We start from the raw sequence: 114,115 nt of genomic DNA on the forward strand, positions 1-114,115 counted from the left end.
CCTCGCTGTGCCCTGCAGATCGCCGGAATCCTCCGAAGGCAGCCCATAACAACCCTCCGTTCGAGGGCGTCGCACGGATCATGCCGAGAGGGGCCGGGGCCGGGCGTGGCGCCGCCGAGGCGAACCGCTCGCCGGTCCCGGCGTCCGGCTAGGCCTCCGGGGTGGCGGTGGCCGGGCGGAGGGTGGAGATGAAGGTCTGGAAGTCCTCGAGGACGTCCTGGAGCTGGCTCGTCTTCGCCGTCAGCGCGATCTCGATCTCGGCGCGTTCACTGCGCCGCTGCTCGTTCTCCAGCACCAGGATGAACTGGCTCTGCGCGAGTTCCATCGGCTGCCCGTTGACGGTGGCCTGGATGCGCAGGTTCTGCACGATCCCGGGCGCGTCGATGAGGCCCGGCGCGGGCGAGGTGCCCACCTCGGTGCGCTTGACGATCTCGACGGCGCCGACGTTCTCGCGCAGCCGCCGCACCGACTCCTCGGCGAGGCCGTGCAGGCTCGACGAGCCTTCGAGGGTATGGCCGGTGACCGTGATGTTCGGCATGAAGCCCTGGCCCTTGGAGGCCATGTGCAGTGCGACGAAGGCGGCGTGCGGGGCGCCGACCTCGTCCGGGGGTGCCGACTGCCAGCCTTGCGGGAGCTCGATTTCGAGCGGCACCGGAAGTGTGCCCGGCATGGTGGATCAACTCCTTGCGGTACGGGTTCCGACGGTACGGGAAGCGACGGGGAGAGGGGACAGGAGGGGGACGGGAAGGGGCGGCGGCGGGGAGGCCCGGGCGGGCCCGGGCTGGGCCACCCCGTGGCGGTCAGTCGAACCAGTCCCCGATCGCGTCGACCGCGTCGCCGGCCGCGTCGGTGACCTTGCCCGGGTCGATCTCGATCTGGCCACCGAGCTTGCCACCGACACCGAGGGCCACGCCGACGTCGCCGCCGATGACGAACTTGCCGTCCTTCATGCCGGCGTCGAAGTGGGCCTCGGCACCGGCGCCGGCCCACGCTTCCGCCGTGCCACCGACGCCGACACCGGCGACGGAGGCATGCCCCTCCGCGGTGGCCTTGGCGCCGGCGAAGGCCTCGCCGCCGACGTGGACGCCGTCTGTGCCGATGGAGCCCTTGACGCCGGCCTCGGCGCCCACGTATGCCTCGCCCTTGCCGGAGGCCTCGAAAACACCGACCCCGTACTTGCCCTCGGCGGTGGCCTGGGCGAGGTAGGCCTTGCCGGATGCCTGTGCGGTGGCGTTCCCGTCCACGAGACCCACACCGGCGGAGGCGTCGACACCGAGGAGGTTGACGCCCGCCTTGCCGGAGACCTCGCCGCCCGCGAACTCACCGCGGCCCTTGGCCTCGGCGCCCCACACCTTGGCGTCGGCGGTGACGGACGGGCCGGCCACGGTGACGCCCGGACCCTTGCCCTCGCGCAGGGCCTCCCTCTCCTGCTGCGTCATGTTCTTGTGGTCGCCCCAGGTCCTGATGGTCCGTGGGTCGCGTGCCCGTTCCAGCTCGAAGAGTTGCTTGGACGTCGCGCCTGTGTCGTCCTGTGCCGCTTCGGAGGCCCAGAAGAGCCAGTCGGGCGCGTTGTCGCCCTCGCCGCCCTGCGCCTTGAACTTCTTGGCCGCCGCGTCGCCCTCCGCCTCGACATGGGCGCGCGCCGACTCCAGCAGCTGCTCGCCGCCGTTCTCGTCGCCCCCGTCGTACAGCCGGATGGCCTCTTCCGCCTGCCCCTGGGCCCACTGGAGGGCCCTGGCGTAGTCCCGCAGCGCCCCGGCGGCCGCGCCCAGAGCGTCCGAGCCGCGGTACCACTTCTGCTTCTGGCCCGAGAAGTCCTCCCAGAAGGCATCGCTGGCCTGTCCGTGCCAGCTGGGAATACGGACGGAGCCGAGCTCGTCCCCGATGCCGTCGAGGGTCTTCGCATGACCGTCGAGCTTGTCCGCGTCGCCTGTGAGCTTCGACGGGTTTCCCGGGATGAGTGCGCGTGGGTCCCGAGTGGAGCCAAGTTGTGCCATTGCTTCCCCGTCAGTAGCTCGGGCCGGCGACCGCGGGCCCGGTGAAGTGGTTCTGGGACTCCTGCTCGGCGCGCTCGTAGGACGTGGCGTTCTCGTCCAGCTTGGCCGCCGAGTTCTCCCCGTCCTCCTTCATCGGGCTCTTGATGGCCTCCATCCAGGTGGCCATCAGCTGGCCGAACTCCTTGGCCGCGTCGCCGTGGCCGAAGTCGCCGCTGGAGTCCCCGAGTTCGTCGAGCTTCACCTTGTCGCTCCGGCCCACGGAGTCCTTGATCTTCTTGGAAGCCGACCGCAGCTCGGACGGCTCGACATCGAACTGGCCCATTCGCTCCCCCCTCTACGTCCAAGAGGGTGCGAACGCGCGTCCGCACCCTGATTGTTGAGAACGTAAAGAGGGTCTACCAAAGGCAAAGACGCGGCGACACCGGCCTCGGACCTCACATGATTCCTACCGGGAAGCTTCATAGAGCGACCGCATCCGGTGCCTCGGGGCGGCCTTACGGCGCCTGCGGAGGCTGGGCGGGTGACAGGGCGCCCAAGTGGCCGACGGCGTCGGCGAGATACTCAAGCGGCTCGTCGAGCGTCTCAGTGCTCAGCGGTGTCCGCTCGCGCCAGGTCATCAGCTGGCCGTCGTGGAGGCGGAGCGGCAGCTCCAAGGCACGACGGTCGGACGTGAGGAACTCCGCCAGGCCGCCGAGCACCACTGCGCGGGCCTGCTCCTCGTCGCGGGAGACGATGTGGAAGTCCTTGTCGAGCTGCGGAATGCCCACCTGCATGGCCCGTCCCCGGGAGAGGGTGTCGAACCAGCCGTCGCGGTAGACGCGCAGGTCCGGAACCTCCACGCCCACGTTCAGGGCCCAGACGGAGTGGACGGTCACGGTCGTCGTCTCCGAGTCGATGTCGCTGTCGTAGTAGCGGTACTCGAAGGCGCGGAAGGCGAATCCGCGGTACGTGCCGCTGACGACGTTGTCCCCCGCGGCGTTGCCGGCCTTGATCGGGAGCGGCTCGGCCCCCTCGTACGCGTCGACGAGGCCCCGTACCGTCTCCTCGTAGGTCCACCCGCGGCTCTCGGCGAACGACTGGAGCCGGGCGTACCCCTCCTGTTCCGCACGCTTCTTGCGGGCCTTGCGCCGGACCGCCCACACCACGAGCGCCGCGACGCCGCTCCACCACACCAGGACCAGGACTGCTTCCGCTCCACTCATGGTGACAGCATCCCCCGAGGCCCCTCTGCGGGCCCACCCCCCTGGTGCTCCATCACAATCCGCACCTCGCGGTCACACATTTCCCCCGCGCCCGCCGGAACGGTCCGGCGAGCGCGGTGCCGGTCCGGCTCAGGAGGCCGTCTGGTCGACCTGGATGCCGTACTTGATCGTGCCGCCGTCGACCGAGGTGACCTTGACCGTCACACCGAAGCTCGTGCCGTCGGTCGCGGTGAGCCTGCAGCGCAACGAGGTGCCGACCTTGCCCACGAGGTCCTCGGGGCAGGTGACGTCCGGCTTCGGCTGTCCCGTCTGCGCGGCGAGCTTCTCGGCCACCGAGTTCGCCACCTCGTCCTTGGACAGCTTGGCCTCCGAGGAGCAGCCCACCAGCAGCGCGGCGGCGGCTGCAGTGACGAGGCTCCAAGCGGCCAAGGAGGAGGGGGACTTGGGCATAACGGGCTCCGTTCAGGGCGGGGAGGACCACGAGGGTCGGAAGATGACGCTCGTCAGTGCGACTGTTTATCAGCCCGGGCTGCCCTCCTGAAGGATCTTCACATCCTCCCGCTCCTGCCCGCGAGTGATCTTCACCTGCCGTGAATGGACAGCGCCCGCCGACGGAACGTTCCGTCGGCGGGCGCCTGAGGGTCGCGAACCAGTGGGTCGAGCGAGAGGTCCGGTTCACGACGGACGGGGACGCGGGCGGGGATCGGCGGCCGATCCCCTGCACGTCAGTGAATGATCAAGAGGTCAATGGATGTCAGCCGATCTCAGTGGATGATGCCGGTGCGCAGGGCCACGGCGACCATGCCGGCGCGGTCGCCGGTGCCCAGCTTGCGGGCGATTCGGGCGAGGTGGCTCTTGACGGTCAGGGCGGACAGGCCCATCGAGACGCCGATCGCCTTGTTCGACTGGCCCTCCGCCACCAGCCGCAGCACCTCGACCTCGCGACCGGACAGCTCGCGGTAGCCGCCCGGGTGGCTCGGGGCACCCGGGTGGCGACGGTGCATACGGGCGGCGGCGGCGCCGATGGGGGCGGCACCAGGCCGGGTGGGGAGCCCGACGTTGGTGCGGGTGCCGGTGACGACGTAGCCCTTCACACCGCCGGCGAGGGCGTTGCGTACGGCGCCGATGTCGTCGGCGGCGGACAGGGCGAGGCCGTTGGGCCAGCCCGCGGCGCGGGTCTCCGACAGGAGGGTGAGGCCGGAGCCGTCGGGCAGGTGGACGTCGGCGACGCAGATGTCGCGGGGGTTGCCGATGCGGGGACGAGCCTCCGCGATGGACGAGGCCTCGATGACGTCGCGCACACCGAGCGCCCAGAGATGTCGGGTGACGGTGGAGCGGACGCGGGGATCGGCGACGACCACCATGGCGGTGGGCTTGTTCGGGCGGTAGGCGACCAGGCTTGCGGGCTGCTCGAGGAGAACGGACACCAGGCCTCCTGGGTGCGGGGACGGCTTTCAAGGTCACAGTCGTCTTCGGCACCAAACCCGTGGCCCTTTAGGGAAAGATCACGATTTAGTGAGTAACAATCGGGGCAATTCAGACACGTGGTCGATCGTTCGGTGAGCGAATTGGCTCGATCGAGAGCTATTCCTGACCGAAAGTGGCCGTATCGACAAAGTGATGGTCAAGCGTGTGGCGGTTCGAGCAGGTGACCGTCAAGCGAGCGGCGAGCGAGCGGACGGCGGTCAGCGGGACTGCGGATCGCGGCGCTGCGGCAGCGTCACCACCGACGCGTCACCCGGCCCCGCCGGAGGCAGGCCCGCGACCTGGGCCAGCAGGTCGCACCACGACGCCAGATGGGCCGCGGTGTCCGGAACGCCGCCCAGGCCCTCACGGGGCGTCCAGGAGGCCCGGATCTCGATCTGCGAGGCCGCCGGGCGTTCGGCCAGGCCGCCGAAGTAGTGCGAACTCGCGCGCGTGACGGTGCCGCTCGCCTCGCCGTACGACAGTCCGCGGGCCTGGAGCGCGCCGGTCAGCCAGGACCAGCACACGTCGGGCAGCAGCGGGTCGGCGGCCATCTCCGGCTCCAGCTCCGCGCGCACCAGGGTCACCAGCCGGAAGGAACCCCGCCAGGCGTCGTGCCCCGCCGGGTCGTGCAGCAGCACCAGACGGCCGTCGGCCAGGTCCTGGTCACCGTCGACGACGGCGGCCTCCAGCGCGTACGCGTACGGAGCCAGGCGCTGGGGCGCCTTTGTCTGCTCGACCTCGATCTGCGGCCGCAGTCGCGCGGCCCTGAGCGCGTCGACAGCGGCCCGGAAGGGCGCCGGAGCCGTACTGCTCCCGTCCAAGTCGCCCTCCTTGGCGTCCTTTGCGTCCATTCCGCCAGCGCCGTCCGACAGTCGTTCCTGAGCCGCAGCCATGCCGGGAAGATTAAGGGGAACGGGGGCTTCGTGCAGGGAGAGACACCCGGACAACACGGCAACCCCAACGCCGGGCCCTGTGCGGCCGTGCGAGACTTGCCCCCGTGAGTGCCAACCAGACGCCGCCGCCAGCCACGCCCGACGCAGTCAAGGATTCAGCCTTCCTCAAGGCGTGCAGGCGCGAACCCGTGCCGCACACGCCCGTGTGGTTCATGCGACAGGCCGGGCGCTCCCTGCCGGAGTACCGCAAGGTGCGCGAGGGCATCCCGATGCTCGAGTCGTGCATGCGGCCCGAGCTGGTCACCGAGATCACCCTGCAGCCCGTGCGCCGGCACAACGTGGACGCGGCGATCTACTTCAGCGACATCGTCGTCCCGCTCAAGGCCATCGGCATCGACCTCGACATCAAGCCCGGCGTCGGCCCGGTCGTCGAGAACCCGATCCGCACCCGCGCCGACCTCGCCCAGCTGCGCGACCTCACCCCCGAGGACGTCTCGTACGTCACCGAGGCCATCGGCCTGCTCACCCGCGAACTCGGCGCCACCCCGCTCATCGGTTTCGCCGGCGCGCCTTTCACCCTTGCGAGCTACCTCGTCGAGGGCGGCCCGTCCCGCACGTACGAGAACGCCAAGGCGATGATGTACGGCGACCCCGAGCTCTGGTCCGACCTGCTCGACCGCCTCGCCGACATCACGGCCGCCTTCCTCAAGGTCCAGATCGAGGCCGGCGCCTCCGCGGTCCAGCTCTTCGACTCCTGGGTCGGCTCCCTCGCCCCCGCCGACTACCGGCGCTCGGTGATGCCCCACTCGGCCAAGGTCTTCCAGGCGGTCGCCGAGTACGGCGTCCCGCGCATCCACTTCGGCGTCGGCACCGGTGAGTTGCTGAAGCTCATGGGCGAGGCCGGCGCGGACGTCGTCGGCGTCGACTGGCGCGTGCCGCTGGACGAGGCCGCCCGCCGCGTCGGCCCCGGCAAGGCGCTCCAGGGCAACCTCGACCCGACGATCCTCTTCACCACCCCCGAGGCCGTCGAGGCCAAGGCCCGCGAGGTGCTCGACGCCGCCGCCGGTCTCGAGGGCCATGTCTTCAACCTCGGCCACGGCGTCATGCCGTCCACCGACCCGGACGCGCTGACCCGGCTCGTCGAGTACGTCCACACGCAGACGGCCCGGTGAACCGGTAAGGAAGCGGACGGCTCGGCAAGAGGCGCTCACCACGTCTGCCGGGGCCGCGCCCGCCTGCCGAACAGCAGGCCGCGCGGTTCCGGTGGCGACGGTGTCCCCGGTTTGAGCGGCCAGGCGAGCGCCATGCCCGCGAGGAAGCCCACGATGTGCGCCGCGTACGCCACGGTGCCCGCCTCGGAGACGCCCTCGCCGGACGAGTACACCGCCTGCAGCCCGAACCAGAAGCCGAGCACCAGCCAGGCCGGCAGCCGCAGCGGCAGGAAGATCAGGAACGGGACCAGGACCCACACCCTGGCCTTCGGATACAGCACGAGATAGGCGCCCAGCACGCCCGCGATGGCCCCGGACGCGCCGATCAGCGGGTCGGCGGAGTCGTCGTTGAGGATCGCGAAGCCGTACGACGCCGCGTAGCCGCAGACGACGTAGAAGAGCAGGTACCGCACATGGCCCATGCGGTCCTCGATGTTGTTGCCGAAGATCAGCAGGAAGAGCAGGTTGCCCAGCAGGTGCAGCCAGCTGCCGTGCAGGAACATCGCGGTGAAGACGGACAGCGCCGGGGACTTGTCGTACTCCGGCGCGCCGATCACACAGCCGGGGCCCTGGGCGCCCACGGCGACCTCGCCCGTGGGGACCACCCTCGGCAGCTGGTCGTGGATCAACTCCCTCGGCACCGCCGCGTAGTGGTCCAGGAACGCGTGCAGATGGCACAGCTGGGCCAGGCTGCTCTCACCGGCCACGGAGCCGGCTATGCCGGGCGTGGACAGGAACACGAGGACGTTCGCGGCGATCAGCGCGTAGGTCACCCACGGGGTGCGGCGGACCGGGTTCACGTCATGGACGGGTATGACCACGAGGGATTTCTGCCCGGGATACGTCCGGCGAACCGGTGAACGCCGTCGCCTGTGCGCGCGTATGTCTTCTCAACCGCCCGCGGCACGGGGAAGGCGGGTCGCGGGGACTACGTGAGGAACAGGCGATGAACGACCGAGTTACTCCTCCGATGCACGCGTTGCCGGACGGGGAGGCCGAGCTCTCCATGGTGGTGCGGCTGCCGTGGGAAGACGTGGCCCGGCTGGGGCAGGAGGCGGGGCGGCTTGCTGCGCAGATGCAGCGGCCGGTGACGCTTGATGAGGCCGTCAGTCATCGGTTGCGGTCCTCCAGGCCTGCGGCTGCGCATGCCAAGCCGGCGGGGGAGCAGCCGGCTGCTGCCGCCGCCATGCCGCCGAGTGTGAGTGCGTCGGTGTCGTCGTTGCCCTCGCGGCCGCCGGCTGAGCAGGCTCGGCAGGCCATTGAGAGGATCAACGGATCTGCCTAGTCGCCGTAGGGGTGTGGGTGGTTCGGCGGCTGCCGGCTGTCTTTGGCTGGTCGCGCAGTTCCCCGCGCCCCTTTAGGGCGTTGCTCGCGCCGCCTGTTATGAGGGTCCGGCGCTTACCGCCTTTGCCGCCTTCCTGGCTGCCACCAGCACCGGATCCCAGACCGGCGAGAACGGAGGCGCGTAACCCAGGTCCAGGGACACCATCTGTTCCACCGTCATCCCCGCCGTCAGGGCTACCGCCGCGACGTCGACCCTCTTGCCCGCGCCCTCCCTCCCCACGATCTGTACGCCCAGGAGTCGGCCGGTGCGGCGTTCCGCGAGCATTTTGACCGTCATCGTCGACGCGCTGGGGTAGTACCCCGCGCGGCTGGTGGACTCGATCGTCGCCGTCACGTACTGCAGGCCCGCTCTGCGCGCGTCCTTCTCGCGCAGGCCCGTGCGGGCGATCTCCAGGTCGCAGACCTTGCTGACGGCGGTGCCCACCACGCCGGGGAACGTGGCGTAGTCGCCGGCGGCGTTCGTGCCGATGACCTGGCCGTGTTTGTTGGCGTGGGTGCCGAGGGCGATGTGGCGTTCCTGGCCGGAGACCAGGTCGAGGACCTCGACGCAGTCGCCGCCCGCCCAGATGTTCTCGTGGCCGCGCACGCGCATGGCCAGGTCGGTGAGCAGGCCGTCGTGGTTGCCGAGGGGGAGGCCGGCGGCTCGCGCGAGCGTGGTCTCCGGGCGTACGCCGATACCCAGGACGACCACGTCCGCGGGGTACTCGGCGTCCTCCGTGGCCACGGCGCGGACGCGGCCGTCCTCGCCGGTGAGGATCTTGGTGACCTCGGCGTCGTTGACCATGGTGATGCCCAGGCCCTCCATGGCCTGGTGCACCAGGCGGCCCATGTCCGGGTCGAGCGTGGACATGGGCTCGCTGCCGCGGTTGACGACCGCCACCTCGTAGCCGCGGTTGATGAGTGCCTCGGCCATCTCCACGCCGATGTATCCGGCGCCGACCACGACTGCGCGGCGGCCACGCGTGTGTGCCAGCGTGTCGATGAGGGCCTGGCCGTCGTCGAGGGTCTGCACGCCGTGCACGCCGGGGGCGTCGGCGCCCGGCATGTCGGGGCGGATCGGGCGGGCGCCGGTGGCGATCACGAGTTTGTCGTACGACGTCCAGGACTCGGCGCCGGAATCGACGTCACGCGCGCGTACCCGGCCGCCGGCCACGTCGATCTCCGTGATCTCCGTCCGCATGCGCAGGTCGATGTCCCGCGCGCGGTGCTCCTCGGCCGTACGGGCGATCAACTGGTCCCGGTCGGGGACGTCGCCGCCCACCCAGTACGGGATGCCGCAGGCCGAGTAGGAGGTGAAGTGGCCGCGTTCGAACGCCACGATCTCCAGTTCCTCGGCGCTCTTGAGCCGCCGTGCCTGCGACGCCGCGGACATCCCCGCGGCGTCGCCCCCGATCACGACCAGTCGCTCCCGCGTACCCCGTACACCCCTCGCAGCGCTCATGTTCATGCGAACACGCTACGAGGGCCGGGCATTTCAGTCCTGCTCGCCGCCCTGTCCGGCGCCACGCTCGTCCCCCGCGCGCGTGGGCGTCGGTGCCGGGCGGGCTGTCGGCAGCGGGCCCAGGGCGGTCGTCGCGGGCGCGGTGGCCGGCCGGCGCGGCAGCCGGGGGCGCAGGACCTTCAGCCACACCAGCACGATCAGCGCCGCCACCGCGGCGAAGGGCAGCACGGCGCCCAACGCCACCGCGAGCCAGCGCAGCATCGTCACGAACGCGTCCCAGCCGCCCGCGAGCGCGTCCAGGAAGCCGGGGTCGTCGTCCTTCGCGGCCTTCTTCACCGGCGTCTCCGACAGGGAGAGGGTGATGGTCGCAAGGCTCGTGCGGTCCTTCAGGGACGCCTGCTGGGCGAGCAGCGACTCCAGGTCGGCCTGGCGGGAGCTCAGCTCGCCCTCCAGCGTGACCACGTCGCTGAGCTTGGTCGCCTGGTCCATCAGCTCGCGGATCCGGGCCACGCTGGCGCGCTGCGACTTGATGCGGCTCTCCACGTCGACGACCTGGTCGGTGACGTCCTGCGCCTTGGCGCTGCGCTCGATCAGCTTGCCCGCGCCTTCCAGTTCGGTGAGGACTTCGGCGTACCTGTCGACGGGTACGCGCAGGACGACGCGGGTGTGCTCATGGCCCTCCTCGTCCCGTGTCGTCGTCTCGTTGCCGACGTAGCCGCCCGCGTTCTCGGTGCTGGTGCGGGCCTCGTCCAGGGCCTTCGGTACGTCCTTGACCTGCACGGTCAGCGAGGCCGTACGGATGATGTGGCTCGCGGTGACCTTGGGTGCCGCGCTCGCCTTGTCGGCGGCGGAGCCGGTGCCCGGGGCGCCCTCCTGCACACCTGCCTTGGAGTCGGCCTGGGCGGCCTCACCCCCGGCGTTGCTGCCGGAGGCCGAGTCGTCCGCCGCGCCGCTGCAGCCGGTGAGCGCGAGGGCCGCGGCCAGCAGGATGCCGGCCAGGGCCTGGACTGGTCGAACGGATCGTGCGGAGCGTCGTGCGCGCATGTGGGCGTCCCCCCGAGGGTCGTCGTGACGACTGATGCTTCTTCGACGCCCGGGTCCGGCGGAACGTTGGCGGGAAACGGTCCCGATGCGGTCACGGTCGGGACTCGTGAAGGACACCGGGGGGCGGACGGATTGTCAGTGGGGTCTGAGAGGCTGTGGACATGCGCGAAGTGGAGACTCGTACGGGCACGGGCCGGGTCGTCGTCATCGGGGGCGGGATCGCGGGGCTCGCCGCGGCCCACCGGCTGCTGGACGCCGGCCGGCAGGTGACGGTCCTGGAGGCGTCGGACCGGGTCGGCGGCAAGCTGCTGCCCGGCGAGATCGCCGGTGCGCGGGTGGACTTCGGCGCCGAGTCGATGCTGGCCCGCCGCCCCGAGGCCGTCGCCCTCGCCCGCGAGGTGGGCCTCGCCGACCGTCTCCAGTCGCCCGCCACCGCGACGGCCTCGATCTGGACCCGCGGTGCCCTGCGCCCCATGCCCAAGGGGCATGTGATGGGCGTCCCCGGCACCGCGTCCGCCCTCTCCGGCGTTCTGTCCGACGAGGGCCTGGCCCGCATCGAGCGCGACGCCGACCTGCCCCGCACCGAGGTCGGCGACGACGTGGCGGTCGGCGAGTACGTGGCGGCACGCCTCGGCCGCGAGGTCGTCGACCGCCTGGTCGAGCCCCTGCTGGGCGGCGTCTACGCGGGCGACGCGTACCGCATCTCGATGCGCTCGGCGGTCCCGCAGCTCTACCAGGCCGCGCAGACGCACGACTCCCTGACGGAGGCGGTCCGCGAGGTCCAGGCCAAGGCCGCGGCCAACCAGCAGACGGGGCCGGTGTTCATGGGCATCGAGGGCGGAGTCGGCCAACTCCCGCTCGCGGTCGCGGAGTCGGTGCGCGCGCGGGGCGGCGAGATCGTGACCGGGGCGCCGGTGACGGAGCTGCGCCGGGAGGAGCCCACCGGGTGGCGCGTCGTCACCGATGACCGTGTGCTGCACGCCGACGCGGTCGTCGTCGCCGTACCCGCCCCGGCCGCCGCGACCCTCCTGCGCGCCGAGGCCCCCGAAGCCGCCACCGAGCTGACCGGCATCGAGTACGCCTCCATGGCCCTGGTCACCCTCGCCTACCGCCGCGCCGACACCGACCTCCCCGCCGGCAGCGGCTTCCTCGTGCCGCCGGTCGACGGGCGCACCATCAAGGCGTCGACGTTCGCCTCCCAGAAGTGGGGCTGGATCGCCGACGAGAACCCGGATGTGGTCGTCCTGCGCACGTCCGTGGGGCGGTACGGCGAGACGGAGATCCTTCAGCGCGGCGACGACCACCTCGTGGAGGTCTCCCGCCGCGACCTCAGGGAAGCCACCGGCCTCGACGCCGCCCCCCTCGAAACCCGCGTCACCCGCTGGACCGACGGCCTGCCCCAGTACCCCGTCGGCCACCACGCGCGCGTGGCCCGCATCCGCGAGCACGTCGCCAAGGTGCCGGGCCTCGCCGTGTGCGGCGCGCAGTACGACGGCGTGGGCATCCCGGCGTGCATCGCGAGCGCGTACGCCGCGGTGGACCAGATCCACGGTGACCTGAGCCGTGTGGAGGAGCTCACCGCCAACCCGGTGCAGAGTCTGCACGGAGGAGCGGGAGAATAAGGGACATGAGTGACGACGCCCCCACCACCGAGTCCGGCAGGATCCCGAACAAGGGCAAGCTGGCCAAGGACCTCAACGAGGTCATCCGCTACACCCTCTGGTCCGTCTTCAAGCTGAAGGACGTGCTCCCCGAGGACCGCGCGGGCTACGCCGACGAGGTCCAGGAGCTGTTCGACCAGCTCGCCGCCAAGGACGTGACGATCCGCGGCACCTACGACGTCTCCGGCCTGCGCGCCGACGCCGATGTCATGATCTGGTGGCACGCCGAGACCAGCGATCAGCTGCAGGAGGCGTACAACCTCTTCCGCCGCACCAAGCTGGGCCGTGCCCTGGAGCCGGTCTGGTCGAACATGGCGCTGCACCGCCCCGCCGAGTTCAACCGCTCGCACATCCCGGCGTTCCTCGCCGACGAGACGCCGCGCAACTACGTCAGCGTCTACCCCTTCGTGCGTTCCTACGACTGGTACCTGCTGCCCGACGAGGACCGCCGCCGCATGCTCGCCGACCACGGCAAGATGGCCCGCGGCTACCCCGACGTGCGCGCCAACACGGTCGCCTCGTTCTCGCTGGGCGACTACGAGTGGCTCCTGGCCTTCGAGGCCGACGAGCTCTACCGCATCGTCGACCTCATGCGCCACCTGCGGGCTTCCGAGGCCCGGATGCACGTCCGCGAAGAGGTGCCGTTCTTCACGGGGCGCCGGAAGTCGGTGGCGGAGCTGGTGGCCGGGCTGGCCTGACCGGACGCGGTGCTGCGAGGGCGGGCCGGGGTCGCCTGATCAGTGCGGTAGCCGGGCGGTTGCGGCAGTCTGGGGTCGGCCGCCCGGGTTGGTCTCGGTCTGCTGGCGCAGCTTCTTCGCCTGGGGGTCGCCCGGGCGCTCCGGCTTCGGCTCGGGGTGCCCTTCGCACGAGGCGCGTCGCGCCGGGAGGCGGCCCTCCAGCAGGTAGGCGTCGAGGTGGCCGTTGACGCAGGCGTTCGGGCCGTACGCGATGCCGTGCGTACCGGCGTCCCGTTCGGTCACCAGGACCGAGCCCGCCAGACGCCGGTGCATCTCCAGTGCCCCTTCGTACGGCGTGGCCGCGTCCCGCTCGGCGGCCAGGATCAGAATCGGTGGCACCTCACCCGGCCCCGTCCGCACGTCGATGGGCGCCTGCCGGGGTGCCTGCCAGTAGGCACACGGCAGGTTCATCCACACGTTGTCCCAGGTCTCGAACGGCGCCACGCGCGCGAGCCGCGTGTTGTCCCGGTCCCAGACCGCCCAGTCCGTCGGCCAGGGCGCGTCGTTGCACTCGACGGCCGTGTACACCGCGCTCGAGTTCTCGGCCTCGGCCGCCGCCTCCGTCACGGGTGCGGCCAGCTCGACCAGCGGCTTGGGGTCGCCCTTCAGATACGCCGACAGCGCCTGCGCCCGCGCGGGCCAGTAGTCGTCGTAGTACCCGGCCTGCAGGAACGCCTCCTGCAACTGCCCGGTCCCGATCTTCCCGCCCGCCGGCTCCGCGGCCAGCCGCGCCCGCGCCTTGTCGTAACTGCGCAGCACCTCCTCGGGGGTGTCACCGAGCCCGTAGACGTCGTGGTGCTTGGCGACCCATTCCCGGAAGTCCTCCCACCGCCCTTCGAACGCAGCCGACTGGGCGAGGTTGTTGCGGTACCAGACCTGCGCGGGGTCGGGGTTCACCGCAGAGTCGAACACCATCCGCCGTACGTGGGAGGGGAAGAGAGTCGCGTACACCGCGCCGAAGTAGGTGCCGTACGACGCGCCCATGAACGTCAGCTTCTCCTCGCCCAGCGCGGCGCGCAGGACGTCCAGGTCACGGGCGTTGTTGAGGGAGTTGTAGTGCCGCAGGGCGCTGCCCGAGCGCTGGGCGCAGCCGCGGGCGTAGGCCTTCGCGCGGGCGATGCGCTCCTTCTTGTACGACTCCGAGGGGTGCGTCGGCGCGTGGGTGGGCCCCTTGAGGGAGTGCTTGGGGTCCTGGCAGGACAGCGGCGCGGAAGGTCCCACTCCGCGCGGGGCGTAGCCGACGAGGTCGTACGCGCCCGCCAGCCGCTTCCACGCGGGCAGGACACCGATCAGCGGGAAGTGCAGGCTGGAGGCGCCCGGGCCGCCCGGGTTGTAGACCAGGGCGCCCTGGCGCGGCACGCGGTGCTTGCTGTTGTGCGGGTCCTTGTGGGTGGCCCGCATCCGGCTGACGGTGAGCTTGATCTGCTTGCCGTCGGGATGTGCGTAGTCGAGCGGGACGGACACCGTGCCGCACTGCACGTTGTCCGGCAGCTCCCGCTCCTTCGGGCAGCTGCCGAAGGTGAGGCCGCTCACCTCGGCGCGTGCCACGGCCACCGTCGTGCCGTGCCACTCGTCCGCGCCCGGGGCGCCCCCGGTGCTGCCGGCCGGGGCGGCGGCGAGGGGCGTCAGGAGCAGGGCCCCGGCGGCCGAGTAGAGGGCGGGAGCTCTCATGGCGTATCCCTTCGCAGCACGGCAGCAACAAAAGGGATATTTCGTTTGTCTGTTGGTGAAGGCAAGCACCACCTGCCGGTGTCGGCGTCAATGCCCCCTATGCGCCACCGAACCCCGCACCGGTCAGTCGTTCCAGTGCCCTGCCTCGTGGTGCGGCTCGCGGTGCGCGAAGGCCGCGCGCAGGTCCGGCTCGCCGATCGCGCGTACGCCCCGTACGGCGACGGAGGTGAGGAACGTACGGTCGCCCCCGCCCCGGGAACGCCGGACCAGGCCACTCAGCAACCGCTGCCCCGCCGGGGAGGCCCATTGCGCGTACGGGTGGATCTCGACCCGGGCGATGGCGAGGCAGCTCAGGGTGAGCACGAAGGGGAGCGCGAACCACAGGGCGACCAGATGCGCCGGCATGTCCGACTGGGCCGGCGCCAGCAGGGCGACCGCCCCCAGCGCCAGGACGACCACCGCGGCGAGCTGCACCTGCCGGATCGCGGCCGCGATGCCGCTGCGCGTCCCGTCGGGTACGGCGAGGCCCGCGCTGACCAGCCGGTCGGCGAGGCTGCCGACCGCGTCGGCGGCGGCCGCGGCGTCCCGCACCGGCTCGATCCGGGACTGGCCCTGAGGCCCGATGGCCCCTATCACCGAGCGCTCCATCTCGTCCCGGCCCCGGGGATCGACGACCGTCGCCCAGCCGGTGCGCGCGAGCAGCAGCCGCCGCTGCCGCGCCATGGAGACGAGGGTCAGATCGGCCACCCGCCGGGGGCCGCCGGACAGGAACGCGGCCTCGTACAGCGTCAGATCGCGGCCCTGGCCCGCGGTCGCCTCATTCGTTTCCATGGCCGCGGCGTGCACGGCGGCCAGGCACAGCCGGGTGCACGCGGTGCCGGCGACGGCCCAGGCCAGCAGCAGGAGAAGGACCCAGAACATGGCACCCATTTTGCGGCCAAACCGCCGCCGCTCTCGCGGAGTTGGTTGCTCGCCGTGGGGGTTTCTCCATTGATGGTTGCGGTTTTGGGGTGGTTTATCAGTGCTTACCGGCATTCTCGAGTGGGCGACTGGTGGCGGCCGGCGGCAGGGTGTACGTCGGTGTCGGCGGCGGGGTCACCGGGACGGCCGGAGCGGGGTCGAGAGTCGGGCCGGGCGGAGCGGGGGCAGGGGTGAGCGGAGGGGTGCTGTCGGCGACCATGTCGCGGGCCAGGGCGTCGAAGTCGACGTAACCGGTGGCCTCCAGGACCGTGATGTGGTCCAGCACCGTGGTGTTGGCGTCGTCGGCCAGCTTGCGCACGAGGGAGTTGCGCGTGCCGGCCCGCACCTGGGCGACGACGGAGAACACCTTGCCGTGCGCCAGCCGCAGGATGTTGGCGAACTGCCGGTCGTACTCGACGCCTTGGGCCGAGTCCAGGGTGGCCAGCCACTCCTGCTGCTGCTCGGTCGGCTCGTTGGGCAACTGAAGGCTGAGCTTGGCGGCGACGTCACGCACCCGCTCGTCCAGGAACGCGTGCCCTTCGATCAGGTGCTGCCCCGCGGTCCGTACGGCCGGCGTCATGCCCTTCTGCTGAGCTTGCCGGCCGGCGGGCAGCTCCCACAGCCCGGCCAGCCGGACCTTCGTGATGAAGTCGCGGTCGAGGGCGGACAGCGGCCCGTACCCGGTCGAGACGGTCTCGGCGTTGAGAACGTCCAGACCGGTCCCGGACCGGTCGGCGTACGACCAGATCGGGAAGATCATCGCCAGCAGCGTCGCCGTCAGGCCCGTGATGATGAGCCCGGTGCCGCTGAAGATGCCTCGGCCGTTGATGGGGGGTCGCGGTCGCGGTCGCATGGTGCCTCCTGTTGCGGCACCGCACGTTAGTGCGCTTCGGGGGTTGGGTTGGCATATTACTTCGGGGTACCTCGGGGGCTACGCCAACTGCCGTACCGGAGCGAATGGTTGCAACGGGGGTGGTTACGGGCGAATAGGGGAGGAGACGTGGGCGGCGTACGGTGACAAAGGCGGACGAAGCGGGCGGGCTGACCGTGTTGTGAGCGGGGGTGTTAACCCCGGCACACTCGCCGGGGCGGGGGCGTCCAGTGGGGGAGCGGGAGTTGGCGTAGGCGGGGTCCGCCGGGCTATGGGCGCAGAGCTGATGGGCCGCGTAGCCCGCTCACCGCCGCAGCAGCACTCGCCGTGTGGCCCGGGCCAGCCGCACCCCCGGCCGCCGTGACCGCGGCCTTGGCCCCGACCGCTCCAGCCACCACTCCCGCAACTCCGCGCGTACCCGAGCGTCCTCAAGCCGGCCCTCGGCCAGCAGATACCCGGCGAAGTCCAGCGCGTCGCGCCGATAGCCGTCGGTCATCGGGTGCCCGTGGCCGTACGCGAGGAACGCCCGCCGATACCCGCCCCCGAGAATCACCGGCAACTCGGGCGCGACCTTGGCCACGACGTCCGCCCGCTTCCCGGCGAGCGCCCGCGCCTGCACGCCGAGCCGCACCCGGTCGAACCCCTCCGGCACGGGCGTACCGGCGACGAGCGCGGACAACAGCGCGGCCTGCGCGAGAGCGAGGCGCTGCCGAGCGGGGTCGGCGAACGCCCCGCCCGACGCCGCCCCCTCCGGCTCACGCACTGCCTCCGGCCTGCGCACCGCCTGCTGCGAGGTCCCCTCCACGGGCGCCGAGCTTCCGGAGGCGTCCGTCGTCGACGACGCCCCCTTGCGTGCCGACTCCGCCTCCCGCGCCTCCTGAGAGATCCTCTCCCCAGGCGCGGAACCCCTTGAAGCCCCCGTCGACGAGCTCTCCGTTGACGACCCCCCGTCCCCGAATGCTCCTTCCGCAGAGGCCTCTTCCGAGCGACACACCTCCGCGGATGCCCTCCTCGGGGACGCTCCGCCCGCAGTCGGCCCCTCCGCGGACGGCCTTCCCGCAACCGGCCCCTCCGCGTACGGCCCTACGACAGCCGCCCCCCTCTCAGCGCCTCCCTTCTCCAAAGCCCCCCGAATCGCCCCCAACTCCCGCTCCAGCTCTGCCGGTTCGGGGAAGTTCTCGTCTCGCTCCAGCAGGACCCCCGGCGGAGACACGCGGGAGGCGAGGTCGGTCAGGATGTCGAGGACCGGCTCCGGGACAGGGTGGGCGTGGCTGTCGTGCCAGACGCCGTCGCGTTCGAAGCCGCCCGCGACATGGACGTACGCGATGGCCTCCAGCGGAAGTTCGGCGAGCGCCTTGGCGGGGTCCTCGCCCCGGTTGACGTGGTTGGTGTGCAGGTTGGCGACGTCGATGAGGAGGCCTACGCCCGTGCGGTCGGCGAGTTCGTACAGGAACTGCCCCTCGGTCATCTCCTCGCCCGGCCAGGAGATGAGCGCGGCGATGTTCTCCACGGCCAGCGGCACCGGCAGCGCGTCCTGGGCGATACGGACGTTCTCGCACAGCACGTCGAGGGCGTCCCGGGTGCGGGGGACCGGCAGGAGGTGTCCCGCCTCCAGGCGCGGGGACGCCGTCAGTGGACCGCCCGCCCGTACGAACGCGATGTGCTCGGTGACCAGCGGTGACCCCAGTGCCTCCACCCGCTCGGCGAGGGCGGCCAGCCGCCCGGCGTCGGGCCGGTCCGCGCCGCCCAGCCCGAGCGAGACGCCGTGCGGGATCACAGTCACCCCGCGCTCCCCCAGCCGTACCAGGGACTCCGGCAGATGTCCGGGGCAGACGTTCTCGGCGACCGTCTCGACCCAGTCGATGCCCGGCATTCGCTCCACGGCGTCCGCGATCTCCGGACGCCATCCGATCCCCGTGCCCAGTCGCTTCATCGTCCCCTCCTCGGCCTCTTCCGTACCCGCTGCCCCGTCTCCTCGGACGTGCCGGACGTGACGGGGGTATGGCCCCGAAGGTCCCGACCGAACCTCGCGGACGGCACCTTCAGAGCAACATTTGAGGTTGGGGCCCACGTCTCGCACCCCGCGTACGGCCACCACGAGGTCGTACGCGCGGGACGCCGGGGATGTTCAAAAGCCGGAGGCCTACCGCAGAGCCGGGTGGTAGGCGACGACCGTGCACGACCCGGGCGCGATCTCCGTGAACCCCGCGTCCCGCACCAACGGCAGCACACTGGTCGTCAGCTCGGCCCAGCGCCCCGGCTGTGCGGTCCGTACGGCGAGCGGGAAGCCCGCGTCGCGCCAGGCGTCCCGCTCCTCGTCCGACAGCTCCCACCAGGCGAGCTGCGCCGCGTGCCCCGCCTGCGCCATCGCCTTGCCGGCCGACATGTCGAGGTCGGGGTTCAGCCAGAGCACGGGCGCCGACGGGTCGGCGTCCACGGGCGGCTCCGGATCGTCGAGGTCGGTCCCGGACACCTGGAGCTTCGCCAGCTCCTTGGGCCACCCGTCCAGGGGCACGGGCGGGAACACCCGCACCTCGGCCGACTTGCCGGTGACAGTGATGCCCGGCAGCCCTTCGGCCCGCCGCCATTCGGCTCCGCGAGCCCGCCGCACCACCTTGCGGATACGGGCGTCCTGCCAGTCCCGCACGGCCTCGGCCCACTCGCCTTCGCCGAGGGACCGCTCGTCGCTCAGCATGACCAGCACGGCGCGGGCGGCGGTTTCCAGGGCGTCCGTACGGGGCGGGGGAGCGGCCCGCTCGATGCGGACGACGAGGGGCAGGACGTACTGAGGTGCCTCGTCGCGCGTCGAAGGTTCGGTACGAAAGGGGCTCTCGCCGGGAACGGAGGGATCACTGGTCACGTCCTCCAGTCTGCCAGGCGGAAGATCCGTTCTTCGGCGCGAGAGGATGAGCCCCATGCAACGCGATCTTCGTCTGGACAACGTAGGCCGCCGCTACGGCATACGCGGCCCATGGGTCTTACGCGGCGTCCACCTCACCGTGCCCCCCGGCACGCTCATCCGCATCGACGGACCCAACGGCACCGGCAAGTCCACCCTCCTGCGCCTCCTGGCCCGCATAGACGCCCCCTCCGAAGGCCGCATCACCGGTCGCCCCCGCACCGCGTACGTCCCCGAACGCTTCCCCACAGCCCTCCCCTTCACCGCCCTCGGCTACCTGACCCACCTCGGCACGGTCCACGGCCTGTCCCGGCCGGCGGCCGGCCGTGCCGCCCTGGAGTGGCTCGACCGCTTCGGCGCCGCCCCGTACGCCCGTATGCCGATGGCCCAGCTGTCGAAGGGCAGCAGCCAGAAGGTCGCCGTCGTACAGGCCCTCCTCGCCGAACCGGAGCTGCTCGTCCTGGACGAGGCGTGGACCGGCCTCGACGCCGCCGCCCGGGAGGAGCTGGAGCGTGCCGTCGCCGAACGCACGGCGGGCGGCACCGCCGTGGTCTTCGTGGACCACGACCCGCGCCGCCTGGCGGGGGCGCCCGACGCGACGTACACCGTGCGCGACGCGGGCCTCGACCGCCGTACGGACCAGGCGCCCTCGGATCCCGACGGCCCGCACGTGATCGTCGTCGTCCAGGGCCCGCGTGGCGGACAACTCCCCACCGACGTGCCCCGCACCGTCACATCGGTCGAGGAACCCACGCCCGGCACCCACCGCCTCACCGTCCCCGCGTCCCACTCGGACATCCTCCTGCGCACCCTGCTGACCGCCCGTCCGCCATGGCACGTGGTGAGCGTGACCCAGGAGAGACCTGCCCGACCCGAAACCGAGAGCCGCCGATGACGCCGATGACACCGATGAACGCCCTCCTGCGCTACCAGGCCGCCCTGCTGGCCCGCTCGCAGCGCTGGCTACCGCCGTTCATCCTGTACGCCGCCTTCCTCGGCGTCGGTGTGCAGAGCGGGCAGCCCGTGCTCGACTCGCTCGGCTACGCCGCCGCGGCCCTGCTGCCCGTCGCCGCCTGGCTGGTGCGGATCTGCGTCACCAACGAGCCGCCCGCCGCCCGCAGTTGCGTCTCCGCGGCCGTCGGCCCGGGGCGGGCGCACCTCGCCGCGCTGCTGGTGGCGCTGGCCGCGGCGGCGGCCCTCGGCACGGTGGCGACCGTCTTCGTGACCCTGATCAGCAACCCGGTCAGCGCCGACCTCCAGACCCGTGTGCCACGGTGGCCCGCGGGCGCCGCCGGGCTGCTCGCCGCGCTGGCCTGCGCCCTGCTCGGCACCGCCGTCGGTGCCCTCACCACTTGGCCGCTGCTGCGCTCGACCGGCCGCGCGGTCCCCACGATGCTGCTCGCGGCGCTGCTGTCCGTCGTGGTGACCGGCTCCCCGGCCCAAGCGGCGGTCAGCGGCCTGGTCACCGGCTCCCGCTCGGGCACGGTTCCCCTGCCCCTGCTGCCCTTGGCCGCGGCGGCCCTGCTCACGGCGGCGGCGACGGCCGTGGCCTGTGCGCTCACGTCCCGCAGATCGCCCTGAACGGCAGGTCACCCCGGACGGCAGGTCACCCCGAACACGCCGTGCGCTGCGCCTCCTGCCACTCGCACACCGGGCACAGCGTGATCCCCTTGTACGACTCCGGGTATTCCGTCGGCTCCCGGCACAGCACGCACTCCGCGTAGGGCGGCCCGTCCGCCTTGGGCGGCCTGGTCGCGTTGATCAGGCAGTAGTCGGTCGTGGGCTGTTCCTCGCTCATGTCCCCAGCGTACGAGGCCCATGTCTCCACCGTACGAGGCTCATCTCTCCACCGTACGAGCGTCACCGCCGCCCGCCGGCAGCCCCGATCAGCTCGGACACCTTGACGAACCGGAAGCCCTTCCCGCGCAGCTCGGGCACGACGCTCCGCACCACTCGCTCGGTCGTCGGAGCGGCACTGAGCGTGCAGTGCAGGACGACCACCGACCCCGCCCGCACCCCGTCCAGCACCTCTCGGGCGACCGAGCGGGCGTCCGTGGCGAACGCGTCCCCGCTCACCACGTCCCACTGCACGGCGGTGACGCCGACCGGGGTCAGCGCCTTCAGAGCACGCCGGTCGTAACAGCCGCCGGGAAACCGGAAGTACGGCATCGCATCCCGCACCCCCACCTTCCGGAACGAGGCGTACGCCCGCTCCACATCCGTCCGCATCCGCTGCTCGTCGACGGTCGGCAGGCCGTAGCAGTCGTCGGTGAAGGCGTGGTGGCTGTACGAGTGGTTGGCGACCTCGAAGAGCGGATCCCGCCCGATGGCCCGGGCCTGCACCGGATACTCCTCGGCCCACCGGCCCGTCATGAACACGGTCGCCGGCACCTTCAGCTCCCGCAGCGCCGCGATCAGCCCCGGATTGTCGAACCGTTCGCCGCTCGCCGCCCGCGGCCCCTGATCGGAGGTCATGTCCGCATCGAAGGTGAGCGCGACGGCCTTGTCCCGAGTGCGGGGGCCGTGCTCGAAGACCGGGGTCAGGCCGGCGGGCCCGGGCGCGAGCGTCGGGGGCTCGGCCACGGGGGAGGAGGCGGCGGTGGCGCTGGGCGCCGGGAGGGGAGCGCGGGTCGTCTCTGGCGCACACGAGGCGAGTGCGCTCAGCGCCGCGCCCAGGGCGCAGACGGCGGTGACGCGGCGTACAAGAGTGATCACCGCATGAAGATATGAGGATCAACTGCTCATATCGGTGCGTCGACAGGTGTGCCGGGTCCGCGTCACTCGCCCGGCGGGGCCGGTCTTCTCAGTCGGTGCGGGTGCAGGAGCCCGTCGGTGCGGTGGCCGGGGGGCGGCACTGGAGGGTGTTGTCGGTGGCGTCCGTGCTCAGGTAGCGGCCGAGGCAGGCGTTCGCCGTGGTTCGGCCGCGCTCGGCGCAGAAGGTCAGGGCGGCGCGGCCGTCGGTGAAGGGGCCGGGGGCGTAGATCACCCAGTAGCCGGGGCGCAGGGAGGCGTAGTCGTCGCTGCGCAGGACGGTCGCCTCCGGCATGGACCGGCGGATGGTGGCGAGCCGTCGGTCCCGGGCGGCGGTGCCCGAGGCGATGGGTTCGGAGTGGAGCTGGGCGATCCAGCGGCCTTCCGACCCGCCGACGGGAGTGCGAGTGGGGGTCGTCGGGCTGGGAGTCGTCGGAGTGGGAGTCGGCGAGGGGGACGGTTGCTGTGGGGCCGGGCCGGGGGTGGATCTAGTGACCGCCGGGGTCGTCGTGCCGTCGGCCTTGTCGTCGCCGTCGGTTTTGTCGGGGCGCAGCGCGAAGACCAGGGCCGCCGCCGTGGCGATCACCAGCACCGCGCTCGCGGCCACCACGAGTGGTGTACGGCGTCGAGGGCCCCGCGGCTGCTGCGGAACCGTCGGACGCGGGGTGTCCAGCTGGGTGGGGATCGGTGGCGGCGCCGGGGGCGCCGTCGGGGTCGGGTGGTGCGGGGCGCCGGCGGTCAGTGTCGGCCGAGCCCAGTGCGGTGTCGCCCCTGCCTCCACCTGCGCCAGCATCCCGTCCAGTCGGGCGGCGTCCGGGCGGGCCTCCGGGTCGCGTACCAGCAGGGCGTCGAGCACCGGCGTCAGCGGGCCCGAGCGGGTGGGGACCGGGAGCGGGGCGTCGAGTACGGCGGCCAGGGTGGCGAGGGTGGTGGGGCGGCGCAGGGGGCTGACGCCCTCCACGCACACGTACAGGACCACGCCCAGCGACCACAGGTCGGCGGCTGGGTCGTCGTCGTGGCCCCGGATCCGCTCCGGGGCCATGTACTCGGGCGAGCCGACGAGTTCGCCGGTGGCCGTGAGGGCGGTCGTGCCCTGCAGGGCGGCGATGCCGAAGTCGGTGAGGACGGCCGCCCCGTCGGGGCGCAGAAGGATGTTGGCGGGTTTGACGTCCCGGTGCTGGATGCCCGCCGCGTGCGCGGCCCGCAGCGCGGCGAGCACCTGGCGGCCGAGGCGGGCCGCCTCCACCGGGGTCAACGGGCCGTCGTCCAGGCGCCGTTGGAGCGAGACTCCCGGCACGAGTTCCATCACGATCCACGGGTGCGGGTCGGTGTCCACGATCTGATGGACCGTCACCACATGCGGATGGCTGAGCCGGGCCAGCGCCCGCGCCTCCCGCAGCACCCGTTCGCGCACCACGCCGACGGTGTCCGCGTCGGACCGGACCGCCTTGAGCGCGACCTCGCGGTGCAGCACCGTGTCGCGAGCCCGCCACACGGTGCCCATTCCGCCACTGCCGAGCCGCTCCACCAGCTCGAACCGGCCGTCGACGACATCCCCCGAAGCGTTCATGCGGCACAGGTTAGAGGACGTGCCGGAGAGGACGCCTCCGCTCGCGCGGGCGTGCCGGAGCGGCTACCTGCGCCAGGGTCCCGTCACTGCGAACGTCGTACCCGGCGTGTAGCAGTTGACGTACATCGTCTCGCCGTCGGGCGAGAAGGTGACGCCGGCGAACTCGCCCCACTCCGGCTCCGCAGGGGTCCCGCCCGCCGCGGTAGCGGCTGATGTGATCGCCTGCGCGTTGCGCGCCATCGCGTACACCTCGCCGCCTCGCGTCACGCCGAAGACATGCTGGGCGCCGTTGCCGTCCTCGCACACCATCAGGCCGCCGCTGGGGGCGAGGCAGATGTTGTCCGGGGACTCGCCGGGGAGCTGGAGGTCGGTGTCGGGGCCGAAGACGATCACCAGGGTGAGGCGGCGCGCGGCGGGGTCGTAGCGCCAGATCTGCCCGTAGTGGTCCGCCGCCGAGCCGTCCGCGCTGCGGGCGAAGGAGGAGACGAAGTAGACGCTGCGGCCACCCCAGTAGCAGCCCTCCAGCTTCTGCGCGTGCGTGATGCCCTTCGGGCCGAAGTCCTGGAGGCGGATGGGGGTTTGGGTGGCGAGGGGGTCCGGTACGTCGACCCACTCGATCTTCTCGAAGCTCGCGCCCGTCTCCTGGATCGAGGAGAGGTCGGGTACGCCCGGCACCCGCATGGCCTGGAGGCGGCCGCCCGCGCGCAGGGAACCGAGGCCGCCGTGCGGCGCGTGGGGCAGGAAGCGGTAGAAGAGGCCGAAGGGCTTGAGGAAGGCGTCCTCGGTCTCGTAGACGATGCCGCGCCCCGGGTCCACCGCGATCGCCTCGTGCTGGAAGCGGCCCATCGCGGTCAGCGGGACCGCGCCGGAGCGGTGCGGGTTCGCCGGATCGACCTCGAAGATGAAGCCGTGGTCCTTGGTGTAGCCGTTGGTGCCCGCCCGGTCCTCGGTCTCCTCGCAGGTCAGCCAGGTGCCCCAAGGCGTGGGCCCGCCCGCGCAGTTGACGGCCGTACCGGCGATGGCGACCCGCTCGGACAGGACCCGGTTGCGCGAGTCCAGCGTCAGCGCCGTACAGCCGCCCATGCCCGCCGGGTCGTAGGTGAGGCCCGCGACGGTCGGGACGGGGATCTTCGCGGTGTTGCGGTTCTCGTGGTTGCGCACGAGGTGGACGCGGCCCTTTCCCGCGGCAAAGGCGGCCATGCCGTCGTGGTTGGAGGGGACCAGGCCCTCCCCGGAGCGGAGCCGGTCGCCCTCGCGGGAGAGGACCTGGTAGCGGAAACCTTTCGGCAGGTCGAGCAGGCCCTTCGGGTCGGGGATGAGGGGGCCGTATCCGGTGTGGCCCAGGCTCTGTGCGGCGGCGGTGCCCGCGAAGAGTTCGGTGAGGTTTCCGGCGAAGGCGATCGAGACACCCAACGCGCCGGTACGGGCCAGGACCTGACGGCGCGTCGTACGGTCATCGGTCATGTTCTCGGACATGGGGCAACCTTCCTGCTGGCGGACAGGAACTGTGACCCCGCTGTGTCTATCACCTGGTGCGAGTCCCGTGAACCACGCGCGTAGCGTGTGTCACTTCTCTTCTGTGCCGGGGTCGAGGCTGTTGGAAGGTTCGGTGCTTTCGATGGGCGGCGCGGTGCGCTCGGTGGACGGCTTGACGGCCTGGTAGTCGGGATGCTGTGCCCCCCTCTCCAGGAACCGCAGCAGCTCCACCGGGATCGGCAGCACCAGCGTGGAGTTCTTCTCCGCCGCCACCGCCATCACCGTCTGCAGCAGCCGCAGCTGGAGGGCGGAGGGCGCGTCGGCCATCTGGTGCGCGGCCTCGGCCAGCTTCTTGGAGGCCTGGAGTTCGGCGTCGGCGTTGATGACCCGGGCCCGCCGCTCACGGTCGGCCTCGGCCTGCCGGGCCATGGAGCGCTTCATCGACTCCGGCAGGGACACGTCCTTGATTTCGACCCGATCGATCTGCACGCCCCAGCCCATGGCCGGACTGTCGATCATCAGCTCAAGGCCCTCGTTGAGCTTCTCGCGGTTGGACAGCAGATCGTCCAGATCGCTCTTGCCGATGATCGAGCGCAGCGACGTCTGCGCCATCTGGGAGACGGCGAAGCGGTAGTCCTCGACGTTGATGATCGCGGCCGCAGCGTCCACGACCTTGAAGTACACGACCGCGTCGACCCGCACGGTCACGTTGTCGCGGGTGATGCCCTCCTGGGCCGGCACGGGCATCGTCACGATCTGCATGTTGACCTTGTGCAGCCGGTCCACTGCGGGAACGATCAGCGTGAATCCCGGGTGGCGCACCGTGCCTCGCAGACGCCCTAGCCGGAGGATCACCCCGCGCTCGTACTGCTTGACGACGCGTGCGGCGGCCGCGAGGTACACCAGTCCCGCCGCGCCGACACCTACGGCGACGCCCAGTAGCTCCTCGACCATGACGACCTCCTTGCCGAGAGGCCCGTTCCGTATGCTCCTGTAACGATATGCCCGGTGTCTGGTCCGGGGCCATGCACGGCCCCGGACCAGGGTCATACCTCAGCGGGAGTCATACGCCGGTCAGGGCGCCGTGACCCGCACCGGTTCCGTGCCTGCCGAGCTGTGCCGCTCGGCCCAGCTCTCCAGGGCCGTACGGCAGGCGTGGTCGAGGTGGTGCAGGCCGGACAGGTCCAGCTCCACCGGGCGGTCCTGGGGCAGGGCCTCCAGGCTGTCGAGGATCTTCGGCAGCCGGAGGAAGGTCGCGTTGCCCGACAGGTGCGCCTGGATGGGTCCTGCGCCCTTGTCGACGACCTCCAGCTTCACGTGCGAGGCCTCCCAGGCGGTCTTGGCGACCGAAAGGGCCAGGCCGATCAGGACGCCCTCGAACATGTTCACCGCGACGATCGAGACGGCGGTGACGACGAGGATCAGCGCCTCGCCCCGGTGGCCCCGCCACAGGGAGACGATCCCGCGGAACGGGATCAGCTTCCAGCCGGCGTGGACCAGGATGCCGGCCAGCGCGGGGATCGGGATGAGCGCCAGGGCGGCGGGCAGCAGCGCCGCGAACAGCAGCAGCCACACGCCGTGCATGACCCGGGACGCCTTGGTCTTCGCGCCCGCCTGGACGTTGGCGGAGCTGCGCACGATGACCGCGGTCATCGGCAGCGCGCCGAGGGCACCGCAGACCGCGTTGCCCGCGCCCTGCGCCATCAGTTCCTTGTCGTACTCGGTGCGCGGCCCGTCGTGCAGCCGGTCCACCGCCGCGGCGCTGAACAACGACTCGGCCGAGGCGATGAGCGTGAAGGCGACGATCGTGGCGAGCACGCCCACGTTCGCGAGCTCGCCGAAGGCGCTCAGGGACGGCGGCTGGATGGAGCCCAGCAGCCCCTTGACCTCGACGGTGGCGACGGGCAGGGAGAACACCACGGACACCAGCGTCGCCAGACCGACCGCGGCGAGCGGACCGGGAATCGTGCGCACCTTGCCCGGCATCCGCTTCCACAGCACCAGGACGGCGATGGTGCCGGCGCCCAGCCCGATCGAGGCCAGCGCCCCGGTGTTCCCGACGGCATCGGCGAGCGCGCCGGGCAGCCCGGCTATTTTCTCCAGGCCGGAGGCGGGCGCCTTGGCGTCCGCGACCGCGTAGAGCTGTCCGGCGATGAGCACAAGGCCGATACCGGCCAGCATGCCCTCGACGACGGAGATCGAGATGGCCCGGAACCAGCGCCCCAGCTTCAGGGCGCCCATGAGGAGCTGGAGCGCGCCGGTGGCGAGCACCAGCACACCGAGGACCGGCAGCCCGAACTCCTGGACGGCCTCGAAGACCAGCACGGTCAGACCGGCGGCGGGTCCGGAGACCTGAAGGCTGCTGCCGCGCATCATGCCGGTGACGATGCCGCCGACGATGCCGGTGACGAGTCCGAGTTCGGCGGGCACTCCGGAGGCGACGGCGACGCCGACACACAGCGGCAGTGCGACCAGGAAGACGACCAACGAGGCGGCGAAGTCCTGCCGCAGGTGGGGGAACTTGGTCATCATGGCGATCACAGCGCCTCGAACGCGTCGGTCTCGGCGCTGTGGGCGCGCACGGCGCCCTTGTGTACCTCGTAGTACCAGGCGTGCAGGGTCAGTTGACGCTCCTTCAGCTTCTTCTCGATGCACGGGTACGAGCGCAGCCGCAGCAGCTGCGTCAGCACATGGGCCTGGACGCCTTCGGCGACCTCCGGGTCCTCGACGGCGCCCGACGGGCGCGGGGTGGCGTGCGAGAGCCAGTCGCGCACGGCCGGTACGGCGTCCAGGTCGTCGCCGCGCACCAGCGCGCCGACGGCACCGCAGTGGGAGTGGCCGCAGACCACGATGTCGCTGACGCCGAGGACCTCCACGGCGTACTCGATGGTGGCCGCCTCGCTGGTGGGGTGCTCGGAGGCGTACGGCGGGACGATGTTGCCCGCGGTGCGCAGCTCGAAGAGCTCGCCGGGGCGGGCGCCCGTGATGAGGGCGGGTACGACGCGGGAGTCGGAGCAGGTGATGAACAGGACCTGCGGGGACTGCCCTTCGGCCAGCTTGGCGAACTCCTCAGGGCGCTGTCCGAACGTACGGGCGTTGTCGATGAGGGGCTGCATATGTGGTGACTCCTCCTGGCGCGCCGCAGCGGCGCGTCGGGGTTTACATGACAGAGGTGGGGGGACTGCTCTGCTGCTCAGCAGCGGAAGATCTGAAGTCCCGCCGGAGTGTGGGACGTCGAGGATCTCGACGTGCGTTGGTGCGCGGCGCCGGCTCTGGCCGGCTGGTGCGCGGACGCGGGGTCCCGGGCGACCAACGGCCGGTCGGGCGCCTGGGGCCCGGTGTCGGCGTAGCGCAGATGGTCCCGGGTGCGCAGCGGACCGGTCGGGTCCCCTTGGCCCGACGGCACGCAGTGGCGGGACGTGAGGGTTTCGTCGCGCAGCGCCTTCCCGGAGAGCTTGATTCCGGGCTGGGCTTTGGCCTTTGCCTGACTGACTGTGTGCGCGTGTGCGAAGGAAGCGGTGGGTGCGAAGAACTGGAGGGCGAGCAGGACGGCGGCGAGGATCGAAACCGCGGTCCGAACCGTCGTACCTCGAAACATGCACCCCCCTCTCGTCAGTCCACGCCTCTTGAACGCACCAACACTTGGTCAACCGTTGGTCAAGAAACACATTAGCCCGGCAAAGTTGTTTGCAGGGTTAACTTAACGTTTCAAGCTGAAGAGAGCCTGAAATGCGAGGGTGGCATGGCTTGAACTCCCCCTTGACCAGGGGGAGTTGGCCGGTTAAGGGGGCGTCAGGCGGTGACGAGGCCCTGCGCGTCGCGCGCCAGGGCGGTGAGGCGCGAGATGGCGCGGAAGTACTTCTTGCGGTAGCCGCCCTTCAGCATCTCCTCGCTGAAGAGCTTGTCGAAGGGCAGTCCGGAGGCCAGGACCGGGACCTCACGGTCGTAGAGCCGGTCCGCGAGCACGACGAGCCGCAGTGCGGTGGACTGGTCCGGAACCGGCTGGACGTCGGTGAGGCACACGGCCTTCAGGTCATCGGTCAACGCGCCGTAACGACTGGGGTGGACGCGGGCCAGGTGCTCCAGCAGATGCGGGAAGTCGTCGAGCGAGGCGCCCTCGGTGGCGTACGCGGCCTTCGTCACCTGCTCTTCGGAGTACGGCGCCGGCGCCTCGGGCAGGCCGCGGTGGCGGTAGTCCTCACCGTCGATGCGCAATGCGCGGAAGTGGGCCGACAGGCCCTGGATCTCCCGTAGGAAGTCGGCCGCCGCGAAGCGGCCCTCGCCGAGCTTGCCGGGGAGCGTGTTGGAGGTGGCGGCGAGGGCGACACCCGCGTCGACGAGCTTGCCCAGCAGGGTCGAGACGAGGACGGTGTCACCGGGGTCGTCGAGCTCGAACTCGTCGATGCACAGCAGGCGGTGACCGGAGAGGGTCTGCACCGTCTGCTGGAAGCCGAGGGCGCCGACGAGGTTCGTCAGCTCCACGAAGGTGCCGAAGGCCTTCAGGGACGGCTCGGCCGGGGTGGCGTGCCACAGGGAGGCGAGCAGGTGGGTCTTGCCGACGCCGTAGCCGCCGTCGAGGTAGACGCCGCGGGGGCCCGCGGGGACCTTCGGGGCCTTGGGCCTGCCGAACCCGAGGAAGCCGCGCTTGACCTTGCCGGCGCCGCTCGCGTGCGCACCGCCGAGCCCGGCGGCGAAGCTCTCCAGGATGCCGACCGCCTCGGTCTGGCTGGGCTGGTTCGGGTCCGGTATGTACGTGCTGAACCGGACCGAGTCGAAGCGCGGCGGCGGCACCATCTCGGCGACCAGCCGGTCCGCGGGGACGTGCGGCTCACGGCCGCACAGGGACAGCGGGCTCGCTTCGGCTATCGGGTGCGGACCGGAGGCGGCGGAGGAGGACGACACGGTTCACCATGCTAATCGCCGTGCCACACTCCTTGACATGCGACGCCTGTTCCCTGTGACCGATGAAACAGCAGCGAGGGCCTCCGGCGGTTCGGCCGGGGAAGGGGGTGCCGGAGCTGTCGATGAGGTTCTCGAGCGCGAGTGGAGCCTCGCCGAGATCGCCGCCGCCTATGCCTATCCCGAGCCGGCGCCCGGCGGAGCGCAGGCCTGGCTGCGGGCCAACATGGTGTCCACGCTGGACGGGGCCGCCCAGCACGACGGGCGTTCACAGCCCATCTCCACCGCGACCGACATGCGGATCTTCGGCACGCTGCGGGCGCTGGCGGACGTGGTGATCGTCGGCGCTGAAACGGTACGTCTGGAGGGGTACCGTCCGGCACGCGCGCGTGCGGAGTTCGCCGAGGCGCGTGAGGCGGCCGGGCAGGGGCCCGCGCCCGCCATCGCGGTGGTCACCGCCAGCCTGGACCTCGACTTCAGCCTTCCGCTGTTCACCTCGCCTCTGGTGCCGACCCTCGTCCTCACCGGTGCCGCCGCGGCCCCGGACCGCATCGCGACCGCGGAGAAGGCCGGCGCCCAGGTGGTGATCGCCGGTGACGGCGTCGGCGTCGACCCCGTACGTGCCGTCCAGGCCCTCGCCGAGCTCGGCCACACCCGGCTGCTGACCGAGGGCGGCCCGCGGCTGCTCGGGCAGCTGGTGGCCGCCGGAGTGCTCGACGAGCTGTGCTTGACGATCTCCCCGATGCTCACCGCGGGTGGCGCGCAGCGGATCGCCGGAGGGCCCTCGGTGTCGGTCCCGAAACGGTTCGAGCTGGTGTCGCTGCTGGAGGAGGAGGGGTTCCTGTTCGGCCGGTACCGGCGGACGTGACGACGGTTTGAACGGTTCGGAAAAGGGTTCTATCGGTGTCGTGGTCCTGAAAACGGCGGAATCTACCGTTCCGTTTAGCTTCCGCCGGGCACACTGAAAGTCGCAGTCCCCGTGCGAGCGCGGGGCAGGATGGTTTCCGCAGAAGGGGCGCCCGGTGTTCACAAGCGTTTTGATGATCGAGAAGGCCCTGACATCGGCCGACGTGGAGTTCGTCACCACCTTGCACGGGGACGAGCAGGTCGCCTTCCACGTGTTGCTCCAGCCGCGCGGTGAGCAGGCCGACAGACTGCTGCGCGCCATCGACGACATCGCGCTCGGCGAGCTGGACGAGGCGGTCCGGGAGGGGAAGGCCCCGGAGGGCGAGGAGGCGCTGAGCACGGGGGAGCGGGCGCTGGAGGTGTCGCTCACGGCCCTTCGGGGGACCGGGGCGGACGCCGTGGGGCGGCTGTTGGAGGACCATCCGCTGGACGCGCTCAGGGCTGTGGTGGACGAGGTCCGTGCGGATGAGGTCATCGTGCTGACCGACCCCCATTACGTGGAGGAGTTCTTCCATCGGGACTGGGCGTCGAGGGCTCGGCACAAGGTGGGGGTGCCGGTGTTGAAGCTGTTCTCGCACAGCAAGGCGTAGGGGTTCTCGGGGGAGTGCCGTGGGGGCTGGTGACATCTCCCGGCTGCGGGTCGTTCGTGGCTTGTCGCGCCCACGCGGCGGAGCCGCACACAGATACAGCGCCGCGCCCCTGGGTGGGCACAGTTCCCGGCGTCCCAGGCGCAAGGTCCGCCCCCTCACGCAATAGGCTGAGGGCTCACCGTCGTATCGCACGTACCGCAATCTTGGGAGAACACGCATGGCACCCGGCCTTCCCACCGCCATGGACCGACCGCACTTCATCGGCATCGGCGGCGCCGGGATGTCGGGGATCGCGAAGATTCTCGCGCAGCGTGGGGCCAAGGTGGCCGGCAGTGATGCCAAGGAGTCCGGGACCGCCGAGGCGCTGCGGGCCCTGGGGGCGACCGTGCACATCGGGCATGCGGCGGAGCACCTCGCCGACGATGCCAGCTGTGTCGTCGTGTCGTCGGCGATCCGGCAGGACAACCCGGAACTGGCCCGCGCCGCCGAGCTGGGCATTCCGGTGGTGCACCGCTCCGACGCGCTCGCGTCGCTGATGGACGGGCTGCGCCCGATCGCCGTCGCCGGTACGCACGGCAAGACGACCACGACGTCGATGCTGGCGGTCTCCCTGAGCGAGCTCGGCCTCGAGCCGTCGTACGCCATCGGCGGCGACCTCGACGCCCCCGGCTCGAACGCCCTGCACGGCGACGGCGACATCTTCGTGGCGGAGGCGGATGAATCGGACCGCAGCTTCCACAAGTACGCGCCCGACGTCGCGATCGTCCTGAACGTCGAGCTCGACCACCACGCCAACTACGCGTCGATGGACGAGATCTACGAGTCCTTCGAGACGTTCGCGGACCGCATCACCGACGGCGGCACACTGGTGATCTCGGCGGACCAGGACGGGGCGCGAGAGCTGACCCGGCGGGTCACCGCGCGCGGCGTGCGGGTGGTGACGTACGGCGAGGCGCAGGACGCCGACGTGCGCGTCCTGTCCGTGGTCGCGCAGGGGCTGAAGAGCCAGGTCCACGTCCTCCTGGACGGCCAGGAGCTCACCTTCACGGTCTCGGTCCCCGGCCGCCACTACGCCCTGAACGCCGTGGCCGCCCTGGCCGCCGGCGCGGCGCTCGGCGTTCCGGCCGCCGAGCTGGCCCCGGCGCTCGCGGCCTACACGGGCGTCAAGCGGCGGCTTCAGCTGAAGGGCGAGGCCGCGGGCGTCCAGGTCATCGACTCCTACGCCCACCACCCGACCGAGATGACGGCCGACCTGGAGGCCATGCGCGCGGCCGCCGGAGATGCCCGGATCCTGGTCGTCTACCAGCCCCACCTCTTCTCCCGGACGCAGGAACTGGGCAAGGAGATGGGCGACGCCCTCGCCCTCGCGGACTCCTCGCTGGTCCTGGACATCTATCCGGCGCGCGAGGACCCGATCCCCGGTGTCACCAGCGACCTGATCATCGAGGCGGCCCGGGCGGCGGGCGCCGAGGTGACGGCGGTGCACGACAAGAACGAGGTGCCCGCGCTGATCGCGGGAATGGCGAAGCCCGGTGATCTCGTTCTCACCATGGGCGCGGGCGATGTCACCGACCTCGGCCCGCTCATCCTGGACCGCCTGTCGAAGTGAGGGGCAAGTACTCATGTCGTACGACGTCGAAAAGCCGGACGAGCAGTGGCGCGCGGAGCTGAGCCCGGCCGAGTACGCCGTCCTCCGCCAGGCCGGCACGGAGCCCGCCTTCACCGGTGAGTACACCAACACCAAGACGACGGGCGTCTACTCCTGCCGCGCCTGCGGAGCCGAACTCTTCACCTCCACCACGAAGTTCGAGTCGCACTGCGGCTGGCCGTCCTTCTACGACCCCAAGGACACCGAGGCGGTGGAGCTCATCGAGGACCGCTCGCACGGGATGGTGCGGACCGAGGTGCGCTGCGCCCGCTGCGGGTCGCATCTCGGGCATGTCTTCGAGGGCGAGGGGTATCCGACCCCGACCGACCAGCGGTACTGCATCAACAGCATCTCGCTGCGGCTGACGCCCCACGAGGGCTGACGCCGGACGAGGCTGCCGGGAGGGGTTCGGCTGTCGGGAGGGGTGCGGCTGTCGGCCGCGCTGGCACGCCGGATGCCGGTGTTCCTAGACTCGTAAGGGACGTCGACGTCCGGCGCCGGTGGTCGGTTCGGTGCGGGAAGGCGGTGGCGCTGCATGCCGTACGTCGCTGTGAGTGCGATCAGTCATCCAGGACTGCTGCGCGAGCGGAACGAGGACAGCCTCGTGGTCGGCCCGTGGACGCTGTGCGCCACCGTCACCGAGAATCCGCAGACCCTGGTCTTCCCGCTCGGAACGCCCCTGGTCGTGGCCGTCGCCGACGGGCTCGGCGGGCATCCCGGCGGCGAGGTGGCCAGCTCTCTGGTCGTGCGCCGGATCGCTTCGCTCGGTCCCGCCCTGAGCAGCGAGGTCGCCGTCCGTGACGCCCTGAACGCCTGCAACCGCGCCGTGTACCAGGCGGCCGGCGGCGACGCGGGAGGCAAGCTGTCCGCCATGGGGACGACGGTGGCCGGAGTCGTCGTACAGCCCGGCTCGCTGCTGGCGTTCAACGTGGGCGACAGCCGGGTCTTCGCGGTATCCGGCGATGGGCTGCGCCAGGTGAGCGTCGACGACAGCCCACCGCACCCGGCCGGGCAGACCACCTCCCTCGTCACCCAGTGCCTGGGCGGCTCACCCACCTACCGTGCCGTCCAGCCCCATGTCACGGCCGAGTCCCTCACCCCCGGCGAGCGCTACCTCGTCTGCTCGGACGGTCTGACGGACCCGGTGAAGGAGGACGTACTGGACGAGGTCCTGCGCGAGCACGACGACGGCCGGGCGGCCTTCGAGCTGTGGAAGGCCGCCATCGAGGCGGGCGGGCCCGACAACATCACGGTGGCCGTCGTGCGAGTCGGGAACGAGTAGCTCGGTCGAGCACGAACAGCTCAGAGGATCTTGCGCTGGACCATGATCGAGAGCACCAGTGCGCCCGGCAGCAGGGGGACCCAGACCGTCAGGACGCGGTAGCCGACGACCGTGGCCGCGGCGAGGCTCAACGGTGCGCCGAAGGTGACCATCGTGAACACCAGCGCCGCGTCCACGGGGCCGATGCCGCCCGGTGCGGGTACGGCGCCCACCGCGGTGCTGGCGAGGAGGAGCGCGAGGGTCACCTGTGTCCAGGACAGCGGCAGGCCGAGCGCGAAGCCGACCGAGGCGATCACGCTCGCCTGGAGCAGCGGGGTGGCGGCGGCCCCACCCCACAGGGCGAGGACCCGGCTGGGCCGGGTGTGCAGGGTCCGCGCGTCGGTCAGGGCGGTGCGTACGCAGCGGACGAGGGGGCGGCGCAGTGGCCGTACGGCTGCCGCGAGGATGCCCGCCGTGGCGAGGGCGACCGTCGCGCCCGCGGCCACCAGGAGCAACGTCCGCTCGTCCGGGACAAGTTCACCCAGGTGCAGCAGGTCGGGGAAGGCCACGAGGAAGCCGAGCAGTACCGCCGTCTTCGCGATCGGCTTGACCAGCGAGTACAGGGCGAGTGAGGCGGTGGCCCGGGCCAGGGAGATGCCGCGGTTCTGCAGGAAGCGCAGGGTGACGGCATGGGCGCCGATGCTCGCCGGCAGCACGTGGTTGGCGGCGCCGGCCGCGAACTGCGACGCGAGCAGCAGGCCCGGCGGGAGCCGTTCCGGTATGGCCCCTTGGCGGATGCACGCGGCTACCACCCAGCCCATGCAGGTGAAGAAGACACCGGCGAGCAGCCACCAGGGGTCGGCGGAGGCGAGCCGGGTGGTGCCGTCGACGAAGGTGCGCCAGTCGGCCGCCGCCCACGCCCCGATCAGCAGGAGCGGGAGCAGGGTCAGCGCGTGGCGGGTGAGACGGGTGGGGGAGAAGGGGGAGCCGGCGGGGGCGGGAGCGGGGACAGGGCGGGTGGGTAGCGGTCCGGGGAGATCGCTGAGCGGGAGCGAGGACACGGCGCGGTCGTCCTTCCGCGGCACCTCCGCGCGGACGCGGGGTGACTGCTAGAGGGCGAGGCAGGAGGGGACGCCGAAAACGTGCCCGTCCGGTGTGACGCCGTGGTGTCCGGCAGCCGAAGCGGCGTCGGCGGGTGGGCGACGCGACCGGTGACCGCGCGCCCGGCCCCCCTTTGCTCCGGCCCTCACCGCATCCAGCGCCCCCCGGTGCTCCACCCCAGGAAGCGGCGGGCGCGGCCGCCGGACGCCGTGCCGTCCGTGTCGAAGGTGCCGCCCTCCGCGACCAGGAGCAGGCCCGCCAGGGCGGGGGCCAGTCGGGTCGTGACGTGGGCGGGGTGGCGGGCCGTCTCCTCGTCCAGGCCGGCGATGAACCGCCGCTGTTCCTCGGGCCGGCACAGGGACAGGTGGAACAGCATCTGGCGCCAGGCGTACGCCGCGTCCTTGATGGTCGGCAACGGACGCCGGTTGCCGTGCACGCGGGCGGTCAGTCGGCACACGGTGACGAAGCCGCGGTGCGCCAGGTCGGCCCAGCCGGGCCGCGGTGCGATGCCCACCCGGTGGACCAGCGTGGCCAGGTTGTGCGTGGTGAGGATCTGCGCCTGCTCGATCACCGTGCCGTTCGCCGCCACCGACCAGGAACCGGACCCTGCCTCGGACCCGGACGCCGTCCCGGCCCGCTCGGCGCACAGTCGCGCGAAACCGGGAGACGTACGGGGGCGGTACGAACGGCTCAGCGCCGCGCCCGTCTCGGCGATCGCCAGGTTGCGGATCGCGCCGTAGTCGATGCCGTAGTAGCGCTCGTACAGCGTGCCGCGGAGCAGCTCTCCCGCGATCCGGGCCGCCGTGAGGAACTTCGGGCTGAACGTGTCCATGAAGATGTCGGCGGCCAGCTCCTCCACGAACGGGGCGCCCAGGTCGCACTGGCGGGCGAGCACGCCGAGCTCGCGGACGAGCGGGTTGGGCAGGATCGTGCCCGGGAAGGCCTGCACGGCCAGCTCGCCCAGCTGCCGCAGCACGTCGAGCGCGCCTGCTCCGTCCGGCTTGCCGATCACCGCGGCGCGCTGTCCGGACACCGCCCGCACCCAGGGCAGTTCCTCGATGCGCACCTGGCGTTCCAGGTTGAGCAGGAGCAGGGAGCGACGGTTGCTGAACGCCCGGTGGTTCGCGGCCATCAGCGCCCGCAGTGTCTCGTCGCCGTACGCCTGCGCGGTGGTGGCCGCCACCAACTGCGGTACCAGCTCGGCCAGTACCTCGGCGGACGGGACGACGCCCTGCTCCACGAGCGTGCCGATCGGCGCGCTCAGCGCGGACTCGGCCACCTGCCGAATCGTCGGCGGTACGGCCGCCCCGACGGGCAGGCCGGTCTCCCGGCTTTCCTCCTGAGTCACCGCGCCAACGAGCGGGGCGACATCGGGGACGCCCGTCTCCTGGGGGAGTACGGCGAGCCGGCGCAGCACCAGTTGGGCCAGGGCGTGGTGGGAGGGGAGCGCCGCCTGCTCGGCCTGGCGCCGGCGCAGGGCCGTGTGCGGGGCGGAGCCGGGCAGGCCGCGCCGCCGCACCATGGACCGCACCGCGTGCCGCAGCAGCCCGAGCCGGCGCGCGTCGAGCGGCCGTCCGGCGACGGTCTCCTCCAGCGCGCCGCGCAGAATGCCCAGGTTCTCCTTGGGGTCGCGGTGCTTGGTGCAGCGGGTGTGTGCTGCGGCCAGCAGTCGGTAGCGGTCCAGCAGGGCGGCGCCGCGCGCCAGCCAGTCGGCGTCCGGGGCGAGTTCGAGCACCCGGCCGTCGCCTGCCCTCTCCAGCCAGTGCGTGAGCAGCTCGTCGCTGAACGGCTGCCATACGGCGAGTGCCTCGCGCTGGGTCTCGACGGCCGTGTTGGGGCGCCGCCGCACCAGGGTGTCGACGGCGTCGGAGACGGTGTAGCGGTGGACGGCCGCGGTGGAGTCCGCCGGGCCGGCTTCGTGCGCGGGGCCGTCCGCCGGGCGCGGCAGGAACCGCAACCGGTCGGCGAACGGCTCCAGTTCCGCCGCGAGATCCAGCGCCGCGTCCGTCTCACCGTGCCGCACCAGCCAGGCCATGGTGAGCAGCGCGGCCTCCTCGGGCACGCCGATCCCGTAGTGGCCGCTGTCCAACCGGGCCCACAGCCAGGCGAGTCCCGCCTCGGTGAGGCAGTGGGCGAAGAGCGCGCGCCGCTCGGCCGGCACCCCGAAACTCTCCGCCGCCTCGGTCTCGTACGGCTGGAGCGGGCCGCCCGCGCTCGGGGTTCCCGTGGCGAAGCCGCCGCGCACCACCTCGGGCGTCACCCAGGCCGGCAGCCCGGCCACCGGGGTGCGCGAACCGACCGTCAGCCGGCCCGCGGCCATCCCCGCGAGAACCGCCCGCCAGCGCTGCCCGCGCACCTCGGCGCGGCGCCGGGTGTCGGCGTCCTCGTGAGTCAGCGCGGTCGTGAAGGCCTTGGCCAGCTGGGCTGCCGCATAGGACGGGGCCGCGGTGAGGGGCTGCTGCTCAGCGTTGTCGTTCATAAGCCGGCGTGGCAGGTTCCGCCCCTGCGCCCTCCGGGTCTCAAGCCCGGTGCTCTGCTACTGAGCTACACGCCGATGGAGGCCGAGGTTAGACGCCGGTGTGATCACCGTTCAACCGCATTTCCGCGGGCCCCGAGAAGGCGGCCGAGGGCGAGGGTGAATCGGTCAGCCATCAGACGGTTGACTTTCGGCTGGTCGAGCCAGAGCATTGCCGGGGTGAGCCACTTCGAGTACATATCGTCCAGGTCGAGCGCACTCCCCGCCGACCTGGACGAAGCCGCCCACCGCTGCCTCGTCGCCGGGTTCGACGGGGCCACGAGCGTGCCGGACACGCTCAAGGAGCTCATCGACCGCGGCCTCGGCGGGGTCATCCTCTTCACCCGCAACATCCGCGACGCTCAGCAGGTGCGCCGCCTCACGGACGAGCTGCGGGCCATCCGCCCGGACCTCCTCGTCGCCATCGACAACGAGGGCGGCGGCATCGGCCACCTCGTGAGCGCCGGCGCCCCGGACGTCCCCGGCTCCTACGCCCTGGGCGTCGCCGACGACCCGAACCTCACCGCCCGCTGCGCCGACGCGCTGGCCGGGCATCTGGCCGGCCTCGGCATCACCGCCTCCTACGCCCCCGTGGCCGACCTCCAGCACCGGCCGGACAACCCGATCGTGCGCACCCGCTCCTTCGGCGCCGACCCCGAGCTCGCCGCCCGCCATCTGCACGCCTGGATCACCGCCACCGAGGCGCGCCGCATAGCGTCCTGCGCCAAGCACTTCCCCGGCCACGGCGGCACCGTCACCGACAGCCACCACGGGATGGCGGTCGACCCGAGGCCGTACGACGAACTGAGCGCCGACCTCGAACCGTTCCGCGCGGCCGTCGCCGCGGGCGTGCCGATGCTGATGAGCGCCCATGTCGTCTTCCCGGCGCTGGACCCCAACCGCCCCGCCACGCTCAGCCGTCGCATCCTGGGCGACCTGCTCCGCCACGACCTCGGCTTCGACGGCGTCCTCGTCAGCGACGCGCTGGAGATGAAGGCGATCTCCGACGCGTACGGCGAGGCGGCCGGCGCGCGCATCGCGCTGGCGGCGGGCGCGGACCAGGTCATCGTCGCCGTGGGCGACCTGGGTGTCACCCTGGACTGCCGGGACGCGGTGCTGGAGGCGCTGCGCAGCGGCGTGCTGGCCCAGGAGCGCATCGAGGAGGCCGCGGGGCGGGTACGGCGGCTCGCCGCGCGCTATGCGACCCCGCCCCTGGAGGTGGCCGGCTGGGACGCGGAGGCCGGTCTCGTGGCCGCGCGCCGAGCCGTACGTCGCCGGGGCGTACCGCCTGCCGTACGCGGGGCCCATGTCGTCGACCTCTTCCCGTCGCCGCACCCCGCGCTCAACTGGGGCGGCGAGGACCTGCTGACCGAGGTCCGCGCCGTCGACCCCACGGCCACCGGCACCTCGGTCACCGGCGAACCGGCGGACCCGGCCGAGCTCGCCGACGGGACGCTGCGCTGCTGCGGGGAGACGCCCCTGGTCGTCGCCACGTGCGACGCCGGACTGCATCCTTGGCAACTGCGCTTGCGCGACGCCCTGTTGGCCCGACGGCCGGACGCGGTACGGGTGGACACGGGGCTGCCGGAGGGCGGCGACCTGTGCTCGTACGGCCGAGGGCGCGCGAACCTGCGGGCGGTCGCCGAGGTGCTGGCGGGCGTCACCGACGACTGAGGCGCGCCCGCCCGTCACAGGTCGCTCAGGACGGCCGTACGACCTCCTTGATCCCCCGCGCCGCCAGGTACTCCGTGTCCTGGGCCCGCGCGGCCAGGACCACCGCCGGGGAGACGCCTTCCGTCCGCATCCGCATCCACGCCTCGAAGTACGCACCGCCCGGACCGGACACCGACCGAGTGCCCGGCGTGCAGTCCAGGACCAGGGCGGTGTCGCGTGGCTGCGCGGGGTGGCGGTCCCGGCGCAGTTCGGCGATGGTCTCGGCGAACGCCTCGGCGATCGGCTTCGGGCGGCCCGTCGAGTCGAACAGGCCGAGGGTGTACTCCAGTTCCGGGAAGTCGGCCAGGGACCGGTCCACGTCGTGGGAGCACCACCAGGTCACCCCCCACAGTCCCGCGCACTCCGCCGCGTTCCGTACGGTCGCGCGCGCGAACTCGGGGGCGTCGGCGGCCGGGATGTGCGGCTCGGGCGCGCCCGTCTCCTGGACCCAGACGGGACGTGCGGGGTCGATGGCGTACGCCTTGGCCAGCTCGGTGCCGTACTCGGCGAGGTGCCGCACCTGCGGCGAGCGGGGGCCGTAGCGGCGGGCGCAGTCGCCGGAGAACACCCAGGGGTGGACGGTGGTCAGGTCGCCCTTGCGGGCGGAGGCCTCGGGGGTGAAGGGGTGGTCGTCGCCGTACCAGGCGGCGTCGTACGCGGAGTGCGTGACCAGGCCGCCGCTCGCGCCGAGTCCGTCCCGGGCGGCGGCCAGCAGGGTGTCGAGGTAGTGGTCGACCTCGTCCGCCGTCACCGGGTTGTGCTCGACCAGGTTGTTGAGCTCGTTGCCGAGCTGGAGGCCGATGAGGTTCGGGCGGCCGGTGAGTGCGCGGCCGAGGGTGCGCAGGAGGGTGGCCTGGGCCTCGATGGCCTCCGGGTCCGTGAACACGTTGCGGTGGTGCCAGCTGCGGGTCCATTCCGGGTAGAAGTCGAAGCTCGACAGATGGCCCTGGATGCCGTCCACCATGACGTCCAGACCGGCCTCGCCGGCCAGGTCCACGAGGTGCGCCAGCTGGTCCACGGCGGCGGTGCGGACGAGGGTGCGGTTCGGCTGGAGCAGCGGCCACAGGTGGAAGACACGGACGTGGTCGAGGCCCAGGCCCGCTATCCGGTCGAGGTCGGCACGCGCGCGTGCCGGGTCGAAGTCGTGCCAGGAGTGGAACCAGCCGTGGCGGGGCGTGTAGTTGACGCCGAAGCGGAGCGTGTGGATGGGATCCTCCTCGGGTCCGGTCTCGTCCGAGCCTGGCTCTTGCGCTTGCGCTTGCCAGGGCTCGGCTCTTGCTCGTCGCGAATGTATCAACCACCATGGTCGCCAATGAATAGTGATTTGAACCCAACTTCGGCATCCGCGCCAACCTCGCCGACCTCGGCGTACGTCGTCGGCCTGGACGCCGGAGGCACCCGCACCCGCGCCGTCCTGGCACCCCTGCGCGCCGGCGATGCCGAGGGCGAGGGCGGGGGAGAGGGAGTCGGTGGGCCGGGCAACGCCCTGACCGTCCCCGGCGCCCAGCTCACCGAGCACCTCGTCGAGGCCCTCGCACACGCCGTGCCCGAAGGGCTGCACAGCCGTGTCGTGGCCGTGGCAGGCGGGTTCGCGGGCGCCTCGCGGACCGCCCCGGACGAGCCGGGCCGGGTCAAGGCGCACGCCGCGCTCACCGTCGCGCTGAGCCGGCTGGGCATAGACGCCGCCTCGGTCGAGATCCACAGCGACATCGAGGCGGCGTTCGCCTCCGCGCCCGGCAACCCGGCCGACGGCCTCGCCCTGGTGGCCGGCACCGGCGCGGTCGCGGCGCGCATCACCGCACGCGCGTGCACCACGACCGCCGGCGGCGACGGCTGGCTGCTCGGCGACGACGGCAGCGGCTTCTGGATCGGGCGCGAGGCGGCACGGGTGGTCCTGCGCATGGCCGACGGGCGGGGCGGGCCCACAGCGCTGGCCGCGTCGGTCGGCCGGACGCTGGGGGTGCCGGAGGACGTCCTGCCTGGGGAGGTTTCGGGACCGTACGACGAAGGTTCCTGGACGCGGGCCCGGCGCGAGGCCTACCGCATGCACCTGCTCCCGGCCGTCATGGCCGAGCCGCCCGTCCACCTCGCCCGCCTCGCGCCCCTGGTGACCGAGGCTGCCCGGGGCGCGGACGCCGTCGCCACCGGAATCCTCGAGGCGGCAGCCGACCACCTCACCGCCACCCTCCGTGCCCTCGAGCCGCGCCCCGGCGAGCGGGTCGTCGCGACCGGCGGTCTGCTCGGCCCGGACGGACCACTGACCACACCGCTCACCGCCCGGCTGGACCCCCTCGGACTGGCCCTCGACTGGGTGGCCGACGGCTCCCAGGGCGCCGTAGCTCTCGCCCGCCTGGGGTACGAGGGATGAGCGGCCTCGCCGCGCAGCGGCACCGCGCCGGCCCCCCGGCCACCCCGCTCTACCGCGACCCCACCGCCCCCGTGTCCGCCCGAGTCCGCGACCTGCTCTCCCGTATGACCCTGCGCGAGAAGGTCGGCCAGCTCAACCAGCGGATGTACGGCTGGAACGCCTACCGCCGCACCCCGGACGGCGGCTTCGAACTCACCGAGGCCCTGTACGCCGAGACCGACCGCTTCGAGGGACTCGGCGCCCTTTACGGCCTCCAGCGCGCGGACGCCTGGTCCGGCGTCGACCACACCAACGGGCCCGGTGCCGAGGACGGCGCGGCCCTCGCCGACCTGGTGCAGCGGCATGTCGTCGAGCGCAGCCGGCTCGGCATACCGGCACTGTTCGTCGAGGAGGTACCGCACGGGCTCATGGCCCTCGACGGCACGGTCCTCCCGGTGAATCTGGCCGTCGGCGCCACCTGGGACCCCGAGCTGTACGCGCGGGCGGCCGCCCATGCCGCCGCCGAACTGCGGGCTCGCGGCGGGCATGTCGCCCTGGTCTCGGCACTCGACATCGCCCGCGACCCGCGCTGGGGACGTACGGAGGAGTGCTTCGGCGAGGACCCGTACCTCGCCGCCCGCTTCACGGAGGCCGTCGTACGCGGCATGCAGGGCGCGCCCGCCGAGTTCTTCGCCGCCGACAAGGCCCCCGTCGTCCTCAAGCACTTCGCCGGACAGGGCGCCACCGTCGGCGGCCGCAACTCCGCCGAGTCCGACCTGGGCCTGCGGGAACTGCACGAGATCCACCTCCCCGCCGCCCGCGCCGGCATCCGCGCGGGGGCCGCCGCCGTCATGGCCGCCTACAACGAGGTCGACGGGACGCCCTGCTCCGGCAACCGGGCCCTGCTCACCGAACTGCTCCGGGATCGCTGGGGCTTCGAGGGGCTCGTCATGGCCGACGGTCTCGCCGTGGACCGGCTGGCCCGCATCACCGGCGACAAGGTCTCCGCGGGTGCCCTCGCGCTCAATGCCGGTGTCGATCTGAGCCTCTGGGACGAGGGCTTCACCCACCTGGAGGAGGCTGTCGAGCGAGGGCTGGTCGCCGAGGAGGTCCTCGACGCCGCCGTAGCCCGCGTCCTGCGGCTGAAGTTCCGGCTGGGACTGTTCGACCGGCAGGGCGCGGAGAGCAAGCCCTTCCCGGCCCAGGGCAGGGAGCTCAGCACCGCCCTGGCCCGGGCCACGGTCACTCTCCTGCACAACGACGGCACCCTGCCCCTACCGGCGACCGCCTCCCGTATCGCCGTCCTCGGACCCCAGTCGGCCACCGTCGCCCACCAACTGGGCGACTACACCGCCCCGCAACGCCCGGGCACGGGCACGGGCACCAGCGTCCTTGACGCTCTGCGCACACTCGCCCCACCCGGCGTCGACATCCGCCACGCCCCCGGTTGCGCCCTCACCGGCGACGACCTGTCCGGCATTCCCGAGGCAGTGGCCGCGGCCGCCGCGTCCGACCTGGCCGTGCTGGTGCTGGGCGGCAGCAGCGCGCGTACGCCCGACACGGAGTTCGACGCCAACGGGGCCGCACGGACCGCCGTCTCGCACATGACCTGCGGTGAGGGCGCCGACCTGGCCGGACTGCGGCTGGGCGCCGCACAGTACGCGCTCCTGGACGCCGTGGTCGCGACGGGTACGCCGACGGCGGTCGTACTCGTCCAGGGCCGCCCGCATGTCCTGCCGAACACGGCCGGTGCCCTGCTCACCGCCTGGTACCCGGGGCCGTGGGGCGGCACGGCGATCGCCGAGGTGCTGCTCGGGCTCACCGAGCCCGTCGGCCGGCTGTCGGTTTCCGTGCCGCGCTCAGCGGCCCAACTCCCCGTCTACTACAACCACAAGGACACCGAGTACGGCGGCTACGTGGAGGAGAGCGCCGAGCCGCTGCACTCCTTCGGGCACGGGCTGTCGTACACGAGCTTCTCCTACGGCCCGCCGAGCCTGTCCGGTCGCAGCGTCACGGTCGAGGTCACCAACACCGGGGAGCGGCACGGGCGTACGGTCGTGCAGGTCTATCTGCGGCGTCTGATCACGTCCGTCTGGCCGCGCACCCTCGAACTGTGCGCGTTCGAGGGTGTCGACCTCGCGCCGGGGGAGCGCCGTGCGGTGACCCTCCGCCTCGATGCCGAGCAGCTCGGCAGGGACGGCACCGTGGAGGTCCGGGTCGCGGAGTCCTCCCGGGCCGCGCTCGACGCCGTACCCCTCGTGCTGGACCTCAGAGCTTGACGGCTCCCGACGAGACCCCCTTGTAGAACCACCGCTGCGTGATCACGAAGAGCACCAGCACCGGAACAACCGAGATCACCGACCCCGCCATCACCAGCCGCTGGTCGTACCCGAACGACGACGTCTGCAGCCGGGCCAGACCCAGCGTCAGCGTGAAGTGCTCCTCGGAGCGCAGCACGATCAGCGGCCACAGGAAGTCGTCCCAGGCGCTGATGAAGGTGTTGATGGTGACGACCAGGATCGCGCCGTACGCGGAGGGCAGGTACAGGTAGCGGAACCGCTTCCACTCGCCCGCCCCGTCCAGCATCGCCGCGTCCTCGATCTCGCGCGGGACGGACAGGAACGCCGCCCGCATGATGAGGACGTTGATGGCGGCGACGAAGCCGGGCAGCCAGACGCCGACGAGGTTGTCGACCAGGCCCATGTCCCGGACGCTGAGGAACAGCGACACCATGATCGACTCGAAGGGGAACATCATGGACGCCATCAGCAGTACCCAGACCAGCCCCCGGCCCTTCCAGGCGGGCTTGGAGAGCATGTAGCCGGCCATGGTGGAGAAGGCGAGCTGGCTGGCGATCGAGATGACCGCGACGAACAGGCTGTTCCTGATGTACGTCCACACCGGGACCTGGTCGAAGACCTGCTCGTAGGCGCGCAGCGTCGGGTGGTGCGGGATCAGGGAGGCGCCCGCGCCGAAGACGTCCTCGCCCGCGCCCTTGAGTGACGACAGCACCTGCCAGATCAGCGGGCCGACGGTGATGAACAGGACGAAGACCAACAGCACGTAGCGCAGGACGAGTTCGCGGGGGCGGCCGTAGTCGCGCCAGCGGGGCGTCAGGCGGCGGCGCTTCACCGGGACAGGCGCGGTCGTCATGCCTCGTCCTCCTTCGTCAGGCGCTGTGCGAGCAGCGTGAGGCCCAGGGTCAGTGCGAACAGGGCGACGCTGACCGCCGCGCCGTAACCGGCGTTGCCGGTGAGCGGGTCGAGGCCGACGTCCCGGATGTAGAAGGGGAGCGTGCGGTCGGCGCCGCCGGGGCCGCCGGTGGCGCCGCCGAGCATGTAGATCTCGGTGAAGACGCGCAGCGAGCCGATGCCGGTGAGGGTGCCGACCAGCATCATCGAGGTGCGGACGCCGGGCACGGTGACGTGCCAGAAGCGGCGTACCGCGCCGGCGCCGTCGACGGCGGCCGCCTCGTGCAGTTCCTTGGGGACGTTCCCGAGCGCGGCCAGGTAGAAGATCATGTACCAGCCGAGGCCCTTCCACAGCGTCAGGCCCATCGCCGACAGCAGGATCAGCCAGGAGTCGGACAGGAAGGGGATGGCGTCCCGGATGATGTGCGCCTTCTGCAGCCAGGTGTTGACCAGGCCCTGGTCGCTGAGCAGCCACTGCCAGCTCAGGCCCACGACCACACTGGAGGCGAGGACGGGCGTGTAGAAGGCGGAGCGGAAGAAGCCGATGCCCGGGAGGTTCTTCTCGACCAGGATGGCGAGCAGCAGCGGCAGCAGCACCATCAGCGGGACCACGATCAGCGCGTACAGCAGGCTGTTGCGGGTGGCCAGCCAGAAGTCGGAGTCGGAGAGCATCCGCCGGTAGTTGTCCAGGCCGACCAGGTTGTACGCGCCGCCCAGCGGCTTGGCGTCGGTGAAGGACACCAGGATCGTGTTGAGGAACGGGAACACCCCGAACACCGTCGTGCCGACGATCGCCGGGAGCATCCACAGCCAGGGCAGCCACCAGCGGCGGTAGAGCGCCGCGCCCCCCGCGTCCGCCGTCGGGCCCGGGGTCACGGAGCGCAGGACGCGGCGCAGCAGCCCTGGCGGGGCGGGCGCGGGGGAGGCGCCGGGGCGCGGGGCGCCCGCCCCCGGGGGAGCGGGGACGGGCGCCTTGTCCAGTGCGGTGCGCTGATCCATCGTCAGCTGCCCTGCTCGATCAGCTCGTTGGCCTTGGACTGGGCTTCCTTGAGGGCGTCCGCGGCGCTCTTCTTGCCCTGCATGGCCAGCTGGATCTGGGCCGAGATGGCGTTCAACTCGCCCGGCGTCAGGGCGATCTCGTCGGCCGTCGCGGTCTGCCGGTCACCGGCGACGATCTTGCGGGCCTCGGCGAACGGGTCGGTGCCCTCGACCTTCTGGAAGAACGGGTCCTTCAGCGACTCGGTGGTCGACGGGAAGATGACGACGTTCGGGTCCTTCGCCCACTCCAACTGGTTCTTCGCGTTGGTCAGGAACTGCGCGAAGGCGAGCGCGGTCACCGCGTTCTTGCTGGTGGACGCGGTGCCTATGTACTGCGGGGCACCGACCGTGTGGCCGAGGTCGTCCAGCATGTAGCGGGCGACGCCCGTCTTCTTGTAGATGGACGGGTTGTTCTGCTGGATGAAGCGCAGGAAGTTGGGGTTGGTCGAGCCGTAGACCAGCTTGCCCTGCCCGTACACGTTGGACGGGTCCTGGTTGGAGGAGAGCGAGTCCCTCGGCATCGCGCCGGCCTTGTAGAGCTCGGTCATCCCCTCCACCCACTGCGCGGTCCTCGGGTCGTCGGCGAAGGTGAACTTCTTGCCGTCGTCCGACAGGACCTTGATGCCCATCTGCTGCCAGTCGGCCGGGATGCGCAGGGAGGGGTTGGCGAGGAAGGCGTAGTACTTGCCGTCCGACGCCTCGGCGATCTTCTTGGCGTCGTCGAACAGACCGAGGACGGTCGTCGGAGGTTTGGCCGGGTCCAGGCCCGCCTTCTTCAGCAGGTCGGTGTTGAAGGTCTGCACGATGCCGCCGGAGTACCAGGGCAGCACGCTGTGCACCTTGCTGCCGTCGGCCTGGGCGTAGGTGCTCGACTTCCACATCGACTCGGTGAACGGCTTGCCCGCGTCCGGGGCCTTGTCGTCGAGGTTCAGCAGATAGCCGTTCTTCGTCAGCGCCACCGCCGTGTTGACGTTGATGTTGACCACGTCCGGCAGCGTGCAGCCCTGTGCGTCGGCGACCAGGCGCTGGGTGAACGTGGAGTCGCCGGGGTCGTCGATCCACTTGACCTTCGTGCCCGGGTGCTCCTTCTCGAAGGCGGCGATGACGCCGTTGAAGTAGTCGCCGAAGTCTTTCTTGAGGTTGGTCGTCTGGAAGGTGATGTCGCCCTTGACGTCCCCGGAGAGCGCGCCGGACCCGACGTTCGCCTTGTCGACCTTGCAGCCGCCGGCCGTGGCCTCGCCGTCGTCGGAGCCGCCGGAGAGACCGCAGCCGGCGGCCGCGAGTGCCAGGGCGAGGAAACATGCCAGGGATCCGGGAAGTCTGCTTGCGCGCATGGGTGCCCTCCTGCGGCCGACCGGGGAGACGGCTCGATTTCGCTGGTTCAAATCACCAACTCGGACTCTGATTGATGAAAAGATGGACCAGGATTCATCGGAGGTCAATGGGTTGCCGTGTTGCTTTTACGTTCCGGTCAGTGCCGGTGCTCGTGGTCCGGGTGGGACGGGTCGCCCGGGTGCTCGTGGCCCGGGGCGTACTCCACGCCGGTGCGCGCTTGGTCCAGCCAGGCGAAGAACGCGTACCGGGCTGCCGCCTGGCGCAGGTCGTGCTCAATGCCCTCGCGGGCCCGTTCGTACGGTAGGAAGTCCGCCGGGGTGGCCGATGTGCCGTAGGGGTCGACGCCGTGCCTGAGTGCCTCAGGGGTGAGGTAGCGGTCCCGGTTGCGCTCGTAGTAGTCCCGTACGGCCTCCTCGGGGATGTGCTGCTCGCTCTCCAGGGTGGTGAGGAGGAGGCGCGCGGCCGGGGAGTGGGACAGTGCCGCAGCGACGATGCTGCCCAGGTCGGCGACGTCGGCTTCGGCGACGGTGAGCATGGCCTCCGGCGATACGGTTGCCTGGATTGCCCAGCCGCGCTCCGCGCAGGTTCGTCGCGCCAACTCGTCGATGACCACGACTTGGGTGGCCCATCGTCGACGTTGCCGTTCCGCCCTGGCCAAGCGGTCCTTGGCGAGTGCCGGGACGGGCCGTCGTGTGTCTGCGGGTTCGTGGGCCAAGAAGGCGTCCACCCGTTCCCTCCGGACCGGTTCGCCGTCAATGCGTGCCGCGTACTCCGGGACGTCGTGCTGTCCTGTCACGGAGTCACCTCCAGCTCCACCGCCGCCGTGTACGCCACGCAGCCGTGCCAGCCCACCTTCGCCATCAGCCAGTACGAACCTGGGGGCACCGCTCCGCCGTCCACCTCGATCGCGCACTCCAGCTGCTCCCCGCCCGGCACGGTGAAGCCCTGGCAGCCGGGGGTCACGGCCGCCCAGGTTCCCCAGGACGAGACGGCCCAGAGCGTGCCGCTGACCGGGCCTCGGGTCGGGTTGTGCAGGGTCACGGGGACCCGGGCCCGTTCGCCGCGGCGTACGCTGATCCGTTCAACTCCCAGCCGAGTCATGAGCGTTGGGCCCATATGCCCGTCCGCGACATCCAGCGCCACCACGTCCTCGTACGTCTGCCCGCCGTACGCCAGCCGGGCGGCGAGCCAGTGCCGTCCCGGCTCGGGGTCGGGCGGCGCGGTCACCGTGACCTCCGCGACCGTGAAGCCGCCGGGCCCCAGCGCGTAGGGCAGTTCGGCCGGTTCGACGGACCAGCCGGGCGGGACGTGCAGGCTCACCGTGCCCGACACCGGCGCGTCGGTCAGCTCCGAGCTCACCCGGACCGTCGCCGTGAGCGGGCCGTCGGCGACGGTCAGCGTGGTCGGTGAGAGGTACACCGCGACCGGCATGTTGCCGCGTGGGGCGGGGCCGGAGTTGTGGAGCCAGTAACGGGTGGGGATGGGCTGGGCGGGCTCGTGCGCGGCCACGCCGGGGTCCGGTCGGGTCTCCGCGTCCGCCGTGGCGAGGACGGTGGCCACCTCGAAGCCGGTCAGGTCGAGGTCGAGTGCCCCCTGATCATCGGGTGTCAGTGGGTCCCCGGGCCTTTCCAGTACGTCAGCCCGCGCACCCTCCGTCCACTGCCGAGGCCCGCGCACCCGCGCCCGCACCGGCCGCCCGTTCACCTCATGCACCCGTACGACGACCCCGCGCCCCGGATCAGCCGCCGCCACACTGCCCCGCGCGAGCGGCGACCCGGCCGCCTTGAGCGCGTCGAGCAGCACTTCCCCGGCCGGCTCGAGCCCCAACAGCACGGCCTTCCTGGGCAGTACGGCATCCTCGGCCGCCGTTCGCCGCAACCGTGCCGTCAGCGGATGGTTGAAGGCGTGCCCGGCCTGCGGCAGCCGCAGCTCCCGCCAGTCGCCCGCGCCCGCGACCACGGCGTACTCGAAGGTGTGGGACCAGCGCTGGAGCTGGAACGCGGACCCGTCGGGCGCGGTGCGCCGGGGCGGGTCGACCCAGATGCCGGAGGGCCAGCCCGTGCAGGAGCGCATCAGGGACATGTAGAGGTCGCCGGAGGAGGTCACTACGCATCCGGGCGTTCCCCGGTTCAGGACGGCGAAGCTGCGCTGGTCCCACGCGTCCCCCGGCGGCAGGGCCTCCCCGCCACCCGCCGCCGTGACGTGTACGACCGCGTCGTCCAGGTCGGCGATCAGCGCGTCGACGGCCTTGGCGTCGTCCTCGGGCCGGGTGCCCGCCACCACGAGCAGCGGCAGCCGCTCCAGGTCGCGCAGGTCGGCGCCGGGCACCCACTCCTCCCGCAGCGAGGCGCGCGGCGCGACCCAGACGGCGGCCACCCCTCGTTCGGCGAGCTGTCGGCGCAGTTCGCGTCCTGCCGCCGGGTCCCAGCCGAGGGCCTCGGCGACCACGGAGTTGCGCTCGGGGGCGCCCACCGCGATGCGGATGTCGGGCAGGTTGGAGTCGACCTCCAGGTCGCCGTAGCGCGGGCCCCCGGCGATCGTCGAGGTCGCCGTCACGCCCACGCGCACCAGGGCCGCCGCGAGCGCACTGCCCAGCTCACCGGCGTCCTCCCAGGACGCGTACACCAACTCGGCGACACCGATGGACCGTTCGCCCAGGCGCCTGCCGGAGCCGTCCGCGACCGCGACCCGCGCCGTGGACCCCAGACCGAACCACGTGTTGGCCGGGTTGTCCAGCGTCCACGGGAACCGCTCGCTGTCCACCTCCACGAACCCGAACCCGCGCCCGATCACCGCGTCGGCCACCTCGTGCACCGGCAGCCCGCCCCGCACATCGGACGGCCAGCGGACCCGGATGAGCCGGTCGGCGCCGTCGTAGCCGTCGAGGGTGGTCGTGAGGTCGAGGCGGTCGACTCCCTTCCACAGGGTCAGTCGCTGCGTGTAGCGGAACAGGCCGAGGTCGGCGCGGACGGTGATGCGGGAACCGGCGGGGGAGTGCTCGACATCGATGTCGGCCCGCACGTCCCGGCTGCGGGCGGCCGTCGTGCCGGTCGGCGTGAGGTGCCATGGGCCCTCGCCGAAGCGCGGGTGCCGCGAGTACTCCTCCTGGACCACGAGTTCGTTGCCGATGTCGCCGGGGCGCAGGAGTTCCCGGCCGCCCTCCGCCAGTGCCCGCAGACTGCTGACGGTGCCGCCGCGCGCGGGGTCGACCGTCACCTCGTAGAACTCGTTGCGGATGGTGACGCCCTCGCCGGGCGCCCACTCGGGGACGGTCCCCTCGGCGAGCGGGAGCGCCTTGAGGCCCATGCCCGGCACCTCCGGAACGACGACGCGGAGTTCGCCGTCCTCCCGTACCGCGGGCAGCGGCAGCCCTGTGTCGTTCAGCGGGACGAGCCCCGCGTCCTCGACCGCCAGCACGTCCCGCCGCTGCCAGGTCGCCGCGTTGAACACCACCAGGTCAGGTGCGCCGCCCGGCAGTTGGGCGACCCTGCTCGCCAACGCGTCGGTCGCGTCGGCGTGCACGGTCTCGGCGAGGTCGTACAACTCCCGCCAGCCGGTGAGCAGGTCGATGTAGACCTGGTCGGACTCCGAGCCGGTGATGGCGTCGTGATGGGCGCCGTAGATCAGCTGACGCCAGGCCTTGTCGAGCGCCGCGTCCGGATACGGGTGCCCTGTCACCTGGGAGGCGAGCGTCGCCCAGGCCTCCGCGTCGGCGAGCAGTGTCTCGCCGTACCGCTGGGCCTGCTTGGTGTCGATGTAGGAGACGTCCTTGCCGGTGTAGATCGGGTTCATGTCCCGCGTCTGCGGGGAGGCCTTGCGGCCCTCCGCCTCCAGCTCCGCGCGCACGGCCGTGAAGAAGTCCCTCGGGATCCCGCTGATGAAGCGCGGCCAGACGTACCGGGCGTTCCAGTCCCGGTGGATGTCCATCACCCAGCGGCACGGCGGCGCGTAGTCACCGCCGACGGGAAGGAGGACGTTGCGGGTGAGCGCCACCTTCTTCAGGCCCCTGAACAGCTTCAAGGCGGCCTGCTCGGCCTCCGGCAGGGTCGGCGCGTTGTCGATCGCCCAGCCGGCGCCGTAGTGGTTGACCATGTACGCGGTGAGGATGCCGCGCCCCGAGGGGGCGATCCAGTCGAACTCCGCCGGGAACTGCATCCGCTGCGGATCCCGCGGCTCCTCGCCGAAGACGGAGAGGGTGGGCCCCCACTGGTGGAAGGGCCCACGCGCCCACGAACTGGAGCTCACCCCCGCGTCCGCCATCAGCCCCGGGAACTGCGGATCGTGCCCGAACGCGTCCAGCTGCCAGGCCGTCTGAGGGGACGCCCCGATGATCCCGCGCTGGAAGCCGTCGCCGTACAGGGCGTTGCGTACGGTCGCCTCGGCGCCGGTGAGGTTGGTGTTCGGCTCGTTGTAGGTGCCGCCCATGATCTCGACGCGGCCGGTGCGGATCAGCTGGCGCAGGAAGGCGCGCTCCTCCGGGAAGGCGTCCCAGTAGGGCTTGAGGTAGTCGACCTCGGCGAGTACGAAGGTGTACGCCTGGTCGCGCCGCGCCAGATCGCTGTGGGCCCGCACCAGGCTCATGCCGGACTGGCCGCGTGAGTCGAAGGTGCGGGCGGGCAGGCCGGTGCCGGCGGGGTCGTCGGCGACGTCCCAGGTCTCGGTGTAGGCGCCCTGGGTGTTCCACCAGACCGGGTCGTAGTGAAAGTGGCTGACCATGAACATGGTCCAGCCGGGTTCGGCGGCCGTGAACTCGGCCGTCCGCTCCGCCGTCTGGTCCGGGTCGTCGGCGTCCTCGGCCGTGACCCTGACGTGCGTACGGTCGCCGGGGGTGAGGTCGGTCGTCACCGGTATCTCGGCGCGCACGGTGCCGTCGTCCCCCGCGGTCGCCTCGGCGGTGCCGTGGACACCCGGCCCCTCGACGGTGAGCCGGACCGCCCGGCCGGGGACATGTCCGATCTCGGCGGCCACCACCTGGTGCGGCTGGTCCTCGGTACCGACGAAAAGTTCGGTCGACTCGACAGAGATGACGCGCATGGGGCTCCTACGAGTGCTCGTGGGGAGCCCCATCCTGGCATTGAGGGGATGATTCAAACAACCATCTTCATGTTTCCAAGGTGGTTGAGTCATACATGGTCGGCGGTCGGGCTCAGCGAGTCCGGCGGTTCTTCACCGCGTGCTGCGGGGTGATGTGGTCCGTCAGGGCGAGCGAGGCGCTGGCGCGCTGGTAGGAGACCTGGCCGACGCGGACGTAGAGGCAGTCGACGATCATCAGGACGGAGTGCCGGCCGCCGATGCTGCCGGTGCGGAAGCTGGTCTCCGAGGTGGCCGAGATGAGCCGGATGTCGGCGGCCTTGGCCAGCGGTGAACGCGGGTCGGTGGTGATGGCGATGGTGGTGGCGCCCCGCTCCTTGGCCATCTCGAACGGTTCGAGGGTCTCGCGCGTGGCGCCGGAGTGGGAGATGCCTATGGCCACGTCGGCGGGGGTGAGCAGGGCCGCCGAGGTGGCAGCGCCGTGCACCTCGGTCCAGCCGCGGACCTGGCAGCCGATACGGAACAGCCGGGTCTCCGTCTCCTGCGCCACCGCGCCGCTGCCGCCGACGCCGTAGACGTCGATACGGCGGGCGCGGGCCAGGGCCTGGGCCGCGCGTTCCAGTGCGTCGAGGTCGATCCGCTCGATGGTCTGCTGGATGGCGCGCAGGTCCGCGCTGCCGACGACCTGCACGACCCGTTCGAGGCTGTCGTCGGGGGAGATGTCGGGTCCGATCTCGGCGGTGCCCCAGTCGGAGACCTCGCCGCGGCCGCGCTCCTGGGCCAGCTCGATCAGCAGATGCTGGTAGGAGTCGAGGCCGATGGCCCGGCAGAAGCGGGTCACCGTCGCCTGGGAGGTGCCGGTGCGGCGACCCAGCTCGGCGGCCGAGCAGTGGGTGACGGCGGCCGGATCCTCCAGGATCAGCTCGCCGACCTTCCGCAGGGAGCCGGCCAGCCGGGGCAGCTCGGTACGGATCAGTGTGGTGACGTCCGTCGGGGGCATGGGAAGAAGGTACCAGCCACCGTTTGCTCCGCAGTATGAATACCAGGACCGAGGAGGCGGGCTCGCCACCCATGCGCTCATCGCTCCTCGACCGAGCTCCGACCGAACGCTCATTGCCCCTGCCATCCCCGTGTGATTTATTGATTCATCGATGCAGTCGTACGGGGTGGTTCAATCCACCAGTGGGGAGTGACGCGTGTCCGACGAGTCTGTGAGCGCCCAGCGCTTCGCGCACGAGAGCATGGCCGTCCTCGACCGCATTGCCGATTCCGCCCGCGACGACGTGGCGCGCGCCGCCGAGCTGATCGCCGACTGTGTGCGCGCGGACGGCGTGATCCAGGCCTTCGGCACCGGCCACTCCCAGGCCATCGTCCTCGAACTCGCCGGCCGGGCGGGCGGGTTGGTGCCGACGAACCGGTTGAGCATCGCCGACCTGGTCCTGTACGGCGGCGACCCGCCGAGCGTCCTCGACGACCCGCTCCTGGAGCGCCGGGCCGGGGTGGCGGCCCGGCTCTACGGTCTCGCCGCACCGCGCCCCCAGGACCTCTTCGTCGTGATCTCCAACTCCGGCGTCAACAACGTCATCGTGGAGATGGCCCTGGAGGCCAAGGAGCACGGCCACCGCGTCCTCGCCATCACCTCCCTCACCCACACCCGCGCCGTCCCCGCCGGCCACCCCAGCGGCAAGAAGCTCGCCGACCTCGCCGACGTCGTCCTCGACAACGCGGCCCCGCGCGGCGACGCGCTGCTGGAGCTTCCGGGCGGCGGCGCGGTGTGCGCGCTGTCCACGCTGACCGGCGTGCTGCTCGTCCAGATGGCCGTGGCCGAGGCCTCCGCGCAGCTCCTCGCCGCCGGGGAGCGACCGCCGGTGTACGTCTCGGCCAATGTCCCGGGCGGCTTCGAGGGCAACCTGGAGCTGGAGAAGCGGTACGCCGGACGGATCCGGCGCACCGCGAGCTGATCACTCCACGGGGACCGGCGTCAGCGCGACCGCCAGCGGATAGGCGCCCGTCTTCAGGGGCGCCCCGGTGGTGCCCGACGCGGTGTCGACCGGTACCAGGGCGTTGCCGTCCGCGGTGGTGACGTACGCCGTGCGGCCGTTCCAGTCCAGGCCGACGTCGAACGCGGACCTCCCGACCGTCACCTTGGTGCCGGGGGCGCCGGTCACCGTGTCGACCGGCGTGACGTAGTCCCCGGTGCTGGGGCTGACCCACAGCGTCCGCCCGTCCGGTGACAGGCCCAGCCCGTAGGCCTGGCCCGTGACGAGCAGCGTCGGCTCGGTGTCGTTCGACGCCGTGTCGATCGGAGTCACCGTAGAGCCGCCGGAGTTGGACACGTACACCGTCTTCCCGTCCGGCGCCGCGACGACGTTGAAGGGGCGGGGGCCGACCGGAATGGCCCGGCCCGCCCGGCCGGTGGTGAGGTCGACGGGGCTGACCGTGTTGTCGTGGATGTTGGCCACGTACAGGGTCTTGCCGTCGGGGGTGATCGCCATGTTCTCAGGTCCGTCGCCGACCGGGACGGGCGTGCCGGTTCTCAGCGTGTCGGTGTCGATGGACTGCACTGTGCCGTCCGTGTAGTTGGCGACCCAGAGCGTGTCGCCGTCCGGGGTGAGCGCGAGCCCGGCCGGGACCTTGCCGACGGCGACCGTGGCGGTGACCGCGCCGCCGGCCACGTCGATCACGCTGACCGTGTTCGAGCCCTGGTTGGCGGCGTACGCGGTGCGCCCGTCCGCGCTCACGACGACCTCGCCGGGGTTGTTGCCGACCCCGATGTTCTTGGTCGTGCCGGTGGCGAGGTCGATGGAACTCACCGACGCGCCGCTGAAGTCGGCGGTCAGGGCTCGGGGAGTGCCGGTGCCGTCGGTGACCTGCACGGGAAGTGCGCGATCGAGGAGGCCGGTGCCCGAGACGACGACGGAGTGGACGCCCTGCGTCTTCCCGGTGAGGGTGATGGTGACCGACGCAGGGGTGGTCGCCGTGCCCTCGGCGGGCGTGGCGGTGACGCCCTCGGGCACGTCGAGCTTCCAGGCGACGGACTTGGCCTGCGCGTCGGACAGATCGAGGGTGACCGTTGCGGAGGCGCCGGGCTTCAAGGACAGCGAGGGGGGAGAGAAGGAGGCATCGACACCTGGGTCGGGTGCGGCCCCCAGCATCGTCGTATAGAGGAACTGGTCCATGACGCCGGGGGAGACCTGCTGCGGGACGGCGTCCAACTCCTTGCGTTCCTTCTGGAGTTGCGTCCAGTACGTCGAGACCGCGTCCGCGTCACCGCGCTTGTCGGCCAGGAGCAGGTCCACGGCCGTCACGCCCGCGCTGCCGTAGCGGCCGAGCTTGTCCAGCCAGGCGGAGGTCTCGTCGAGGAACCCGGGGTTGTCGAGACGGGCGCGCAACTGTGCGGGGGTGGCGGCCATGTCGGCGAAGTACGACTTCAACTCGGCTGCCGCTCGGTCGAGTCCGCTGTCCTGCTCGTAGGCCTTGCGGAAGGCTGCGATCAGCTGGGTGAGGGTGGGGGACTCGGTCGGGTCCAGCTGGGAGGAGTAGCTGTTCTCGGCGAAGATCCGCAGCCACTTGGCCGCGTCGGCGCCGGTGCCGGATCCGGCGAGATCCCGTACGGACGCGAGGAACGCGGCCCGTGGATCGTAGGCGTCCGGGTTCCACAGATAGGCGGCGGAGGTGAACAGCGCGATCCGGCTGGCCTCGCCCTGGACCATCGGGTTGGCGGTCACACCGGTCGAGGCGCTTGCCACGCCAGGCTCGCGGCCGGTGTAGGGGCCGAGCAGGAGACGGCTGGTGACGTAGTCGTTGACCGGGTAGTTGTCCCAGATCAGGATCGGATGGCCGTACACCTCGCGCGCCTGTGCCACCTGCTCGGCGGTGATGGTCGGCGCGATCACACCGACACCGGTCCACTCGACGACCACGGACGGGTCGAGCTTCTCCCGCAGGGCCTTCTTGTAGGGGGAGTCGGCGAGGTCGGAGTACTCGGTGGGGACCATTTCCAGGGGCTGGAGGTCGGTGTGCGCGGCGGAGAACTCCCGCCACACGGTGTTGAGCAGGTGCGCCTGCGCCGCCCCCGCCGCGCCCCCGCCCGTCCCGAACTCCGCCTCGTCGGCGGCGCAGTTCCACTTGGTGTAGCTGATGTCGTCGAGCGGGATCGCGAAGGAGCGGACGCCGATGTCGTACAGCGAGTCGAACTTGGCGGTGAGCGCCTTGATGTCGGCGTCGGAGGAGTAGCAGACGGAGAGCCCGGGGGAGAGGGCGTAGGTGAAACGGACGTGGTTGGCGCGGGCCCGGTCGACCAGCTCCGTCAGCTTCGCCAACTCGGCGGGCGGGTACTCGTCGCGCCAGCGGGCGCGGAGGTAGTCGTCGTCCTTGGGCGAGTAGACGTAGACGTTCTGTTTCGTACGGCCGTAGAAGTCCAGTTGGGCGAGGCGTTCGGCGTGCGACCACGGGGTGCCGTAGAAACCCTCGATGACTCCGCGCAGGCCGGCCGTGGGCCAGTCCCGGACGGTCACCTCGGGCACGCGGTGCCTGGTGACGAGTTGGCGCAGGGTCTGAGCCGCGTAGAAGGTGCCCGTGGGGTCGACGCCGGAGAGGGCGACGAGGGCGTGGCCGTGGGAGCGTCCTGCGGCGAGGACATGACCACCGGAGGGCAGCCCGGCGGGCGACTTGGCGTGGAGCTTCCTCAACGCCGCCCCGGTGGCGGTGTTTTCGCCGGGGCCGCCGACATAGACGGTGAGGCCGGAGGCGGGCGGCTTCTCGCCCGCGTTCACGGTGACGATGCGCTCGGCGCCGGCATCGCGCAGCACGGATTCGACGAGGCGCCGGGCAGCGGGGTCGGTGCCCGGACCGACGACTTCAACGACCCTGTCCGGAACGGTGAGTCGGGCCGAGCCCGTCTGCATGCTCTTGGGGGTCGGCCATACCTGCGGGGTTCGGGTGGGGGGCTCGGGGGCGGCGGCTGCGGTCGGTACGGCCGGGGCGCAGAGGCCGATGGTCAGCAGCAGGGCTGCGGTGGCCGATATGACCGGGCGCCGTGGACGTCTGACACGAGGGGGTGGAAGCACAGGTCCTCCCGGGGTGAATGTATCCACCGGGAGATGCTAGGGATGCTGAATGATTCATTCAATGGTGCCGGAACATACGCCGCGGCTCGGATGGGCGCACACTGGAAGGGTGCTGTCGGTGCTCAAGGGGGTGTCGGCATGGCTGCGTCGGAGTGCAAGAGGGTACGGCTGTGGCGGTGGCGGCGCAGTCCGCTGCGGCGGCGCAGTGACGTCATCGAGGCCTGGGTCGTGCTGTGCGGCTGGGTGTTCGCGCTGGTCGGCGCCCTGTTCGCGGGCTTGGCGGCGGCGGACGCCGTGGTGCACTCGGCGCAGCAGCAGCGGGCCGAGAGCCGCAAGGTCACGGCGGTACTCGTGAAGGACGCCGAGGATCCGGGGCCCTCGCGGGTCACCACCGACCATCTGGTGTGGGCCACCGTCCGCTGGACCGAACCGGACGGCTCGACCCGCACGGACGAGGCGCGGGTGCCGCCGAAGGCGCAGGCGGGCAGCAAGGTCGAGGTGTGGACCGACCGCAACGGCACCGTCGCCAACGAGCCGCTGTCCGAGGGCGAGCTGGTGCTGCACTCGATCGCCGGAGGCGTCCTGGCCGGTGCGGCCGGCGCAGGCCTCGTGCTGGGCTCCACCTGGGTGGTACGGCTGGGGCTGGAGCGGCGGCGGCTGGAGGAGTGGGCCGCGGAGTGGGAGCGGATGGACACGCCGTGGGGGTGGAAGACGGGCTGATACGGCGGCCCACTGTCTGCCGGGTCAACCCGTCCTCCGTCTGCCGGGCCCACCGCCCGTTGCGGTCAGCTACCTGCTGCGTTCCGTCAGCCCGCTGCCGGGCTCGGGGCCGGGGACGCGGTGTTGAGGTCCTCCAGGCCCTTGGGGATCGGGAGGGTGAGGACCGGGGTGCCCGGCTGCGGCGGGGGCGGGGTGGTCTGGTCCTTGGGGAGCTTCGGCGGGGTGGTCTGCTGGAAGTTGTTCGCGTCGAAGTTCACCAGGCCGGTCTTCTCCAGGACCGTCATGTGGTCGAGCACGGTGTCGTTCGCCTGGTCGGCCAGCTGACGGACCAGCGTGTTCTGGGTGTTGGCCCGGATCTTGGCGACCACCGGGAAGATCTGCCCGTGGGTCACGCGCATGATGGCGGTGGCCGTGGCGTCGAACTCCTTGCCGGTCTTGGAGTCCGCGGTCGCCACGAACTGCTGCTGCTGCGGGCTCGCCTGGTTGGGCAGGGTGATGCCCAGTTCGGGCGCGATCTTGCGGCAGGTCTCGTCGAGTCGGCCATGTCCGACGACCAGGTGCTCGCCGGCCTCCTTCATGGCCGCCGTCGTGCCCTTCTGCATCGAGATCAACCCGAGCGGGTGCTCCCACAGCCCCGCGGCGCGGACCTTGACGACGAAGTCCCGGTCGGCTTCGGTCAGCGGCCCGTAGCGGGTGTTGGCGATGATGCGGTCCTGCGAGGCGGACGTGGTCTCCACGCCGAGCATGGCGGGGTAGGCGAGGGCGGAGAGGGTGAGGACGAGGGCGCCTCCCACGAAGACGGTTCCTACCATGCGGCGCGAGATGGGCATCGTGCCTTGCCTCCTGACGTGAGCTGCTCGGTCCCCAGGAGGTACGTAGGGGAAGCGCGAAACAATCACCGCTGCAGGCAAAAAGATTGGGGCCCGCTGTGCGTTGTGCGTCACATTCGGGGTCTCAGCGCAGGTGGCGCTCGAAGAAATCCATCGTGGCGTCCATGGAATCCGGCCAACGCGGCCCGAAGGTGTGCCCCTCGCCCGCGTACGTCCGCAGTTCCACGTCCTTGCCGGCGGCCTCGAACGCGGCGGCCGTCCGCCTCGACCAGGCCAGGGGGCAGGTGTCGTCGGCGGTGCCGTGGTGGATCAGCAGCGGCTCGGTGACCCGGTCGACGTAGGTGACCGGCGACACCTGCCGCCAGAACTCGGGGTTGTCCTCGGGCGTGCCGTGCGCGGCCTCGATCTCGGCGACGACCGGATCGCCCTCGGGCCGCTGGAAGCGGTCGATGTTCTCCTCCGGGCGCGAGCTGACCGGCGCGAAGACGACGGCGGCGTCGACCAGGCCGGGCGCCACGACCAGCGTGTTGTACACGACGCCGCCGCCCATCGACCGCCCCAGCAGGCCGATCCGGTCGTCGTCGACGTTCGGCCGGGCGGCGGAGCGCAGGGCGAGGACGGCGGCGATGACGTCCTCGGTGTAGCCGAGGCGCAGGTTGACGTCGCTGTCGGGGTCGTCGTCGGAGCCCGCGTGATTGCGGTAGTCGGTGTGCAGGACGACATAGCCGTTCCGGGCGAGGAGGTCCTGCTCGCGGGGCATGCCGCGGCCGGTGGTGTAGACGGCCGGGTCGATATAGCCGTGCGCCAGGACCAGCGCCGGGAACGGGCCCTCGCCCCGGGGGACGTTCATGATCCCGGAGATGGTCAGCCCGTTGGACCGGTACGTGACGGCGTACTGCGTGTACGCGCTGGTGCGGACCCGTACGGCGCCGAGGCGCAGGTCGGAGCCCTGGTGCTCGCGCTGGATCAGGGCGGGCAGGGAGACCGGATCGGCGGGTGTGGGGGGAGGCGGGGGCGTCGAGCCGGGGGTCTCGCCCCGCGCGCTCTCGGTCCGGTTCGACGTCGGTGGGGTGCCGGTACGGGACGAGCCCTCCACGTCACTCCCGGTGCAGCCGACGGCGGCCACCAGCACCAGCGCCAGCCCGGCGGCGAGACGGGACGTGCCCCGCAGGAGCGGCATGCGGTCAAGTATCCCGCCGTCCGAGGTGCTTGGCCCCGCGCCCCGATGCCGCCGCGCACGGCCACGGTGGGTGCCTGTGCTTGCGGGTACGGTGCCTGTGCCTGTGCCTGTGGGCGCGGTTTCTGTGCTGCGCCGTGGACCTTGTGCCTGCGGTGCGGTCCCCGCTGCGTTGGTCTGCCGTCGCGCCGGTGTCCCGGCTCCGGCCCTGGCGGGGCTTGGTCTGTCCGCGCGTCCTGCGTCGGGCCGCTGGGCTGTGGTGTGGTGCCCGCTGCCCTGGTCGGCTCCCACCCCGCCGGGGCTTGGCCTGCCCGTACCGCCGTCGTCGGCCCCGGAGCTGCGGTGCGGTCCCCGCCGCGCTCGCCGGCATCGGGCGCCCCGCGTCCTCGTCCCGGTCCTGGCGGGCGGTCCCTCCGGTCTGCTCGCCCATCGCCGATGGTGCCCGCTGCCCTGGGTCGGCTGGTTGCGCTGGTGTCCCCGACTCCGACCCCGCCGGGGCTTGGCCTGCCCGTACCGCCGTCGGCGGCCCCGGAGCTGCGGTGCGGTCCCCGCCGCGCTCGTCGGCCATCGGGCGCCCCGCGTCCTCGTCCCGGCCCTGGCGGGCGGTCCGGCCTGCTCGCCCATCGCCTGAGGGATCCGTTGTGATGCGCGTCACAGAAGGGCTAGGGTGATAGCGCCTGGAGAATCCCATCGGTCCGCGGGTCGAGTGGCGGCGCGCGTGATCGGTCCGGCTTCAGGTGAGGGAAGTGATCCCGTTGTCCGTCGCCTGGGACGACATCGGCGGGCTCGTCGATGCTCACGAACGTTTCCTCGCCGGCTCACTGGTCGAGTCGGACGTCCGGGACTCGGTGCTCGATTCGTGGAAGCGATGCCGCTCCGTCGGGCTCGAGCCACATCGGCTGCTGGTCCGCTACACCGCGGACGTGGCCCTGGACGACCGGTTGCTGCGCGCTGTCGACCCGGTTCTGAAGGACCTGGCCGCCTCGCTCGCCGACGTGGGGATGACCATCGCCCTGTGCGACGGACAGGGCCGCATGGTCCAGCGGCTCGGCGGTGGCCGGCAGCTGTGCGAGCGCCTCGACGAGGTGCAGTTCGCGCCCGGCTTCGACGCCTCGGAGGCGGCCGTGGGCACCAACGGCGTCGGCACCGCTCTCGCCGAGCGCGGCCCGGTCTACGTCGCCGGCCGGGAGCACTTCGCCGACTGCCTGCAGCCCTTCGCCTGTGCGGGCGCGCCCGTCCGGGACCCGCTCAGCGGGCGCATCGAGGCCGTCCTCGACCTCACCTGCCTGCGCGATCAGGGCGACCCGGTCATGGTGCGGATGGTCCGCGACGCCGCCCGGGACATCGAGGGCCGGCTGCTGGAGCAGGCCACCCAGCGGGAACGTGCCCTTCTCGCCGCGTACCGGCGGGCCGACGGCCACGCGCGGGGGTGGCCCAAGCAGCCCGCGGCGCTGCCGTTCGGCCACGACGTCGATTCTCTCGGCTCTCTCGGCCGGATCGATCTGGCGGTGCTGCGCGAGCGGGCCGAGGAACTCATCGCCTCACCGCAGCGCACCGTCGCCGAGGTCACCCTGCCCAGCGGCCGGACCGCCACCCTGCTGCGCCGGCAGGTCAGGGGAGCGGCGGGGGAGATCGGCGTCGCCGTCGAGGCCCGTGTCCTCGGGGGCCCACGGCTGCGTCACGTCCGCTCGGCACCGACGGTTGCGCAGGCTCTGGCCGCATCATCGGCCGTGCCGAGCACGCTCGGGTCCGCCGCGCAGGCCGTCCGGCCCGTCCAGGCCGTGCCGCCCACGTCCGACGAGCTCGCACCGCCCGTACCGGAATCAGCCACGGCACCGCCCGTCACGACGCGCACCGTCGTCCCCACCCCATCCACCCTCGAACCCGCACCCGCACCCCAGCCCTCCACCACCCGCCCCGAACCCGACGGCGACGGCGACGGCGGCGGTGCCGAAGGGTGGCTGCTTCTCGTCGGTGAGCCCGGCGTCGGTCGGCTGGCCGTACTGGCGCGGCGGCGGCTGGAGCTGCTGCACGACGCGAGCGTGCGGATCGGCACCACCCTGGACGTCACCCGCACCGCGGAGGAACTCGCCGAGGTGACCGTCCCCCGGTTCGCCGACTTCGTAGCCGTCGACCTGCCCGACTCCGTGCTGCGCGGCGAGGAACCAGAAGCGCTGGGCGGGCGGACCGCGCTGCGCCGCGTGGCCATCCGCGCCGTACGCAAGGAGCCGCACAATCTGTACGACGTCGGCGACCTGGTCGAGTACGTCCCGTCGACGCCGCAGGCCCGCTGTCTGGAGACCCGGCGGTCCGTGCTCGAACCCGTCCTGGCCGACGCGGGCGGCTGGATCGCGCAGGACCCGGCACGGCTGGAACGGGTGCTGGCGGCGGGCATCCACTCCCTGATCACCGTGCCGTTGCGGGCGCGCGGCACGACCCTCGGCGTGGTCAGCTTCTACCGATCCCTGCAGCCCGCCGCCTTCGAGGACGACGACCTGTCCCTGGCCCAGGAGCTCTCCGGCCGCGCGGCGATCTGCATCGACAACGCCCGCCGCTACACCCGCGAGCACAACACCGCCCTCACCCTGCAGCGCAGCCTGCTGCCGCGGGGCCGTTCCGAGCAGAGCGCCGTCGAGGTCGCCTACCGCTACCTGCCCGCGCAGGCCGGCGTCGGCGGCGACTGGTTCGACGTCATCCCGCTGTCCGGCGCCCGCGTCGCCCTGGTCGTCGGCGATGTCGTCGGACACGGTCTGCACGCCGCCGCCACGATGGGCCGCCTGCGCACGGCGGTCCACAACTTCTGCGCGCTCGACATGCCGCCCGACGACCTCCTCACCCACCTCGACGACCTGGTCGGCCGGCTCGACCGGGGCGAGGGCTGGGCGGCGGAGAACACGCCCGACTCCGGCATCGTCGGCGCCACCTGCCTGTACGCCGTCTACGACCCGGTGTCCCGGCGCTGCACCCTCACCCGCGCCGGGCACCCCCTGCCCGCGGTCGTCGCGCCCGACGGCACGGTCGAGTTCGTCGACCTGCCCTCCTGCCCGCCCCTGGGTCTCGGCGGCCTGCCCTTCGAGACGATCGAGCTGGAGCTGGCCGAGGGCAGCCAACTCGTGCTCTACACCGACGGCCTGGTCGAGGACCGGCATCGCGACATCGACACCGGCCTGGACCAGCTGCGCACCGTCCTGGCCGGCGTCGGCCGTCCGCCGGAGGAGACCTGCGAGGCCGTTCTCGACGCCCTGCTCCCGACCCGGCCCGGCGACGACGTCGCCCTGCTGGTTGCCCGCACCCACACGCTGGGCGCCGACCGCGTGGCCCAGTGGGACCTGCCCATCGACCCGGCGGTCGTCTCCCGCGCGCGTGAGGCGGTCACCGGCCGGCTCGCCGCCTGGGGCCTGGACGACCTGGCCTTCACCACCGAACTGATCGCCAGCGAACTGGTCACCAACGCCATCCGCCACGCCATCGGCCCCGTCCAGCTCCGCCTGCTCCGCGACCGCGCCCTGATCTGCGAGGTCTCCGACGGCAGCAGCACCTCGCCGCGCCTGCGCCGGGCCCAGAGCACGGACGAGGGCGGCCGCGGTCTGTTCCTCGTCGCCCAGCTCACCGAGCGCTGGGGAACGCGGTACACGCCCAACGGGAAGATCATTTGGACGGAGCAGCCGTTGCCGTGACCGGCAGCCCCGGACCGGAGCAGCGCACGTCGGCCGTGGGCACCGTTCCGTCGACGAGGTAGGCGGCCACCGTCCCGTCCACGCAGGCGTTGCCGCGGCTGGCGAACACGCCGTGCGAGTAGTCGTCGTCGAGGGTGACCAGGCGGGAGCCGGGCAGTACCTCCCGCAGCCGCCGGGCGCCCTCGATCGGGGTCACCGGGTCGTGCGCGGAGGCGACCAGCAGGACGGGCGGAGCGGCCGGGCTGCCCAGGGGAGTGCGGTGGTTCGGGCGGTGGTGCCAGTACGCGCAGGTCGACGCCTCCAGGCCGGTCAGGATCGGCTGCGGGTCGACCCGGCGGATGCGCCGTATGTCCGCCACCACCTCCCGGGGCGTCGGCCCCGGACCGTCCGCGCACTTCACGATCCGGTTGGCCGCCTCGTAGTTGCGGGATTCCGGGCCGTCGAAGTCGGACGCGGGGCGCAGGCCGTCCGGACTGCCGTCGGTCAGATACGTGCGCAGCCCGTCGGCCAGGCCCGCCCAGCGCTCGGTGCGGCCGAGGGCCCGGTACACGGCCCGGTCGAACTCCGCCGGGCCGAAGCCGCTCACCGGCCGGTCGGCGAGTCCTCGGCGGACCCGCAGATACGACCGCCGTACGGCATCCGCGTCGGCGCCCAGCCCGAAGCGCTCCGGGTGAGCGGCGGTCCAGGCGAAGAAGGTGTCGCGGGCGCGCAGCATCGCCCGGCTCTGGATGACGTCGAAGTCGTGCCAGTCCCACGGGCCGACCACGCTGTCCAGCACCATGCGGCCGACCCGGTGCGGAAAGCGCGCCGCGTAGGCCGCGCCCAGGTAACTGCCGTACGAGATGCCGAGGAAGCCCGTCCGGGGCTCGCCCAGCGCGGCGCGGATCGCGTCCATGTCGTACGCCGTCTGCTCGGTGGACAGGTACGGCAGCACTTGCGTGCCCGCGCCCGCCGCGCAGTCGTCGGCCAGGTGACGCAGTGAGGTGAGGTACGAGCGCTCGGCCTTCCGGGTCGTCGGTACCGGGTCCGGTCCCGGAGCGGCGTACAGGCCGCCCATCCCACCGCAGCCCACCGGCGCGCTGTGGCCGACACCGCGCGGGTCGAAGCCGATGACGTCGTACGAACGCCGCACGCTCTCCGGGAGCTTGGCCCGTTTGGTCACCGCGTAGGGGAGCCCGGAGCCGCCCGGCCCGCCGGGGTTCACCAGCAGGATGCCGCGCCGCTCGGCCGGGGTGCCGGAGGCGGGGACGCGGGAGACGGCGATCTCGATGCGCGGCCCGGAGGACGGGTGCCGCCAGTCGAGCGGGACGGTGAGGCGCCCGCACTCCACGCGGTCCGGGGCCGGCGGCCTCGGTACGGAGTCGGGGCAGGCGCCGAAGGCCAGGGAGGCCGACGCCCGGGCGGGGGTGGTGGCCGTGGGGAGCAGGGCGGCCGCGGCCACGAGGGCGCACAGCAGGGCAGTGGGGCGGGGCAGGACGGACAAGGTCTCTCCGACTCTCCGAAGGCTGGGTAAGAACGGGGTGGTAAATGAAAATGATTATCGCTAACGTGTGCGCGTCAAGTCCGGCACCCCTCCGGCCGAGGGGCGCCCCGGGCTGCCTTGACGTCTGAACTCACGGCACGAAAAGGGGAGTTGTGGCTCATCTGCTGGTGGTAGAGAGCTGGGTCGGGTCGATGAGCAGGCTGCTGCCACGGGCGATCCGGGAGGGCGGACACGAGTTCACCTTCCTCACCCGGGACCTGCATCACTACCTGCGCTCGGCGCCCGAGGGGACGGCACACCCGCTGCTCGGCTTCCGCAACGCGATCACCGCCGAGACCAACGACATCGACGCCCTGCTGCCCGAGGTGGAGCGGCTGCACTCGGTGCTCGGCTTCGACGGGGTGGTCACCTCCTGCGACTACTACCTGCCGACGGTCGCCCGGATCGCCGGGCACCTCGGTCTGCCCGGCCCCGGCCCCGAGGCGGTGGAGAACGCCTGCCGCAAGGACGCCACCCGCCGCGTCCTCGCCGACGCGGGCCTGCCCGGACCGCGTTTCGCCGTCCACGAGGAGTGGGCCGACCTCGCGCGGGCCGCCAAGGAGATCGGCTACCCGCTGGTCGTCAAGCCGGTCGACCTGTGCGCGGGCATGTATGTGCGGCGCGTCGACGACGAGGCCCAACTCGCCGAGGCGGTCCGGGCGTTGGCCGCCTTCCCGGTCAACGCCCGTGGGCAGCGGCGTACCTCCGCCGTGCTCCTGGAGGAGCTTCTCGACGGCCCCGAAGTGAGCGTCGAGACCGTGTCGCACGGGGGTGCCGTGCACCTGATCGGCGTCACCGACAAGAGCATCGGCGGAGCGCCCGCCTTCATCGAGACCGGGCACATGTTCCCGGCCGCCCTGCCGCTCGCCGACATCGACGCCGCCGAACAGACCACGCTCGGCGCGCTCAAGGCGCTCGGGCTGACGGACGGGGTCGTGGCACACACCGAGATCAAGCTGACCTCCGCGGGGCCGCGCGTGGTCGAGGTCAACCCCCGGCCCGCCGGCAACCGCATCACCGAGCTCGTCCGCCATGTCACCGGCATAGACCTCGCCGCCGCCTTCGTGGACGTCGCCCTCGGCCGCCAACCCGACCTCAGGCGCACGGACACCGGGCTGCGCAGCGCCGCCATCGGCTTCCTCGTCCCGGACCGCGCGGGCACGCTGGAAGCGCTCGACGGCAACCAACTGGCGGACGACCCCTCCGTGTTGGAGGTGCAGCTCGCCGAGCCGGGCAAGGCCGTGAAGGCGGCGGGCAGCAACAACGAGTACCTGGGCCACGTCATGGCCGGCGACCCCGACGGGCCCGGCGCCCGCGACCGCGTCGAAGACCTGCTGGCCGGACTGCGCGCGGGGCTGGTGATCCGATGACCGCCGTCAGCGCGACGCCGACGGCGCCCTGTCGGACGTACGACGATCTGGTCGCCCGCGTCCGCGCCGGCGCCCTCGGCCCCGACCCCCGCACCCAGCGAATCGCCGTCGCCTTCACCACCCGGCAGGCCGTACGGCACGACGGGCGTGGCACCGGCTACCGCAACGAGGTCCTCAGCCTGCGCCTCGCCGAGGCCGTCGGCTCGTGTGCCGTCGAACCCGGGGAACTGCCCGACAGCGCGCTCGACGACTGCGTCGGCGCCGACGTGGCAGGGCTGCTGGAGCATCCGCTGGCGGCGGTGCGGGTGGCCGCTCTGGACGCCTATCTGATGCACGTCACCCCGCACACGCCGGACCACGGGGCGCACCCCGTCGCCCTGCCCGCCGGGTCGTCGCTGGAGAAATCCACGGCCAGGGCGAGGGCCGTGGTCGAGCTGCTGGACCTGTCGGCCGGGGGTACGGTGCTGGTGGTCGGCGTCGTCAACTCCCTGCTGGAGGCGCTGCGTTCGCGGGGGATCGGATACGTCCCGTGCGACCTCAAGGGCGGGGTGACGGAGTGGGGCGAGCCGGTCGTCGCCGACGCGCTCGCCGCGGCCGGTGACTGTGACGCGCTGCTGGTCTCCGGGATGACCCTGGGCAACGGCACCTTCGAGGCGCTGCGCGAGCACGCGCTGCGGCACGACAAGCAGCTGGTGATGTTCGCGCAGACCGGCAGCGCGATCCTGCCCCGCTTCCTGGGGCACGGCGTGAGCGCGGTGTGCGCGGAGCCGTACCCCTTCTTCTGGTTGGACGGCGGACCCGGGGTCGTCCACCGGTACCGGTCGTCCGGGGCCGTGGATCGGCACGGTTCTTCCGGGGTCGTTCGTCAGTACGGATCCTCCGGGGGTGTGCGATGACCGCCACCGTCCTACGCCCCACCGCACGCCCGGAGTTGCTCGCCCTGCTCGGCCGTACCCCGGTCGTCCGGGTCACCACCGACCTGCCGCACGCCCATCCCGGTTTCTGGGCCAAGCTCGAAGGGCTCGCGGCGGGCGGTATGAAGGCGCGGGCCGCCGTGTCGATGCTGCTCGGTGCGCGCGAGCGAGGTGAGCTGCGGCCCGGCGCCCCGGTGGTGGAGTCCACCTCCGGCACGCTCGGCATCGGGCTCGCCTTCGCCGGGCAGGCGCTCGGCCACCCCGTCGTGCTCGTCGGCGACAGCGAACTGGAGCCGTCCATGCGGCAGTTGCTGCGCGCACACGGCGTACGGCTGGAGCTCGTCGACCGTCCGGCACCCCAGGGCGGCTGGCAGGCGGCCCGCCTCGGCCGGCTGCGCGAACTGCTCGCCGAACTGCCTGGCGCCTACTGGCCCGACCAGTACAACAACCCCGACAACACGGCCGGTTACGCCTCCCTCGCTGCCGAACTCGGCGCCCAGCTGGACCACTTGGACATTCTGGTGTGCAGCGTCGGCACCGGCGGCCACAGCGCCGGCATCATCGGCCCACTGCGTCGACACTGGCCCGCGCTCCGGCTCATCGGCGTCGACGCCACCGGCTCCACGATCTTCGGTCAGCCCGCCCGCCCCCGCCTGATGCGCGGCCTCGGCAGCAGCATCCACCCGCGCAACGTCGCCTACGACGCCTTCGACGAGGTCCACTGGATCGGCCCCGCCGAGGCCATGGACAGCTGCCGACGGCTCGCCCGGGGCAGCTTCGTCAGCGGCGGCTGGAGCACGGGCGCCGTCGCGCGGGTCGCCGCCTGGGCGGCCTGTGTGCACCCGGGGGCGGTCGTGGCCACCGTGTTCCCCGACGGGCCGCACCGCTACCTCGGCACCGTCTACGACGACGACTTCCTCACCGCCCACGGCCTCGACCTCGCCGGCGCCGCCACCCGGCCCGTGGAGATACCGCATCCGTATGCCGCCGAGGCGAGCGGGTGGGTGCGGTGCGCACGGGTCGCCGATCCGCTCTCTCCCGGAAGGACACAGTGAAGGCCTACCTGCGCACCGTACGCCTCGAACTCGCCGAGCCGCTGCGCATCTCCCGCTCCACCATGGCCGCCCGCGACGCCGTGTGGCTGGGCGTCGAGCACGACGGGGTGACCGGATACGGCGAGGCCGTCAGCAGCGTGTACTACGGGCTGGACGCCGACACGCTCGTACGGCTGATCTCGGCGGTCGGTCTGGAACGGTTCGCCGATCCCGAGAGCGCCCTTCGGGCTCTGCAGGACGGGGAGTTGGCGTCGGCCGCCACCGTGCCCCCCGCCGTCACCGCCGCCGTCGAGTCCGCGCTCCTCGACCTCGTCGGCAAGCGTGCGGGCGCCCCCGTGCACCGCCTCCTCGGCGCCTCGGTCCCTCCGGTGGCGGCCACCGCGCGCACCATCGGCATCACCTCGCTCGCCCACGCGGCCGCCGAGGCCCGCCGCCTGGCCGCGAGCGGCTTCGAGGTCGTCAAGGTCAAGGTGGGTGCCCCCGACTCCGAGGAGGACATCGAACGCGTACGGGTCATCCGTGACGCGGCTCCCCAGGCCCGGTTGCTCCTCGACCCCAACGGCGCCTGGAGCGTGGCACAGGCCACCGCCCTGCTGCCCCGTTTCGCCGACCTCGGCGTCGAGGCCGTCGAGCAGCCCCTCGCGCCCGGCGACCCGGACGCGCTGGGAGCCCTCGCCGAGAAGTCGCCGCTGCCCGTCATCGCCGACGAGGACGCCGTGTCACCGGCCGACGCGCGGCGCCTGGCGGGTCGGGTCCACGGCGTCAACGTCAAGCTCGCCAAGTGCGGCGGCGTCCACGCGGCCCTGCGTATCGCCGAGTCGATCGAGGGCAGCGGGACCGAGCTGATGCTCGGCTGCCTCACCGCCAGCACCCTCGGACTCGCGCCCGCCGTCCACCTGGCCGACCGCGCCCGCTGGACCGACCTCGACGGACATCTGCTGCTCGCCCACGACCCGTGGGGCGGCATCGGCGGCACCGACGGCTTCGTACGGGCAAGTTCACGCCCCGGACTGGGAGTCGAGGAGGTGGCGGCATATGAAGACGTGGCGTGAGATGCGCGGCTTCCCGGTCGCCGTCCAGCTCCTGCTGGTCAACCAGCTCGGCGTCAACACCGGCTTCTACCTCCTCATCCCGTATCTCGCCACCCACCTCGGCGAGAACCTGGGTATGTCGGCGGCGGTCGTCGGGATCGTCCTCGGTGTGCGCAACCTCAGCCAGCAGGGCCTGTTCATCATCGGCGGCTCGGCATCGGACCGGCTGGGGGCGCGGGGCGTCATCATCGCCGGGTGCGCCCTGCGGACCGTCGGGTTCGCGCTGTTCGCGCTCGGCGACGGGCTGGCGGTGCTGCTCGCCGCGTCCGTGCTCAGCGGGCTCGCGGGGGCGTTGTTCAACCCGGCCGTGCGGGCGTATCTCGCGCAGGAGGCGGGGGAGCGGAAGGCGGAGGCGTTCGCGCTGTTCAACGTCTTCGCGACAACGGGCGCTCTGATCGGGCCGCTGCTGGGCAGCGCCCTGCTCCTCGTCGACTTCCGTACCTCCGCGCTGACGGCCGCCGGGATCTTCGCGGTGCTCACCGTGGCGCAGGCCCTCGTCCTGCCCGCGCGGAAGGTCGAGCCGAGCGGCACCGGTGTGCTCGGGGACTGGCGTGAGGTGCTCGGCAACCGGGCCTTCCTGGCGTTCGCGCTCGCCATGGTCGGCATGTTCACCCTGGAGAACCAGCTGTACCTGCTGCTGCCCGACGGGGCCCGCGCGGCCACCGGCTGGGACGGTGCGGCGGGCATCGTCTTCCTCGTCGGTACGGTGGCCAATCTGGCGCTTCAGCTGAGAATCACCAGGCGCCTGAAGTCCCGTGGCGACAGGGCGCGTTGGATCGCCCTCGGCCTCGCGGTGATGGGGCTGGCCTTCCTGCCGCCGGCCCTGGTGGCGGGCGCGCAGTCTCCCGGCTGGCTGGACGCCGGGCCCGTGCTGCTCGGCGCGCTGCTGCTCTACCTCGGCGTCATGGTCGCCTCGCCGTTCGTGATGGAGCTGATCCCGCGCTTCGGGCGACCCGAGCTGACCGGCACCTACTTCGGGATCTTCTACGTCGTCTCCGGAATCGCCGCGGCCGTGGGCAACACGGTCGTCGGGTGGGCCATGGACGCGGGGGAGAGCGGGGGCCATGCGTGGCTTCCGTGGGTGTGCTGTGCCGTGTTCGGGCTGGCGTCGGCGGGCGGTGTGGCCTTGCTGCACCGGCGCGGGGCGCTGCCCGCGGATCCGGCACCGGCCGCTCCCGCGAAGGCCGAACAGAGGAGCTCGGCGTGAGGGCGGTGCGCGCAGGAGACGAGGCGGAGCGGCGCACGGTCGGCGAGTGGCCGGGCGGCGGCCGCAACCTCCTCACCGACAACCCCGCCCTCTACGAGGCTCGCTTCCCCGACCCGGACCGGCTCGCCGGACGCTGGGCCGAGGACTGCCTGCGCCGCCACCACGCCGGGCCGCGCGTCCTCGACATGGGCTGCGGCACCGGTCGCGACGCCGCGCACCTGCACTCCGCCGGCCGTACGGTGACCGGCGCCGACCTCTCCGAGGAGATGCTGGCGCACGCCCGTGCCGAGCACCCGGGCCCGGCGTACGTCCGGGCCGACCTGCACGGCTTCGACCTGGGGCGGGCCGCCTTCGACGCGGTCGTCTGCCTGGACAGCTCCCTGCTGTACTGCCACACCAACGACCAGCTCGACGGCTTCCTCGCGTCCTGCCGCCGTGCCCTCGCACCCGGTGGGCTGCTGGTCGCGGAGATGCGCAACGGGGCGTACTTCCTGGGCCGTACGGACCTCCTCGACACCCCGTCCGTCAACCCCTTCACCTGGCAGGGCACCGCCTACCGGTCCACCACCACCCTGACCGTCGACCGCACCGCCCAACTCCTGCGCCGTACCCGCGTATGGACGGCCGCCGACGGCGTAGGCGGCATCGACGGTTCACCGCCCGTCGAACAGCGCTCCGCCTGGCGGCTGCTGTTCCCGCACGAGCTGCGGCACTTCCTCGCCGCGCACGGCTTCGAGGTGCTCGAACTGCACGACGGCCCCGGACCACGTACCGAACCTCCTTGGCGGCAGGGCGAGTTGCCCGGCGCCACCACCGACGCGGACCGACTGCACGTCGTCGCGCGCCGGCACACCATCTGACCCGAAGTACGAGTAAGGACCAGTCATGTACGACGTACGTTTCCCCGGCCTGCGCCGCCGCGGCTTCCTCGCCGCCACCACGGGCGCCGCCGCCCTCGCCCTCGTCGGCTGCGGAGGCGGCACCGACGACAAGACGGCCGGCGCCTCCGGCACCCCGAAGCGCGGCGGACGGCTGCGCGCGGCGTTCGCCGGCGGCGGTGCGAGCGAGACCCTCGATCCGCACCTGGCCAACCTCTTCGCCGACGTGGCCCGCGCCAAGGCTCTCTTCGACAAGCTCGCCGACTACGGCGCCGACCTCGGAGCCCAGCCCCGCCTCGCCGAGAAGTGGGAGTCCAACAAGGCCTTGGACCGCTGGCAGGTGACGCTGCGTCAGGCCACCTTCCATGACGGAAAGCCGGTCACCGCCAAGGACGTCCTCTACAGCTACCGCCGTATCGCCGACCCCAAGCAGGCGTTCCGCGCCAAGGCGTCCCTGGAGCCCATCGACCTCGACGCCAGCCGCGCCACCGGCGAGCGGAGCATCGAGTTCGTGCTGAAGCGGCCGACCGCCGAATTCCCCAACATTCTGGCCGCGTTCGGCGCGTACATCGTCCCGGAGAACGCCACCGAGTTCGACGCCGAGCCGATCGGCTCCGGCCCCTTCCGGTTCGTGTCCTTCGCGCCGGGCCGCTCCGCCGTCTTCCGCCGCTACGACGACCACTGGGACGGCGCCCCGCTCCTCGACGAGATCGAGTTCGTCGTCGCCAACGAGGAGTCCGCCCGCGTCAACGCCCTCCTCGGCGGCCAGGTCGAGTACGCGCACGAGCTCAACCCGACCACCGCCCGCGCGCACGAGGGCAAGGGCCAGATCGAGATCGTGCGGCTGCGCAACAGCGCCATGCAGGCGTTCTGCATGAAGACCGACCGGGCGCCCTTCGACGACAAGCGGGTCCGCGAGGCCTTCTTCCTCATCGCCGACCGCCAGGAACTCGTCGACGGCGCGCTGTCCGGCGCGGGCGAGGTCGGCAACGACCTGTTCGGCAAGGGCTACGAGTACTACGCCGCCGACCTGCCGCAGCGCGAGCAGGACCTCGACAAGGCCCGCGCCCTGCTCAAGCAGGCCGGCGCCGAGAAGCTCAAGGTCACCCTGGACACCTCGGCCGTCGCTGCCGGGTTCACCGAGGCCGCCGGCATCTTCCGCGACCAGGCCACCAAGGCCGGCGTCACGATCGACGTCAAGATGGGCAGCAAGGACTCCTACTGGAGCGACATCCTCGACAACGGCACCCTGTCCTGCTACCGCTCCGGCGCCATGCCCATCGAGGCCCACATCTCGCAGCGGCTGCTCACCGACTCCACCACCAACGCCACCAAGTGGCGGCACAAGGACTTCGACGCCCTGTACGAGCAGGCCCAGTCCACCCGCGACAAGACAGAACGGGCCGCCGTCTACGAGCGCATGCAGCGCCGCCTGTACACCGAGGGCGGCTTCCTCATCTGGGGCTTCGCGGACTGGATCATCGGTACCGCCCGCACGGTGAAGGGAGTGGAGACGAAGGCCCCCGCCAACACCCTGGACTGGGCCCGCTTCGACAAGGTGTGGCTGGCGTGAAGCGCGCCCCAACGGGGCGCGGGGCTGCATCGATATGCGGCTCCGCCGCGGGGCGCGACCAGCCACCATGGCGCCGCACTCGACAACCGGCATTCCGCGGCACATCCTTCGTCGCCAGGCGCCTGCTACTCGGCGCAGCCCAAACCGTGGCCGTCGTGCTGCTGGTCTTCGCGCTCACCGAGGCGCTGCCGGGCGACGCGGCGGTGGCCCTCGCGGGCGACCAGCCGGACCCGGCGCGCATCGCCGCGATCCGCGAGGCGATGCACCTGGACCGCCCGGCGTACGAGCGGCTGGCCGACTGGGCGACCGGCCTGCTGCACGGCGACTTCGGCACCTCCCTGACCTCCGGCCGCCCGGTCACCCAGTACATCGCCGACGGCTTCGGCCCGACCCTGCTGCTCGCCTCACTCACCCTCGCCCTTCTGATCCCGATCGGCTTCGGCCTCGGCGTGCTCGCCGCCCGCCACGAGGGGCGGCTCGTCGACCGGCTGGTCAGCTCGGTGACGCTGGCCGTGTACGCGGTCCCCGAGTTCGCCCTCGGGGTGCTGCTGGTGACGGTCCTCGCCATCAAGCTGGCGTGGCTGCCGCCGACCGCCCTCGGCTACGGCACCGACCTGCTCGCCCATCCGGCGGCACTGGTCCTGCCGGTGCTGGTCCTGCTGTCCCGCCCGGTGTGCTCCCTGTCCCGCCTGGTGCGGGCCGGCATGGTCGACGCCCTCGCCTCTCCCTACGCGGCCCACGCCCGCCGCTACGGCGTCCCCGGCGCCCGGGTCCGCTACGCCCACGCCCTGCCGAACGCCCTCGCCCCGGCCGTGCAGCAACTCGCCCGCACTGTCGACTGGTTGCTGTGCGGTGTGATCGTCGTGGAGGCCCTCTTCGTGATCCCGGGCCTCGGCACGGTCCTCCTCAACGCCGTGGCCGAACGTGACGTACCGGTGGTGCAGGGGCTGGCCGTGGTGTTCGGGGTGCTGACGGTCGTACTCAACCTCGGTGCCGACCTGGTGGCCCACAGGCTCACTCCCCGCGCGGAGGTGGCCGCATGACCACGCATCGCCGTTTCGCGCTCGGCCTCGGCGTCATCGCCGTCCCCCTCTTCCTCGCCCTCCTCGGACCGCTGTTCACCGGAGAACCCGGCCCCCGCGCCACCTCCTTCACCCTCGGCGGCGACCACTGGCTCGGCACCGACTTCGTGGGCCGCGACGTCTGGCAACAGGTCCTGCTGGGCGGCCGTACGGTCGTCGTCACCGCCCTGGCCGCCACCGCGCTCGCCTATCTCGTCGCCGTCCCGGTCGCGCTCGTCAGCGCGCTCACCCGCCTGCGGTGGCTGGAAGAGCTGCTGATGCGACCGCTGGACGTGCTGCTCGCCGTGCCGTCGCTGCTGCTGATCCTGCTGGTGGCCTCCGTGCTCTCGCCGGGCGCCGCCGGGCTGGCGCTGCTCGTGGCGCTGGTGAACGTGCCCGACGCGGCCCGTATCGTGCGGGCGGCCGCGGGTGAGGCCGCCGCACGCCCTGCCGTCGAGGCACTGCGCATGCAGGGGGAGAGCTGGTGGCGAATCGCCGTCGGCTATGTCGGCCGGTCAACGATGCGCACCCTCGCCGCCGACGCCGGCATCCGGCTGACCGGCGTGCTGTACCTGGTGTCGACGGCCGCGTTCCTCGGGGTCGGCGTCGCGCCGGACGCCGCCGACTGGGCGGTCATGGTCGACCGCAACCGCACCGGCCTGTTCGTGCAGCCGTGGGCCGTGGTGGTGCCCGCGCTGCTGATCGTGGCGCTGACGATGGGCACCAACCTGCTCTTCGACGCCGCGCTGGAGAAGAAGGGACGCCGGTGAGCCGAACAACGGATGCTGCCGTCGCCGAGATCCGCGACCTGCGCGTCGAGATCGACGGACGGGCGATCGTCGACGGAGTCGACGTCAGGGTGCTCCCCGGGAAGGTGACCGCCCTGGTCGGCGCCTCCGGCAGCGGGAAGACCACCACCGGTCTCGCCCTGCTGGGCGAGTACCCGCCCGGCGCCCGCGTCACCGGCGAGATACGGCGGACCGGCGACGGCCCGGTGGGTTACGACGGCCCGGTCGGCTACGTCCCCCAGCACCCCGCCGCCGTCCTCAACCCGGCCCGCCGCGTCAGCGCCCTCCTCGACGACATCGCCCGCCCCCACGTCCGCCACCTGCCCCGCGCCGAACGCCGAACGGCGGCCCGCGCACTGGTCCTGCGGGCCCTGTCCGACGCCCAACTCCCCGATGCGGAAGCCCTGTTGCGCCGCTATCCGCACCAGCTCTCCGGCGGCCAGCAGCAACGCGTCGTCCTCGCCCAGGCCCTGTTGCTCGGCGCCCGCGTCATCGTCGCCGACGAACCCACCACCGGCCAGGACGCGTTGACCAAGAGCCGGGTCGTCGAGCAGCTCGCGGCGGTGGCGGCACGCGGCATTGCGATCGTGCTGCTCAGCCACGACCTGGACGTCGTACGCGCCCTCGCGGACGAGGTCCTCGTCATGCGCGCGGGCCGGGTCGTCGAGTCGGGCCCGGTGGAGCGGCTGTGGTCGGCGCCGCGGCACGAGTGGACGCGCCGACTGCTCGACGAGCAGCGCGCAGTCCAGCGGGGCGGTGTGGAGGCGGAAGCGCAGTCGGGTCAACCCGTCCTGGAAGTACGGGACTTGATCGCAGTGCACAACCGCCGCACCACCGTCCTGCGCGCCCCGCACCTCGCACTCCACCCCGGCGAATGCCTGGCGGTGGTCGGCCGCTCGGGCAGTGGCAAGACCACGCTCGCCCGCTGCCTCGCGGGCCTGCACCGCGACCACGAGGGCGAGATCCTGCTCGACGGTGCCCCGCTCCCGCGCAGCCTGCGCCACCGCAGCCGCGCCCAACTCGCCGCCGTGCAGTACGTGTTCCAGGACGCCCGCGCCGCCTTCGACGAGCACCGACCCGTCCTGCACCAGGTGGCCCGTACCGCGATGCGGCTGCGCGGTGCCGATGAACGGGCGGCGACGGACGAGGCGTCGGCCACCCTGAACCGCCTCGGCCTGCCGGCGGATCTGGCCCACCGCCGCCCCGGCGAGCTCTCCGGCGGCGAACTCCAGCGCGCCGCCCTCGCCCGTGCCCTGCTGGCCCGCCCCAGGGTGCTGATCTGCGACGAGGTCACGTCAGGCCTGGACACGGTCACCCGGCGGGGCATCCTCGACGTCCTCGCGGGTCTGGTCGGGGACGGCGAGGACCTGTCCCTGGTCCTCATCACCCACGACCTCGACACCGCACGCCTGGCGCACCGCATCGCCGTACTGGACGCGGGCGAGCTGGTCGAACAGGGCCCGGCGCAGCGGATCCTGACGGCGCCCAGGCATCCGTTCACGATCTCCCTGATGGAGACGACGGAGCGCCTGGAGGCGGGGGCCCGGACATGAGCCGACCTCCGGGCACATTCGCCGAGGAGACGGGAAAGCCTCGGCGCGTGCCCGGAGGTCGGCGGCACTGGGGCACGGCGCGCTCTCTGCTACGACCTGGTAGGCAGGCGTCGGCGGCGCGGGCGGGCGGTGGCCTGGGCGAGCAGAAGGTGGAACTGGCGCACCGCCTCTCCCGGGTGTGTGGCCGGGGTGGCGAAGGGCAGGCGGGCGTCGTGGTGCGTGTCCGGTGTCTCGATGCGCAGCACCAGGCCGTGCCGGTCGAGCCGCAGCGGCCGTACCTCGGTCGCGCCGAGCTGGAGCCGGGGCGGGAGCAGCCGGGCGAGCGGGGCCACCGTGTCGGTGTGGGTGGCGTCCAGCCGGGCCAGCATCTCCGCCTCGTGGGTGGCCAGCGGGTCGGGGGAGGCCAGGGTCAGTTCGTCGAGGCCGATGACGGTCGCCCCGTCGTCCTCGGTGAGCACGGCCCGGGCCGTGTTGAACACCAGGGTCTTGGGGCCGAGCGCGGTGAGCCAGCCGCCCAGCGTCAGCCGGGCGCGCACCCGCTCGCGTACGGCGACGGGGGCGATGTCGGTGAACTCCACGAGGGCGGCCAGATCGCCGTGCGGTGCCACCGCCAACTCGGCGGCCAGATGGCCGTCCGGCGGGTTGTGCAGAAGCAGTCGCGCGGCGGCGTCGACGGTGTGCAGGCCGATCAGTTCGATGCGCCGGCCGTGCGTGGTGACGGTCAGCGAGCCGGCCGCCGCCAGCACCGAGCGGGCACGCTCGGCGGGCGTCGGCTCAGGGCAGGTGGCAGCAGACATGAGGGCCTTTCGAACCTGTGGGAGGAACCGGGGGCTTCTAGTTAGGTAAGCCTAACCTACCTTCCCGTTCTGTGGTCACCAACCCGTCAGCAGCCGGTGATTGACGAGCAACGCGAGCACCGCCTGCACCGCGACCCGGCCACGGCCATTCCCGAGGAGGCCTGCCCCGCCATCGTGCGGGGCATCGTGGAGGCGCACGACGGGCGGGCCACGGTACGCAACGTCCCCGGCGGCTGCCGCTTCGAGGTGGTGCTGCCCGCTGCCGCTTCCTGATGCGGGCAGCACCACCGGTCCGAGGCAGACTACGCCTCCCGCATCCCGGCCTCCGCGAACTCGCGCATTCCCTCCGCGAATCCGACCTCCGCCTTCCGGCGCCAGTGGGGCGGCGTGTGTCAGCCGGTGGCGCGAGTCTCCCTTGCCCGGTCCAGGGCCAACGGGATCGTGACCGTGAACACCGTCGCCCCCGGCTCGCTGGTCAGGTCTATGCGGCCGCAGTGCGCGTGGATGAGGGACTGGGCCACCGCCAGGCCCAGGCCGCTGCCGCCCCGGTCGCGGCTGCGGGCCTTGTCGACGCGGTAGAAGCGGTCGAAGACGCGTTCCCGGTCGGCGGGCGGGATGCCGGGGCCGGCGTCGGCGATCCGGACCTGGGCCGCGCCGTTCGCGACCGAGACCGCCACGGAGACCGGGGTGCCGGACGGGGTGTGCATCGCCGCGTTGGTGAGGAGGTTGTCCAGGACCTGGCGGACCCGCTGGGGGTCCAGGCGGAGCTTGAGGGAACCCGGGCCGGGGGCCACCGTCAGCGGATGGTCGGCGTGGGTGACCCGGAACGCATCCGCCGCCTGCGCGACCAGCTCCACCAGATCCGCCTCCTGCGGGCGCAGCGGTGTCTCGACCTCCGCGGCGTCCAGGCGGGCGAGCAGCAGCAGGTCGTCGAGGAGGAAGCCCATGCGGGCGGCCTCGGCGCGCAGGCGGGCCAGGTGCTTGTCCCGCTCCTCGGGGGCGTTGGCGGCCGCGTACTGGAAGAGGTCGGCGTAGCCCCGCACCGACATCAGCGGGGTGCGCAGCTCGTGCGAGGCGTCCGCCACGAAGCGGCGCAGGCGCTGTTCCGCCTCCGCCCGTACCGCGAGGGAGTCGTCGATGTGCTCCAGCATCGTGTTGAACGCGGTGCGCAGCTCCTCCACCTCGGGGCCGCCGCTGCGCCCGTCGTGCCGCACCGTCAGCCGCGCCGAGTCCGTCAGGTCGTGCGAGGTGATGCCGCGGGCGGTGTGCGCCATGTCGCTCAGCGGCTTCAGGCCGCGCCGCAGCATCCCCCGCCCGACCACCACGAGGGCCAGCAGCGCCAGTCCGAAGGTGACCACCTGGATGGTGATCAGCTGACCGACGGTGTCCTCGATGTCGTCCATGGGCGCCGCGCTGACCAGCACCACACCGGGCTCGACCTCGCAGGCGCGCAACCGGTACTCGCCCTTGCCCCGCAGGTGCTCGGTGCGCAGGACCTCCGTGTCCGCGGCGGCCTGCGCCCGCGCCACGGCCGTGAAGTCGTCGACGTCCTTCGGCAGGTCGGCGGGGTCCTCGGGCTTGCGCAGCTCGGGCGTGCCGTCCGCCACGTCGTACACGGCGTAGAACCAGCTGTAGTACTTCTTGCCCGAGAGCGTGCCGTAGTCCGCGATGCTCTTGGACTGGGCGATCTGGCCCTGCGCGAGCTGGGTGTCCAGCTGGGCCGACAGATAGTCCCGCATGTACGTCGTCAGAGCCGTGCCGACGACGCCGAACACGACCAGGGACAGCGCCCCGAGCCCCAGCGCCAGCCGAGTGCCGAGCCGCATCCCGCGGTACGCCCGCAGCAGCCGCCCGATCACTCGGCCGCCTGCCGGATCACGTACCCGAAGCCCCGCACGGTGTGGATCAGCGGCGCGCCGGCGTCGTCGAGCTTGCGGCGCAGTCGACTGACGACCAGCTCGACGACGTTCGAGCGGCCGCCGAAGCCGTACTCCCACACATGGTCGAGGATCTGCGCCTTGGTCAGCACGGTCGGTGACTTGCGCATCAGATAGCGCAGCACCTCGTACTCGGTCGGCGTGAGCGTGAGCAGCTTGTCGCCGCGGCGCACCTCGCGGGTGTCCTCGTCCATCATCAGGTCGGCCACCCGAAGGACGGAACGCTGGAAGCCGGGCCCGGCGCTGCGCCGCAGCACGGTCCGCAGCCGGGCCATCAGCTCCTCCACCGCGAACGGTTTGACCAGGTAGTCGTCACCGCCCCGGGTCAGCCCGGCCACCCGGTCGGCGACCCCGTCGCGGGCGGTCAGGAACACCACGGGCACCATCGTCCCGGCGCTGCGCAGCCGGTCCAGGACGCCGAAGCCGTCCAGGTCGGGCAGCATCAGATCCAGCACCACGATGTCCGGATGGAACTCGGCGGCCCGCCGCAGCGCCTCCTCACCGGAGTTCGCGGTCATCGCCTCCCAGCCCTCGTACCGGGCGACCGTCGCCACGAGGTCGGCGATGGGCGGGTCGTCGTCCACGACGAGAAGGCGTACTTTCTCCACCCGTTCATAGTGCGGCACCGAGCACCGGTCCTCGGGGGCGGGTGCGGCGCCGCGACCACATCGATAACCAGTTGAAAGAAGTACGACAGCTTTTCGACAGCTGCGGCCGGACAAGCTCGGTATCCACAGACGAGATCAAGGAGCTGTCGCCCGTGACGACCGTCCAATCGCCCCCTGCGCCCCCCACGGCGATACGCCCCAGGGTGGTCGCCCGCACGGGCCTGTACGCCCTGCTGGCCGCGAACGTGGCCGTGGTGCTCTACTTCTTCTTCGCCGCCGGCTTCGCCTCGAACACGCTCATCGTGCTCGGCCGCCTCGCCGGCCTGGTCGGCGCCCTGCTCATGGCCTTCCAGCTGCTGCTGGTGGCCCGACTGCCCTGGCTGGACCGCCGGATCGGCATGGACCGGCTGACCTCCTGGCATCGCTGGACCGGCTTCAGCGTCCTGTGGGCCCTCCTCGCGCACGCCGTTTTCATCACCTTCGGCTACGCCGAGTCGTCCTCCCTGGACCCGGTGAACCAGCTGATCGACCTCGCCGAAACGGTCGAGGGCGTGCTGCGCGCCGTCGTCGCGCTGGGGATCATCATCGTGATCGGCGTCGTCTCGGCCCGGTTCGCGCGACGCAGGCTGGCGTACGAGACGTGGCACTTCATCCACCTGTACACCTACGTCGCGGTGGTCCTGGCCTTCACGCACCAGGTCGCGGTCGGTACGTCCTTCACCTCCTCCTCCGCCGCCACGGCGTACTGGTACGCGGTGTGGGGCGTCGCCCTCGCCTCGGTGTTCGTGGGCCGGCTGGTCCTGCCGCTGTGGCGGAACTGGCGCCACCAGCTGCGTGTCTCCGCGGTCGTCGCCGAGTCCGACAACGTCGTCTCGGTCTACGTCACCGGCCGCGACCTGGACAAGCTGCCCGCGCGGGCCGGCCAGTTCTTCCTGTGGCGGTTCCTGACGAAGGACCGCTGGTGGCAGGCCAACCCGTTCTCCCTGTCGGCCGCGCCCGACGGCAACCAGCTGCGGCTCACCGCCAAGGCGGCCGGTGCCGGCTCGGCGGGCCTGAGGCACATCAAGGTCGGCACGCGCGTCTTCGCCGAGGGCCCCTACGGCGCCTTCACCACGATGCACCGCACCCGGCCGGAGGCCGTGCTCATCGCCGGCGGCGTCGGCGTCACCCCCATCCGGGCGCTGCTGGAGGAGCTGCACGGCCACGCAGTCGTGCTCTACCGGGTCGCCACGGACCGGGACGCGGTCCTGTACGGCGAGCTGGTGGAGCTCGCCCACGCCAAGGGCGCCGAGCTGCACCTGCTGACCGGCCCGGTCGTCCCCGACAAGCTGGCCCCCGCCGAGCTGGCGCGCCTCGTTCCGGACATCACCGACCGCGACGTCTTCCTCTGCGGCCCGCCGCCCATGATGAACGCGGTGATCGGCAGCCTGCGCGAGCTGGGCGTGCCCAAGCAGCAGGTCCACTTCGAGCGTTTCAGCCTGGCCGGCTGAGAAGGACGGGAAAGACATCGTGAAGCGAGCAATACCTGTCCTGGTCCTGAGCGTCGCGGGCCTGGTCCCGGTCTGGCTCTACGAGCCGTCCCTCGGCACCGCCTCCACGGAAGCCGCCACACCGGCCTCGACGCCCTCGGCGTCGTCCTCCGCCGCGTCGGGTTCGGGTTCCGGCAGCACGGTCGTCAAGGGCTCGACCGTGCAGACCGACAAGGGCCCCGTGCAGGTCCAGGTGACCTTCCAGGGCTCCAAGATCACGGCTGTGAAGATGCTCCAGCAGCCGAACCATCCGCAGACGACGGCGGCGGTGCCGAAGCTGATCGCGGAGACGCTTCAGGCGCAGAGCTCGGACATCGACACGGTGTCGGGCGCCACGATCACCAGCGACGGCTACAAGGAGTCGCTGCAGGCCGCCATCGACGCGAACGCGGAGTCGGCGTCGTCCTCCGCAGCCGCGCAGTCGCAGACGGTCGACGGCTCGACGGTGAACACCGACAAGGGCCCGGTGCAGGTCCAGGTGACCTTCGAGGGCGACAAGATCGCGTCGGTGAAGATGCTCCAGCAGCCGAACCACCCGCAGACGACGGCGGCGGTGCCGAAGCTGATCGCGGAGACGCTTCAGGCACAGAGCGCGGACATCGACACGGTTTCCGGTGCCACGATCACCAGTGACGGCTACAAGGAGTCGTTGCAGGCCGCGATCGACGCGAAGGGCTGATCATGCACCGAGTCGAACACGTCATGGGGTTCCCGGTCTCGCTGCGGATCGACGACGAGCGCTTCGATGAACGAGGTGCGGAGACCGCCGACGCCGTGTTCGCCTGGCTGCGCGAGGTCGACGCCCGGTTCAGCCCCTTCAAGGCCGACAGCGAGGTGTCCCGGCTGGACCGGGACGAGATCGCACGAAGTGACGTCAGCGCGGACCTCGACGAGGTGCTGGGCCTGTGCGAGGAGTACCGACTCGCCACCGGCGGCGCCTTCGACGTACGGCTGCCGGGGCGCGGGCTGGATCCGTGCGCGGTGGTGAAGGGCTGGTCCGTGCAGCGGGCCGCCGAGCTGCTGAAGGCGGCGGGAGCGCAGCGCTTCGTCCTCAACGCCGGTGGTGACGTGGTCGCCTCCGGCGGGCCCTGGCGGGTGGGGGTACGCCACCCCGAGCACGCCGACAAGGTGTGCACGGTGGCCGAGCTCACCGACGGGGCGATCGCCACGTCCGCCCGCTACGAGCGCGGCGACCACATCATCGACGGCCGCACCGGGCGTCCGGCGACCGGGCTGCTCTCCCTCAGCGTCGTGGCGTCCTCCCTGACCGTGGCGGACACGGTGGCCACGGCGGCCTTCGCCATGGGCGCGGACGGCGTCGAGTGGGCCGCCTCGCGGGAGGGCTGCGAGGTGTTCGCGGTGGACGCCGAGCGGCGGGTCTTGCGCACGCAAGGGTTCCCCGTGGCCGGGGTGGAGACGCGGGCGGCGTAAAGCGGAGTGCACGAATGACGCCCCCGGCATCGAGCATGCCGGGGGCGTCGCACGTAAGGCCGGTGGTTCAGCCGACGTCGGAGGCGTCCAGGCGGTACAGCCCGCTGTAGTCGCTCACCGCAGTGCCGTTCTTCTTGACCCAGGTCGAGATCTCGGAGTTCGTGCTGCCCTGACCGCTGTCGCTGATCACGATGTAGTGCAACTTGCCCGCCTTCACCAGGCTCTTGAGCTTGGCCAGGGTCATCGCCTCGTCGCTGCCGGACCAGCCGCCCATGGAGATCACCGGCTCACCGGACTCCAGGATGATCGAGGAGGCCGTCTGGTCGGTGGCCACCGCGACCAGCCAGGTGGCGCCGTCCTGGTTCTTCTTCAGGTACGTGATCATCTCGGAGGTGACCTGAGTGCCGCCGCCCATGCCGCCACCCTTGCCGGAGGAGTTGGTGCTGGAGGAGCTGCTGCCGGACGGGGCGTTGCCCGACGGAGGCTGACCCGTGGACTGCCCGGTGGAACCGGAGCCACCGGTGCCGCTCGGCCGCTGGCCGCCTCCCATGCCGCCGCCACCGTCCATGCCGCCGCCGGTGTTCGGCCCGGCCGTCGGGTTGGTGCCGTTGGTGTTCGCGGTCGTCGCCGCCGACACCGAGTACGCGGCGGGACCGGCCAGCAGTGCCACGAGCGCCGCCAGCGACGCGAGCCCGATCAGTCGCCGCCGCTTGGCGAACCGCCCGATCAGCAGCCCGAGTACGGCCACCGCGCCCGCCACGCCGACCACGACCTCGGCGACGGTGTACAGCGTCCCGGAGCCGGAGACCCGCTGGAGCAGCACGACCGCCCACACCGCGCTCGCCGCCACCGCACCCGGCAGCACCCAACCCCACTTCGCCGCCGAACCCTCCACGAACGCCCGGTACAGCAGCACGGCACCGATGCCGGCCAGAGCCGCGATGCCCGGCGCCATGGCGGTGACGTAGTACGGGTGGAAGGTGCCCTCGGCCAGGGCGAACGTCAGGTAGTGCAGCACGAACCAGCCGCCCCACAGCATCAGCGCCGCACGCTTGGCGTCGGTCCGGGGCGCCCGGCCACGCAGCACCAGGCCGCCGATGAGAGCGATCAGCGCGAACGGGATCAGCCAGGAGATCTGGCCGCCCATGATCTCGTTGAACATCCGGTACAGCCCGGCGTCGCCGCCGAAGCTCGCGCCGTTGCCCTGCGAGCCCACCGACGAACTCGCCCCGAAGATACGGCCGAAGCCGTTGTAGCCGATGACGAGGTCCCAGACGGTGTTGTCGGTGGAGCCGCCGATGTACGGACGCGACGAGGCGGGGATCAGATCGACGACCACCATCCACCAGGCGCTGCTCACCACCAGCGCGACCGTGCCGACGGCGAGATTGCGGATCCGCCGGCCCAGGGAGGCGTTCGCGGCCCACAGGTACACCAGGAAGAACACGGGCAGGACGACGTACGCCTGCATCATCTTCGTGTTGAACGCGAAGCCGATCGCGACGCCCGACCACACCAGCGGCATCAGCCGCCCGGTACGCACGGCCTTCAGCAGCGCGGCGGCGCCGAGCAGCATCAGGAAGACCAGGATCGGGTCGGGGTTGGTGTCCCGGGTGATGGCGACGGTGATCGGGGTGAGGGTCAGGGCCAGCGCGGCGATCGTCGCCGCGACGACCCCGAAGTCCCGCTTGACCAGCCGGTACAGCAGTGCCACCGAACCGACGCCCACCGCGACCATCGGCAGCGTCAACTGCCAGGTGCCGTAGCCGAAGACGCGGGCGGACAGGCCCATCACCCACAGCGCGAACGGCGGCTTGTCGACGGTGATGAAGCTACCGGCGTCCAGTGCGCCGAAGAAGAACGCCTTCCAGCTCTTGGTGCCGCTGTAGACGGCCGCGTTGTAGAAAGTGTTGCCGGTGACGGAGGAGAGGTTCCAGGCGTACAGGGCGGTGGCCAGCAGCAGGATCGCCCACAGGGCGGGGCGGGCCCAGCGCGGGTCCTCGGGGGCGCCGGCCGGGGGTTCGGCCCGGTGCCGGGGCCCGTCGTCCTGGACGGGCGCCTCGTTGTGGACCGGCACCATGGTCTCGACCGACCGCCGCCGGACGCCTCCCGCGTTCGTTTCGTTCATGCCGCTGACGATCGAGGCCGCTTCTGGGGGATCGCTGAGGCCGTTCTGAGGGAAGGGTGAGAATCAGCGAACTCACAGGGTGCGCACAGCACAGTGCTGACCGGCGCCGAGGAAACGGCCCCCGAAGGCCCGAAACACAAGAGGTCTAGACTCTGCCGGACGACCCCACACCCGAAGGGTATTCGGCGTTTTGATACGGATAGATTCAGTCACCAAGCGATATCCGGACGGCACGGTGGCGGTCGACCGCCTCTCGCTGGACATCCCCGACCGCGCGATCACCGTCCTCGTCGGACCGTCGGGCTGTGGGAAGACCACCACCCTGCGCATGATCAACCGGATGGTCGAGCCCAGTGAGGGCACCATCCTCCTCGACGGCAAGGACATCCAGCAGCAGCCGGTCAACACGCTGCGCAGGTCCATGGGTTACGTCATCCAGAACGCCGGTCTCTTCCAGCACCGCACGATCCTCGACAACATCGCCACCGTGCCCCGCATGCTCGGCTGGGGCAAGGAGAAGTCCCGGGCCCGGGCGCGGGAGCTGATGGAGCGGGTGGGGCTCGACGGGGCGCTCGCCAAGCGGTACCCGTACCAGCTGTCCGGGGGGCAGCAGCAGCGCGTCGGTGTGGCGCGGGCGCTCGCGGCGGATCCGCCGGTGCTGCTGATGGACGAGCCGTTCTCGGCCGTCGACCCCGTGGTGCGCAAGGGGCTGCAGGACGAACTGCTCCGTATTCAGGGCGAGTTGGGCAAGACCATCGTCTTCGTCACCCACGACATCGACGAGGCCGTCAAGCTCGGCACGATGGTCGCCGTGATGCGTACCGGCGGCCATCTCGCCCAGTTCGCCCCGCCCGCCGAGCTGCTGTCCCACCCCGCCGACGCCTTCGTGGAGGACTTCCTCGGCGCCGACCGCGGCATCCGGCGGCTGTCCTTCTTCCCGTCGGCGGGACTGGAGTTGCTGACCGCCCCGATCGTCGCCGTCGACGCGACCGCCGAGCAGATCACCGCAGCCGGCGCGGGCGACGCCCCTTACCTCCTCGTCACCGACCCGGACGGCAAGCCCCTCGGCTGGAGCGAGCCGCAGGAGCTCACCGCCGGGGAGATCAAGGCCGACCGACTGCTGTCGTACGGGCGCCCGTTCGTGGCCGGCAGCGACTCGCTGCGGGCCGCGCTCGACTGCGCCGTGCTCTCGCCGACCGGATGGGCCGTCGCCGTGGACGCCGAGGGCCGGGCTGCCGGGGTCGTCTCGCAGCAGGTCATCGGCGAGGCCATCCGTGGGGCGCACGCGGAGCGGCGTGCGGACGACACGGCCCAGAAGGTCGCGCCGTGAACGAACTCTTCGACATGCCCAGTTACCTGGAGCACAGCTATCTCGGCCTGGTCGGCCTGCACGTGCGCGAGGCACTGCTCCCGGTGCTGGTCGGGCTGATCGTTGCACTGCCCCTGGCCCAGCTGTGCGTCCGCTTCCGCTGGCTGTACCCGCCGGTGCTGTGGGTGACGACCGTGCTGTACGCCATCCCGTCGCTCGCCTTCTTCGTCATCCTCATCGACTACACCGGCCTGAGCGAGCTCACGGTGATGATCCCGTTGGCCGTATACAGCCTGGTGGTGCTGGTCCCGGCCATCGTGGACGGCGTGCGGTCGGTGCCGCAGGAGACGCTGGCCGCCGCCACCGCCATGGGCTTCGGGCCGGTACGACGCTATGTCCAGGTGCAGTTGCCGATCGCGGCGCCCGCGATCCTCGCCGGGCTGCGGGTGGCGTGCGTGTCGAGCATCTCCCTCGTCAGCGTCGGCATGCTGATCGGCAACGAGGGAGCACTGGGCAACCTGCTCGACAGCGGTATGAGGTTCAACCAGCCACGCCTGGTGTGGCTCTCCGTGGTGAGCACGGCCGTCCTCGCCATCCTCGTGGACGCCCTGCTGATCGTCCTGCGAGTGCTGGTGACGCCCTGGATGCCGCGCGGCACCCGTACGGCCTCGCGCACGGCGGCCGCGAAGGAGGGCGCCCTGTGAACGTACTGAACTTCATCAGCTCCTTCTTCAGCGACAACGCCCACTGGCAGGGCTACGACGGCATCCCGACACGGGTCGGTGAGCACATCGAGTACACGCTGATGGCCCTCGGCATCGCCGCCGCGGTCGGACTGCCGATCGGCCTGCTCACGGGCCACACCGGGCGCGGCGGCAACGCGCTCGGCCTCATCGCCACCTCCGCCCGCGCGCTGCCCAGCTTCGGCCTGATGGTGCTGATGTTCATCCTGCTGGGCCTGGGCATGGCACCCGTCATGATCCCGCTGGTCGTGCTGGCCATCCCGCCCATCCTCGTCACCACCAACGAGGCGATGCGCTCCGTCGACCCCGCGCCGGTGGACGCTGCTCGCGGCATGGGCATGGCCGAGACCGCGGTCCTGTTCCGGGTCGAACTGCCCGTCGCCCTCCCGCTGATCCTCAGCGGCCTGCGCTCGGCGGCCATCCAGATCGTCTCGACGGCCACCATCGCCGCGTACGTCAGCTTTGGCGGTCTCGGCCGCTACATCATCGACGGCCTCTACCAGAGGAACTACGAGAAGGTGGTGGGCGGCGCCACGCTCGTCGCCGCCATGGCGCTGACGACGCTCGCGGTGTTCTGGGCGCTGGGCCGGCTCGCGGTGTCGCCGGGGGTACGCAGGCCGCACTGACGCGCAGGCACCGCTAACGCCCCCGAGCCGGCCGTACGGCGACCGCGTCGACCTCGAACAGCATCCCCGGCAGCGCGAGCGAGGCGACCCCGCTCAGGGTCTGGGCGGGGAGCCGGTCGCCGAAGCGGGCGTGCAGCGCCTTGCCGAGGGCCTCCAGCTTGCCGGGATCGTGGTCGACGATGAACGTGCCGAGGCGGACCACGTGCTCATAGCCGAGGCCGACGCCCTCCAGCGCCGAGCGCAGCCGGTCGAAGGCCAGCTCCACCTGGGCGGCGAAGTCGCCGGGTACGGGCGCGCCGGTGGCGTCGGAGGCGTACTGGCCGCCGATGAAGACGAGTTCGCCGGGCGCCGAGACGGCGTGGCTGTAGCCGAACGGGGTCGGGTCGTGCAGGGCGGGCGGGTTGGTGATGGTGCGCTCGTCGAGGCTCATGGCAGATGCCAACGCCCTTGCGGGGCACGGGCATTCCGCGTCCGCCGTCATCCCTGCGTGCGCGCCAGCGCCAGTTCCAGTACGACGAGCAGGGCGTCCCTGACCGAGCCGCGCTCGCGGGCGTCGAAGACGACGACCGGGACGCCGTCGGTGACGTCGAGCGCCCAGCGGACCTCCTCCAGGGTGTGCTCGACCTTGCCGTCGAAGGCGTTGACGGCGACCGCGAAGGGGATGGCCTTGTGCTCGAAGTAGTCGACGGCGGCGTAGCAGTCGTCGAGGCGGCGGGTGTCGACGATGACCAGCCCGCCGACCGCGCCCTCGACGATGTCGTCCCACATGAACCCGAACCGCTCCTGGCCCGGTGTGCCGAACAGATACAGCTTCAGGGTCGGGTCGATGGTGATGCAGCCGAAGTCCATGGCCACGGTGGTCGTGGTCTTGCGCGGGGTGTGGCTGAGGTCGTCCACGCCCGCCGCGACCTCGGTGATGGCGGCCTCGGTGGTCAGCGGCTCGATCTCCGATATGGAGCCCACGGTGGTGGTCTTGCCCACGCCGAAGCCGCCCGCGATCACCATCTTGACCGGCAGCGGCGGTCGTACGGTGGCCGCCTGCGCGGCTGGCGCGCCTGGGGGTCCCCCCGGCCGGAGGCTGGGGGAGGCCGGTTCAGTCGTCGTCACGGAGTGACCCCTCGTGAGTCGGGGATGGCGCGCAGGCCGTCGATGACCCTGCGCAATACGGATGCGTCGTGGACGATGCCGGAGTCGGGCACGTGCACCGTCAACTGCCCCGCGGTGCGCAGGTCCTCGGCGAGGACCCGCACCACGTTGAGGTGCAGCCGCAGCCGGGCCGCGATCTCCGCGATGGACTGCGGCAGCCGGCATACGGCGACGATGTCGTGCTGCTCGAAGGCGAGCCGGTCGAGCGCGTCGAGCCCCTCGGTGGTGGCCACCACCTGGGTCTCGACGGGCATCGACCGGCCGTCGGCGTGGGCCGCCACCCGGCCGGCGGTGACCAGGAAGGGCCGTACGGCGGGGGCGGGTCCGACCGGGGCCGATCCGCCGGGCTCCGGTCCGCCAGGCTCCGGTCCGTCAGGCTCCGGTCCTTCAAGGTCCGGCGGTGGGATGCCGTCCGCCATGGGCTAGTCCGTCCTCCTCGACCGGGTGCCTCGTGACTCCCGGCTCTCCTCCCGGCCCGGTCAGCGGGTCGACGCGGCGCCGACGCTGTTCTTCAGCTCCAGCACGAGCTGCGGGCTGAGGGCGGACCCGGCGCGGTTGGCGAACACGGTCATCTCGTAGGCGATGTTGCCCAGCTTGGCCTCCTTGTCGGTGACCACGCCGAGCACGGCGCCGCTGCCGATCGCGGAGACCAGGACGTGGCCGCCCTCCAGGTCGATGATGACCTTGTTGAGGCCGCCGAGGCCGTAGTTGCCGGAGGCACCGGCGGCCAGGCTGGTGATGCCGGAGACGATCGCGGCGAGCCGCTCGGAGTCGGCGTGCTCACGCAGTTCGGAGACGGCGATGAGCAGCCCGTCGGACGAGACGGCGATGGCGTCCACGACGCCGGCCGTCTCCTTGGCGAAGCGATTAAGCAGCCAGGTGAAGTCGGCTGCGGCGGCCTGCAGTTCGGCCGGTGTGGTGCCTCCCGCCGGGGTGCCACCTGTCGACGTGCTCACTGCTCCGCTCCTTCCGGGGGGTCGTTCTGGTCTTGCGTATGGGGGGTTGGGGGTGGGGCTGGGACGGAGTGTTCTCCGGTGTCGCGGTGCGCGCGTTCCACAGCGGCCTCGAACTCGTCGAGCTCGGCCCGCACAGCCTCGGCGTCCACGGTACGCATGCCCTGCCGCGGCACCGCCTGCGGGGCGGCGGCAGCGGTCGTACGCAGGGTCGCACCGCGGACACGGCGACGGAGGGGTCGGGTGGCCGCGGAGGACGGCTCCTCGTCGGTACGACCCGCGAGAGCCGAGGCCGACTGCTCGACCCGGGCGCGCGCCGACGGGTCGGGCTGGTCGGCCCGGGCGTGGTCGGCGGGGGCAGTGTCGCCGTCGTCGCCCGGGGCGGCACCCCGCTGGGAGACCCGGCGGGGGAGGGGCCGCAGCCCATCGCCGTCCGCGCCGTCGTCCGGCCGCACGGCATCTGCCTGCGCGACGGCCGAGGGTCGGGGCCCGGAGGCGGGGGCCGACGGCGTCGTGCCGCCGGACGCCTGGCCGTCGACCGAAGCCGTACGGTCGGTGGTGGCGTCGTCGTGGTCCGTCCTTGTCCCGTCGGATGCCACCGCGTCCGGGGTCGCGGTCGCCCCCGCCCCCGTTCCCCCGGAAACCGCCGCGAGGGCCCGCACGGCCGTCGTCCCCGTCGTGCTCCCGGTCACCAGTAGCGACGACGGCACCGTCACCTCGGCCGTCACGCCGCCACCCGGTGTGCGCGACAGGGTGACCGCGATCTCCCAGCGGCGGGCCAGCGTGCCGACCACGAACAGGCCGAGGACCTTGGTCGGTACGAGGTCCAGTCGCTCGCGGCGGATGAGGCGGGCGTTCTCCTCGTCGAGGCGTTCGGGGCTCATGCCCAGGCCGTGGTCGGCGACGACGATCACCGCGCTGCCGTCCTCGCCGTCCGCCACCGTCATCTCGACCGGGCGGCCCTCCGGCGAGAACGACACCGCGTTCTCCAGGAGTTCGGCCACCATCAGCGTCAGGTCGCCGATGACCTCCGGCTCCACCACGACCTCGGTCCGCGCGCGCAGCTCCACCCGCTGGTAGCCCTCGATCTGGCCGAGCGAGGCGCGTACGACGGTGGTGAGCGCGAGGGGCCCGGTGTCGAGGACCGCCTCGTGGATGCCGGCGAGCAGCATCAGACTGTCGGCGTTGCGGCGCAGCCGGACCGCGATGTGGTCGATGGAGTAGAGGCGCTCCAGGAGCGCGGGGTCGGTCTCGCCCCGCTCCACCGCGTCGATCAGCGACAGCTGACGTGACGTCAGGTTGCTGACCCTGCGGCCCACGTTGCCGAACATCTCCGCCGTGTTGCGCCGGCTGAGCACCTGCCGCTCCAGCAGCGCGACCGCCGTGGTCTGCACCTGGTTGAAGGCCTCGGCGAGTTCGCCGATCTCGTCGCGGGCCACGACCGGCAACTCGTGCAGCCGCGGCGGACCGTCGTCCTCGGCGTCGTCGTCGGCCACCCGGGCCAGCTCGCGCTCGGCGACGCCGGCGACCTGCCGCGCCGCACCCGTGAGGGCCTGCACCGGGCGGACCACCGAGCGGCGCACCAGCATCACGAGGACCAGCCAGCCGGCGAAGCCGAACAGGGCGAACCCCAGCAGCACGAGCGCGCGCCACGCCGCTTCTTCGGAGGCGCTGTCCGCCCGGTCGGCGATCTGGCCGATGAGGGAAGTGGTGATCGCCAGCCGGGTCTTGGCCTGGTCACGATAGGCCGGGTAGGAGTCGAGCGCCTCCGCGAGCGACTTGCGGATCTCGGCGGGCGAGCCGGCCTGCACGGCACCGGGGGCGATCTGCAGCTCGGCGAACTGCCGGCTGATGACGCTCTGTGCGGCGGTGTACTTGATCCCGGCGAGCTGGGCGGTCTGTGTCTCGGTGGCGAACCGGGCGAAGCGGTCGGCCTGGTGGGTGTACTCGTCGTAGGAGCCGATCGCGCCGATGAACTCGATGAGCGCGTTGGAGTCACCGGTCGACGCGGAGAAGACGCCCGTCTCGAAGGCGCTGTGCGCGGCGCCCGCACGCAGCAGCGAGTCGAGCAGGTTGCCCGTGAAAGTGGTCGCGAGATCGGGGTTGCGGTCCAGCGCCAGGCCGTCGATCAGCCCCTGCGCGGCGTGGGTGTAGGCGGGGTCGATGTTCTCGGCGGGCAGATACCCCTGCTCGACGGTGCCACGCAGGCTGCTCAGGCCCTCGACCCCGCGCAGTGCCTGCGCCTCGGTCTCCGGCAGCCGGTCCCCGAAGGCATCGCGCACCCGCTCCACCTGGGCGTTCGTCAGGGACTGCGCGGTGCGGTAGGCGGCGGGGGAAGGCGCGCTGCCCTCGGCGGCCTCGTGCCGTACGGAGAGCAGGACGGCCTGCTGGTGCTCGGCCGCGAGTCGGTCGACGAGTGTCGCGACCTCGGCGCTCTCCCGGACCAGCCAGGCGGCGTCCGCGGCGTTGCGCGACTGCGCGCTCTGGTCGGCGATGAGGTAGGCGAGAAGAGCCGCGACCACGGTCAGCGGCACACCCACCAGCAGATTGAGCTTCCGCCTGAAGGGCCAGCGGACGGCGAAACCGCGTATACGACGCGGGCGGGGCGCGCCCACCTCGTTCGTGGACACCGACTTGCCTCCTTCGCGGGCGCCACACGGCGCGCGAGGTCTCACGTGACCGTTGTTGTTCGAGTGGGATCGGCTTTGTTTGGGGGACAGTACCGCCCTCTGATCGCCGTGACCGGAACTGTACGTCACGAATCCGTAAACGACCCCTTTTACCCCTGCCGTCCCGCCTTCACCTCGGGGTGCAACTGTCCGTTACTTTCCGACTTTTGAGGCCAATCGGTGACCTGGTCGCCCTTGACTGACCGAGAACCGGCTGGATTGGATCAGTGGAAGAGCTCTCCCAACCCCCTGAAACCGGAACGGGAATCGTGACTTCCACCGCCTCACGCAGCAGGTCCTTCAGGAACCATCCCGGCGCGGCCGCCGTCGCGCTCGCCGCCACGGCGGCGCTGCTGGCGGGATGTTCCTCCTCCGACGACAAGTCCGACCCGCTCGCCGAGGGCGGAGCGAGCGGCGACACCGTGGTCGTCGGCTCGAACAACTTCGCCGAGAGCATCCTGCTCGCCGACATCTACGGCGAGGCCCTGAAGGCGAAGGGCATCAAGGTCACCTACAAGCCCAACATCGGCAGCCGTGAGACGACCTACGGCCTGCTGAAGAACGGCTCCGTCACGGTCCTGCCGGAGTACAACGGCTCGCTGCTCGCCTACCTCGACCCGAAGGCGGAGCAGACGTCGGCCGACGCCGTGAACGCCGCGGTGAAGACCAAGCTGGACTCGAAGCTGACGCTGCTGGAGTCCTCGCCGGCCGAGGACAAGGACTCCGTCAGCGTCAACGCCGAGACGGCGAAGAAGTACAAGCTGACCGGCGAGTCCAGCCTCGAGGACCTCAAGGACATCGCCCCGGACCTGGTGATCGGCGGTTCGCCCGAGTTCCAGACCCGGCAGCAGGGCCTGAAGGGCCTGGAGTCCGAGTACGGCCTGAACTTCAAGTCCTTCAAGGCGCTGGACGCGGGCGGCCCGCTGACCCAGGCGGCGCTGACGAAGAACACCGTCCAGGCCGCGGACATCTTCACCACGGACCCGACCATCACCAAGGAGGGCTTCGTCGTCCTGAAGGACCCGAAGAACCTCTTCGGCTTCGCCAACGTGACCCCGCTCGTCTACAAGAGCGGTGTCTCCCAGGAGGGCATCGACGCGCTCAACGCGGTCTCGGCCAAGCTGGACACCAAGACGCTCCTGGACCTGGACTCCCAGGTCCAGCTGGAGAACAAGGACCCGCTGGACGTGGCCAAGGCCTGGCTGAAGTCGGCCGGTCTGGCCTAGCAGGTCCGGACTGGACGTCACCCGGGTGGGGTGGTGGTCGGACGGTACCGCCCGGCCACCACCCCACCTGCCGTCGCAGCCCTGCTCAGTAGCCGACGTAGAAGGTGGCGTCCTGCCGCTCCGTGGCCGTGGAGATCGGGTCGATGCGCAGGGCGTAGTTGGAGTGCCTGATGTACCGCGTCGGGTTGTTGTACGAGCGGAACGACGCCCAGGAGGAGTCGGCGAGCCCGGCCGTCCGGTAGAAGGTCGCGTCGCCGGCGAACGTCGACGTGCCGTCGTTCTCGTCCAGGCGCAGGGCGTAGTTGTAGTGCCGTAGGTACCGGGTCGGGTAGTTGACCGACTGGAAGGACACCCCGGACGAGTCGGCGAGGCCCGGCACCAGCTTCCACTGGGAGTCCGGGTACGGGTCGAAGGGGTACTCGTCGATCCGTCCGGCGAAGCCGCTGTGCCGGACGTAACGCGCCGGGAAGTTGTACGACTTGAGCCGGTTCCAGGCCGGCGCGCCCCACCTGGCGACCAGGTTGTCGTACACGGTCGAGGTGATCGGCTGTATGCCGCAGTGCTTGGAGTTGAGCGGCTGGGTGTACAGACGCTGGTCGAGCGCCGTCCAGGTGCCGGCCGCGAGGTCGGTCGACTGCCAGGCGTAGAAGACGCCGTTGGGCGTATACGTGTCGCCCCACAGGTACCAGGTGTTGGACGTCAGGGACTTCACCACCGTCGGCGCCTCGGTGCCGCCGTGGGAGGCGGGCGTGCTGAAGACGGTGAAGCTGCCGGGGTTCAGGGAGGTGGACCGAGCGCCCACCAACGTCTGGTCGCGCTTGAAGTAGAGGTAGTTGACGCCGTTCACGCCCACGGTGAGGTTGCCGTCGATGACGTCGTAACCCGGGTCGAAGAACACCTGCGGATTCGTGGTCGTCCGGAAGTCGGTCGTGTAGCTGACCATGATCACGTTGTGGCCGCTGCTGTTCACCGACGAGTAGAGGATGCCGTACTGCCCGCGCCCGGCGTCCCAGAAGGCCTCCGGCGCCCAGCTGTGCGTGTTGGTCATGTCGTGCAGCTTCAGCAGCCGGTACCCGGTGAAGGACCGCAGATCCGCCGAGTCCCAGACGTGGATGTAGACGCTGTTGCGGCTCCAGTCGGTGCCGCTGAGGTCGGTCGCCAGCACGACGAAGGTGCCGTCCTGCTTGCGCAGGATGAACGGGTCGCGCAGGCCTCCCGCACCGCCGGTCGGGGTGACCACCGGGTTGTTCTGGTTCAGCGGCATCCAGCGCAGACCGTCGGTGCTGACGGCCAGGTGCAGACCGTAGTTGGCCTCCAGCATGGTCGTGGACTCGGTGAAGTACGCCATGACGTACGCCGAGTCGGCGGCGTGGGCGGTTCCCGCGCCGAGGGCCAGGGCGCCGGTCGCGGCGAGCGGGACGGTCGCCGCCATGCCGAGGAAGTGTCTGCGGGAGGGGTGGGCCATGTGCTCTCCAGGGGGGTGCGGGCCTTCTGGCCGAGATACCGAACGGCCGTAACTGTCGAAATATCGAACGCAGTTCGGTTAATCGACCAGAAGGTAAGAGAGTGTCGGGCCCGCGTCAATCACACGGTCGTCCTTGGCGGATTCCCGCCACCCGGCCGGGCAGGAGCCCGAGTTCCGCACGCGCGCATGCCGCCGCCCCGACCGCCACCGCGTCGGCGCCGAGACCGGAGGGCCGAACGAGGACGGGATGGCCGCTGACGGGTGGTTCACCGGTCAGGGGGGCGCGGATCGGATGCTCCAGCAGCGCCCAGGAGCGGCTCGGGTCACCACCGATGACCACGGTGGTGACGGCCGGCAGGCCCGCCGTGACGAGCCTTGTCGGCGGACGCCCACCATGGCGTGAACGCGTACCACGGGCCGAGGCCGCCACCCTAGGCGGTGCCCGGGCCGGTTCGTGAGAGGCGGACCATGGCGCGGTAGAGGGCAGTGGGCCTGGCACCCAGGTGACCGACGGCACCCGCACCATCGTGCAGGCCATGCAGGCACAGAAGGTGGACCGGTTCATCGGCCTGGCCACGCCCTCACTGGCCGATCCGCGCGACAGGCCCCACTGGAAGCACAAGGTGCTGCCCGTCATGGCCGGGCTGATGTTCCCCAACGCGCTGACCGAGCTGAAGGGCATGACCGAGGCCGTCACCGGCTCGGGTCTCGACTACACCATCGCCCGCATCACCAACCCGACGAACAAGCCCGCCACCGGCCGCATCCGCTCCGGATTCCTCGGCCACGACAAGGTCACCTCCGCCATGACCCGCGCCGACAGCACTGGCGGGGACTTGCAAGCCGGACGGACAAGCTTGCTGTCGCTTACCAAGGCCGCACTGCCCCTGGCCGCCATCCTAGGAACTCGCTCGCCTGCAGGATCTCGTGGTGGTTGGTGTCGACAAGACCGTCCACGCCAGGCAGGACGTCGCGGAGGAAGGCCCGGGCCGCGTCCATGGACTGGCACGACACATAGACCGCGTACGGTTCGCCGATCCGGGCCCTCACCTGCTCGAGCTCCTCCGGCTCGTAGTCCGCCAGGATCCCGCCGGAGAGGTCGATGTAATACGAGTACCCGTGCTGGTGCAGCCTTTCGTCGCCCGTCACGGGATCCGGCACGAGCTCAAGGGAACGGATTCGCCCTTCAAGCGACGGGCGTCGCTCCGCGGGGACAAGAACGATCACAGATGGCCAGGACACGCGTCTACCTCCCCCGCGACCGTAGTAGAGCGGTCTCCTCGGGTCGCCGGATTTTCCGCTCGGCGGGGAGGGTTCGTAGTTGAGGCCCGCAGCAGATCTCTGAAGACGTGATCAGTGGCAGGGGCGGCAGGAATCGAACCTGCGGCATCCGGTTTTGGAGACCGGCGCTCTGGCCATCTGAGCTACGCCCCTTACTGGAAGATGGCCCTCACCCCGGGCGGCGTCGACCAGGACCTGCCCCGGCTCGGCCACCACCGCATTCGCCGGCCGATGTTCCCCTTCGACCCCGGCATGCCCGATCCGGACCTCACGGCCCGGCTCGTCGCGCCGGCGAACCGGCCGCTGACCGGCCCCGAGGAGTAGGACCCCGCAGCTCAGTTCAGCTGGGTTGAGTTCAGCTCGGTTCAGTTCAGCTCGCCTGACGGGCATCGGCGATCAACTGGTCGATCAGCGCGATCAGTACGTCCCGGCACGATTCACGCTCCCGCGCGTCGCACAGCAGCACCCGCACATGCTCAGGGAGTGCGAGGGCGTCCCGGATGTCGTCGGCGGGGTAGGGATGTTCGCCGTGGAAGCCGTTGACGCCGACGACGAAGGGGATGCCCCGGCGCTCGAAGAAGTCGAGCGCCGCGAAGCTGGACTCCGGCCGGCGGACGTCGACCAGGACCACCGCCCCCAGCGCGCCGATCGCCAGGTCGTTCCACATGAACCAGAACCGCTGCTGCCCGGGCGTACCGAACAGATACAGCACCAGCTCCTGGCTGATGGTGATCCGGCCGAAGTCCAGGGCCACGGTGGTGGCCCGCTTCTCCTCGATGCCGTTGAGGTCGTCGATGCCCAGACCCGCCGTGGTCAGGGGCTCCTCGGTACGCAGCGGGGCGATCTCGCTGACCGACCCGACCATGGTGGTCTTGCCGACGCCGAAACCGCCGGCGATGAGGATCTTGACCGTGTCGGGCGGCGCGACCGGTTCCAGGGTGGTGTCAGAGCCGGCCAAGGCCGTCCCTCACTTTCTGCAGCAGGTCCAGGTCCGGGGTGCGGGAGGTGACGGGGTGCGGCGGGTGAACGGTGATCAGGCCCGCCTCCAGCAGATCGCAGAGCATGATGGCGACCACGCTCACCGGGAGGTCGAGATGGGCCGCGAGCTCCGCGACGGCGATCGGCCGGGCGCAGCGCCGCAGGATCCGGGCCTGCTCGGGCTGCGGACGGGGCGCCCGCTCCGGCGGCGGATCCACCGCCGTCACCGTCGTGATCAGTGTGAAGTCGGTGCGGCTGGGCCGCGTCCGGCCGCCGGTCAGGGTGAAGGGACGTACCAGCCGGCCCGCCGAATCATCTGGGCCCACCTCACGCGCCAGGGCCGACATGGGCCCGCGGTGCCGCCGACAGATGCTCGCCGATCTTCTTCACCAGCATGTTCATCTGGTACGCCACCACACCGACGTCCGCGCCCTGGTTGGTGAGGACGACGAGGTGGGCGCCCGGCCCGGCGGAGGTCAGGATCAGATAGCTGTGGGCCATCTCGATCAGCGCCTGGCGCACCGGCCCGCCTCTGAAGTCCAGGCTGACGCCCTTGCTGAGGCTCATCAGGCCGGACGCGGTCGCCGCCAGCCGCTCGGCGTCGTCGCGCAGGAACCCGGTGGACTTGCTCACCACCAGACCGTCCTCGGAGAGCACGACGGCGTGGTTGACGTCGGCGACCCGCTCCACGAGTCCGGTGAGCAACTGATCGAGCTGGGTGTCCGTGGCGGGGGTGGGGCGTGTCATGGCGATGTCCTTCATGAGCGGTCGGCGGGCGGGGAGGAGGACGTGGGGGAGGAGGCGGAGCCGGCCGAGGCGGCCGTGGGCGGCTCCGCACGGGCACCGTCGTCACGCGCCCCCCGAGTGGCCGGGACCCGCTGGTCCTCGGCCTCGGGCGCGTTGGATGCCTCGCGGTCGCTTTCGTCGCGAGCCTGGAGCGTCCCCCGCTGGAAGCAGGCGAGGGAGGAGGCGGCTCGTTCCGCGGTGAAGTCGTCTGCGTGCCCGTCCTCTTCGGCGGCGGGGGCCTCCTCGCGCAGCTCGGCGGCCAGGCTGGTCTGCGGAACCCGGCGGGGGAGCGGGGAGAGGCCACCGCGGGGTGCTGGGCCTGCTGCGGGCGTGGGCGTGGGCGCGGCGGCCTGGGCGGATGCGGCGGCCTGGGCGGGTGCGGTGCGGGGCGGGACGACCGGACGGGGCTCCCGTACCGGCTCCTGCGGTTCGGCGGCCCCGGCGTGCTGCACCTCGTCCCGGTCCGGCGCGGGCAGGTCCCGCACCACGATGTCGTGCGGGATCAGCACGATCGCCGTCGTGCCGCCGTACGGCGAGGAGCGCAGGGTCACGGCGATGCCGTGCCGGTGGGCGAGCTGGGAGATCACGAACATGCCGAGCCGCAGATCGTCGGCGAGGGCCACCACGTCGAACTGCGGGGGGTCGGCCAACTGGGCGTTGAAGGAGTCGTAGTCCTCCTCCGACATGCCGAGACCGCGGTCCTCCACCTCCACGGCCAGGCCCTTGGCCACCATCGCGGCCCGAACCGTGACCGGCGCCGGAGCGGGGGAGTACAGCGTGGCGTTCTCGATCAGCTCGGCCAGCAGATGAATCACGTCCGCCACCGCGGGCGGCGCGAGATGCACCTCCTCCTCGGTGTGCACCTCCACCCGCTGGTACTCGGCGACCTCGCCGACGGCACTGCGCAGGATGTCGATCAGCGCGACCGGCTCGCTCCAGCTGCGGCCGGGCCGCTCACCGCTGATGATGACGAGGTTCTCCTCGTAGCGGCGCAACTGGCTGGCGGTGGAGTCCAGTTCGTAAAGGCCCTTGAGGACCTCGGGGTCCTGGTGCGCGCGCTCCAGCGCGTCGAGCTTGGTGAGCTGCAGGTTGACCAGGTTCTGGCTCTGCCGTGCGATGCCCAGGATGATCTTCTGGAAGCCGCGCCGGGTGTCGGCGAGTTCGACGGCGGTGTGCACGGCCGTGCGCTGCGCGGTGTTGAACGCCTTGGCCACCTGGCCGAGTTCGTCATGGCCGTAGTCCAGCGGCGGGGTCGCCAGCTCCACGTCGACCTTCTCGCCCCGCTCCAGGCGGGCCACCACGTCCGGCAGCCGCTCCTGGGCGAGGCTCAGGGTGGCCTCGCGCAGCCCGCGCAGGCGCCGGGACAGCGAGCGGGTGATCCGCCAGGACATCCAGACGCACAGCAGCAGGGCGACCAGACCGCCCGCGCTCAGGGACGCGGCCTTGATCAGCAGGCCGCGCGCGTCGTCGGCACTGCGCTGCAGCAGTCCGGTCGTCTGCTGCTGGATCAGCACCGCGTACTCGTCGGAGACCTTGATCAGCGCGGCCCGCCACTCCTTCTGCACGTCCGGGAGCGCGATGTCCCCGTCACCGCGCGCCGCCGCGCGGGCCGCGAACACCCGGTCCTCGACGGACTCCAGGGTCCGCCACTGCGCACTCCCCAGGATCCGCTCGGTTTCCGCCTTCGCGTTCCCGGTCAGCGAAGGCAGGATCTGGTCCTCGACGAGCCAGCGGCGAGTGTTCACCAGCTCCGCGAACTCGGTCCACGTCTTGTTGTCCATCTTCCCCGCCGGCCCGGCCAGGGTCAGCAACGCGTCCTCCTGGGACACCAGCTCCGCCGCGTGCTCCAGCGAGACCAGCGGACCGGCCTGCGAGGTGAGGTCACCGTCGTCGACCTGGGAGAGCTCCTGGAAGGCGTGGATCTGGTCGTCGATGATCGACGTGTACTGATCCAGCGCCTGCACGGCCTTGATGTCCGTGGGGTTGTCCACCTGGCCCCGGTAGTACTCCAGGCTGCTCGCCGACGCGACGACCGAGTACAGCCGGTCCTTGACCCGGGGTGGCGCCTGCTGGATCTCGTCCGACTGGCCGAGGAGTTTCGCGACCGCCTTGTCGGTCTTGCGGCGCTGCTCGTCCAGCGCGCTGCGGGCCGCGTCCTGGTGCGAGGCCAGCCATACGGCCGAGAAGCTGCGCTCCCGCTGCAGCGCGAGGGTGGCCTCGGTGCCCATGGCGCCGGTCGACTTGCTCAGCCCGGTCTGCGAGCGCAGCGTCAGGCCCTCCGAGAACATCTGGATCGTCGTCACGCTCCACACGGCGGCGAGCGTGACGCTGGGCACCAGCGCCAGGAGGATCAGGGAGAGACGTATGGAGCCGAGGCGGCGGCGCCGGGGACCTGTCCGTGGAGACATTGTCGTCCTAGGGCGATCAGCGGAGGAGGGGAAGGGGGACGAGCGCGAGAGGTGGACGCGTGTCCGATACGTCACAGGGGGTGCGCAGGATGTTATCCGTACAAGTGAGCGTACGCGTCACGCATGCCCCAATCTTCGGTGACACCGTCGGCGGAAGTGTCCGGTCAGCGGGTTCCGTTGGCGGCGAACTTCGCGACCGCGGCGACGTTCGCCTTGGTGACGAACGCCGGCCCGGTGAGGACGGGGGCCTCGCCACCACCGAGGGTGTTGCCGTTGGTCCGGTACAGCCAGAGCGAGTCCACGGCGAGGTAGCCCTGCAGATACGGCTGCTGGTCCACCGCGAACTGCACGTCCCCGCCCTGGACCGCCTCGACGAGGTCCTTGTTGATGTCGAAGGTCGCGACATGGGCCTTGCTGTGGGCCTCCTCGGCCGACTTCACCGCGGCGAGCGCGAATTGCGCGCCCAGTGTGACGACTTCGTCGATGCTCGGGTCCTGCGTCAGCCGGGACGCGACGGTCTCGGTCACCGCGTCCATGTCGGTGCCGTCCACATAGAGGTTCTCGGTCTCGCCGCCGAACGCCTTCTTCACACCCGCGCAGCGCGCCTCCAGGGCGACATTGCCGCGCTCGTGGATGACACACAGGGCGTGCTTGACCTTCAGGTCGTCGAGCTTGTCGCCGACGGCTCGGCCCGCGACGCTCTCGTCCTGGCCGAAGTACCCGAGCAGCCCTGCGGACTGCCATTCGTCTATACCAGAGTTGAGGCCGACCACCGGTATGCCGGCCGCCCGTGCCTCTCTGACCGGGCTCGTCATCGCCGACGGCTTGGCCAGGGTCACCGCGATGCCGTCGGCCTTCTGCCGTATCGCGTCCCGCATCAGCTCGGCCTGTCCGGCCGGGTCGGAGTCGTTCGCGTAGGTCAGGTCGATGTTGTCCTTGGCGGCCGCGGCCTGGGCGCCCTTCTGCACCAACTCCCAGAAGGCGTCCCCCTCGCCGCCGTGGGTGACCAGAGAGATCTTCAGCCGCGGACCGCCGGACGCGGCGGCCGCCTCCGAGGTGTCGTCGGTCCCGCCGACGGCGGAGCAGCCGGCCAGCAGCAGACAGGTGGCGGCCGTGAGGGCGGCGACGCGAGTGAAAGCGGGGGAGGGGGGTGAGGTCTTCATGAGGGTGCGGCACCTCGCTGTGCGGCCGAGCCGGAGGAACGAACGAGAGTACGGCCCGCGCCGCCCGGAAAGTGCGCCGACCTGGTCAACTCTCGCTGGGCCGGAGCCAATCGCGTGTGACCACCGGTAGTCAAGTGTGCAACCACAAGGGGTGAGTCGTTGCTGCCACATCGTGATGAACCGCTGGCGGGAGCGCGGGCCGACGACCGTCCCGCCCCCACCGCTTGCGCTCGCAAACCGGGTCAACTCGGCTTGCGTGCGACCGCCCCGTACATCGCGATGTCCTCGTCCCGGACCGCCTCGGTGCCCGTTCTGTCCGGACGCCACTTGTGGACCTGCACGATGCCCGGCTCGACGAGGTCCAGACCGGTGAAGAATTCCTCGGCCTCGGCGAGGGTGCGCAACCGCATCGGCATGCCGCGCGCCGCGTACTCCCGGGCGACCCGGCCGACCTCGTCCGGCGCGAACTCGGCGGTGCCGATGGACATCGCGAGGTAGCTGCCGGCAGGCAGCGGTTCGAGCAGCCGCCGCACGATCCCGACGGCGTCGTGCTCGTCCAGCATGAAGTGCACGATCGCGATCACGGCGAGCGCGACCGGCTCACCGAGATCGAGGGTCTCGCGGAACGCCGGGCTGTCGAGAATGGTCGCGGGCTCCCGCATGTCGGCTTCGATGTACGCCGTCCTGCCCTCGCCCGTGCTGGACAAGAGCTCCTGGGACAGCGCGAGGACGAGCGGATCGTTGTCGACGTAGACGACCCGGGCCCCGGGCGCGACCGACCGGGCGATCTCATGAATGCTCGGCGACGTAGGAATCCCGGTCCCGACATCCAGGAACTGCCGTATCCCCGCCTCTTCGGCGAGATACCGCACGGCCCGATTCATAAAGTCCCGGTTGGCCCGCATATGAACCGGCAACGCCGGCCACTCACGAGCCATGGCGTCGCCGGCTTCCTGGTCGACGGGGTAATAGTCCTTGCCGCCAAGGATGTAGTCGTAGATGCGGGCGGAGTGCGCGGTCTCGGTGTCAATACGATCGGCGGACATAAGGCCTCCGGGACATGGGCGACGGTCCGCACCAGTCTGTCAACGCCCCTGGCTCGCAGGGAAGTTGACGGAGCCCAGGTCTACCTCTGGGAGCGTCGGGAAGCCGGCGGTTCGACGCGTGAACCCTGGGGTGGTGGGAGGCCGTTGGTTCGGGACGCGTGAACCCTGGGGTGCTGGGAGGCCGTTGGTTCGGCACACCAACCCCGACGGTGCTGTGAAGCTGACGGTCAGCGTGCCCACCCAGGGGCGCGGGGCTGTGTCGTTTTGCGCCTCTGCCGCGTGGGCGCGACCAGCCCCCACACACCCGCACCCGCCGAACTCCACCGACCCCTACGGCGCTGCGGCGAAACAACGCCACGCACGGCCCCCGGCGACCAACAGCAAGCCAAGGAACCCGGTTCAGGCGGGCTCCCCAGCCTGCTGAGCGGCCACCACGGCAGCAGCCGCCTCCTTCCGCCGCCGTCGCCGACGCTCCCGCGGCGCCTGATCCGGAAGCCACCCGAACGCCAGACTGCTCCCCACGACCCCCAGCAGCAGCCCCACGAAGAACCCGCCCAGATTCGACGTGAGCCAGGTCCCCAGGGTCACCAGAACCCCGGTGATCGAGTAGAAAAGCCGCTGCGCCGGGTTGAACAGAATCAGCACACCGAGCAGCACCATCAGCGTCGGCAACAGATACCCGGCCAGCCCCTGCATGCCGGCATGCAGCATGACCTTCATGGACGCCTTCATGGTGAGCAGAACCTCCGCCCCGCCCAGCGCAAGCAGCAGCCCGCCCCAGAACGGCCGGTCGGCCCGCCAACGACGGAAGGCCGACCGGAAACCCGCACGCTCACTCATCAGCAACCCGTACTGCTGAAGCGGAGCTTCAGACCCGGAAGCTTGAACACACCCGCAGTCGTCGCATAGTTGGTCTGCCGCAGGTTGGCGATGCGCACGGTGTCCGCCTGCTGGCTGAAGACACCGATCGGCCCCTTCACCCCGGCCTTGGTCAACGTACTCGCGTCGTTGCCGATCTCGATGTTGGTGAACGCCGCGTCACCCGACAGCTCGGTCGAGTCGGTGGTCAGATCGCTCGCGCTCACCTTCTCCGCCCCGCTGCCCGCGGTGATGAGCAGGTTCGTGCCGCCGAGGTCGACGCTCTGGCACAGCTTCGTGAGCGTCGCGCTCTTGATCGCGGAGGTGACGACCAGTACCTGGCCGCCGGTGTCACCCGCGTTGGGACTGCCCGGCGCCATTTCGTCGAGGCCGCCGAACTGCTCGAACCCGGTGCCGTTGAGCTCGGTCGCGGTCACCGTGAAGGGCATGCCGGAGATGGCGAACTGCACGCCCAGCGCGCCTTCGGCGGTGAGGACCGCAAGGGCGCCGGCGACGAGGGTGGCCGGCACCGCCATCACGGCGGCCCGGCGCGCCCGGACCCGCCCGCGTCTCGCGGGGCCGTCGGTGGTGCCGGACGCTTCGGACCCGGAACCGCTTTCCGGGTTCTCGGGGAAGTTGTCGGCGGACGAGGTGACGTCCGAGGACGAGGCCATAACTGCTCCCAGGTGCATGAAAGTGCGGGTAGGGCATCAGTGGCACGTTGTCCTGGCGCGGACAGCGCCCACGGCGCACGCCCCTCGCAACTCCCGGCGGGCGCAAGGGCTTTCTCGTACTCCGCAGTAGCCAGCCGGGAAGTTACCGGTGGTTACAGGCGAGGGTCAAGGCAGTTATGGAAAAAGGGTGTTGATTGTGTGCCGCCTGTGAGTCGAGCAGCCTTCAGTGGCCTCACAGAGCTGCGAAGCAAACATCAACTCCCCTGTTATGCCTTGACGTTGACTGACACTCAGGTCTACAACTTGCCCTGGCTCCCCCCTGGATCCGTGGCGCCGGATCCGCCGCCGCGTGGCCTTTGCCCGCGTTCCCGGACCTGATGTCCTTCACATTTTCTCGAGATCACTCCATGGCGCCGTCACGGTCACTTCCCCCCTTCGGTCCGTGCCGGACGCCCCCCGCCCGGTCCGCCCGGAGCCCTCCCCACGGTCTCCGGCCGGTCCCGGTCGGGCTGCCGTTGCCGGTCCGTGATGTACGGAGAAGGCGTCACGGACCGGCAACAGCGCACACCGACTCGGGCGCCCCCTCAACCTCCCACCCCCCAACCCCCCACGCTCCACACCCCCACCCCCACCCCCGAACCCCTGAGCCGCTCGACTGCGCTCAGGGCAAACCCCCGCAACGAAAGCCGAGGTACACCCGCATGCGCACGCGCACCCTCCTCACCCTCGCCGGCACCGTCGCCGCCCTCACCCTCCCCATGGCCGGCCCCGCGTCCGCGGCCGACGGCACCGTTCTCACCACCGGCTCCGTCGGCGGTACGGCCGTCGCGGTCGGCGAGGTCCTCACCGCGCCGCTGGCGAGCGGCACCGCCGCCACGTTCTACTCCAGCGCGACCGGTACGAGCGGCATCTCCTGCACCTCGTCGCAGTTCACGGCCGCCGTGACCGACAACCCCGCCGCACCCGGGACCGCGACGGAGTCGGTCACCGGGCACACCTTCGACGCCGCCAGCTGCACGACCAACGTCGTCGGCGTGCTCGGCGTCACCAGCATCACCGTCAACAACTTGCCGTACAGCGCCGCCGTGGCCTCCGACGGCACCGTCACCGTCACTCCGGCCGCGGGCTCCACCATCCAGACGACGGTCGTACTGCGGACCCTGCTGGGCAGCATCAACTGCGTCTACCAGGCCCCCAGCCTGTCCGGCACGGCGAGCAACGCCGACAACAGCATCAACTTCGCCGGCGCGCCGTTCGCGAAGGTCTCGGGCTCGTCCCTCTGCTTCGCCAACGGCTACTTCACCGCCAAGTACGCCCCGGTGACCGGCAGCGGCGAGCCGGTCTACGTCAACTGACGCCTAGGGCAACTGGCCCGTACGGCGACGGAGTTCACCTCCGACGCAACCGCAGCGCCAGGGCGGCGCCCCCGGTGAGCACCAGCACCGCGGCGGCGCCGCCCGCCAGCATGGGCGTCGAGGGCCCCGTACCGGCACCGCCGGTGGACGCCACCGGCGTGCTGTCGCGCACGGCGCCCTCCTGGGTGTCCGCGGTCGCGGAGCCGGCCGAGGAGGAAGCCGTCGGGGAGGCGGTCGTAGGCGGCTTGCCCGCCGACTCGGTCGCCGCCGAAGCACCGGCAGTCGTACGGCCGTTGCCGCGATCCCCGTTCGCGGCGGCCGAAGCCGTGCTCCCGCCGCCACTCTCCTCGGCGCCTCCGCCTCCACCCCCGCCCTCGCCGCCGTTCCCGTTCCCGCTCGCCGGGAACACCACGTCCGAGCACGAGTAGTACGTGTCCGGCGTGCTGCTGTTCTGCCAGATCGTGTACAGCACATGGCGCCCGGCCCGGTCGGACGGCAGCGTCGCCCTGATCCGGTACGCCCCGTCCGTCAGTGCCGGGTCCGTCACTTGCGCGAACGGCTTCTCCGGGAGGTCGGACCAGGTGAGCGGCTTCGTCGGGTCGTAGCCGGGCTTGGTGAGGTAGAGCTTGAAGGTGCCGGTGTGCGGGATCGTCGAGACATACCGCATCGTCAGGGCGGAGCCGGGCGTCAGCCGGGTCGACGGCCAGTCGGTGCGGGCGAGGTCGAGGCCCCGGTAGGCCGGCAGTCCGCCGCTGCACAGCTGCCCGTCGGGGACGACCTGCCGGTCCCGGCCGTTCACATTCGCGATCCGCAGGTTGTCCCAGGCCGTGAAGGGCCCGCCGTTCGACGCGACCGCCGCCCGGCAGGCCGCCGACCGGGACGCGCTGCCGCCGTCGGGGGAGCAGCCGTACACCCGGCTGACCGGATCCGTCGGCGCACCGTGCGCATGGGCCGGGCCCGCCGCCCACGCTGTGAGCAGCAAAGGCGTGACGGCGGTGGCCGCCAGGGCGGTGCGGTGCGATCTCATCCAGGGCATCCGGGACATCCGGAACGTCTCCTCGGCCGGCACGGGAAGGGTCCTCGTGCAGTACGGGAAACCGGCCCGGCGCGTTCACTGCGCGACGAGCCGGGCAAAGCCCGTCATTACCGGTCAACCGTCCGACGTAGAGGGTGGTTATCCAGCCGGATCGAGGGTTTCCCCTGTATCCCGATGACCTTTTCTTTGCCTATCGTTCGACCACAGCCGACCCACAGGTAACCCCGAACGGGTCGTAGCTCGCGCCAGGCCGGCCGCCGCGCCCCGCACTTCGCACCACCCCACCCCGCCTTCCGGCGTACCCCCCGCCGCTTCGACGACGAAGCGAAATCGACCGCCGCTCCGCGCTGCCCGGAGTACGGCCGGCCACGAAAGGCAATCCCTTGCGTACCTCTGCATCCACCAGACGGAAGCTGATATCCGTCGCCGCGGTCTCCGCCGCGCTGTTCACGGCCGCCACCACCGTCGCCGTGGCCCAGGACGCCGTCTCCCCGCAGGCCGCCGCCCCCGTCCCGGCGGCCCAGACCGAGGCCGCACCCGGCACCACGGCCGAGCGCCTCATCGTCGGCTACAAGTCCGGCGCCTCCGAGGCCAAGTCGAACAAGGCCGCCGAGGCCGATGCCGCCGCCAAGGGCAAGGAGGCCGGCGAGGACCTCGACTTCCAGCGCCGCCTCGGCTCCGGCGCCGCCCTCGTCGATCTGGGCGAGAAGCTCACCAAGGCCGATGTCGCCGACGTCGTCGCCGAGTACCAGGCCGACCCGCAGGTCGCCTACGTCGTACCGGACCGGCTGAACAAGCCGCTCGCCACCCCCAACGACACCGAGTACAGCAAGCAGTGGGACCTGTTCGAGACCACCGCGGGCATGCGGGTGCCGGGCGCCTGGGACGTCACCACGGGCAGCGGCGTGACCGTCGCCGTCATCGACACCGGCTACGTCACCCACTCCGACCTGGGTGCGAACATCGTCGCCGGCTACGACTTCATCTCCGACACCGCGGTCTCCAACGACGGCAACGGACGCGACAGCAACCCGGCCGACACGGGCGACTGGACCACCGACGGCCAGTGCGCCAGCGACTGGACGGCCACCACCTCCTCCTGGCACGGCACCCATGTCGCGGGCACCATCGCCGCGGTCACCAACAACAGCAAGGGCGTCGCGGGCATCGCGTACGGCGCGAAGGTCTCCCCGGTGCGGGTGCTGGGCCAGTGCGGCGGCTACGACTCCGACATCATCGACGCCATCACCTGGGCGTCCGGCGGCACCGTCTCCGGCGTGCCGGCCAACGCCAACGTCGCCAAGGTCATCAACATGAGCCTCGGCGGGGGCGGCGCGTGCAGCGCCGCGACGCAGAGCGCCATCAACGCCGCCGTGAACCGCGGCACCACGGTGGTCGTCGCGGCGGGCAACGAGAACCAGAACGCCTCCAACTCCAACCCGGCGAACTGCAACAACGTCATCACCGTCGCGGCGACCGACCGCGCCGGCAACCGCGCCAACTACTCGAACTACGGCTCGGTCGTCGACATCGCCGCCCCGGGTGGTGAGATGACCGCCACCAGCAGCACGGACGGCATCCTGTCCACGCTGAACTCCGGTTCGCAGGGCCCGTCGAGCGAGAGCTACGAGTACTACCAGGGCACCAGCATGGCCACCCCGCACATCGCGGGCCTGGTCGCGCTGATGAAGTCGGCCAACGCGTCGCTGACCCCGGCGCAGATCGAGTCCGCGATCAAGACCAACTCGCGTGCTCTGCCGGGTACTTGCTCGGGCGGCTGCGGCGCCGGTCTCGCCGACGCGGCCAAGACGGTGCAGGCGGTGAGCGGCAGCTCCGGCGGCTCCACGGGGGGCACCACCTTCACCAGCACGTCCGCGGTCTCCATCCCGGACAACGGCTCCGCGATCGAGTCCTCCATCGCCGTCAGCGGCCGCAGCGGCAACGCCCCGTCGGCTCTCCAGGTCGGCGTGGACATCACCCACACCTACCGCGGTGACCTGGTCATCGACCTGGTGGCCCCGGACGGCTCGACGTACCGCCTGAAGTCCGCCAGCTCCTCGGACTCCGCGGACAACGTCAACACCACCTACACGGTCAACGCCTCCAGCGAGACCGCCAACGGCACCTGGAAGCTGCGCGTCCAGGACACGGCGGCCCAGGACACGGGCAAGCTCAACAGCTGGAAGCTGACCTTCTGAGCAACAACTGAACGCGTGCCCCGAACGGGTGCGTACCACAAGCGGGCGGGCCGGCCGGTGCGGATGGGGCATCGGCCGGCCCGTCGTACGTCGAGACCGTTACGACAATCGACATCGAGATCGTTACGACCATCGACATCGAGACCGCTACGACCACCGACCGGCCCGGCGGAAACCGTCGATCCGGTCGGTGTCGTGCGTTCGGCGTGTACTCAGCGTGCGGACAGATCCATGGCGACCGGTTCGACGCCCGCGGCATCGAGGGCGGCCAGCACGCGCACCCCGCGATCGGGCTCCCGGTCGATGCCGGTCAGCATGCCGGGCAGCGCGATGCTCGGCAGGAGGTGCCCCCACAGGACCGAGATCCGCTCCGCCAGATCATCGCGGTCGTTCAGCGCCCGCGACATCAGCTGGATGCCCGCGAACGCACCGACCAGCAGCTCCACCGTCTGCCTGGGCTGCACGGTGGGCAGCAACTCGCCCTGGTCACGGGCCCGTTCGAGTATTCCGACCAGATGGTCCGCCCACTGCCTGAACGGCCCGGAGTGATCGACCCCGGGCGGTGCGCACTGGTCCACCGCCAGCCGCACACTGCCCTTGAGCAGCGAGTTGGTGAGCAGTCGCTGCCCGAACACGAAGGTGATGTCGACGAGTTCCTGCAGCTTGCACGGCTGCGGCGGCACCGCGCCGAGCGACAACTGCTCGTCCAGCACGGCCTGGGCGAGGGATTCCTTCGAGGAAAAGTGGAAATACAGGGCACCCTTGGTCACCTCGGCCCGCTCCAGGACCATCGCGATCGTCGTCGCGGTGTACCCGTGCTCGTCGAAGACCGCGCCCGCGGCCTCCAGGATGACCTTCCGCGTTCTGATGGCGCGCTCCTGCCTCGCCATAACCGCCCCTCCGCTGCGCCGAGTTGACCTCTGCGCCCGGCGTGCGCCGGAGCGGGTTCGGGCACGGTCGGGCGACCCGAGGCCGCATTGAAAACAAACCGGTCGCCTCGTACTCTAACGCTCGCGGCACGGGCATCTCGCCGTCTGTCCACGCACATACGGGGGGACCCAAGGAGGGGACATGCCTCATCCGCGGCAATTCGCCACGATCACGCTTGCCGAGACCCCGACGGTGCCGGACGGCCTGACCGCCACCGTACCCCGTCAGCTCGTCCACCGAGCCTCCGTCGCCGAAACGTTTCTCACAGGGGCGACCAGGACCGACACCGACCAGTTCACCGTCTTCGCCCAGTGGCCGCGAGCTCATCAGTTACACGTGTCGCCGGACCGGTCGTCATACGAGCCGCTGCTGGTCGCGGAGACCGTCCGCCAGGCCGGCGCACTTCTCGCGCACACCGCCTACGACGTGCCGCTGGGCCACCAGTTCGTGCTCAGGGAACTGCGGCTCACCACTCGCCCCGAGCACCTCGCCGTAGGCGTCGCACCCGCCGAACCCGTCCTCCACATCACCGTCTCCGACGTCGACCACCGCGGCGGCCGCCCGGCCGGCTTCAGCTACGACGCGGACATACGGCTCGGCGGCGAACGCGTCGCGACCGGGCACATAGCCGTGACCTGGACAAACGAAGCCGTCTACCGCAGGCTGCGTGGCGGCCGCACCGCGACCACCGTGTCCGCCCTGCCGCTCCCACCCGGTCTGCCGCCCGCCGAGGTGGACCGCGCCCTGCCCGCGGACGTCGTCCTCGCCCCGGCGGACCACCCCGGGCGCTGGCGGCTGCGAGTTGATACCGCGCATGCTGTTTTCTTCGATCATCCACTCGATCATGTGCCCGGAATGCTACTGCTGGAGGCCGCCCGCCAGGCCGCACGGACTCACACGCGCAACGGCCGACGGCGGCCCGTTTCGTTTCATGCCGTCTTCCATCAGTACGCCGAACTCGACCAGCCAACCTGGATCGAGGCCGTCGACGGGGAGGGCGCGAACGGCTTCGGCGTCCAAGTCCTGGGAAGGCAGGGAGAGTCGAAGGTTTTCGAGTGCGAGGTCGGAACCGAGGAGCGGTGAGATATCGTGTGCGCAGAGTGAGAAACAAACGGCATGACCCGTTCTTTTCTGTCCCAGGAGTGTCCAGCCGATGGTGAGGCAGTTACGCGCCGAACAGACCCGCACCACGATCCTCACAGCCGCCGCCGAACTCTTCGACCGTCACGGCTATGAATCGACCAGCCTCAGCGACATCGTCGAACACGCCCAAGTCACCAAGGGTGCCCTGTACTTCCACTTCGCGGCGAAGGAGGACCTCGCCCAGGCCATCATGGAGCTCCAGTCCAGAGCCTCCCGGCAGATGGCGACCGAGATGGACGGCAGGGGCTACTCCTCGCTGGAGGCCCTGATACGCACGACGTTCGGCATCACACGCCTGTCCGTCGAGGGGCCGATACCCCGGGCCGGCCTGCGCCTGGCCACGGGGGGAGTGGTGATACGGCCACCCCTGCGGCACCCCTTCACCGAGCTGCTGGACATCACCACCCGCAAACTCCTCGGCGCCGCCAAGGAGTCCGACATCCACCCGGACCTCGACGTCGAGGCCGCCGCCAACTCCCTCGTCTGCTTCTTCGTCGGCACCCGCGTCGTCGGCCGTTCCCTCGAACCCGTCGCACGCCAGCCCCGCCGGGTGGCCGAGATGTGGCACCTCATGATCCGCGGCCTGGTCCCGGTACCCCGCCGGGCCCGCTATCTCGCGCTCGCGACACAGCTGGAGCGGGAGATCAGAGCCGTATGACAGGCGCGATACCGTGAGCCGCATGCCCGACAGGTCCGCCACCCCGCTCGCGCCCGTGCTCCTCGGCAATGAACCCGGCTCGTTCCCGCACAGCGTGCTCGCCGAGCGGCACCCCGCGATCATCCGGCAGGTACGGGACTCCTTCCCGTACGGCCCCGAGCAGCACCGCGCGCTGGACGCGCTCCTCACGAGCTGCACCAAGGGCGTGATCGAACCCCTCCCCACCGACGCGCACGACGGGCAGCGCTGGGCCTCATGGGGCGCGGGCGCCTGCACCGGCCGGTCCTGGTACGACGTACCGTGGCTGTGGTCGGAGAGCTACTTCTACCGCCAACTCCTCGAAGCCGTCGGCTACTTCACCCCGGGCCCCTGGCAGGGCATCGACCCCTTCCGGCCCTCCAAGCTGGCCGAACTCGACGCCCCCGAGACGGACGAGGAACTCGACGCCCTCGACGCCCTCGCGGACCGGCCCGCCGACGAGCAGGACCGGGCGCTGCTGCACGGGTCGCTGTGGGGCAATCGTGCGGACCTCGGATTCCGTATGTCGGCCGTGCAGGACGAGGCGTCCTCGGACACCCCGCCCCTGGTGGCCGACGACAGCGAGACCCTGTGGTCCCTGCTCCCGACCTCGGGCGCGGCCACCCTGTGCCTGATCGCCGACAACGCCGGCCGCGAACTCGTTCCCGACCTGCTCCTCATCGCCCACCTCCTCACCCAGGGGCGGATCGGACGGGCCGTCCTCCACGTCAAGCCGTACCCCTACTACGTCTCCGACGCCACGCACGCCGACGTGCTCGACGGCCTGCGCCGGCTGACCGAGGCGCCAGGCGCGGCCGCGACGTACGGCCGCGTCCTCTGGTCGGCGATGACGGACGGCCGCCTCACCGTCCGCGCCCACCCTTTCTCCAGCGCCCCTCTGCCGTACGCGGCGATGCCCGGCGACCTCCGCGAGGAGCTCGCGGCGGCCACCCTCACCATCGTCAAGGGCGACCTCAACTACCGACGCCTCGTCGGCGACCAACTCTGGCCGCCGACGACGCCGTTCACCGACGTGACCGCTCATTTCCCCGGCCCGGTCGCCGCCCTGCGCACCCTGAAGTCCGACGTGATCACCGGCCTGGACGCCCGCACGGAGGCGGCGCTGGTGGCGGCGGAAGGGCAGAAGTGGCGGACCGGCGGGACGCATGCGCTGATCCAGGTGCGGAGCTGACCCCCCCGGTGCTGGGTCAAGTGACCTGCAAGGGCAGCGACTTGAGGCCGTTGATGAAGTTCGACACCAGTCGTCTTGGCGGCCCCGCCGTCCGCAGGACCGGCACGGCACGCAGGACCTCCCGGTAGAGCACACTCAACTGGAGCCGGGCGAAGTGCGCGCCCAGGCAGACGTGCGGGCCGTCGCCGAAGGAGACGTGCGGGTTCGGGGCGCGGGACAGATCCAGCCGGTCCGGGTCGGTGAAGACCCGTTCGTCGCGGTTGGCGGAGGAGTGGAAGACGACCACCTTGTCGCCCGCGCGGATACGCCGGCCCGCCAGTTCGGTGTCCTGGGCGGCGGTCCGGCGGAAAGTGAGGACGGGCGGGTGCCAGCGGAGCAACTCGTCGACGGCCGAGGGAAGTTCGACGTCACCGCTCCGTAGGCGCTCGTACTCCTCCGGGTGCTCCGCCAGCGTGAGCAGACCGCCGGGCGCCGCGCTGCGGACGGTGTCGTTGCCGGCGACGGTGAGCAGGAAGAAGAACATCTCCAGTTCGGCGCGGGAGAGTTCGGCGTCGTGGGCGAGGGTGGTC

The 114,115-nt window shown here is 71.5% G+C and carries 98 protein-coding genes, 2 tRNA genes and 3 pseudogenes (1 of these 103 only partly in view); 42 read left to right on the plus strand and 61 right to left on the minus strand.

Annotated elements, in window-relative coordinates; translation table 11 throughout:
• Positions 1–148: 148 nt before the first annotated feature.
• The 7 genes from EHO50_RS17345 to EHO50_RS17375 form a co-directional block, all read right to left on the minus strand.
• Positions 149–670, minus strand: coding sequence for a hypothetical protein (locus EHO50_RS17345; RefSeq protein WP_128431047.1), 522 nt, complete (start codon positions 668–670; stop codon positions 149–151).
• Between the two features lie 130 nt (positions 671–800).
• Positions 801–1,997 (minus strand): putative T7SS-secreted protein, encoded by a 1,197-nt coding sequence (locus EHO50_RS44045; RefSeq protein ID WP_164904871.1) that lies wholly within the window; start codon positions 1,995–1,997, stop codon positions 801–803.
• Positions 1,998–2,007: 10 nt separating this feature from the next.
• A complete protein-coding gene (locus EHO50_RS17355) occupies positions 2,008–2,319 on the minus strand; it encodes a WXG100 family type VII secretion target (RefSeq protein WP_128431048.1) in 312 nt (103 codons plus the stop codon).
• A gap of 172 nt (positions 2,320–2,491) precedes the next feature.
• A complete protein-coding gene (locus EHO50_RS17360) occupies positions 2,492–3,199 on the minus strand; it encodes a hypothetical protein (protein ID WP_128431049.1) in 708 nt (235 codons plus the stop codon).
• 129 nt (positions 3,200–3,328) lie between these two features.
• On the minus strand, positions 3,329–3,649 hold the full coding sequence (locus tag EHO50_RS17365; protein ID WP_128431050.1) for a DUF4333 domain-containing protein: 321 nt from the start codon (positions 3,647–3,649) through the stop codon (positions 3,329–3,331).
• Positions 3,650–3,963: 314 nt separating this feature from the next.
• On the minus strand, positions 3,964–4,626 hold the full coding sequence (locus EHO50_RS17370; RefSeq protein ID WP_003997051.1) for a response regulator transcription factor: 663 nt from the start codon (positions 4,624–4,626) through the stop codon (positions 3,964–3,966).
• A gap of 258 nt (positions 4,627–4,884) precedes the next feature.
• On the minus strand, positions 4,885–5,559 hold the full coding sequence (locus EHO50_RS17375) for a DUF3000 domain-containing protein (RefSeq protein WP_128431051.1): 675 nt from the start codon (positions 5,557–5,559) through the stop codon (positions 4,885–4,887).
• A 104-nt stretch (positions 5,560–5,663) separates the two neighbouring features.
• Between EHO50_RS17375 and hemE the strand changes: the two genes are divergently transcribed.
• Entirely contained in the window at positions 5,664–6,731 is a 1,068-nt protein-coding gene (gene hemE, locus EHO50_RS17380; RefSeq protein ID WP_128431052.1) for a uroporphyrinogen decarboxylase, read from the plus strand.
• Between the two features lie 35 nt (positions 6,732–6,766).
• Here the strand turns inward: hemE and EHO50_RS17385 are convergent, their stop codons facing one another.
• The gene (locus EHO50_RS17385) at positions 6,767–7,591 is read right to left on the minus strand and encodes a rhomboid family intramembrane serine protease (protein ID WP_128431053.1); all 825 of its coding nucleotides are present in this window, start codon (positions 7,589–7,591) and stop codon (positions 6,767–6,769) included.
• 125 nt (positions 7,592–7,716) lie between these two features.
• On the opposite strand from EHO50_RS17385, the gene EHO50_RS17390 reads away from it, so the two are divergent.
• Positions 7,717–8,055, plus strand: a complete 339-nt coding sequence (locus EHO50_RS17390) for a hypothetical protein (protein WP_181449639.1) — start codon at positions 7,717–7,719, stop codon at positions 8,053–8,055.
• A 96-nt stretch (positions 8,056–8,151) separates the two neighbouring features.
• On the opposite strand, the gene EHO50_RS17395 is transcribed toward EHO50_RS17390, so the two are convergent.
• Entirely contained in the window at positions 8,152–9,561 is a 1,410-nt protein-coding gene (locus tag EHO50_RS17395) for an FAD-dependent oxidoreductase (protein WP_164904872.1), read from the minus strand.
• 27 nt (positions 9,562–9,588) lie between these two features.
• The gene (locus EHO50_RS17400) at positions 9,589–10,599 is read right to left on the minus strand and encodes a DUF4349 domain-containing protein (RefSeq protein ID WP_128431054.1); all 1,011 of its coding nucleotides are present in this window, start codon (positions 10,597–10,599) and stop codon (positions 9,589–9,591) included.
• A 161-nt stretch (positions 10,600–10,760) separates the two neighbouring features.
• Here EHO50_RS17400 and hemG point away from each other — a divergent pair, with 161 nt between their 5' ends.
• Together hemG and hemQ are read left to right on the plus strand one after the other, a co-directional pair.
• On the plus strand, positions 10,761–12,221 hold the full coding sequence (gene hemG / locus EHO50_RS17405) for a protoporphyrinogen oxidase (RefSeq protein WP_128431055.1): 1,461 nt from the start codon (positions 10,761–10,763) through the stop codon (positions 12,219–12,221).
• Between the two features lie 5 nt (positions 12,222–12,226).
• The gene (gene hemQ / locus EHO50_RS17410; protein ID WP_128431056.1) at positions 12,227–12,958 is read left to right on the plus strand and encodes a hydrogen peroxide-dependent heme synthase; all 732 of its coding nucleotides are present in this window, start codon (positions 12,227–12,229) and stop codon (positions 12,956–12,958) included.
• 39 nt (positions 12,959–12,997) lie between these two features.
• Here hemQ and EHO50_RS17415 read toward each other — a convergent pair whose 3' ends face one another.
• The 5 genes from EHO50_RS17415 to EHO50_RS17435 all read right to left on the minus strand — a co-directional run bounded on the left by EHO50_RS17415 (position 12,998) and on the right by EHO50_RS17435 (position 19,359).
• Complete coding sequence (locus tag EHO50_RS17415; protein ID WP_128431057.1) at positions 12,998–14,668, minus strand: alpha/beta hydrolase; 1,671 nt, start codon at positions 14,666–14,668, stop codon at positions 12,998–13,000.
• Positions 14,669–14,791: 123 nt separating this feature from the next.
• Entirely contained in the window at positions 14,792–15,589 is a 798-nt protein-coding gene (locus tag EHO50_RS17420; protein ID WP_128431058.1) for a TIGR04222 domain-containing membrane protein, read from the minus strand.
• A 97-nt stretch (positions 15,590–15,686) separates the two neighbouring features.
• Positions 15,687–16,481, minus strand: a complete 795-nt coding sequence (locus tag EHO50_RS17425; RefSeq protein ID WP_128431059.1) for a DUF4142 domain-containing protein — start codon at positions 16,479–16,481, stop codon at positions 15,687–15,689.
• Positions 16,482–16,803: 322 nt separating this feature from the next.
• Positions 16,804–18,432, minus strand: a complete 1,629-nt coding sequence (locus EHO50_RS17430; RefSeq protein WP_128431060.1) for an MbnB/TglH/ChrH family RiPP precursor modification enzyme — start codon at positions 18,430–18,432, stop codon at positions 16,804–16,806.
• Positions 18,433–18,642: 210 nt separating this feature from the next.
• On the minus strand, positions 18,643–19,359 hold the full coding sequence (locus EHO50_RS17435) for an aminoacyl-tRNA hydrolase (RefSeq protein WP_246101202.1): 717 nt from the start codon (positions 19,357–19,359) through the stop codon (positions 18,643–18,645).
• Between the two features lie 55 nt (positions 19,360–19,414).
• Between EHO50_RS17435 and EHO50_RS17440 the strand changes: the two genes are divergently transcribed.
• Positions 19,415–20,293, plus strand: coding sequence for an ABC transporter ATP-binding protein (locus EHO50_RS17440; RefSeq protein WP_128431062.1), 879 nt, complete (start codon positions 19,415–19,417; stop codon positions 20,291–20,293).
• Positions 20,294–20,307: 14 nt separating this feature from the next.
• Entirely contained in the window at positions 20,308–20,979 is a 672-nt protein-coding gene (locus EHO50_RS17445) for an ABC transporter (protein ID WP_128431275.1), read from the plus strand.
• A gap of 25 nt (positions 20,980–21,004) precedes the next feature.
• Here EHO50_RS17445 and EHO50_RS17450 read toward each other — a convergent pair whose 3' ends face one another.
• The 9 genes from EHO50_RS17450 to zapE all read right to left on the minus strand — a co-directional run bounded on the left by EHO50_RS17450 (position 21,005) and on the right by zapE (position 30,097).
• Positions 21,005–21,196, minus strand: coding sequence for a hypothetical protein (locus EHO50_RS17450; RefSeq protein WP_128431063.1), 192 nt, complete (start codon positions 21,194–21,196; stop codon positions 21,005–21,007).
• Between the two features lie 62 nt (positions 21,197–21,258).
• The gene (locus EHO50_RS17455; RefSeq protein WP_128431064.1) at positions 21,259–22,113 is read right to left on the minus strand and encodes a polysaccharide deacetylase family protein; all 855 of its coding nucleotides are present in this window, start codon (positions 22,111–22,113) and stop codon (positions 21,259–21,261) included.
• Between the two features lie 88 nt (positions 22,114–22,201).
• Entirely contained in the window at positions 22,202–23,719 is a 1,518-nt protein-coding gene (locus EHO50_RS17460; protein WP_128431065.1) for a serine/threonine-protein kinase, read from the minus strand.
• Positions 23,720–23,782: 63 nt separating this feature from the next.
• Positions 23,783–25,195 carry a PhoX family protein gene (locus EHO50_RS17465; RefSeq protein ID WP_246101203.1) on the minus strand — a complete coding sequence of 471 codons (1,413 nt, stop codon included), beginning with the start codon at positions 25,193–25,195 and terminating at the stop codon, positions 23,783–23,785.
• Positions 25,196–25,285: 90 nt separating this feature from the next.
• Positions 25,286–26,149, minus strand: coding sequence for a slipin family protein (locus EHO50_RS17470; RefSeq protein ID WP_246101204.1), 864 nt, complete (start codon positions 26,147–26,149; stop codon positions 25,286–25,288).
• 120 nt (positions 26,150–26,269) lie between these two features.
• Positions 26,270–27,727, minus strand: coding sequence for a SulP family inorganic anion transporter (locus EHO50_RS17475; protein ID WP_128431066.1), 1,458 nt, complete (start codon positions 27,725–27,727; stop codon positions 26,270–26,272).
• Between the two features lie 5 nt (positions 27,728–27,732).
• Complete coding sequence (locus EHO50_RS17480; protein WP_128431067.1) at positions 27,733–28,311, minus strand: carbonic anhydrase; 579 nt, start codon at positions 28,309–28,311, stop codon at positions 27,733–27,735.
• A 77-nt stretch (positions 28,312–28,388) separates the two neighbouring features.
• The gene (locus tag EHO50_RS17485; protein ID WP_128431068.1) at positions 28,389–28,793 is read right to left on the minus strand and encodes a hypothetical protein; all 405 of its coding nucleotides are present in this window, start codon (positions 28,791–28,793) and stop codon (positions 28,389–28,391) included.
• A 194-nt stretch (positions 28,794–28,987) separates the two neighbouring features.
• A complete protein-coding gene (gene zapE / locus EHO50_RS17490; protein ID WP_128431069.1) occupies positions 28,988–30,097 on the minus strand; it encodes a cell division protein ZapE in 1,110 nt (369 codons plus the stop codon).
• Between the two features lie 37 nt (positions 30,098–30,134).
• Between zapE and EHO50_RS17495 the strand changes: the two genes are divergently transcribed.
• From EHO50_RS17495 to EHO50_RS17515, 5 genes are all read left to right on the plus strand, one after another.
• Positions 30,135–30,962: a pyrimidine reductase family protein gene (locus tag EHO50_RS17495; protein WP_128431070.1), complete on the plus strand. Its 828-nt coding sequence runs from the start codon at positions 30,135–30,137 to the stop codon at positions 30,960–30,962.
• 172 nt (positions 30,963–31,134) lie between these two features.
• Complete coding sequence (locus EHO50_RS17500; protein ID WP_128431071.1) at positions 31,135–31,590, plus strand: indole-3-glycerol phosphate synthase; 456 nt, start codon at positions 31,135–31,137, stop codon at positions 31,588–31,590.
• 217 nt (positions 31,591–31,807) lie between these two features.
• Positions 31,808–33,199, plus strand: coding sequence for a UDP-N-acetylmuramate--L-alanine ligase (gene murC, locus EHO50_RS17505; protein ID WP_128431072.1), 1,392 nt, complete (start codon positions 31,808–31,810; stop codon positions 33,197–33,199).
• A gap of 13 nt (positions 33,200–33,212) precedes the next feature.
• Entirely contained in the window at positions 33,213–33,620 is a 408-nt protein-coding gene (gene msrB, locus EHO50_RS17510; RefSeq protein ID WP_128431073.1) for a peptide-methionine (R)-S-oxide reductase MsrB, read from the plus strand.
• A gap of 153 nt (positions 33,621–33,773) precedes the next feature.
• Entirely contained in the window at positions 33,774–34,520 is a 747-nt protein-coding gene (locus tag EHO50_RS17515; RefSeq protein WP_128431074.1) for a PP2C family protein-serine/threonine phosphatase, read from the plus strand.
• Between the two features lie 20 nt (positions 34,521–34,540).
• Here EHO50_RS17515 and EHO50_RS17520 read toward each other — a convergent pair whose 3' ends face one another.
• The 3 genes from EHO50_RS17520 to EHO50_RS17530 all read right to left on the minus strand — a co-directional run bounded on the left by EHO50_RS17520 (position 34,541) and on the right by EHO50_RS17530 (position 38,154).
• Positions 34,541–35,560 (minus strand): lysylphosphatidylglycerol synthase transmembrane domain-containing protein, encoded by a 1,020-nt coding sequence (locus EHO50_RS17520; RefSeq protein WP_128431075.1) that lies wholly within the window; start codon positions 35,558–35,560, stop codon positions 34,541–34,543.
• A gap of 185 nt (positions 35,561–35,745) precedes the next feature.
• Positions 35,746–38,079 (minus strand): serine/threonine-protein kinase, encoded by a 2,334-nt coding sequence (locus EHO50_RS17525; protein WP_128431076.1) that lies wholly within the window; start codon positions 38,077–38,079, stop codon positions 35,746–35,748.
• A 3-nt stretch (positions 38,080–38,082) separates the two neighbouring features.
• Positions 38,083–38,154: transfer RNA gene (locus EHO50_RS17530), tRNA-Ser, on the minus strand.
• A gap of 141 nt (positions 38,155–38,295) precedes the next feature.
• On the opposite strand from EHO50_RS17530, the gene EHO50_RS17535 reads away from it, so the two are divergent.
• Complete coding sequence (locus EHO50_RS17535; RefSeq protein ID WP_181449641.1) at positions 38,296–39,789, plus strand: glycoside hydrolase family 3 N-terminal domain-containing protein; 1,494 nt, start codon at positions 38,296–38,298, stop codon at positions 39,787–39,789.
• A gap of 25 nt (positions 39,790–39,814) precedes the next feature.
• Here the strand turns inward: EHO50_RS17535 and EHO50_RS17540 are convergent, their stop codons facing one another.
• Complete coding sequence (locus EHO50_RS17540; RefSeq protein ID WP_246101226.1) at positions 39,815–41,035, minus strand: glycoside hydrolase 5 family protein; 1,221 nt, start codon at positions 41,033–41,035, stop codon at positions 39,815–39,817.
• Positions 41,036–41,152: 117 nt separating this feature from the next.
• On the opposite strand from EHO50_RS17540, the gene EHO50_RS17545 reads away from it, so the two are divergent.
• Both EHO50_RS17545 and EHO50_RS17550 read left to right on the plus strand, forming a co-directional pair.
• Entirely contained in the window at positions 41,153–42,196 is a 1,044-nt protein-coding gene (locus EHO50_RS17545) for an N-acetylglucosamine kinase (protein WP_246101205.1), read from the plus strand.
• A complete protein-coding gene (locus tag EHO50_RS17550; RefSeq protein ID WP_128431080.1) occupies positions 42,193–44,454 on the plus strand; it encodes a glycoside hydrolase family 3 N-terminal domain-containing protein in 2,262 nt (753 codons plus the stop codon). The genes EHO50_RS17545 and EHO50_RS17550 overlap by 4 nt, the downstream gene beginning before the upstream one ends.
• On the opposite strand, the gene EHO50_RS17555 is transcribed toward EHO50_RS17550, so the two are convergent.
• The 6 genes from EHO50_RS17555 to EHO50_RS17580 all read right to left on the minus strand — a co-directional run bounded on the left by EHO50_RS17555 (position 44,444) and on the right by EHO50_RS17580 (position 53,770).
• On the minus strand, positions 44,444–45,328 hold the full coding sequence (locus tag EHO50_RS17555; RefSeq protein ID WP_128431081.1) for a carbohydrate ABC transporter permease: 885 nt from the start codon (positions 45,326–45,328) through the stop codon (positions 44,444–44,446). The genes EHO50_RS17550 and EHO50_RS17555 overlap by 11 nt on opposite strands.
• Positions 45,325–46,365, minus strand: a complete 1,041-nt coding sequence (locus EHO50_RS17560) for a carbohydrate ABC transporter permease (protein ID WP_246101206.1) — start codon at positions 46,363–46,365, stop codon at positions 45,325–45,327. Before EHO50_RS17560 ends, EHO50_RS17555 begins: the two co-directional genes overlap by 4 nt.
• Positions 46,366–46,367: 2 nt before the next feature.
• On the minus strand, positions 46,368–47,738 hold the full coding sequence (locus tag EHO50_RS17565) for an extracellular solute-binding protein (RefSeq protein WP_181449642.1): 1,371 nt from the start codon (positions 47,736–47,738) through the stop codon (positions 46,368–46,370).
• A gap of 137 nt (positions 47,739–47,875) precedes the next feature.
• A complete protein-coding gene (locus EHO50_RS17570; protein ID WP_128431082.1) occupies positions 47,876–48,535 on the minus strand; it encodes a peptidyl-prolyl cis-trans isomerase in 660 nt (219 codons plus the stop codon).
• A complete protein-coding gene (locus EHO50_RS17575; RefSeq protein ID WP_128431083.1) occupies positions 48,532–52,773 on the minus strand; it encodes a glycoside hydrolase family 38 N-terminal domain-containing protein in 4,242 nt (1,413 codons plus the stop codon). Before EHO50_RS17575 ends, EHO50_RS17570 begins: the two co-directional genes overlap by 4 nt.
• A gap of 112 nt (positions 52,774–52,885) precedes the next feature.
• A complete protein-coding gene (locus EHO50_RS17580; protein ID WP_128431084.1) occupies positions 52,886–53,770 on the minus strand; it encodes a MurR/RpiR family transcriptional regulator in 885 nt (294 codons plus the stop codon).
• Between the two features lie 196 nt (positions 53,771–53,966).
• Here EHO50_RS17580 and EHO50_RS17585 point away from each other — a divergent pair, with 196 nt between their 5' ends.
• Positions 53,967–54,731 (plus strand): sugar isomerase domain-containing protein, encoded by a 765-nt coding sequence (locus EHO50_RS17585; protein WP_128431085.1) that lies wholly within the window; start codon positions 53,967–53,969, stop codon positions 54,729–54,731.
• Here the strand turns inward: EHO50_RS17585 and EHO50_RS17590 are convergent, their stop codons facing one another.
• Positions 54,732–57,839 carry a beta-N-acetylglucosaminidase domain-containing protein gene (locus EHO50_RS17590; protein ID WP_484422065.1) on the minus strand — a complete coding sequence of 1,036 codons (3,108 nt, stop codon included), beginning with the start codon at positions 57,837–57,839 and terminating at the stop codon, positions 54,732–54,734.
• A gap of 138 nt (positions 57,840–57,977) precedes the next feature.
• Between EHO50_RS17590 and EHO50_RS17595 the strand changes: the two genes are divergently transcribed.
• Positions 57,978–58,559 carry an Rv1733c family protein gene (locus tag EHO50_RS17595; RefSeq protein WP_128431086.1) on the plus strand — a complete coding sequence of 194 codons (582 nt, stop codon included), beginning with the start codon at positions 57,978–57,980 and terminating at the stop codon, positions 58,557–58,559.
• Positions 58,560–58,645: 86 nt separating this feature from the next.
• On the opposite strand, the gene EHO50_RS17600 is transcribed toward EHO50_RS17595, so the two are convergent.
• Positions 58,646–59,389, minus strand: coding sequence for a DUF4142 domain-containing protein (locus EHO50_RS17600; RefSeq protein WP_128431087.1), 744 nt, complete (start codon positions 59,387–59,389; stop codon positions 58,646–58,648).
• A gap of 124 nt (positions 59,390–59,513) precedes the next feature.
• The gene (locus EHO50_RS17605; protein ID WP_246101208.1) at positions 59,514–60,569 is read right to left on the minus strand and encodes an alpha/beta hydrolase family protein; all 1,056 of its coding nucleotides are present in this window, start codon (positions 60,567–60,569) and stop codon (positions 59,514–59,516) included.
• A gap of 743 nt (positions 60,570–61,312) precedes the next feature.
• On the opposite strand from EHO50_RS17605, the gene EHO50_RS17610 reads away from it, so the two are divergent.
• Positions 61,313–64,243, plus strand: coding sequence for a SpoIIE family protein phosphatase (locus EHO50_RS17610; RefSeq protein ID WP_128431088.1), 2,931 nt, complete (start codon positions 61,313–61,315; stop codon positions 64,241–64,243).
• Here the strand turns inward: EHO50_RS17610 and EHO50_RS17615 are convergent.
• Positions 64,215–65,726 (minus strand): alpha/beta hydrolase, encoded by a 1,512-nt coding sequence (locus EHO50_RS17615; protein ID WP_128431089.1) that lies wholly within the window; start codon positions 65,724–65,726, stop codon positions 64,215–64,217. The two genes, EHO50_RS17610 and EHO50_RS17615, sit on opposite strands and share 29 nt — an antisense overlap.
• Before the next feature lie 152 nt (positions 65,727–65,878).
• Between EHO50_RS17615 and EHO50_RS17620 the strand changes: the two genes are divergently transcribed.
• The 10 genes from EHO50_RS17620 (at position 65,879) to EHO50_RS17665 (ending at position 77,255) form a co-directional block, all read left to right on the plus strand.
• A complete protein-coding gene (locus EHO50_RS17620; RefSeq protein ID WP_181449643.1) occupies positions 65,879–67,135 on the plus strand; it encodes an ATP-grasp domain-containing protein in 1,257 nt (418 codons plus the stop codon).
• Complete coding sequence (locus tag EHO50_RS17625) at positions 67,132–68,031, plus strand: Rossmann-like domain-containing protein (RefSeq protein ID WP_246101209.1); 900 nt, start codon at positions 67,132–67,134, stop codon at positions 68,029–68,031. Before EHO50_RS17620 ends, EHO50_RS17625 begins: the two co-directional genes overlap by 4 nt.
• Complete coding sequence (locus EHO50_RS17630; RefSeq protein ID WP_128431090.1) at positions 68,028–69,104, plus strand: PLP-dependent cysteine synthase family protein; 1,077 nt, start codon at positions 68,028–68,030, stop codon at positions 69,102–69,104. The genes EHO50_RS17625 and EHO50_RS17630 overlap by 4 nt, the downstream gene beginning before the upstream one ends.
• Complete coding sequence (locus tag EHO50_RS17635) at positions 69,101–70,156, plus strand: dipeptide epimerase (RefSeq protein WP_128431091.1); 1,056 nt, start codon at positions 69,101–69,103, stop codon at positions 70,154–70,156. The genes EHO50_RS17630 and EHO50_RS17635 overlap by 4 nt, the downstream gene beginning before the upstream one ends.
• Complete coding sequence (locus EHO50_RS17640) at positions 70,140–71,402, plus strand: MFS transporter (protein ID WP_128431092.1); 1,263 nt, start codon at positions 70,140–70,142, stop codon at positions 71,400–71,402. Before EHO50_RS17635 ends, EHO50_RS17640 begins: the two co-directional genes overlap by 17 nt.
• Before the next feature lie 5 nt (positions 71,403–71,407).
• Complete coding sequence (locus tag EHO50_RS17645) at positions 71,408–72,262, plus strand: class I SAM-dependent DNA methyltransferase (protein WP_128431282.1); 855 nt, start codon at positions 71,408–71,410, stop codon at positions 72,260–72,262.
• A 25-nt stretch (positions 72,263–72,287) separates the two neighbouring features.
• Complete coding sequence (locus EHO50_RS17650) at positions 72,288–73,853, plus strand: ABC transporter substrate-binding protein (protein ID WP_128431093.1); 1,566 nt, start codon at positions 72,288–72,290, stop codon at positions 73,851–73,853.
• 155 nt (positions 73,854–74,008) lie between these two features.
• Entirely contained in the window at positions 74,009–74,896 is an 888-nt protein-coding gene (locus tag EHO50_RS17655) for an ABC transporter permease (protein ID WP_425472203.1), read from the plus strand.
• Entirely contained in the window at positions 74,893–75,684 is a 792-nt protein-coding gene (locus tag EHO50_RS17660) for an ABC transporter permease (RefSeq protein ID WP_128431094.1), read from the plus strand. Before EHO50_RS17655 ends, EHO50_RS17660 begins: the two co-directional genes overlap by 4 nt.
• Positions 75,681–77,255 (plus strand): ABC transporter ATP-binding protein, encoded by a 1,575-nt coding sequence (locus tag EHO50_RS17665; RefSeq protein WP_128431095.1) that lies wholly within the window; start codon positions 75,681–75,683, stop codon positions 77,253–77,255. The genes EHO50_RS17660 and EHO50_RS17665 overlap by 4 nt, the downstream gene beginning before the upstream one ends.
• An 89-nt stretch (positions 77,256–77,344) precedes the next feature.
• Here EHO50_RS17665 and EHO50_RS17670 read toward each other — a convergent pair whose 3' ends face one another.
• Positions 77,345–78,052: a DUF2470 domain-containing protein gene (locus tag EHO50_RS17670; protein WP_128431096.1), complete on the minus strand. Its 708-nt coding sequence runs from the start codon at positions 78,050–78,052 to the stop codon at positions 77,345–77,347.
• A 96-nt stretch (positions 78,053–78,148) separates the two neighbouring features.
• On the opposite strand from EHO50_RS17670, the gene EHO50_RS44665 reads away from it, so the two are divergent.
• Positions 78,149–78,325 (plus strand): ATP-binding protein, encoded by a 177-nt coding sequence (locus tag EHO50_RS44665; protein ID WP_220096454.1) that lies wholly within the window; start codon positions 78,149–78,151, stop codon positions 78,323–78,325.
• 119 nt (positions 78,326–78,444) lie between these two features.
• Here EHO50_RS44665 and EHO50_RS17680 read toward each other — a convergent pair whose 3' ends face one another.
• Positions 78,445–79,911, minus strand: coding sequence for a sensor histidine kinase (locus EHO50_RS17680; protein WP_128431097.1), 1,467 nt, complete (start codon positions 79,909–79,911; stop codon positions 78,445–78,447).
• Positions 79,908–80,597 (minus strand): response regulator transcription factor, encoded by a 690-nt coding sequence (locus EHO50_RS17685; RefSeq protein WP_128431098.1) that lies wholly within the window; start codon positions 80,595–80,597, stop codon positions 79,908–79,910. The genes EHO50_RS17680 and EHO50_RS17685 overlap by 4 nt, the downstream gene beginning before the upstream one ends.
• 152 nt (positions 80,598–80,749) lie before the next feature.
• Between EHO50_RS17685 and EHO50_RS17690 the strand changes: the two genes are divergently transcribed.
• Genes EHO50_RS17690 through EHO50_RS17700 form a run of 3 tightly spaced genes read left to right on the plus strand, consistent with a single transcriptional unit; the run spans position 80,750 to position 83,557 of the window.
• Positions 80,750–82,087, plus strand: a complete 1,338-nt coding sequence (locus tag EHO50_RS17690; protein WP_246101211.1) for a ferredoxin reductase family protein — start codon at positions 80,750–80,752, stop codon at positions 82,085–82,087.
• 19 nt (positions 82,088–82,106) lie between these two features.
• A complete protein-coding gene (locus tag EHO50_RS17695) occupies positions 82,107–82,805 on the plus strand; it encodes an FMN-binding protein (protein ID WP_128431099.1) in 699 nt (232 codons plus the stop codon).
• Between the two features lie 2 nt (positions 82,806–82,807).
• Entirely contained in the window at positions 82,808–83,557 is a 750-nt protein-coding gene (locus EHO50_RS17700) for an FAD:protein FMN transferase (protein WP_128431100.1), read from the plus strand.
• A 67-nt stretch (positions 83,558–83,624) separates the two neighbouring features.
• Here the strand turns inward: EHO50_RS17700 and EHO50_RS17705 are convergent, their stop codons facing one another.
• Positions 83,625–85,637, minus strand: a complete 2,013-nt coding sequence (locus EHO50_RS17705; protein ID WP_128431285.1) for an ArnT family glycosyltransferase — start codon at positions 85,635–85,637, stop codon at positions 83,625–83,627.
• Between the two features lie 238 nt (positions 85,638–85,875).
• Between EHO50_RS17705 and EHO50_RS17710 the strand changes: the two genes are divergently transcribed.
• Genes EHO50_RS17710 through EHO50_RS17720 form a run of 3 tightly spaced genes read left to right on the plus strand, consistent with a single transcriptional unit; the run spans position 85,876 to position 88,363 of the window.
• Positions 85,876–87,015 (plus strand): ABC transporter ATP-binding protein, encoded by a 1,140-nt coding sequence (locus EHO50_RS17710; protein ID WP_164904873.1) that lies wholly within the window; start codon positions 85,876–85,878, stop codon positions 87,013–87,015.
• Positions 87,012–87,698 carry an ABC transporter permease gene (locus tag EHO50_RS17715; protein WP_128431101.1) on the plus strand — a complete coding sequence of 229 codons (687 nt, stop codon included), beginning with the start codon at positions 87,012–87,014 and terminating at the stop codon, positions 87,696–87,698. Before EHO50_RS17710 ends, EHO50_RS17715 begins: the two co-directional genes overlap by 4 nt.
• On the plus strand, positions 87,695–88,363 hold the full coding sequence (locus tag EHO50_RS17720) for an ABC transporter permease (protein WP_128431102.1): 669 nt from the start codon (positions 87,695–87,697) through the stop codon (positions 88,361–88,363). Before EHO50_RS17715 ends, EHO50_RS17720 begins: the two co-directional genes overlap by 4 nt.
• A gap of 13 nt (positions 88,364–88,376) precedes the next feature.
• Here EHO50_RS17720 and EHO50_RS17725 read toward each other — a convergent pair whose 3' ends face one another.
• From EHO50_RS17725 to EHO50_RS17745, 5 genes and pseudogenes are all read right to left on the minus strand, one after another.
• Positions 88,377–88,793, minus strand: a complete 417-nt coding sequence (locus EHO50_RS17725) for a RidA family protein (RefSeq protein ID WP_128431103.1) — start codon at positions 88,791–88,793, stop codon at positions 88,377–88,379.
• 47 nt (positions 88,794–88,840) lie between these two features.
• A complete protein-coding gene (locus EHO50_RS17730) occupies positions 88,841–89,470 on the minus strand; it encodes a GTP-binding protein (protein WP_425472204.1) in 630 nt (209 codons plus the stop codon).
• Positions 89,457–89,928 (minus strand): annotated as a pseudogene (locus EHO50_RS17735) (DUF742 domain-containing protein). Before EHO50_RS17735 ends, EHO50_RS17730 begins: the two are co-directional and overlap by 14 nt.
• Positions 89,929–89,988: 60 nt before the next feature.
• Positions 89,989–90,465 (minus strand): roadblock/LC7 domain-containing protein, encoded by a 477-nt coding sequence (locus EHO50_RS17740; protein WP_128431105.1) that lies wholly within the window; start codon positions 90,463–90,465, stop codon positions 89,989–89,991.
• A complete protein-coding gene (locus EHO50_RS17745) occupies positions 90,462–93,092 on the minus strand; it encodes an ATP-binding protein (RefSeq protein ID WP_246101212.1) in 2,631 nt (876 codons plus the stop codon). The genes EHO50_RS17740 and EHO50_RS17745 overlap by 4 nt, the downstream gene beginning before the upstream one ends.
• A gap of 308 nt (positions 93,093–93,400) precedes the next feature.
• On the opposite strand from EHO50_RS17745, the gene EHO50_RS17750 reads away from it, so the two are divergent.
• Positions 93,401–94,357: an ABC transporter substrate-binding protein gene (locus tag EHO50_RS17750; protein ID WP_128431107.1), complete on the plus strand. Its 957-nt coding sequence runs from the start codon at positions 93,401–93,403 to the stop codon at positions 94,355–94,357.
• A gap of 85 nt (positions 94,358–94,442) precedes the next feature.
• Here EHO50_RS17750 and EHO50_RS17755 read toward each other — a convergent pair whose 3' ends face one another.
• Complete coding sequence (locus EHO50_RS17755; protein WP_128431108.1) at positions 94,443–95,822, minus strand: glycoside hydrolase family 43 protein; 1,380 nt, start codon at positions 95,820–95,822, stop codon at positions 94,443–94,445.
• 536 nt (positions 95,823–96,358) lie between these two features.
• Between EHO50_RS17755 and EHO50_RS45100 the strand changes: the two are divergent.
• Positions 96,359–96,583 (plus strand): annotated as a pseudogene (locus EHO50_RS45100) (NAD(P)-dependent oxidoreductase); the annotation flags it as partial.
• 106 nt (positions 96,584–96,689) lie between these two features.
• Here EHO50_RS45100 and EHO50_RS17765 read toward each other — a convergent pair.
• Complete coding sequence (locus tag EHO50_RS17765) at positions 96,690–96,983, minus strand: hypothetical protein (protein ID WP_246101232.1); 294 nt, start codon at positions 96,981–96,983, stop codon at positions 96,690–96,692.
• 196 nt (positions 96,984–97,179) lie between these two features.
• Positions 97,180–97,256: transfer RNA gene (locus tag EHO50_RS17770), tRNA-Trp, on the minus strand.
• A gap of 3 nt (positions 97,257–97,259) precedes the next feature.
• Here EHO50_RS17770 and EHO50_RS17775 point away from each other — a divergent pair.
• Positions 97,260–97,427: pseudogene (locus EHO50_RS17775) on the plus strand (M81 family metallopeptidase); the annotation flags it as partial.
• A 46-nt stretch (positions 97,428–97,473) separates the two neighbouring features.
• Here the strand turns inward: EHO50_RS17775 and EHO50_RS17780 are convergent.
• From EHO50_RS17780 to EHO50_RS17815, 8 genes are all read right to left on the minus strand, one after another.
• Positions 97,474–98,061, minus strand: coding sequence for a GTP-binding protein (locus tag EHO50_RS17780; RefSeq protein ID WP_128431110.1), 588 nt, complete (start codon positions 98,059–98,061; stop codon positions 97,474–97,476).
• Positions 98,048–98,428, minus strand: coding sequence for a DUF742 domain-containing protein (locus EHO50_RS17785; RefSeq protein ID WP_425472205.1), 381 nt, complete (start codon positions 98,426–98,428; stop codon positions 98,048–98,050). Before EHO50_RS17785 ends, EHO50_RS17780 begins: the two co-directional genes overlap by 14 nt.
• A complete protein-coding gene (locus EHO50_RS17790; RefSeq protein WP_128431111.1) occupies positions 98,409–98,828 on the minus strand; it encodes a roadblock/LC7 domain-containing protein in 420 nt (139 codons plus the stop codon). Before EHO50_RS17790 ends, EHO50_RS17785 begins: the two co-directional genes overlap by 20 nt.
• A gap of 11 nt (positions 98,829–98,839) precedes the next feature.
• Positions 98,840–101,275, minus strand: coding sequence for a sensor histidine kinase (locus EHO50_RS17795; RefSeq protein WP_128431112.1), 2,436 nt, complete (start codon positions 101,273–101,275; stop codon positions 98,840–98,842).
• Between the two features lie 164 nt (positions 101,276–101,439).
• A complete protein-coding gene (locus EHO50_RS17800) occupies positions 101,440–102,438 on the minus strand; it encodes a substrate-binding domain-containing protein (RefSeq protein WP_128431113.1) in 999 nt (332 codons plus the stop codon).
• Between the two features lie 242 nt (positions 102,439–102,680).
• The gene (locus tag EHO50_RS17805) at positions 102,681–103,484 is read right to left on the minus strand and encodes an SAM-dependent methyltransferase (RefSeq protein ID WP_128431114.1); all 804 of its coding nucleotides are present in this window, start codon (positions 103,482–103,484) and stop codon (positions 102,681–102,683) included.
• A gap of 399 nt (positions 103,485–103,883) precedes the next feature.
• On the minus strand, positions 103,884–104,324 hold the full coding sequence (locus tag EHO50_RS17810; protein WP_128431115.1) for a DUF6114 domain-containing protein: 441 nt from the start codon (positions 104,322–104,324) through the stop codon (positions 103,884–103,886).
• Positions 104,324–105,016 carry a DUF6230 family protein gene (locus EHO50_RS17815; RefSeq protein WP_128431116.1) on the minus strand — a complete coding sequence of 231 codons (693 nt, stop codon included), beginning with the start codon at positions 105,014–105,016 and terminating at the stop codon, positions 104,324–104,326. The genes EHO50_RS17810 and EHO50_RS17815 overlap by 1 nt, the downstream gene beginning before the upstream one ends.
• Positions 105,017–105,717: 701 nt before the next feature.
• On the opposite strand from EHO50_RS17815, the gene EHO50_RS17820 reads away from it, so the two are divergent.
• A complete protein-coding gene (locus tag EHO50_RS17820; RefSeq protein ID WP_128431117.1) occupies positions 105,718–106,371 on the plus strand; it encodes a Tat pathway signal sequence domain protein in 654 nt (217 codons plus the stop codon).
• Between the two features lie 34 nt (positions 106,372–106,405).
• Here the strand turns inward: EHO50_RS17820 and EHO50_RS17825 are convergent, their stop codons facing one another.
• Complete coding sequence (locus tag EHO50_RS17825) at positions 106,406–107,407, minus strand: lytic polysaccharide monooxygenase (RefSeq protein ID WP_128431289.1); 1,002 nt, start codon at positions 107,405–107,407, stop codon at positions 106,406–106,408.
• 383 nt (positions 107,408–107,790) lie between these two features.
• Between EHO50_RS17825 and EHO50_RS17830 the strand changes: the two genes are divergently transcribed.
• Entirely contained in the window at positions 107,791–109,605 is a 1,815-nt protein-coding gene (locus EHO50_RS17830; RefSeq protein ID WP_128431118.1) for a S8 family peptidase, read from the plus strand.
• Positions 109,606–109,817: 212 nt separating this feature from the next.
• On the opposite strand, the gene EHO50_RS17835 is transcribed toward EHO50_RS17830, so the two are convergent.
• Complete coding sequence (locus EHO50_RS17835) at positions 109,818–110,495, minus strand: ScbR family autoregulator-binding transcription factor (RefSeq protein ID WP_128431119.1); 678 nt, start codon at positions 110,493–110,495, stop codon at positions 109,818–109,820.
• 181 nt (positions 110,496–110,676) lie between these two features.
• Between EHO50_RS17835 and EHO50_RS17840 the strand changes: the two genes are divergently transcribed.
• From EHO50_RS17840 to EHO50_RS17850, 3 genes are all read left to right on the plus strand, one after another.
• The gene (locus EHO50_RS17840) at positions 110,677–111,618 is read left to right on the plus strand and encodes a ScbA/BarX family gamma-butyrolactone biosynthesis protein (RefSeq protein ID WP_128431120.1); all 942 of its coding nucleotides are present in this window, start codon (positions 110,677–110,679) and stop codon (positions 111,616–111,618) included.
• Positions 111,619–111,688: 70 nt separating this feature from the next.
• Positions 111,689–112,336, plus strand: a complete 648-nt coding sequence (locus EHO50_RS17845; protein WP_128431121.1) for a ScbR family autoregulator-binding transcription factor — start codon at positions 111,689–111,691, stop codon at positions 112,334–112,336.
• 22 nt (positions 112,337–112,358) lie between these two features.
• Entirely contained in the window at positions 112,359–113,546 is a 1,188-nt protein-coding gene (locus EHO50_RS17850; RefSeq protein ID WP_128431122.1) for a damage-control phosphatase ARMT1 family protein, read from the plus strand.
• A gap of 16 nt (positions 113,547–113,562) precedes the next feature.
• Here EHO50_RS17850 and EHO50_RS17855 read toward each other — a convergent pair whose 3' ends face one another.
• Positions 113,563–114,115, minus strand: partial view of a cytochrome P450 gene (locus tag EHO50_RS17855; protein ID WP_128431123.1) — the 3' portion only. It continues 710 nt past the right edge of the window; only the last 553 of its 1,263 coding nucleotides appear in the window; its start codon lies beyond the right edge, outside the window; it ends in the stop codon at positions 113,563–113,565.

Source organism: Streptomyces cyaneus (assembly GCF_004028635.1).
In the GTDB taxonomy this organism is placed as follows: Bacteria; Actinomycetota; Actinomycetes; order Streptomycetales; family Streptomycetaceae; genus Streptomyces; species Streptomyces cyaneus.

What these genes read in the sequence shown, in the direction of transcription:
- EHO50_RS17600 (WP_128431087.1), bottom strand. Translation starts at nt 59,389, where the DNA reads ATGCCCATCTCGCGCCGCATGGTAGGAACCGTCTTCGTGGGAGGCGCC.
- EHO50_RS17595 (WP_128431086.1), top strand. Translation starts at nt 57,978, where the DNA reads ATGGCTGCGTCGGAGTGCAAGAGGGTACGGCTGTGGCGGTGGCGGCGC.
- EHO50_RS17705 (WP_128431285.1), bottom strand. Translation starts at nt 85,637, where the DNA reads ATGGTGCCGGTCCACAACGAGGCGCCCGTCCAGGACGACGGGCCCCGG.
- EHO50_RS17850 (WP_128431122.1), top strand. Translation starts at nt 112,359, where the DNA reads ATGCCCGACAGGTCCGCCACCCCGCTCGCGCCCGTGCTCCTCGGCAAT.
- EHO50_RS17795 (WP_128431112.1), bottom strand. Translation starts at nt 101,275, where the DNA reads ATGTCTCCACGGACAGGTCCCCGGCGCCGCCGCCTCGGCTCCATACGT.
- EHO50_RS17355 (WP_128431048.1), bottom strand. Translation starts at nt 2,319, where the DNA reads ATGGGCCAGTTCGATGTCGAGCCGTCCGAGCTGCGGTCGGCTTCCAAG.
- EHO50_RS17515 (WP_128431074.1), top strand. Translation starts at nt 33,774, where the DNA reads ATGCCGTACGTCGCTGTGAGTGCGATCAGTCATCCAGGACTGCTGCGC.
- EHO50_RS17670 (WP_128431096.1), bottom strand. Translation starts at nt 78,052, where the DNA reads ATGTCTGCTGCCACCTGCCCTGAGCCGACGCCCGCCGAGCGTGCCCGC.
- EHO50_RS17445 (WP_128431275.1), top strand. Translation starts at nt 20,308, where the DNA reads ATGAACGCCCTCCTGCGCTACCAGGCCGCCCTGCTGGCCCGCTCGCAG.
- EHO50_RS17365 (WP_128431050.1), bottom strand. Translation starts at nt 3,649, where the DNA reads ATGCCCAAGTCCCCCTCCTCCTTGGCCGCTTGGAGCCTCGTCACTGCA.
- EHO50_RS17605 (WP_246101208.1), bottom strand. Translation starts at nt 60,569, where the DNA reads ATGCCGCTCCTGCGGGGCACGTCCCGTCTCGCCGCCGGGCTGGCGCTG.
- EHO50_RS17800 (WP_128431113.1), bottom strand. Translation starts at nt 102,438, where the DNA reads ATGAAGACCTCACCCCCCTCCCCCGCTTTCACTCGCGTCGCCGCCCTC.
- EHO50_RS17725 (WP_128431103.1), bottom strand. Translation starts at nt 88,793, where the DNA reads ATGAGCCTCGACGAGCGCACCATCACCAACCCGCCCGCCCTGCACGAC.
- EHO50_RS17560 (WP_246101206.1), bottom strand. Translation starts at nt 46,365, where the DNA reads ATGGATCAGCGCACCGCACTGGACAAGGCGCCCGTCCCCGCTCCCCCG.
- EHO50_RS17550 (WP_128431080.1), top strand. Translation starts at nt 42,193, where the DNA reads ATGAGCGGCCTCGCCGCGCAGCGGCACCGCGCCGGCCCCCCGGCCACC.
- EHO50_RS17450 (WP_128431063.1), bottom strand. Translation starts at nt 21,196, where the DNA reads ATGAGCGAGGAACAGCCCACGACCGACTACTGCCTGATCAACGCGACC.
- hemG (WP_128431055.1), top strand. Translation starts at nt 10,761, where the DNA reads ATGCGCGAAGTGGAGACTCGTACGGGCACGGGCCGGGTCGTCGTCATC.
- EHO50_RS17420 (WP_128431058.1), bottom strand. Translation starts at nt 15,589, where the DNA reads ATGTTCTGGGTCCTTCTCCTGCTGCTGGCCTGGGCCGTCGCCGGCACC.
- EHO50_RS17835 (WP_128431119.1), bottom strand. Translation starts at nt 110,495, where the DNA reads ATGGCGAGGCAGGAGCGCGCCATCAGAACGCGGAAGGTCATCCTGGAG.
- murC (WP_128431072.1), top strand. Translation starts at nt 31,808, where the DNA reads ATGGCACCCGGCCTTCCCACCGCCATGGACCGACCGCACTTCATCGGC.
- EHO50_RS17815 (WP_128431116.1), bottom strand. Translation starts at nt 105,016, where the DNA reads ATGGCCTCGTCCTCGGACGTCACCTCGTCCGCCGACAACTTCCCCGAG.
- EHO50_RS17390 (WP_181449639.1), top strand. Translation starts at nt 7,717, where the DNA reads ATGAACGACCGAGTTACTCCTCCGATGCACGCGTTGCCGGACGGGGAG.
- EHO50_RS17440 (WP_128431062.1), top strand. Translation starts at nt 19,415, where the DNA reads ATGCAACGCGATCTTCGTCTGGACAACGTAGGCCGCCGCTACGGCATA.
- EHO50_RS17485 (WP_128431068.1), bottom strand. Translation starts at nt 28,793, where the DNA reads ATGTTTCGAGGTACGACGGTTCGGACCGCGGTTTCGATCCTCGCCGCC.
- EHO50_RS17500 (WP_128431071.1), top strand. Translation starts at nt 31,135, where the DNA reads ATGATCGAGAAGGCCCTGACATCGGCCGACGTGGAGTTCGTCACCACC.
- EHO50_RS17460 (WP_128431065.1), bottom strand. Translation starts at nt 23,719, where the DNA reads ATGAACGCTTCGGGGGATGTCGTCGACGGCCGGTTCGAGCTGGTGGAG.
- EHO50_RS17755 (WP_128431108.1), bottom strand. Translation starts at nt 95,822, where the DNA reads ATGGCCCACCCCTCCCGCAGACACTTCCTCGGCATGGCGGCGACCGTC.
- EHO50_RS17465 (WP_246101203.1), bottom strand. Translation starts at nt 25,195, where the DNA reads ATGTCCGAGAACATGACCGATGACCGTACGACGCGCCGTCAGGTCCTG.
- EHO50_RS17495 (WP_128431070.1), top strand. Translation starts at nt 30,135, where the DNA reads ATGCGACGCCTGTTCCCTGTGACCGATGAAACAGCAGCGAGGGCCTCC.
- EHO50_RS44045 (WP_164904871.1), bottom strand. Translation starts at nt 1,997, where the DNA reads ATGGCACAACTTGGCTCCACTCGGGACCCACGCGCACTCATCCCGGGA.
- EHO50_RS17415 (WP_128431057.1), bottom strand. Translation starts at nt 14,668, where the DNA reads ATGAGAGCTCCCGCCCTCTACTCGGCCGCCGGGGCCCTGCTCCTGACG.
- EHO50_RS17375 (WP_128431051.1), bottom strand. Translation starts at nt 5,559, where the DNA reads ATGGCTGCGGCTCAGGAACGACTGTCGGACGGCGCTGGCGGAATGGAC.
- EHO50_RS17785 (WP_425472205.1), bottom strand. Translation starts at nt 98,428, where the DNA reads ATGTCGGCCCTGGCGCGTGAGGTGGGCCCAGATGATTCGGCGGGCCGG.
- EHO50_RS17660 (WP_128431094.1), top strand. Translation starts at nt 74,893, where the DNA reads ATGACCACGCATCGCCGTTTCGCGCTCGGCCTCGGCGTCATCGCCGTC.
- EHO50_RS17580 (WP_128431084.1), bottom strand. Translation starts at nt 53,770, where the DNA reads ATGCCCCCGACGGACGTCACCACACTGATCCGTACCGAGCTGCCCCGG.
- EHO50_RS17395 (WP_164904872.1), bottom strand. Translation starts at nt 9,561, where the DNA reads ATGAACATGAGCGCTGCGAGGGGTGTACGGGGTACGCGGGAGCGACTG.
- EHO50_RS17555 (WP_128431081.1), bottom strand. Translation starts at nt 45,328, where the DNA reads ATGACGACCGCGCCTGTCCCGGTGAAGCGCCGCCGCCTGACGCCCCGC.
- EHO50_RS17650 (WP_128431093.1), top strand. Translation starts at nt 72,288, where the DNA reads ATGTACGACGTACGTTTCCCCGGCCTGCGCCGCCGCGGCTTCCTCGCC.
- EHO50_RS17475 (WP_128431066.1), bottom strand. Translation starts at nt 27,727, where the DNA reads ATGATGACCAAGTTCCCCCACCTGCGGCAGGACTTCGCCGCCTCGTTG.
- EHO50_RS17845 (WP_128431121.1), top strand. Translation starts at nt 111,689, where the DNA reads ATGGTGAGGCAGTTACGCGCCGAACAGACCCGCACCACGATCCTCACA.
- EHO50_RS17480 (WP_128431067.1), bottom strand. Translation starts at nt 28,311, where the DNA reads ATGCAGCCCCTCATCGACAACGCCCGTACGTTCGGACAGCGCCCTGAG.
- EHO50_RS17840 (WP_128431120.1), top strand. Translation starts at nt 110,677, where the DNA reads ATGCCTCATCCGCGGCAATTCGCCACGATCACGCTTGCCGAGACCCCG.
- EHO50_RS17625 (WP_246101209.1), top strand. Translation starts at nt 67,132, where the DNA reads ATGACCGCCGTCAGCGCGACGCCGACGGCGCCCTGTCGGACGTACGAC.
- EHO50_RS17360 (WP_128431049.1), bottom strand. Translation starts at nt 3,199, where the DNA reads ATGAGTGGAGCGGAAGCAGTCCTGGTCCTGGTGTGGTGGAGCGGCGTC.
- EHO50_RS17825 (WP_128431289.1), bottom strand. Translation starts at nt 107,407, where the DNA reads ATGCCCTGGATGAGATCGCACCGCACCGCCCTGGCGGCCACCGCCGTC.
- EHO50_RS17805 (WP_128431114.1), bottom strand. Translation starts at nt 103,484, where the DNA reads ATGTCCGCCGATCGTATTGACACCGAGACCGCGCACTCCGCCCGCATC.
- EHO50_RS17820 (WP_128431117.1), top strand. Translation starts at nt 105,718, where the DNA reads ATGCGCACGCGCACCCTCCTCACCCTCGCCGGCACCGTCGCCGCCCTC.
- EHO50_RS17525 (WP_128431076.1), bottom strand. Translation starts at nt 38,079, where the DNA reads ATGAACGACAACGCTGAGCAGCAGCCCCTCACCGCGGCCCCGTCCTAT.
- EHO50_RS17575 (WP_128431083.1), bottom strand. Translation starts at nt 52,773, where the DNA reads ATGCGCGTCATCTCTGTCGAGTCGACCGAACTTTTCGTCGGTACCGAG.
- hemQ (WP_128431056.1), top strand. Translation starts at nt 12,227, where the DNA reads ATGAGTGACGACGCCCCCACCACCGAGTCCGGCAGGATCCCGAACAAG.
- EHO50_RS17700 (WP_128431100.1), top strand. Translation starts at nt 82,808, where the DNA reads ATGCACCGAGTCGAACACGTCATGGGGTTCCCGGTCTCGCTGCGGATC.
- EHO50_RS17630 (WP_128431090.1), top strand. Translation starts at nt 68,028, where the DNA reads ATGACCGCCACCGTCCTACGCCCCACCGCACGCCCGGAGTTGCTCGCC.
- EHO50_RS17810 (WP_128431115.1), bottom strand. Translation starts at nt 104,324, where the DNA reads ATGAGTGAGCGTGCGGGTTTCCGGTCGGCCTTCCGTCGTTGGCGGGCC.
- EHO50_RS17345 (WP_128431047.1), bottom strand. Translation starts at nt 670, where the DNA reads ATGCCGGGCACACTTCCGGTGCCGCTCGAAATCGAGCTCCCGCAAGGC.
- EHO50_RS17640 (WP_128431092.1), top strand. Translation starts at nt 70,140, where the DNA reads ATGAAGACGTGGCGTGAGATGCGCGGCTTCCCGGTCGCCGTCCAGCTC.
- EHO50_RS17400 (WP_128431054.1), bottom strand. Translation starts at nt 10,599, where the DNA reads ATGCGCGCACGACGCTCCGCACGATCCGTTCGACCAGTCCAGGCCCTG.
- EHO50_RS17470 (WP_246101204.1), bottom strand. Translation starts at nt 26,149, where the DNA reads ATGGTCGAGGAGCTACTGGGCGTCGCCGTAGGTGTCGGCGCGGCGGGA.
- EHO50_RS17565 (WP_181449642.1), bottom strand. Translation starts at nt 47,738, where the DNA reads ATGCGCGCAAGCAGACTTCCCGGATCCCTGGCATGTTTCCTCGCCCTG.
- EHO50_RS17790 (WP_128431111.1), bottom strand. Translation starts at nt 98,828, where the DNA reads ATGACACGCCCCACCCCCGCCACGGACACCCAGCTCGATCAGTTGCTC.
- EHO50_RS17425 (WP_128431059.1), bottom strand. Translation starts at nt 16,481, where the DNA reads ATGCGACCGCGACCGCGACCCCCCATCAACGGCCGAGGCATCTTCAGC.
- EHO50_RS17430 (WP_128431060.1), bottom strand. Translation starts at nt 18,432, where the DNA reads ATGAAGCGACTGGGCACGGGGATCGGATGGCGTCCGGAGATCGCGGAC.
- msrB (WP_128431073.1), top strand. Translation starts at nt 33,213, where the DNA reads ATGTCGTACGACGTCGAAAAGCCGGACGAGCAGTGGCGCGCGGAGCTG.